The organism is Aliiroseovarius zhejiangensis, from assembly GCF_014656375.1.
Lineage (GTDB): Bacteria > Pseudomonadota > Alphaproteobacteria > Rhodobacterales > Rhodobacteraceae > Aliiroseovarius > Aliiroseovarius zhejiangensis.
On sequence record NZ_BNCH01000002.1, the window covers coordinates 227,395 to 339,497 of the forward strand.

Annotated in this window: 112 protein-coding genes and 1 tRNA gene (2 of these 113 only partly in view); 79 read left to right on the top strand and 34 right to left on the bottom strand. The window is 61.7% G+C overall.

Annotated features, from left to right (window positions below):
- The 5 genes from IE188_RS05810 to topA form a co-directional block, all read right to left on the bottom strand.
- Positions 1 to 515 carry the 5' portion of a lysylphosphatidylglycerol synthase transmembrane domain-containing protein gene (locus tag IE188_RS05810; protein WP_229836542.1) on the bottom strand. It extends 511 nt beyond the left edge of the window, so only the first 515 of its 1,026 coding nucleotides appear in the window; the start codon lies at positions 513 to 515; its stop codon lies beyond the left edge, outside the window.
- Between the two features lie 144 nt (positions 516 to 659).
- The gene (locus IE188_RS05815) at positions 660 to 1,289 is read right to left on the bottom strand and encodes a 3-oxoacid CoA-transferase subunit B (protein WP_191285530.1); all 630 of its coding nucleotides are present in this window, start codon (positions 1,287 to 1,289) and stop codon (positions 660 to 662) included.
- A 3-nt stretch (positions 1,290 to 1,292) separates the two neighbouring features.
- Positions 1,293 to 1,988, bottom strand: a complete 696-nt coding sequence (locus IE188_RS05820) for a CoA transferase subunit A (RefSeq protein ID WP_191285531.1) — start codon at positions 1,986 to 1,988, stop codon at positions 1,293 to 1,295.
- Positions 1,989 to 2,136: 148 nt separating this feature from the next.
- Positions 2,137 to 2,694 carry a L,D-transpeptidase gene (locus tag IE188_RS05825; protein ID WP_191285532.1) on the bottom strand — a complete coding sequence of 186 codons (558 nt, stop codon included), beginning with the start codon at positions 2,692 to 2,694 and terminating at the stop codon, positions 2,137 to 2,139.
- 156 nt (positions 2,695 to 2,850) lie between these two features.
- Positions 2,851 to 5,412, bottom strand: coding sequence for a type I DNA topoisomerase (topA, locus tag IE188_RS05830; protein ID WP_191285533.1), 2,562 nt, complete (start codon positions 5,410 to 5,412; stop codon positions 2,851 to 2,853).
- A 233-nt stretch (positions 5,413 to 5,645) separates the two neighbouring features.
- Here topA and IE188_RS05835 point away from each other — a divergent pair, with 233 nt between their 5' ends.
- Positions 5,646 to 8,015 carry an ATP-dependent helicase gene (locus tag IE188_RS05835; RefSeq protein ID WP_191285534.1) on the top strand — a complete coding sequence of 790 codons (2,370 nt, stop codon included), beginning with the start codon at positions 5,646 to 5,648 and terminating at the stop codon, positions 8,013 to 8,015.
- A 10-nt stretch (positions 8,016 to 8,025) separates the two neighbouring features.
- Here IE188_RS05835 and IE188_RS05840 read toward each other — a convergent pair whose 3' ends face one another.
- Together IE188_RS05840 and IE188_RS05845 are read right to left on the bottom strand one after the other, a co-directional pair.
- Positions 8,026 to 9,291 carry a SulP family inorganic anion transporter gene (locus IE188_RS05840; protein WP_191285535.1) on the bottom strand — a complete coding sequence of 422 codons (1,266 nt, stop codon included), beginning with the start codon at positions 9,289 to 9,291 and terminating at the stop codon, positions 8,026 to 8,028.
- Between the two features lie 554 nt (positions 9,292 to 9,845).
- Positions 9,846 to 10,061, bottom strand: coding sequence for a DUF1127 domain-containing protein (locus IE188_RS05845; RefSeq protein ID WP_191285536.1), 216 nt, complete (start codon positions 10,059 to 10,061; stop codon positions 9,846 to 9,848).
- Between the two features lie 477 nt (positions 10,062 to 10,538).
- On the opposite strand from IE188_RS05845, the gene IE188_RS05850 reads away from it, so the two are divergent.
- The 10 genes from IE188_RS05850 (at position 10,539) to IE188_RS05895 (ending at position 22,918) form a co-directional block, all read left to right on the top strand.
- Positions 10,539 to 11,615: an Mrp/NBP35 family ATP-binding protein gene (locus tag IE188_RS05850; RefSeq protein WP_191285537.1), complete on the top strand. Its 1,077-nt coding sequence runs from the start codon at positions 10,539 to 10,541 to the stop codon at positions 11,613 to 11,615.
- Positions 11,616 to 12,280: 665 nt separating this feature from the next.
- Positions 12,281 to 12,796: a division/cell wall cluster transcriptional repressor MraZ gene (gene mraZ / locus IE188_RS05855; RefSeq protein ID WP_191285538.1), complete on the top strand. Its 516-nt coding sequence runs from the start codon at positions 12,281 to 12,283 to the stop codon at positions 12,794 to 12,796.
- Between the two features lies 1 nt (position 12,797).
- A complete protein-coding gene (gene rsmH / locus IE188_RS05860) occupies positions 12,798 to 13,796 on the top strand; it encodes a 16S rRNA (cytosine(1402)-N(4))-methyltransferase RsmH (RefSeq protein ID WP_191285539.1) in 999 nt (332 codons plus the stop codon).
- On the top strand, positions 13,796 to 14,137 hold the full coding sequence (gene ftsL, locus IE188_RS05865) for a cell division protein FtsL (protein ID WP_191285540.1): 342 nt from the start codon (positions 13,796 to 13,798) through the stop codon (positions 14,135 to 14,137). Before rsmH ends, ftsL begins: the two co-directional genes overlap by 1 nt.
- The gene (locus IE188_RS05870) at positions 14,134 to 15,930 is read left to right on the top strand and encodes a peptidoglycan D,D-transpeptidase FtsI family protein (RefSeq protein WP_191285541.1); all 1,797 of its coding nucleotides are present in this window, start codon (positions 14,134 to 14,136) and stop codon (positions 15,928 to 15,930) included. The genes ftsL and IE188_RS05870 overlap by 4 nt, the downstream gene beginning before the upstream one ends.
- Positions 15,931 to 15,948: 18 nt before the next feature.
- On the top strand, positions 15,949 to 17,439 hold the full coding sequence (locus IE188_RS05875) for a UDP-N-acetylmuramoyl-L-alanyl-D-glutamate--2,6-diaminopimelate ligase (protein ID WP_191285542.1): 1,491 nt from the start codon (positions 15,949 to 15,951) through the stop codon (positions 17,437 to 17,439).
- Positions 17,436 to 18,851, top strand: coding sequence for a UDP-N-acetylmuramoyl-tripeptide--D-alanyl-D-alanine ligase (locus IE188_RS05880; RefSeq protein WP_191285543.1), 1,416 nt, complete (start codon positions 17,436 to 17,438; stop codon positions 18,849 to 18,851). Before IE188_RS05875 ends, IE188_RS05880 begins: the two co-directional genes overlap by 4 nt.
- Before the next feature lie 21 nt (positions 18,852 to 18,872).
- Complete coding sequence (gene mraY / locus IE188_RS05885) at positions 18,873 to 19,955, top strand: phospho-N-acetylmuramoyl-pentapeptide-transferase (protein WP_191285544.1); 1,083 nt, start codon at positions 18,873 to 18,875, stop codon at positions 19,953 to 19,955.
- Positions 19,956 to 20,114: 159 nt separating this feature from the next.
- On the top strand, positions 20,115 to 21,524 hold the full coding sequence (murD, locus tag IE188_RS05890; RefSeq protein ID WP_191285545.1) for a UDP-N-acetylmuramoyl-L-alanine--D-glutamate ligase: 1,410 nt from the start codon (positions 20,115 to 20,117) through the stop codon (positions 21,522 to 21,524).
- A 107-nt stretch (positions 21,525 to 21,631) separates the two neighbouring features.
- Positions 21,632 to 22,918 (top strand): DUF3422 family protein, encoded by a 1,287-nt coding sequence (locus tag IE188_RS05895; protein WP_191285546.1) that lies wholly within the window; start codon positions 21,632 to 21,634, stop codon positions 22,916 to 22,918.
- Here the strand turns inward: IE188_RS05895 and IE188_RS05900 are convergent.
- From IE188_RS05900 to IE188_RS05915, 4 genes are all read right to left on the bottom strand, one after another.
- On the bottom strand, positions 22,851 to 23,915 hold the full coding sequence (locus IE188_RS05900; RefSeq protein ID WP_191285547.1) for a YeeE/YedE family protein: 1,065 nt from the start codon (positions 23,913 to 23,915) through the stop codon (positions 22,851 to 22,853). The two genes, IE188_RS05895 and IE188_RS05900, sit on opposite strands and share 68 nt — an antisense overlap.
- Positions 23,916 to 24,115: 200 nt before the next feature.
- A complete protein-coding gene (locus tag IE188_RS05905) occupies positions 24,116 to 25,027 on the bottom strand; it encodes an ABC transporter permease (RefSeq protein WP_191285548.1) in 912 nt (303 codons plus the stop codon).
- The gene (locus IE188_RS05910) at positions 25,020 to 26,021 is read right to left on the bottom strand and encodes an ABC transporter permease (protein WP_191285549.1); all 1,002 of its coding nucleotides are present in this window, start codon (positions 26,019 to 26,021) and stop codon (positions 25,020 to 25,022) included. The genes IE188_RS05905 and IE188_RS05910 overlap by 8 nt, the downstream gene beginning before the upstream one ends.
- Positions 26,022 to 26,086: 65 nt before the next feature.
- Positions 26,087 to 27,802: a peptide ABC transporter substrate-binding protein gene (locus IE188_RS05915; RefSeq protein ID WP_191285550.1), complete on the bottom strand. Its 1,716-nt coding sequence runs from the start codon at positions 27,800 to 27,802 to the stop codon at positions 26,087 to 26,089.
- 202 nt (positions 27,803 to 28,004) lie between these two features.
- On the opposite strand from IE188_RS05915, the gene IE188_RS05920 reads away from it, so the two are divergent.
- Positions 28,005 to 29,168, top strand: coding sequence for a M20 aminoacylase family protein (locus IE188_RS05920; protein WP_191285919.1), 1,164 nt, complete (start codon positions 28,005 to 28,007; stop codon positions 29,166 to 29,168).
- A gap of 12 nt (positions 29,169 to 29,180) precedes the next feature.
- Here the strand turns inward: IE188_RS05920 and moaA are convergent, their stop codons facing one another.
- Complete coding sequence (gene moaA, locus IE188_RS05925) at positions 29,181 to 30,188, bottom strand: GTP 3',8-cyclase MoaA (RefSeq protein WP_191285551.1); 1,008 nt, start codon at positions 30,186 to 30,188, stop codon at positions 29,181 to 29,183.
- A 94-nt stretch (positions 30,189 to 30,282) separates the two neighbouring features.
- Here moaA and IE188_RS05930 point away from each other — a divergent pair, with 94 nt between their 5' ends.
- The 4 genes from IE188_RS05930 to IE188_RS05945 all read left to right on the top strand — a co-directional run bounded on the left by IE188_RS05930 (position 30,283) and on the right by IE188_RS05945 (position 33,790).
- Positions 30,283 to 30,750: a D-galactarate dehydratase gene (locus IE188_RS05930; protein WP_191285552.1), complete on the top strand. Its 468-nt coding sequence runs from the start codon at positions 30,283 to 30,285 to the stop codon at positions 30,748 to 30,750.
- A gap of 83 nt (positions 30,751 to 30,833) precedes the next feature.
- Positions 30,834 to 32,402 carry an AMP-binding protein gene (locus IE188_RS05935; RefSeq protein WP_191285920.1) on the top strand — a complete coding sequence of 523 codons (1,569 nt, stop codon included), beginning with the start codon at positions 30,834 to 30,836 and terminating at the stop codon, positions 32,400 to 32,402.
- A 91-nt stretch (positions 32,403 to 32,493) separates the two neighbouring features.
- A complete protein-coding gene (locus IE188_RS05940; RefSeq protein WP_191285553.1) occupies positions 32,494 to 33,504 on the top strand; it encodes a hypothetical protein in 1,011 nt (336 codons plus the stop codon).
- A gap of 85 nt (positions 33,505 to 33,589) precedes the next feature.
- Complete coding sequence (locus IE188_RS05945) at positions 33,590 to 33,790, top strand: DUF3955 domain-containing protein (protein ID WP_191285554.1); 201 nt, start codon at positions 33,590 to 33,592, stop codon at positions 33,788 to 33,790.
- Here the strand turns inward: IE188_RS05945 and IE188_RS05950 are convergent.
- From IE188_RS05950 to glmU, 3 genes are read right to left on the bottom strand one after another with little or no spacing between them, the layout of a single operon-like run.
- The gene (locus IE188_RS05950) at positions 33,787 to 34,464 is read right to left on the bottom strand and encodes a DNA alkylation repair protein (RefSeq protein WP_191285555.1); all 678 of its coding nucleotides are present in this window, start codon (positions 34,462 to 34,464) and stop codon (positions 33,787 to 33,789) included. The genes IE188_RS05945 and IE188_RS05950 overlap by 4 nt on opposite strands.
- Positions 34,461 to 36,281: a glutamine--fructose-6-phosphate transaminase (isomerizing) gene (gene glmS, locus IE188_RS05955; protein WP_191285556.1), complete on the bottom strand. Its 1,821-nt coding sequence runs from the start codon at positions 36,279 to 36,281 to the stop codon at positions 34,461 to 34,463. Before glmS ends, IE188_RS05950 begins: the two co-directional genes overlap by 4 nt.
- A gap of 2 nt (positions 36,282 to 36,283) precedes the next feature.
- Positions 36,284 to 37,639 carry a bifunctional UDP-N-acetylglucosamine diphosphorylase/glucosamine-1-phosphate N-acetyltransferase GlmU gene (gene glmU, locus IE188_RS05960; RefSeq protein WP_191285557.1) on the bottom strand — a complete coding sequence of 452 codons (1,356 nt, stop codon included), beginning with the start codon at positions 37,637 to 37,639 and terminating at the stop codon, positions 36,284 to 36,286.
- Between the two features lie 130 nt (positions 37,640 to 37,769).
- Here glmU and IE188_RS05965 point away from each other — a divergent pair, with 130 nt between their 5' ends.
- From IE188_RS05965 to IE188_RS06120, 33 genes are all read left to right on the top strand, one after another.
- Entirely contained in the window at positions 37,770 to 38,462 is a 693-nt protein-coding gene (locus IE188_RS05965; protein WP_191285558.1) for an HAD-IA family hydrolase, read from the top strand.
- 39 nt (positions 38,463 to 38,501) lie between these two features.
- The gene (locus IE188_RS05970; RefSeq protein WP_191285559.1) at positions 38,502 to 39,707 is read left to right on the top strand and encodes a DegT/DnrJ/EryC1/StrS family aminotransferase; all 1,206 of its coding nucleotides are present in this window, start codon (positions 38,502 to 38,504) and stop codon (positions 39,705 to 39,707) included.
- 186 nt (positions 39,708 to 39,893) lie between these two features.
- On the top strand, positions 39,894 to 41,054 hold the full coding sequence (locus IE188_RS05975; RefSeq protein ID WP_191285560.1) for an isovaleryl-CoA dehydrogenase: 1,161 nt from the start codon (positions 39,894 to 39,896) through the stop codon (positions 41,052 to 41,054).
- Positions 41,054 to 41,590 (top strand): lysozyme inhibitor LprI family protein, encoded by a 537-nt coding sequence (locus IE188_RS05980; RefSeq protein WP_191285561.1) that lies wholly within the window; start codon positions 41,054 to 41,056, stop codon positions 41,588 to 41,590. The genes IE188_RS05975 and IE188_RS05980 overlap by 1 nt, the downstream gene beginning before the upstream one ends.
- Before the next feature lies 1 nt (position 41,591).
- The gene (locus IE188_RS05985; RefSeq protein WP_191285562.1) at positions 41,592 to 43,196 is read left to right on the top strand and encodes a carboxyl transferase domain-containing protein; all 1,605 of its coding nucleotides are present in this window, start codon (positions 41,592 to 41,594) and stop codon (positions 43,194 to 43,196) included.
- A 127-nt stretch (positions 43,197 to 43,323) separates the two neighbouring features.
- Positions 43,324 to 45,261, top strand: a complete 1,938-nt coding sequence (locus IE188_RS05990; RefSeq protein ID WP_191285563.1) for an acetyl/propionyl/methylcrotonyl-CoA carboxylase subunit alpha — start codon at positions 43,324 to 43,326, stop codon at positions 45,259 to 45,261.
- Positions 45,261 to 45,938 (top strand): glutathione S-transferase family protein, encoded by a 678-nt coding sequence (locus tag IE188_RS05995; protein ID WP_191285564.1) that lies wholly within the window; start codon positions 45,261 to 45,263, stop codon positions 45,936 to 45,938. The genes IE188_RS05990 and IE188_RS05995 overlap by 1 nt, the downstream gene beginning before the upstream one ends.
- 5 nt (positions 45,939 to 45,943) lie before the next feature.
- Entirely contained in the window at positions 45,944 to 46,798 is an 855-nt protein-coding gene (locus IE188_RS06000) for a hydroxymethylglutaryl-CoA lyase (RefSeq protein WP_191285565.1), read from the top strand.
- Positions 46,799 to 46,801: 3 nt separating this feature from the next.
- Positions 46,802 to 47,584 (top strand): crotonase/enoyl-CoA hydratase family protein, encoded by a 783-nt coding sequence (locus IE188_RS06005; protein WP_191285566.1) that lies wholly within the window; start codon positions 46,802 to 46,804, stop codon positions 47,582 to 47,584.
- Positions 47,585 to 47,600: 16 nt separating this feature from the next.
- Entirely contained in the window at positions 47,601 to 47,966 is a 366-nt protein-coding gene (locus IE188_RS06010) for a hypothetical protein (protein ID WP_191285567.1), read from the top strand.
- Between the two features lie 300 nt (positions 47,967 to 48,266).
- Positions 48,267 to 48,632 (top strand): NADH-quinone oxidoreductase subunit A, encoded by a 366-nt coding sequence (locus tag IE188_RS06015; RefSeq protein WP_091429417.1) that lies wholly within the window; start codon positions 48,267 to 48,269, stop codon positions 48,630 to 48,632.
- Positions 48,632 to 49,156: a NuoB/complex I 20 kDa subunit family protein gene (locus IE188_RS06020; protein ID WP_191285921.1), complete on the top strand. Its 525-nt coding sequence runs from the start codon at positions 48,632 to 48,634 to the stop codon at positions 49,154 to 49,156. The genes IE188_RS06015 and IE188_RS06020 overlap by 1 nt, the downstream gene beginning before the upstream one ends.
- A 3-nt stretch (positions 49,157 to 49,159) precedes the next feature.
- Positions 49,160 to 49,771 carry an NADH-quinone oxidoreductase subunit C gene (locus IE188_RS06025; protein ID WP_191285568.1) on the top strand — a complete coding sequence of 204 codons (612 nt, stop codon included), beginning with the start codon at positions 49,160 to 49,162 and terminating at the stop codon, positions 49,769 to 49,771.
- A 5-nt stretch (positions 49,772 to 49,776) separates the two neighbouring features.
- On the top strand, positions 49,777 to 50,616 hold the full coding sequence (locus tag IE188_RS06030) for a sulfotransferase (protein ID WP_191285569.1): 840 nt from the start codon (positions 49,777 to 49,779) through the stop codon (positions 50,614 to 50,616).
- Positions 50,616 to 51,836 (top strand): NADH-quinone oxidoreductase subunit D, encoded by a 1,221-nt coding sequence (locus tag IE188_RS06035; protein ID WP_191285922.1) that lies wholly within the window; start codon positions 50,616 to 50,618, stop codon positions 51,834 to 51,836. The genes IE188_RS06030 and IE188_RS06035 overlap by 1 nt, the downstream gene beginning before the upstream one ends.
- The gene (locus IE188_RS06040; RefSeq protein ID WP_191285570.1) at positions 51,836 to 52,981 is read left to right on the top strand and encodes an NADH-quinone oxidoreductase subunit E; all 1,146 of its coding nucleotides are present in this window, start codon (positions 51,836 to 51,838) and stop codon (positions 52,979 to 52,981) included. The genes IE188_RS06035 and IE188_RS06040 overlap by 1 nt, the downstream gene beginning before the upstream one ends.
- Positions 52,982 to 53,099: 118 nt before the next feature.
- Positions 53,100 to 53,858, top strand: coding sequence for a hypothetical protein (locus IE188_RS16755; RefSeq protein ID WP_229836546.1), 759 nt, complete (start codon positions 53,100 to 53,102; stop codon positions 53,856 to 53,858).
- Between the two features lie 3 nt (positions 53,859 to 53,861).
- On the top strand, positions 53,862 to 54,098 hold the full coding sequence (locus tag IE188_RS06050; RefSeq protein WP_229836547.1) for a DUF5337 domain-containing protein: 237 nt from the start codon (positions 53,862 to 53,864) through the stop codon (positions 54,096 to 54,098).
- 6 nt (positions 54,099 to 54,104) lie between these two features.
- A complete protein-coding gene (gene nuoF / locus IE188_RS06055; RefSeq protein WP_191285571.1) occupies positions 54,105 to 55,400 on the top strand; it encodes an NADH-quinone oxidoreductase subunit NuoF in 1,296 nt (431 codons plus the stop codon).
- Between the two features lie 147 nt (positions 55,401 to 55,547).
- Positions 55,548 to 55,967 (top strand): DUF5333 domain-containing protein, encoded by a 420-nt coding sequence (locus tag IE188_RS06060; RefSeq protein ID WP_191285572.1) that lies wholly within the window; start codon positions 55,548 to 55,550, stop codon positions 55,965 to 55,967.
- Between the two features lie 58 nt (positions 55,968 to 56,025).
- On the top strand, positions 56,026 to 58,047 hold the full coding sequence (gene nuoG, locus IE188_RS06065) for an NADH-quinone oxidoreductase subunit NuoG (protein WP_191285573.1): 2,022 nt from the start codon (positions 56,026 to 56,028) through the stop codon (positions 58,045 to 58,047).
- Between the two features lie 21 nt (positions 58,048 to 58,068).
- A complete protein-coding gene (locus IE188_RS16830; protein ID WP_268246016.1) occupies positions 58,069 to 58,203 on the top strand; it encodes a hypothetical protein in 135 nt (44 codons plus the stop codon).
- Positions 58,196 to 59,233, top strand: a complete 1,038-nt coding sequence (nuoH, locus tag IE188_RS06070) for an NADH-quinone oxidoreductase subunit NuoH (protein WP_191285574.1) — start codon at positions 58,196 to 58,198, stop codon at positions 59,231 to 59,233. The genes IE188_RS16830 and nuoH overlap by 8 nt, the downstream gene beginning before the upstream one ends.
- 3 nt (positions 59,234 to 59,236) lie before the next feature.
- Complete coding sequence (gene nuoI, locus IE188_RS06075; RefSeq protein ID WP_191285575.1) at positions 59,237 to 59,728, top strand: NADH-quinone oxidoreductase subunit NuoI; 492 nt, start codon at positions 59,237 to 59,239, stop codon at positions 59,726 to 59,728.
- Positions 59,729 to 59,748: 20 nt separating this feature from the next.
- The gene (locus IE188_RS06080) at positions 59,749 to 60,156 is read left to right on the top strand and encodes a carboxymuconolactone decarboxylase family protein (protein ID WP_191285576.1); all 408 of its coding nucleotides are present in this window, start codon (positions 59,749 to 59,751) and stop codon (positions 60,154 to 60,156) included.
- Positions 60,153 to 60,767 carry an NADH-quinone oxidoreductase subunit J gene (locus IE188_RS06085; RefSeq protein ID WP_191285577.1) on the top strand — a complete coding sequence of 205 codons (615 nt, stop codon included), beginning with the start codon at positions 60,153 to 60,155 and terminating at the stop codon, positions 60,765 to 60,767. The genes IE188_RS06080 and IE188_RS06085 overlap by 4 nt, the downstream gene beginning before the upstream one ends.
- A 93-nt stretch (positions 60,768 to 60,860) precedes the next feature.
- Positions 60,861 to 61,166 carry an NADH-quinone oxidoreductase subunit NuoK gene (gene nuoK, locus IE188_RS06090; RefSeq protein WP_191285578.1) on the top strand — a complete coding sequence of 102 codons (306 nt, stop codon included), beginning with the start codon at positions 60,861 to 60,863 and terminating at the stop codon, positions 61,164 to 61,166.
- Positions 61,167 to 61,172: 6 nt separating this feature from the next.
- Positions 61,173 to 63,338 carry an NADH-quinone oxidoreductase subunit L gene (gene nuoL, locus IE188_RS06095; protein ID WP_191285579.1) on the top strand — a complete coding sequence of 722 codons (2,166 nt, stop codon included), beginning with the start codon at positions 61,173 to 61,175 and terminating at the stop codon, positions 63,336 to 63,338.
- Positions 63,338 to 64,882, top strand: a complete 1,545-nt coding sequence (locus IE188_RS06100) for an NADH-quinone oxidoreductase subunit M (RefSeq protein ID WP_191285580.1) — start codon at positions 63,338 to 63,340, stop codon at positions 64,880 to 64,882. The genes nuoL and IE188_RS06100 overlap by 1 nt, the downstream gene beginning before the upstream one ends.
- Before the next feature lie 12 nt (positions 64,883 to 64,894).
- Entirely contained in the window at positions 64,895 to 66,331 is a 1,437-nt protein-coding gene (gene nuoN / locus IE188_RS06105) for an NADH-quinone oxidoreductase subunit NuoN (RefSeq protein WP_191285581.1), read from the top strand.
- Positions 66,321 to 67,085, top strand: coding sequence for a biotin--[acetyl-CoA-carboxylase] ligase (locus IE188_RS06110; RefSeq protein WP_191285582.1), 765 nt, complete (start codon positions 66,321 to 66,323; stop codon positions 67,083 to 67,085). Before nuoN ends, IE188_RS06110 begins: the two co-directional genes overlap by 11 nt.
- A gap of 11 nt (positions 67,086 to 67,096) precedes the next feature.
- Entirely contained in the window at positions 67,097 to 67,876 is a 780-nt protein-coding gene (locus IE188_RS06115) for a type III pantothenate kinase (protein WP_191285583.1), read from the top strand.
- Positions 67,873 to 69,534, top strand: a complete 1,662-nt coding sequence (locus tag IE188_RS06120) for a ribonuclease J (protein ID WP_191285584.1) — start codon at positions 67,873 to 67,875, stop codon at positions 69,532 to 69,534. Before IE188_RS06115 ends, IE188_RS06120 begins: the two co-directional genes overlap by 4 nt.
- Before the next feature lie 84 nt (positions 69,535 to 69,618).
- Here IE188_RS06120 and IE188_RS06125 read toward each other — a convergent pair whose 3' ends face one another.
- From IE188_RS06125 to IE188_RS06145, 5 genes are all read right to left on the bottom strand, one after another.
- A complete protein-coding gene (locus IE188_RS06125; RefSeq protein WP_191285585.1) occupies positions 69,619 to 70,284 on the bottom strand; it encodes a class I SAM-dependent methyltransferase in 666 nt (221 codons plus the stop codon).
- A 1-nt stretch (position 70,285) separates the two neighbouring features.
- Entirely contained in the window at positions 70,286 to 71,707 is a 1,422-nt protein-coding gene (locus tag IE188_RS06130) for a DEAD/DEAH box helicase (RefSeq protein ID WP_191285586.1), read from the bottom strand.
- A 155-nt stretch (positions 71,708 to 71,862) separates the two neighbouring features.
- A complete protein-coding gene (locus IE188_RS06135) occupies positions 71,863 to 72,504 on the bottom strand; it encodes a hypothetical protein (RefSeq protein ID WP_229836550.1) in 642 nt (213 codons plus the stop codon).
- 8 nt (positions 72,505 to 72,512) lie between these two features.
- On the bottom strand, positions 72,513 to 72,965 hold the full coding sequence (locus IE188_RS06140; RefSeq protein ID WP_191285587.1) for a hypothetical protein: 453 nt from the start codon (positions 72,963 to 72,965) through the stop codon (positions 72,513 to 72,515).
- 106 nt (positions 72,966 to 73,071) lie between these two features.
- Positions 73,072 to 74,679, bottom strand: coding sequence for a peptide chain release factor 3 (locus IE188_RS06145; protein ID WP_191285588.1), 1,608 nt, complete (start codon positions 74,677 to 74,679; stop codon positions 73,072 to 73,074).
- Between the two features lie 102 nt (positions 74,680 to 74,781).
- Here IE188_RS06145 and IE188_RS06150 point away from each other — a divergent pair, with 102 nt between their 5' ends.
- The 4 genes from IE188_RS06150 to IE188_RS06165 all read left to right on the top strand — a co-directional run bounded on the left by IE188_RS06150 (position 74,782) and on the right by IE188_RS06165 (position 78,193).
- Complete coding sequence (locus IE188_RS06150) at positions 74,782 to 75,561, top strand: SDR family oxidoreductase (protein ID WP_191285589.1); 780 nt, start codon at positions 74,782 to 74,784, stop codon at positions 75,559 to 75,561.
- 77 nt (positions 75,562 to 75,638) lie between these two features.
- On the top strand, positions 75,639 to 76,682 hold the full coding sequence (locus tag IE188_RS06155; RefSeq protein WP_191285590.1) for an aldo/keto reductase: 1,044 nt from the start codon (positions 75,639 to 75,641) through the stop codon (positions 76,680 to 76,682).
- A gap of 42 nt (positions 76,683 to 76,724) precedes the next feature.
- On the top strand, positions 76,725 to 77,246 hold the full coding sequence (locus IE188_RS06160) for a lipocalin family protein (protein ID WP_191285591.1): 522 nt from the start codon (positions 76,725 to 76,727) through the stop codon (positions 77,244 to 77,246).
- Positions 77,247 to 77,287: 41 nt separating this feature from the next.
- Positions 77,288 to 78,193, top strand: a complete 906-nt coding sequence (locus IE188_RS06165; protein WP_191285592.1) for an EamA/RhaT family transporter — start codon at positions 77,288 to 77,290, stop codon at positions 78,191 to 78,193.
- A gap of 3 nt (positions 78,194 to 78,196) precedes the next feature.
- Here IE188_RS06165 and IE188_RS06170 read toward each other — a convergent pair whose 3' ends face one another.
- Both IE188_RS06170 and IE188_RS06175 read right to left on the bottom strand, forming a co-directional pair.
- Positions 78,197 to 78,937 carry an NUDIX hydrolase gene (locus IE188_RS06170; protein ID WP_229836553.1) on the bottom strand — a complete coding sequence of 247 codons (741 nt, stop codon included), beginning with the start codon at positions 78,935 to 78,937 and terminating at the stop codon, positions 78,197 to 78,199.
- 3 nt (positions 78,938 to 78,940) lie between these two features.
- Positions 78,941 to 79,369, bottom strand: coding sequence for a DUF983 domain-containing protein (locus tag IE188_RS06175; RefSeq protein WP_191285593.1), 429 nt, complete (start codon positions 79,367 to 79,369; stop codon positions 78,941 to 78,943).
- 199 nt (positions 79,370 to 79,568) lie between these two features.
- Between IE188_RS06175 and IE188_RS06180 the strand changes: the two genes are divergently transcribed.
- From IE188_RS06180 to IE188_RS06195, 4 genes are all read left to right on the top strand, one after another.
- Positions 79,569 to 80,180, top strand: coding sequence for an EF-hand domain-containing protein (locus tag IE188_RS06180; RefSeq protein ID WP_191285594.1), 612 nt, complete (start codon positions 79,569 to 79,571; stop codon positions 80,178 to 80,180).
- Between the two features lie 77 nt (positions 80,181 to 80,257).
- Positions 80,258 to 80,845 carry an RNA polymerase sigma factor gene (locus IE188_RS06185; RefSeq protein ID WP_191285595.1) on the top strand — a complete coding sequence of 196 codons (588 nt, stop codon included), beginning with the start codon at positions 80,258 to 80,260 and terminating at the stop codon, positions 80,843 to 80,845.
- Positions 80,832 to 81,302, top strand: a complete 471-nt coding sequence (locus IE188_RS06190) for a hypothetical protein (protein ID WP_191285596.1) — start codon at positions 80,832 to 80,834, stop codon at positions 81,300 to 81,302. The genes IE188_RS06185 and IE188_RS06190 overlap by 14 nt, the downstream gene beginning before the upstream one ends.
- On the top strand, positions 81,299 to 81,814 hold the full coding sequence (locus IE188_RS06195; protein WP_191285597.1) for a periplasmic heavy metal sensor: 516 nt from the start codon (positions 81,299 to 81,301) through the stop codon (positions 81,812 to 81,814). Before IE188_RS06190 ends, IE188_RS06195 begins: the two co-directional genes overlap by 4 nt.
- 45 nt (positions 81,815 to 81,859) lie before the next feature.
- Here the strand turns inward: IE188_RS06195 and IE188_RS06200 are convergent, their stop codons facing one another.
- Positions 81,860 to 83,245 (bottom strand): diguanylate cyclase domain-containing protein, encoded by a 1,386-nt coding sequence (locus IE188_RS06200; RefSeq protein WP_191285598.1) that lies wholly within the window; start codon positions 83,243 to 83,245, stop codon positions 81,860 to 81,862.
- 100 nt (positions 83,246 to 83,345) lie between these two features.
- Between IE188_RS06200 and IE188_RS06205 the strand changes: the two genes are divergently transcribed.
- From IE188_RS06205 to IE188_RS06220, 4 genes are all read left to right on the top strand, one after another.
- Positions 83,346 to 83,624, top strand: coding sequence for a DUF3572 domain-containing protein (locus tag IE188_RS06205; RefSeq protein WP_191285599.1), 279 nt, complete (start codon positions 83,346 to 83,348; stop codon positions 83,622 to 83,624).
- 52 nt (positions 83,625 to 83,676) lie between these two features.
- A complete protein-coding gene (locus IE188_RS06210; RefSeq protein WP_191285600.1) occupies positions 83,677 to 84,372 on the top strand; it encodes an HAD family hydrolase in 696 nt (231 codons plus the stop codon).
- An 82-nt stretch (positions 84,373 to 84,454) separates the two neighbouring features.
- Positions 84,455 to 85,051 carry a heme NO-binding domain-containing protein gene (locus tag IE188_RS06215; protein WP_191285601.1) on the top strand — a complete coding sequence of 199 codons (597 nt, stop codon included), beginning with the start codon at positions 84,455 to 84,457 and terminating at the stop codon, positions 85,049 to 85,051.
- A complete protein-coding gene (locus IE188_RS06220; protein WP_229836556.1) occupies positions 85,048 to 86,064 on the top strand; it encodes a diguanylate cyclase domain-containing protein in 1,017 nt (338 codons plus the stop codon). Before IE188_RS06215 ends, IE188_RS06220 begins: the two co-directional genes overlap by 4 nt.
- Before the next feature lie 104 nt (positions 86,065 to 86,168).
- On the opposite strand, the gene IE188_RS06225 is transcribed toward IE188_RS06220, so the two are convergent.
- The 6 genes from IE188_RS06225 to IE188_RS06250 form a co-directional block, all read right to left on the bottom strand.
- Positions 86,169 to 86,243: transfer RNA gene (locus IE188_RS06225), tRNA-Glu, on the bottom strand.
- Between the two features lie 91 nt (positions 86,244 to 86,334).
- Positions 86,335 to 88,083 carry a single-stranded-DNA-specific exonuclease RecJ gene (gene recJ, locus IE188_RS06230; RefSeq protein ID WP_191285602.1) on the bottom strand — a complete coding sequence of 583 codons (1,749 nt, stop codon included), beginning with the start codon at positions 88,081 to 88,083 and terminating at the stop codon, positions 86,335 to 86,337.
- Positions 88,084 to 88,136: 53 nt separating this feature from the next.
- Positions 88,137 to 89,108, bottom strand: a complete 972-nt coding sequence (gene glpX, locus IE188_RS06235) for a class II fructose-bisphosphatase (protein ID WP_191285603.1) — start codon at positions 89,106 to 89,108, stop codon at positions 88,137 to 88,139.
- An 85-nt stretch (positions 89,109 to 89,193) separates the two neighbouring features.
- The gene (locus IE188_RS06240; protein ID WP_191285604.1) at positions 89,194 to 89,907 is read right to left on the bottom strand and encodes a ceramidase domain-containing protein; all 714 of its coding nucleotides are present in this window, start codon (positions 89,905 to 89,907) and stop codon (positions 89,194 to 89,196) included.
- Between the two features lie 7 nt (positions 89,908 to 89,914).
- Positions 89,915 to 91,207 carry a homoserine dehydrogenase gene (locus IE188_RS06245; protein WP_191285605.1) on the bottom strand — a complete coding sequence of 431 codons (1,293 nt, stop codon included), beginning with the start codon at positions 91,205 to 91,207 and terminating at the stop codon, positions 89,915 to 89,917.
- 110 nt (positions 91,208 to 91,317) lie between these two features.
- Entirely contained in the window at positions 91,318 to 91,605 is a 288-nt protein-coding gene (locus IE188_RS06250) for a hypothetical protein (protein WP_191285606.1), read from the bottom strand.
- A 121-nt stretch (positions 91,606 to 91,726) separates the two neighbouring features.
- Between IE188_RS06250 and IE188_RS06255 the strand changes: the two genes are divergently transcribed.
- From IE188_RS06255 to IE188_RS06285, 7 genes are all read left to right on the top strand, one after another.
- Positions 91,727 to 92,314, top strand: coding sequence for a TetR/AcrR family transcriptional regulator (locus IE188_RS06255; RefSeq protein WP_191285607.1), 588 nt, complete (start codon positions 91,727 to 91,729; stop codon positions 92,312 to 92,314).
- Positions 92,315 to 92,363: 49 nt separating this feature from the next.
- Positions 92,364 to 94,346, top strand: a complete 1,983-nt coding sequence (gene dnaG / locus IE188_RS06260; protein WP_191285608.1) for a DNA primase — start codon at positions 92,364 to 92,366, stop codon at positions 94,344 to 94,346.
- Positions 94,347 to 94,527: 181 nt separating this feature from the next.
- Complete coding sequence (rpoD, locus tag IE188_RS06265; RefSeq protein ID WP_191285609.1) at positions 94,528 to 96,531, top strand: RNA polymerase sigma factor RpoD; 2,004 nt, start codon at positions 94,528 to 94,530, stop codon at positions 96,529 to 96,531.
- Between the two features lie 65 nt (positions 96,532 to 96,596).
- Complete coding sequence (locus tag IE188_RS06270) at positions 96,597 to 96,890, top strand: HlyU family transcriptional regulator (RefSeq protein WP_191285610.1); 294 nt, start codon at positions 96,597 to 96,599, stop codon at positions 96,888 to 96,890.
- 256 nt (positions 96,891 to 97,146) lie between these two features.
- Positions 97,147 to 97,338, top strand: coding sequence for a hypothetical protein (locus IE188_RS06275; RefSeq protein WP_191285611.1), 192 nt, complete (start codon positions 97,147 to 97,149; stop codon positions 97,336 to 97,338).
- Positions 97,339 to 97,498: 160 nt separating this feature from the next.
- A complete protein-coding gene (locus tag IE188_RS06280) occupies positions 97,499 to 97,921 on the top strand; it encodes a secondary thiamine-phosphate synthase enzyme YjbQ (RefSeq protein ID WP_191285612.1) in 423 nt (140 codons plus the stop codon).
- Between the two features lie 127 nt (positions 97,922 to 98,048).
- Complete coding sequence (locus tag IE188_RS06285) at positions 98,049 to 98,477, top strand: c-type cytochrome (protein ID WP_191285613.1); 429 nt, start codon at positions 98,049 to 98,051, stop codon at positions 98,475 to 98,477.
- A 77-nt stretch (positions 98,478 to 98,554) separates the two neighbouring features.
- Here the strand turns inward: IE188_RS06285 and IE188_RS06290 are convergent, their stop codons facing one another.
- Positions 98,555 to 98,758 carry a dodecin family protein gene (locus tag IE188_RS06290; protein WP_191285614.1) on the bottom strand — a complete coding sequence of 68 codons (204 nt, stop codon included), beginning with the start codon at positions 98,756 to 98,758 and terminating at the stop codon, positions 98,555 to 98,557.
- A 219-nt stretch (positions 98,759 to 98,977) separates the two neighbouring features.
- On the opposite strand from IE188_RS06290, the gene nrdR reads away from it, so the two are divergent.
- A complete protein-coding gene (gene nrdR / locus IE188_RS06295; RefSeq protein ID WP_091429505.1) occupies positions 98,978 to 99,448 on the top strand; it encodes a transcriptional regulator NrdR in 471 nt (156 codons plus the stop codon).
- Entirely contained in the window at positions 99,445 to 100,545 is a 1,101-nt protein-coding gene (gene ribD, locus IE188_RS06300; protein ID WP_229836559.1) for a bifunctional diaminohydroxyphosphoribosylaminopyrimidine deaminase/5-amino-6-(5-phosphoribosylamino)uracil reductase RibD, read from the top strand. Before nrdR ends, ribD begins: the two co-directional genes overlap by 4 nt.
- Here ribD and IE188_RS06305 read toward each other — a convergent pair.
- From IE188_RS06305 to IE188_RS06315, 3 genes are all read right to left on the bottom strand, one after another.
- Positions 100,530 to 102,590, bottom strand: coding sequence for a capsular polysaccharide biosynthesis protein (locus IE188_RS06305; protein WP_191285615.1), 2,061 nt, complete (start codon positions 102,588 to 102,590; stop codon positions 100,530 to 100,532). The two genes, ribD and IE188_RS06305, sit on opposite strands and share 16 nt — an antisense overlap.
- 13 nt (positions 102,591 to 102,603) lie before the next feature.
- Entirely contained in the window at positions 102,604 to 103,746 is a 1,143-nt protein-coding gene (locus IE188_RS06310) for a polysaccharide biosynthesis/export family protein (protein ID WP_191285616.1), read from the bottom strand.
- A gap of 92 nt (positions 103,747 to 103,838) precedes the next feature.
- On the bottom strand, positions 103,839 to 105,122 hold the full coding sequence (locus tag IE188_RS06315; protein WP_229836561.1) for a capsule biosynthesis protein: 1,284 nt from the start codon (positions 105,120 to 105,122) through the stop codon (positions 103,839 to 103,841).
- A gap of 238 nt (positions 105,123 to 105,360) precedes the next feature.
- Here IE188_RS06315 and IE188_RS06320 point away from each other — a divergent pair, with 238 nt between their 5' ends.
- The 8 genes from IE188_RS06320 (at position 105,361) to IE188_RS06355 (ending at position 111,256) form a co-directional block, all read left to right on the top strand.
- Positions 105,361 to 105,948, top strand: a complete 588-nt coding sequence (locus tag IE188_RS06320) for a riboflavin synthase (RefSeq protein ID WP_191285618.1) — start codon at positions 105,361 to 105,363, stop codon at positions 105,946 to 105,948.
- An 80-nt stretch (positions 105,949 to 106,028) separates the two neighbouring features.
- The gene (locus IE188_RS06325) at positions 106,029 to 106,994 is read left to right on the top strand and encodes an MBL fold metallo-hydrolase (RefSeq protein WP_191285619.1); all 966 of its coding nucleotides are present in this window, start codon (positions 106,029 to 106,031) and stop codon (positions 106,992 to 106,994) included.
- Positions 106,995 to 107,058: 64 nt separating this feature from the next.
- Positions 107,059 to 107,697: an NYN domain-containing protein gene (locus IE188_RS06330; RefSeq protein WP_191285620.1), complete on the top strand. Its 639-nt coding sequence runs from the start codon at positions 107,059 to 107,061 to the stop codon at positions 107,695 to 107,697.
- Between the two features lie 80 nt (positions 107,698 to 107,777).
- A complete protein-coding gene (ribB, locus tag IE188_RS06335; RefSeq protein ID WP_191285621.1) occupies positions 107,778 to 108,911 on the top strand; it encodes a 3,4-dihydroxy-2-butanone-4-phosphate synthase in 1,134 nt (377 codons plus the stop codon).
- 3 nt (positions 108,912 to 108,914) lie between these two features.
- Entirely contained in the window at positions 108,915 to 109,466 is a 552-nt protein-coding gene (locus IE188_RS06340; protein WP_191285622.1) for a 6,7-dimethyl-8-ribityllumazine synthase, read from the top strand.
- The gene (gene nusB, locus IE188_RS06345) at positions 109,463 to 109,930 is read left to right on the top strand and encodes a transcription antitermination factor NusB (RefSeq protein ID WP_191285623.1); all 468 of its coding nucleotides are present in this window, start codon (positions 109,463 to 109,465) and stop codon (positions 109,928 to 109,930) included. The genes IE188_RS06340 and nusB overlap by 4 nt, the downstream gene beginning before the upstream one ends.
- 146 nt (positions 109,931 to 110,076) lie before the next feature.
- A complete protein-coding gene (locus IE188_RS06350) occupies positions 110,077 to 110,379 on the top strand; it encodes a hypothetical protein (protein WP_191285624.1) in 303 nt (100 codons plus the stop codon).
- Between the two features lie 79 nt (positions 110,380 to 110,458).
- A complete protein-coding gene (locus tag IE188_RS06355) occupies positions 110,459 to 111,256 on the top strand; it encodes a DUF6782 family putative metallopeptidase (protein WP_191285625.1) in 798 nt (265 codons plus the stop codon).
- Between the two features lie 46 nt (positions 111,257 to 111,302).
- Here the strand turns inward: IE188_RS06355 and IE188_RS06360 are convergent, their stop codons facing one another.
- Positions 111,303 to 111,740: a c-type cytochrome gene (locus tag IE188_RS06360; protein ID WP_229836563.1), complete on the bottom strand. Its 438-nt coding sequence runs from the start codon at positions 111,738 to 111,740 to the stop codon at positions 111,303 to 111,305.
- Between the two features lie 237 nt (positions 111,741 to 111,977).
- Between IE188_RS06360 and IE188_RS06365 the strand changes: the two genes are divergently transcribed.
- On the top strand, positions 111,978 to 112,103 hold the 5' portion of the coding sequence (locus IE188_RS06365) for a hypothetical protein (protein ID WP_191285626.1). Its footprint extends 345 nt past the window's final position; only the first 126 of its 471 coding nucleotides appear in the window; it begins with the start codon at positions 111,978 to 111,980; its stop codon lies beyond the right edge, outside the window.

Consider the following 112,103-nt stretch of genomic DNA (forward strand, 5'->3'; position numbering starts at 1 on the left):
ACAGGCAGGCCGCCCGCGATGCCGGTGGCTGAGAAGGCCAGCGCAAGCCCGAGGATCAGCGCCATGGCCGACAGGTCCGAGGCCCGATCCACCAGCACAAGCGGCGCGGTGCGCTCAAACGCCCAGCCGGTTTCGCGTTTCAGCCAGCGCATCCGCACAAGCTCTCCGACCCGGCCCGGCGTGACCGACATGGCAAACCCGCCCAGAAAATGGCGCAGGTCTTGCACCAGCCCTGTGGGCAAGCCCAGCTTGCGGGCGAAGATGTGCCAGCGCAGCCCACGAAAGACATAGTTTACAAGGCTGAGCGCCAAGAGAGCGGCAAACTGCCCGACCGACAGCCGCGCCAGTTGTGCGCGGGTCTCTTCCCACCCCGTTGCGGCGGCCAGTCCGATCAGCCCAACCAGCACCAGCAAGAACAGTCCCAGCAACACAAGCGTGTCTCGCAGCCGCCGGGGCGCGGGTGTGCTTGCCGACTGTTTCCCAGCGGTGGACGGTATTGGGTTGGTGCTGCTCATTGTCATTTCCCGGCTTATGGCGGGGGATTACGGCGAGAATATGAAAGCAGCCAAGCAAAAGCGAGGGGGAATAAGGCGCAAACGATCCCGCCACGAAAAAGGGCCCCCACGCGGGAGCCCTTCATGCCATACTCTGGCGCGCGTTCAGTTGACGATCGTCGCCTCGGTCGCGGCGCGCAGTTCGTCTTCGGTGACGCCATCGGCGGTCTCGACGATTTTCAGACCGCCCTCGACCACGTCCATGACACCCAGGTTTGTGATGATGCGATCCACGACACCTTTGCCGGTCAGCGGCAGGGTGCATTCCTTCAGCACCTTCGAGTCGCCGTGCTTGTTGGTGTGATCCATCACGACCACAACACGGCCCACTCCGGCCACAAGATCCATCGCGCCGCCCATGCCCTTGACCAGCTTGCCCGGGATCATCCAGTTGGCAAGGTCGCCGTTTTCAGCCACCTCCATCGCGCCCAGGATCGCCATTGCGATCTTGCCGCCCCGGATCATGCCGAAGCTCATCGAGCTGTCGAAATAGGCGGTCTGCGGCAGTTCGGTGATGGTCTGCTTGCCCGCGTTGATCAGGTCGGCGTCGATCTCGTCCTCGGTCGGGAAGGGGCCCATGCCAAGCATCCCGTTTTCCGATTGCAGCGTGACCTCGATTCCGTCAGGGATATAGTTCGACACAAGCGTTGGAATGCCGATGCCAAGGTTTACATACCAGCCGTCCTGCAGCTCTTGCGCAGCGCGGGCGGCCATTTGATTGCGGTTCCAAGCCATTGCTTATGCCTCCCGAATGGTGCGTTGTTCGATGCGCTTTTCGTGTTCGCCCTGAATGATGCGATGCACATAGATACCCGGCAGATGGATGGCGTCGGGGTCCAGCGACCCGGTCGGCACGATTTCCTCGACCTCGGCCACGCAGACCTTGCCGCACATGGCGGCGGGCGGGTTGAAGTTGCGGGCGGTCTTACGGAAGATCAGGTTGCCGGTTTCATCGGCTTTCCAGGCCTTGACGATGGACAGGTCGGCAAAAATGCCTTCCTCAAGAATGTATTCTTCGCCGTTGAAGACTTTCACATCCTTGCCCTCGGCAATCACAGTGCCGACGCCGGTCTTGGTGTAAAACCCGGGGATGCCGTGACCCGCGGCGCGCATCCGTTCGGCCAAGGTGCCTTGTGGGTTGAACTCCAGCTCCAGCTCGCCTGACAGGTATTGGCGCATGAACTCGGCGTTTTCGCCCACATAGGACGACATCATTTTCTTGATCTGCTTGGTGTCTAGCAATTTGCCCAGACCGAACCCGTCAACGCCGCAATTGTTCGACGCGACAGTGATGTCCTTGACGCCGCTTTCCACCAGCGCGTCGATCAGAAGCTCCGGAATACCGCACAGGCCAAACCCCCCGGCGGCAATCAGCATCCCGTCCGACAAAAGCCCGTCCAGGGCCTCGGCGGCGCTGCCATATACCTTTTTCATGAAAGTTACCTCTCGTCAGTTTTGCGACTGTTCTGGCGTGAGGAGGGGGCAAAGTCAACGAAACCCGAAGGCTGGGCGGGGCTTCAGGTATTTCTACCTAAGCCCCGATCCGTTGCGCGCGCAGGGGGGCGGAACCGGTGCAAACCGATCAGATGATCCGCACCTGGGCACCCACCGGCGTGATGGCGAACAGCTCGGCAATCGCGTTGTTGTAAAGACCGATGCAGCCGTCCGAGCTGCGGCGTCCGATCTTGCGCGTGTCATGGGTGCCGTGGATCAGATACGCGGGCCAGTCCAGATACATCGCATGGGTGCCCAGCGGGTTGTCCGGGCCAGGCGGGGTGTATTTCAGTTCCGGGTTGCGTTCCAGCATGCTGGGGGTGGGGGTCCAGTCCGGACCGACCTTCTTGCGCACGATCTTGGTGTAGCCGGTCTTGGTCAACTCGTCCGTCATCGGGACCGAGGTTGGATAGATGCGATAATCGCTGCCATCCGCGCTCCAGTAATGCAGGGCGCGGGATACCGTGTCGCAGACGATCGTCACCCGGTCCAGCGTGTCGAAATGGTCGCGCCAATCCTGGTTGGCGAAGCTGGACGCGTTGCGTTTGGCGGTTTCGATGACGGGGGTGGCAAGGCCGGTTTGCGGCAGGACGAAGGAAGCGGTTGCGCCCGCGATGACCGCGCGGCGCGAAAGAAGGCGTGACATGGTAAGGCTCACTGTTCGATTGCGTTTTGCCGCACTGAAACCCGCGCCGGGGCGAGGTTCAAATCACAAATTCGAGAGTTGGAATGTTACTGGCCAACCCGTCACATTAATGGCCCGGATAGGAGATATCCGGGCCAGGCACGGCAGCCCGTCCGCTCACGCTTTCTTGCTGGCTGTCTTCTTCTTCGCAGCGGGCTTCTTCTTGGCCGCTGCCTTCTTTTTCGCAGGCTTCTTCTTGGCGGCTTTCTCGGCGATCAGCGCCACCGCCATCTCCATCGTCACATCGGCGGCATCCACGTCCTTGGGCAAGGTCGCATTGACCTTTTCCCATTTCACATAAGGACCATAGCGCCCATCCATCACGTTCACCGGCCCGCCGTCTTCGGGGTGTTCCCCCAGCTCTTTCAATGGCTTGGCCGCCGCACGTCCCCGTCCGCCGGGATTGGCGCGTTTTTCGGCCAGCATCTCGACCGCGCGGTTCATGCCGATCTCGAACACGTCCGCCGGGTCTTTCAGGTTGACGTAAACCGGCTTCGCCTCGCCGTCTGCCTGATGCATGATATAGGGGCCAAAGCGTCCGAAATTAGATTTGATCTCACCGCCGTCGGGGTGTTCGCCCACAACGCGGGGCAGGGACAGAAGCACCAGCGCCTTTTCCAGCGTGATGTCGTCCTTGGACCAGCCCTTGGGCAGCGACGCACGAGGCGGCTTCTTGTTCTCGGGTGTCGGCTCACCGCGCTGCACGTAAGGCCCGAACCGACCGGATTTCAGCCAAATCTCGTCGCCATTGTCTTCGCCCAGCAGACGCTCATCCCCTTCGGCCCCTTCGCCCGCGATGGGCCGCGTATAGGTGCATTCGGGATAGTTGCCACAGCCCACAAACCCGCCGGTCCGCGAGGTTTTCAGGTGCAGTTTGCCGGTGCCGCATTTCGGGCAAATCCGCGGGTCCGACCCGTCTTCGCGCGGCGGATAAAGTTGGGGCGCAAGGGCGGCATCCAGCTTGTCCAGCACCTCCGATATCCGCAATTCGGATGTTTCGGCAATCGCCGCCGAGAAATCGCGCCAGAAGCGGGCAAGAACTTCTTTGTAATCCGCATCACCAGCCGAAATTTCGTCAAGTTCCTCTTCCAAATTCGCCGTGAATTCATAGCCCACGTACTTGCGGAAGAAATTCATCAGGAAGATGGTCACGATCCGGCCCTTGTCCTCGGGGAACAGGCGGTTCTTGTCCTTGCGCACATACTCGCGATCCTGAATCGTGGTGATCACCGACGCATAGGTCGACGGGCGCCCGATGCCCAGTTCTTCCATCCGTTTCACCAGCGTCGCCTCGGTGTAACGCGGCGGGGGCTGGGTGAAGTGCTGCTCTGGCGTGATGGATTTCTTGTCGGCTTTCTCGCCTTCCATGATCTGCGGCAGGCGCTTGTCGTCGTCATCGACCACCTGATCGTCGCGCCCTTCTTCATAGACCTTCAGGAAGCCTTCGAAAACGACAACCTGCCCGGTCGCGCGCAGCACCACCTGCCCGTCGCTGGACCCGACATCGACGGTGGTGCGTTCGAACTTGGCGCTTTCCATCTGGCTGGCCAGCGTGCGTTTCCAGATCAGGTCGTAAAGCTTGCGCTGATCGGGTTCCAGCTTGGCCAACTGGCCCGCATCCACGGTCATATCCGTCGGGCGGATACATTCGTGGGCTTCCTGCGCGTTCTTGGCCTTGTTCTTGTAGATGCGCGGGCTTTGCGGGACGAAATCCTTGCCATAGCGGTCGGCAATGGCGTCGCGGGCGGCCGACACGGCCTCGGGCGCCATGTCGATCCCGTCGGTTCGCATATAGGTGATGTAACCGGCTTCATAGAGACGCTGGGCGGTCGACATGGTCTGGCGCGCGCCAAAGCCGAACTTGCGACTGGCTTCCTGTTGTAGGGTCGAGGTCATGAAGGGCGGCGAGGGGTTGCGGGTGGCGGGCTTGGCTTCCACCGACTGCACGGTCAAATCCCGCGAGGTGATGGCCTGCACCGCCATTTCCGCGGCGGTTTCGTTTTCAAGGTCATAGCGGTCCAGCTTCTGACCGCCCAAGACCGTCAAACGCGCCTCATACTCCTGCCCGCGCGGGGTGGTCAGCAGCGCCTTCACCGACCAGTATTCACGCGCCTTGAACGCCTCGATCTCTTCCTCGCGCTCGACGATCAGGCGCAGGCAGACCGATTGCACACGCCCCGCCGACCGCGCGCCCGGCAGCTTGCGCCACAGGACGGGGGACAGGTTGAAGCCCACCAGATAATCCAGCGCCCGGCGGGCCAGATACGCTTCGACCAGATCAGTGTCGACATCGCGGGGCTGTTCCATCGCTTCGGTGACGGCGGATTTCGTGATCGCGTTGAACACCACGCGGCTGACCGGTGTGTCCTTCTTGATTGCCCGCCGCTTGCGCAGGGCTTCCTCAAGATGCCAGGAAATCGCCTCGCCCTCGCGATCGGGGTCGGTGGCGAGGATCAGGTTGTTGTCGTCTTTCAACGCCTCGGCAATGGCGCGCACATGCTTGGCGCTGTCACGGCCGACCTCCCATTTCATGGCAAATTCGTTGTCGGTGTCGACCGATCCATCCTTGGGCGGCAGGTCGCGCACGTGGCCGTAAGAGGCAAGAACCGTGTAATCCGACCCAAGATACTTGTTGATGGTCTTGGCTTTGGCCGGGCTTTCAACGACGACAACGGGCATGAACTTCCTCTCGACTCAGGCGACCATTATTGAATGGCGGTCTTACTGGAGGCGTTAGATGTGTTGCGAAGGGGCAGCTTGTCAATGGGCAGGCTTTATATATAGGCGGGCCTTTCGCCGCGCCCCCTTTAGGGGGCGGGAAATTTCGGGGTTTCGCTGACAATCGGTTTGCGCGGGCAGAACATTCATGGAACACTCTTCCCACCCCGCCTTCCCGTTGATAAAGAGCGCATATGAGTGATTTCGACGAAAACGACGCGTTCGAGGCCGCCGCCCGCCCCCGCCTGTCCGAGCAGGCGATGGCCGCGCGCCCGATGCCCTATCTGGATGGGTTGAACCCGGCGCAGCGCGAAGCGGTCGAGGCATTGGACGGCCCTGTGTTGATGCTGGCCGGCGCCGGCACCGGCAAGACAAAGGCGCTGACCACGCGGATTGCGCATCTGCTGAACACCGGACAGGCGCGCACGAACGAGATTTTGGCCGTGACCTTCACCAACAAGGCTGCGCGCGAGATGAAGGAGCGTGTCGCGGGACTGCTGGGCCAGACGGTCGAGGGGATGCCGTGGATGGGCACGTTTCATTCGATCTGCGTGAAACTGCTCAGGCGTCATGCCGAGCTTGTGGGGCTGAAAACGAATTTCACGATTCTGGATACGGACGATCAGATCCGGCTGCTGAAACAGTTGATTGCAGCGGCAAATATTGACGAGAAACGCTGGCCTGCGCGGCTGCTTTCTGGCGTGATCGACAATTGGAAAAACCGGGCCTGGACGCCGGAAACCTTGCCGTCATCCGAAGCCAACGCCTTCAACGGGCGCGGACCAGAATTATATGCCCAGTATCAGGAGCGGTTGAAAACGCTGAACGCCTGCGATTTCGGCGACCTGCTGCTGCATATGGTCACGATTTTCCAGAAACACGACGACATTCTGACGAAATACCAGACTTGGTTCAAATACATCCTCGTCGACGAGTATCAGGACACCAACGTCGCCCAATATCTGTGGCTGCGCCTGCTGGCAGCGGGTCACAGGAATATCTGCTGCGTCGGTGATGACGACCAGTCGATCTATGGCTGGCGCGGGGCCGAGGTGGGCAATATCTTGCGGTTTGAAAAGGATTTTCCCGGCGCCAAGGTCGTGCGGCTGGAGCAGAACTACCGCTCGACCGCGCATATCCTTGCCGCGGCCTCCGGCGTTATTGCGGGCAATGAGGGGCGTTTGGGCAAGGAATTGTGGACCGAGGCCGACGGCGGCGAAAAGGTGCGTCTGATCGGCCATTGGGACGGCGACGAAGAAGCCCGCTGGGTCGGGGAAGAGATCGAAGCGATGCAATCGGGCACACGGGGGCGGGCGGGGATGTCGCTGGATGACATGGCCATCCTCGTCCGCGCCTCACACCAGATGCGCGCGTTTGAAGATCGCTTCCTGACCATCGGTCTGCCCTATCGCGTCATCGGCGGCCCGCGCTTCTATGAACGGATGGAGATCCGCGACGCCATGGCTTATTTCCGGCTGACCGTGTCGCAGAACGACGATCTGGCCTTTGAACGGATCGTCAACACGCCCCGGCGCGGGTTGGGCGACAAGGCGGTGCAGACCATACAGACGCTCGCACGGCAAAACGGCGTGTCGCTGGTGGAAGGTGCGCGCATCGCGGTGGAAAGCGGCGCGATCAAGGGCAAGGGCGGCAAGGGGCTGGCAGAGTTGGTCGCGGGGCTAGATCGCTGGTTCACCCAACTGCGCGCCGAGGACGACACCCATGTCGAAATGGCCGAGGTGATCCTGGAAGAATCCGGTTATACCGAGATGTGGCTGAACGACAAAACGCCCGAAGCCCCGGGGCGGCTGGAAAACCTGAAGGAACTGGTCAAGGCGTTGGAAAGTTTCGAAAACCTGCAAGGGTTTTTGGAACATGTCAGCCTGATCATGGACAATGACACGGACGACGCCGAGGAAAAAGTCACCATCATGACCCTGCACGCGGCAAAGGGGCTGGAATACCCCGCCGTGTTCCTGCCGGGGTGGGAGGATGGCCTGTTCCCCTCGCAACGGTCGATGGATGAAAGCGGGCTGAAGGGCCTCGAAGAAGAGCGGCGGCTGGCCTATGTCGGCATCACCCGCGCCGAGGAGATTTGCACGATATCCTTTGCCGCCAACCGTCGGGTCTATGGTCAGTGGCAATCGCAACTGCCGTCCCGTTTCGTTGATGAATTGCCCGCGGACCATGTCGAGGTGCTGACCGCGCCCGGCCTTTACGGTGGTGGCTATGGCGGCACCGCGGGCGATTTCGGCGCGTCACCGCTTGAGGATAAAGCCAGCCGGGCGGATGCCTATAACTCGCCGGGATGGAAGCGGATGCAGGCGCAGGGGAACCTGCGCGCCAAGCCCAGCCCGAACGAGGCGCGCGGATTGGTTATCGACGCGACCGCCGTGTCGTCCTTTACCCAAGGCGACCGCGTGTTTCACACCAAGTTTGGCTATGGCACCGTGATGGGCATCGAAGGCGACAAGCTGGATATCGAGTTTGACAAGGCGGGCGCCAAGAAAGTCGTGTCGAAATTCATCGTGCCCGCCGCGCAGGCGGGTGACGTGCCGTTCTGACTGGGCGGCGTTACCGGTCTGGCGGGGTCCAGTCTTTTTCGGGCACAGCATCGCTGCGGCGCAGGCGCAGGGCCAACCCGACCGAAACACCGACGCCAATGGCGATCGTCAGGTCCGCAAACACCGTCAGCACCAGCGTTAGCAACAACAGCACGCGGTCCGACACGCGCCCCTGCATATAGCCGCGCCAGTTCTGCGGCTCGCTCATGTTCCAGGCGGTCAGCATCAGCAGCCCGGCCAGCGCGGGCATCGCAAGGTAACCTGCCAGCGGCGCGGCCAGCAGCATGACCAAGAGGATGGTCAGCGCATGGACGATGCCCGCAACCGGCGTCTTGCCACCAGCCCGCACGTTGGTGGCGGTGCGCGCGATTGCTCCGGTCGCAGGCAGACCTGCAAACAGCGCCGAGCCGATATTGGCAAAGCCCTGTGCCAGAACCTCGGCATTCGGGCGGTGTTTGCCGCCAATCATCCGGTCGGCGACCATCGCAGACAGAAGTGATTCGATGCTGGCCAGAAAGGCGATGACAAATGCGGATGGTAAAAGCTCGGTGATCCGCGCGATGCTGATCTCGGGCAGGGCGGGGGCGGGCAGGGTGCTGGGCAGCGCACCGAAGCGCGAGAAGATTGTGTCAACCGGCAAGGCCGCCAGCGCGACCAGGGCCGAGGTCAAACCCACGGCAACGATCAGCCCCGGAAATTTCGGCGCAAGCCGCCGCAGCCCGGCGATCAGAATCATTGTGGCCAGACCAATCGCCAAGGCCGCACCGCTGACAGTGTCGCGCGCGGCCCAAAGGGCACCCATCTTCGCGATGAACTCGGCGGGCACGTCTGCGATGGACAGGCCGAACAGGTCCTTGATCTGACTGGTGGCGATGATGATGCCAATGCCGATGGTGAAGCCATTGATGACCGGTTCAGGCACATAGGCGACCAGATTGCCCGCGCGCAGATACCCCGCGACCAACATGATGACCCCGGCCATCAGCGTTGCCAGCACCAGCCCGTCATAGCCGTGATCGGAAATCACGCCATAAACGACAACGATGAACGCGCCGGTCGGCCCGCCGATCTGCAACCGGCTGCCACCAAGTAATGAAATCAGAAACCCGGCCACAATGGCCGTTACCAGGCCCTTTTCCGGCCCCGCGCCGGAGGCGATGGCAATGGCGAGGCTCAGCGGCAGGGCGACCATGGCCACCGTCACACCCGCGATCAGATCGCTGGTGAACTGGCCGCGATCATAGTCGCGCAGCGTGGTCAGGATTTTGGGTTGCATGGGATGAGCTAAAGCGTTTCGAGTTAAACTTGAGGCACGAGCTTAACTCGAAACGCGTGCCACGTTCATACGTCGTGGGCGTTTCGACAAAAGCTGATATCTCGGGTTTTTGTCGAAACGCTTTAGGCTGCGCGGCGGCCGAAAATCAACCGATAAATCTGCAATCCCGGTATGTCCGGGGCCGGGCATCACGGCCGCTGCCGACTGCCCCCAAAAAGAAACGGCGACGCCCGGGAGGAGGTGAGCGCCGCCGTTCTATTGTGATGCGGGGCTCCGGGAGGAGGTAGAGACCCGACGTCATGTGGTTCGGGGTCTGGGAGGAGGTAGACCCGTCACCGTATCGGTTCCGCCTCGGGAGGAGGTGAGGAAGAACCGGATCTTTGGGGGGGCGGCGACACCTGGGAGGAGGTAGGCGCCGCCGCGACCCGCGAACCTTCCGGGAGGAGGAGGAAGGCCCGAAACTTTCAGATTGTGCGGCGGAACCGGGGAGGAGGTCGGTCCCGCCGCCAATCAAAGCCACCACCCGGGAGGAGGGTAGGTGGTGGCCCGGAAACTCAGTTGCCGTAGACGGCCATGCGGGCGACCGTGCGGATCGACGCGCGGCCAAGGCCCAGGTCGTTCAGTTCGCGGTCGCTCAACGCGCTCAGCTCGCGAACGGTTTCACGATATTGGGCGCGCTGCGCCATTTTATCTTTCCAGTCTGCGAACCGGAGTGCCAGACGATCGGCAATGCCGACGGGGGCAGAAAGGATTTCAGTTGCATATGTCATCTTCGTACTCTCTTGCGTCGTTTCCGCGGGCCCTTGCGGGGCGCGGGGCAGCCGGACCGTGTTGGGCCGCCAAATGTTCTGTTGGCGCTCACATCGTCGCCGTGACCCCAAGATGGGCATAATGCTGCAATTGCACAATACCCCGCTTCCGCAAAGCCGGTATGCGGCGAATGCATACTTAAAAACTCCATGTTTTTAAGTGTTTGGTGGAGTTTTGCGCGGTGACGCAAGGTAAATTGCTGCGGCGCAGAAGTTGGAATGTTGGCGTTAACTTTGGGTCAACTTGCAGGGCGGCGACGGGACTCGTCCTGCGCCCGAAACCGTGTCGCGATCTGACGGGGTGTCGGGTGTGAAAGCCGGGATATACGCCGTGATCCTCTTGCCCCGCGACCGCGTGACCGACCGTCTTTGCCGCGTATGCCCCTTGCACCTGTCGGCAAAGCTGCCAAGTAATGGTCGAAATCGAAGGAGGCACGAATGTCGGAAATGCGCGAAAAGATCATGGGCACCTTGTCCACAATTGCCCTGCCGGACGGGGGGGATCTGGCCTCGCGCGATATGGTGCGTGCGCTCAGTGTTGATGGCGGCGCTGTCAGTTTCGTGATCGAGGCCCCGACACCGGAACAGGCGGCTGGCATGGAAACGCAGCGCCGCGCGGCAGAGGCCGCTGTGGCCGCCCTTGACGGGGTTGAGCGCGTTTCGGTCATCCTGACCGCACACGGGCCTGCCAAGCCCGCGCCACAGGCCCCGAACCTCAAGATCGGGGGGCATCCCAAACCGCAGGCCGGGCCGTTGCCGGTGCCGGGCGTGGCGAGTGTGATCGCCATTGCCTCGGGCAAGGGCGGGGTGGGGAAATCCACGCTCAGCTCGAACCTGGCCGTGGCGTTGGCGCGACAGGGGCGCAAGGTGGGCCTGCTGGACGCCGACATTCTGGGCCCAAGCCAGCCGCGGATGATGGGAACCAGCCAGCGCCCGTCCTCGCCCGATGGTGAACAACTGGTTCCGGTCGAAGCGCATGGCGTCAAGATGATGTCCATTGGCTTGATGCTGAAATCCGATCGTGAAGCCGTGGTCTGGCGCGGCCCGATGCTGATGGGGGCGCTTCAGCAAATGATGTTTCAGGTCGACTGGGCCCCGCTGGACGTGCTGATCATCGACCTGCCGCCGGGCACAGGCGACGTGCAACTCACCCTGGCGCAGAAATCGCAGATCACCGGCGCAATCATCGTGTCGACCCCGCAGGATGTGGCGCTTCTGGATGCGCGCAAGGCGATTGACATGTTCGACAAGGTGAAGGTGCCGATCCTTGGCCTGGTCGAAAACATGTCGACCTATGTCTGCCCCAACTGCGGGCACGAGGCGCATTTGTTCGGTCACGGCGGTGTCCGCGATGAAGCTGCCGAACTGGGCGCGCCCTTCCTTGGTGAAATTCCCCTGTCGCTGGAGGTGCGTCTGGCGGGTGACAGCGGATCGCCTGCCGCCCTGGGGGACGGGCCGGTGGCCGACGCTTATGCCGCGCTGGCCCGAGATCTGGTGGCGCGCGGCATCGCCTGAAGGTGCTTGTCAAACCGAGTTGAACGGCCCGTGGGAAATCATGGGCCGTTTTGATTCACCTTTTGAATCACCGGATGGGAAATCATGGGGATCGGGTCGCGAACCCGTGGAATCTCTCTAAAACCAGCCATCAATTTCGGATTCTCTGTGCTGGTTCGTCCCTATTTTGCGGCATATCCGTCCCTGATTTCAAAAAAATATGGGAAATCGAGGGATTTTTTTGTGCTGCGCTTGCAGCACTATATTTGGTGTCTGATCTGGTCAGCTTCCGCTAAGTTTCGTTCCGATGGGGGCGAAATCCCTACAATATCTTGTTTTTCATACCCCTGCAGAACAAGATATGCCCAGTTTGTCCCGTAAAAAACTATTGCGTCCCATAAATTCCCAAGCTATCCCTAAATACAAGATGAGGACGGGACATAAGAGGCAACAAGACCTCATGACACTCCCAAGTCAGGTTTCATACAGGCACCCGCTTCATCGCAACGAAAGAGATCCGGCGCGAACGCGAGCAGACATCCCCCCAGGTGGCGCGCGCAGCTGGACACCCGGAAACGGGACAGGCGGCGGATTGGGCAGTGGCAGCAGCTCAATCCGCCGTTTCTATTCCAGCCCCCCGAATCTGGGGCAGGGCAGTGAAGTGGGACAGTGAAGGAGCCGCGCAAGTGGCACGCAGGTTCAGAGGTGAAAGCCACCACAAGGTGGATGCAAAGGGCAGGGTCTCGATCCCGGCCCTGTTTCGCCGTGTGCTTGAGGCGGGCGACCCCGACTGGACCGAAGGCCTGAACCCCAATCTCGTCATTGTCTATGGCGACAAGCGCCGCAACTTCCTTGAATGTTACACGATCGAAGCGATTGACGAGGTCGATCAGCAGATCGCCGATTTGCCGCGCGGTTCGGTCGAACGTCGCGCGTTGGAGCGTATGTTCAACGGTCAATCGCTGCCGACAACGGTAGATGAAACCGGTCGACTGGTTCTGCCTGCCAAGCTGCGCCAGAAAATCGGGCTTGAGAACGAGGCGTTCTTCATCGCAACCGGCGACACGTTTCAGATCTGGAAGCCCGAGACCTACGAAAACGTCGAAATGGCCAAGGCCGAGGCATGGCTGGACAGCCTGCCTGAAGATTTCGACCCGCTCACGCTTTTGGGCGGCGCGTCGAAATCCGGAGGGGATGGATGACATGACCGACCCGGCTGCCACCGAAAAACGTCCTCATATCCCAGTTTTGCTACGGCCGCTTTTACAAGCGGTCGCGCCTGTTTCTGGCGACTGGGCCGATGGCACGTTCGGGGCGGGGGGCTATACCCGTGGATTGCTGGAGGCCGGGGCAGGCTGGGTCTGCGGGATCGACCGTGATCCGATGGTGTTCGACATGGCCGCCGAATGGGCGGCGGATTACGGCGAACGGCTGACCTTGTGCGAGGGCACGTTTTCCAAGCTGGACACGCTTGCGGGGCGACCGCTGGACGGCGTCGTGCTGGACCTTGGTGTCAGTTCGATGCAGTTGGACCTGGCGGATCGCGGTTTTTCTTTCATGCGCGACGGACCGCTGGACATGCGGATGAGCCAATCCGGCCCCACGGCGGCTGACATCGTCAATCAGGCGGATGAGGAAACGCTGGCCGACATCCTCTATCATTATGGCGAAGAACGCGCATCGCGCCGGATTGCGCGTGCCATTGTGAAAGCACGGGCGGAGGCGCCGTTTGAAACCACTCTGCAACTGGCATCAGTGGTGGAAAAATGCCTGCCGCGGTCGAAACCCGGTCAAAGTCATCCGGCCACACGGTCATTTCAGGCCATCCGCATCGCAGTGAATGACGAGTTCGGGCAACTGATCGACGGGCTTGAGGCCGCAGAGCGCGCGCTGAAACCCGGCGGAAAGCTGGCGGTCGTCACCTTTCATTCGATGGAAGACCGCGTGGTGAAACGTTTCCTGCAAGCGCGCGCATCGGAAGGCGGAGGCGGGTCGCGTTATGCCCCGCAAGAGGCCGCGGAAACGCCGCGTTTCAAGTTAACACCGCGCAAAGCCATTGCGCCCGACGCCGACGAACTTGCCGAAAACCCCCGCGCCCGGTCGTCGCGCCTGCGTGTCGCCACCCGCACCGATGCCCCTGCCGGCCCGTCAGACCGGCGCAAACTTGGTCTTCCTCCCCTTGTTTTCAAGGATAAATCATAATGCGTAGCTTGCTTTACATCACTTCCGCCCTGGTCGTCATGGCGCTGGCCTATTGGGCTTACTCGGAGAACTACAAGACGCAGGCGTCGTTGGATCGGGTCGAGGCGTTGCAACGCGAAATCGGGCAGATGCAGGAGCAACTTGCCGTGCTGCGCGCCGAATGGGCCTATTTGAACCGCCCGGACCGGCTGCGCGATCTGGCCGAGTTGAATTATGATCGTCTGGGTCTTCTGCCGCTGGCGCCCGAGCAGTTCGGCCGGGTGGAGCAGGTGGTCTTTCCAGACGAAGATTTGCCGGAGATCACCGAAACCTTTGATGTTTTTGGGGAGATTGACCAATGACCCGCGTCCCCCTGCGCCCGCTGGCCCGTATTCTGGATGCTCGTGCCAAGGGCGAAAACCCCGATGCGATCGAACGCGAGAACCTGCGCCACCGGCATGAAGAAATCCGTGATCGGTCGCGCTTGCGCTCGGAAGGGCGGCTGTTGGTGATGGCGGGGCTGTTTCTGTGTGCCTTTCTGGTGGTGGGCGGGCGGATGGCAATGCTGTCCTCGACCGAACCGCAGGAGCCGCGCGCGCAAGCGCCAGGATCGGCGATTGCCACCGCACGGGCCGATATCGTTGACCGGCAGGGGCGTATCCTGGCCACAAATCTTGTGACCCACGCGCTGTACGCCCAGCCGCCCCTGATGGTGGATCCGCTGCGCGCGGCGGACGAGTTGGTGAAAATCTTTCCCGATCTTAAGCGCGAGCGGTTGATCAAGGATTTCACCGGCACGCGCAAGTTCCTGTGGATCAAGAAAAAACTCAGCCCAGAGCAAAAGCAGGCCGTGTTCGACATTGGCGAGCCGGGCCTGTTGTTCGGCCCGCGCGAGATGCGGCTTTACCCCAATGGCAAGCTGGCGGCGCATGTGTTGGGCGGGGCCAGTTTCGGGCGCGAGGGTGTCAGCGCCGCCGAAGTGATCGGCGTGGCGGGCGTTGAAAAGCAGTTCGACGACTATCTGCGTGACCCGGCCAATGGCGACAAACCGCTGGCGCTTTCGATTGACCTGACCATCCAAAGCGCCGTGGAACGTGTGCTTTACGGCGGCATGAAACTGATGAACGCCAAGGGTGCCGCCGCGATCCTGATGGATGTACATACCGGCGAGGTGGTGTCGGTCGTGTCCTTGCCCGATTTCGACCCTAACAAGCGCCCACGCGTTCTGACCAAGGGCGATCAGTCCGACAGCCCGTTGTTCAACCGCGCGGTGCAGGGGGTTTACGAGCTTGGGTCGACCTTCAAGATTTTCACAGCAATTCAGGCGATGGATCTTGGCTTGGTGAACGCCAACACGATCATCGACACCGGCATCCCGATGAAGATCGCGGGCTACCGGATCGGCGAGTTCAAGAACAAGAACTATGGCAAGCTGAGCGTGTCGGACATCATCGTCAAATCCTCGAACCGGGGCACCGGGCGGATGGCGCTTGAGATCGGACCGGAACGTCAGCAGACCTTCCTGCGCGCGCTTGGCATGTTTGATCGCACCCCGTTCGAGATTGTCGAGGCGCGCGGCTCGCAACCGCTTCTGCCGAAGAACTGGGGCAAGCTCAGCTCGGTCACGATTTCCTATGGGCATGGCTTGTCTTCGACGCCGATGCACCTGGCAGCGGGTTATGCCGCGATTGCCAATGGCGGGTTCGCGGTGAAGCCGACCGTGCTGAAACAGGACCGCATCGCACGCGGTCCGCGGATCATGTCGGCGGCGTCTGCCGCGGCGGCGCGCGATATGCTGCGCAAGGTCGTGACCGAAGGCACCGCCTCGTTCGGCGAGGTGAAAGGTTACAAAGTGGCGGGCAAGACCGGCACCGCCGACAAGCCGCGCCCGCAGGGCGGCTATTACGACGACAAGGTGATCAACACGTTTGCCAGCCTGTTTCCGGCGGACAAGCCGAAATATGTTCTGGTGGTCACGCTGGACGAACCGGTCGAAACATCCGGCCCGAAGCCGCGACGCACCGCTGGCTGGACCGCCGTTCCCGTGGCGTCCGAGATCGTGCGCCGGGTCGCGCCCCTTCTGGGAATGAAGCCGGAACCGGAACCCATCGTTGAATCTCTTGCGGCAACTGGGGTAACACTCGCTTCGAACTGATCTGGATGGGTTGCATGTATGGGCGCTGAGACGAACACCAAATCCCTGGCGGAACTGGGGCTGAGCGCCCGAGGTGGCAAAGAGGCGCGCATTACCGGCCTGTCGGTGGACAGCCGCAATGTGAAGCCGGGACATCTGTTCGCCGCTTTGCCGGGAACGAAGGTCCATGGCGGCGAGTTCATTCAATACGCGCTGCGCATGAAGGCGGGGGCGATCCTGACCGACCCGGAGGGGGCGAGGATCGCGAAGGCGGAATTGGACGCTTCGGATGCTGCGCTTGTCGTCACCGAAGACCCGCGCATGGCGCTGGCCTATGCTGCGGCCCTTTGGTTTGGCGCGCAGCCCGAACACATGGTTGCCGCAACCGGCACCAACGGCAAGACCTCGGTCGCCAACTTCACCCGGCAAATCTGGACGCTTCTGGGGATCGAGGCCGCCAATCTGGGCACCACCGGGGTCGAAGGCGCATTCTCCGCCCCGTTGGCCCACACCACGCCCGAACCGATTACCCTGCACAAATTGCTGGCCGAGATGGCGGGCGCCGGTGTCACCCACGCGGCGATGGAAGCGTCCAGCCACGGGCTTGCCCAACGCCGTCTGGACGGCGTGCGTCTGTCGGCGGCCGCGTTCACCAATTTCACCCAGGACCATCTGGATTACCACGCGAGTTTTGACGAATACTTCGCCGCCAAGGCCGGGCTGTTTGCCCGTGTGCTGCCTGAAGGGGGCACCGCCGTGGTCAACATGGACGATCCCAAAGGGGCCCAGATCGCCACCATCGCCGAGGCGCGCGGTCAGACGCTGATCCGTGTGGGGCAGGGCGACGAGAACGAGCTGCGCATCAAGGCCCGCCGTTTTGACGCCACCGGGCAAGAGTTGATGTTCACCTGGAACGGCGCGGCGCACACCGCGCGCCTGAACCTGATTGGCGGGTTCCAGGCGGAAAACGTGCTGGTTGCCGCAGGGCTGGCCATCGGCTGCGGGGCAGAGCCTCAGCACGTGTTTGACACGTTCAGAGATCTGGAAACCGTGCGCGGGCGGATGCAACTGGCCGCCACCCGTGACAATGGAGCGGCGGTGTTCGTTGATTATGCCCATACGCCCGATGCCTTGAAAACTGCGCTGCGTGCCATGCGCCCGCACGTGTTGGGGCGCCTTGTCCTTGTATTCGGCGCGGGCGGTGATCGCGATACCTCCAAACGTGCGTTAATGGGGCAGGCGGCGGCGGAAAACGCCGATGTCGTCTTTGTCACCGATGACAACCCACGCTCCGAAGACCCCGCCGCGATCCGTGCCATGGTGATGGCGGGTTGCCCTGAGGCAGTGAATGTCGGTGACCGGGCCGAGGCGATCCTGCGGGGCGTCGATGCGCTTGGCCCCGGCGATGCCCTTCTGATCGCGGGCAAGGGGCACGAAGCAGGCCAGACCGTTGGCGATCAGGTGTTGCCGTTTGATGATGCCGAACAGGCCTCGATCGCGGTCGCCGCGCTGGATGGACGCCTCGCATGAGCTTGTGGACGGCCGACGACGCCGCGAAGGCTACGGGTGGCAAGGCGCAGGGCGACTGGTCGGTCGATGGCGTGTCGATTGATACGCGCACCATCCAGCCGGGCGATCTGTTTGTTGCCCTGAAAGACGTGCGCGATGGGCATGACTTCGTCGCGCAGGCTTTGGAAAAATGCGCGGGCGCAGCGATGGTCAGCCACATTCCCGATGGCGTCACCGCCGACACACCGCTTCTGGTCGTCGATGATGTCCTGACCGCGCTCGCGGCGCTGGGCCGTGCTGGTCGCGCCCGTACGGATGCGCGCGTGGTGGCCGTGACGGGATCAGTCGGCAAGACCTCGACCAAGGAGATGCTGCGCGCGGTCTTGTCCGCTCAGGGCCGCACCCATGCCGCCGAGGCCAGTTACAACAACCATTGGGGCGTGCCGCTGACTCTGGCGCGGATGCCCAAAGACACAGAATTTGCCGTGATCGAAATCGGCATGAACCATCCCGGCGAAATCGGCCCGCTGGCCCGCTTGGCGCGGCCCCATGTGGCAATGGTCACAACCGTCGCCGCCGCGCATCTGGAAGCCTTCGAGGATCTTGCCGGAATCGCGCGTGAAAAAGGCGCGATTTTCGAAGGGCTGGAAGAGGGGGGCGTCGCCCTCATCAATGGCGACCTTGAGACCACGCCGGTTCTGACCCGCGCCGCCGACGGCCATCATGTCGAGAGCTTCGGCGAAGGCGATGGCAACGATCACCGGCTGACCCATGTTTCGCTGACGCCGGATGCCACGATCTGCAAGGCTACGGTCGCGGGGGTGGAGCAGATGTTCAAAATCGCCTCGCCCGGGCGCCATTTCGCGATGAATGCGCTGGCGGCTCTGGTCGCGGCACACGCGCTGGGCGCAGACGTGACGCTTGCCGCCCGCGCGATGAACACTTGGCAGCCCCCCACCGGACGCGGCACGCGTGAAAGCGTCACACTGGATGCCCCCGAGGGCCTGACCATGACCCTGATCGACGACGCCTTCAACGCCAACCCGACCTCGATGGCGGCGGCGCTGGAGGTGCTGGGCGCGATGCAGCCCACGGACGGGGTGGGCCGCATCCAGAAAGGCCGCCGCATTGCGATCCTGGGCGACATGCTGGAACTTGGCCCGGACGAGGTCGCCCTGCACGCCGCGCTGGCCGATCTGCCGTTCTTGCGTGCCATCGACCAGGTGCATTGTGTCGGACCGCGAATGCAGGCGCTCTGGTCGCGGCTGGATGGCGATCAGCAGGGGCTTTGGGTCGCGACCGCCGCCGAGATGTCAGCGCAGGTGCACCGGCTGATCGACGCAGGCGATGTGGTGCTTGTGAAAGGGTCGAAAGGCTCGTTGGTGTCTCAGACTGTTGACGCGATCCGCAAAATGGGTCAATCGCTTCGTTAATTCCAAAAAAGGGCCCGCTTTATGTTGTATTGGTTGACCGAGTTTTCGGACGGTGGCGATGTTTTCAACCTGTTTCGCTATATCACCTTCCGGTCGGGCGGCGCCTTCTTCACCGCGCTTCTCTTCGGCTTTATGTTCGGTCAGCCGCTGATCAACATCCTGCGGCGAAAACAGGGCAAGGGTCAGCCGATCCGCGATGACGGCCCCGAAAGCCACAAGGAAAAACAGGGCACACCGACGATGGGCGGGCTGTTGATCCTGTCGGCACTTCTGGTGTCCACGCTGCTTTGGGCGCGGCTCGACAATCCCTATATCTGGATCACGCTGTTCGTCACCTACGGCTTCGGGCTGATCGGCTTTGCCGACGACTATGCCAAGGTGTCCAAAGCCACGACCGCCGGAGTGTCTGGCAAGCTGCGCATGGCGCTGGGCCTTCTGATCGCTGCCATCGCGGGCTATCTCGCGTCGGTCTGCCACCCCGAAGGGTTGCAATTCAAACTGGCGCTGCCCTTCTTCAAGGACACGCTTCTGAACATGGGCCTGTTCTTCATCCCCTTCGTGATGATCGTGATCGTGGGCGCGGCCAATGCGGTGAACCTGACGGACGGTTTGGACGGGCTGGCCATCATGCCGGTGATGATCGCCGCCGGCACGCTGGGCGTCATCGCCTACGCGGTGGGCCGTGTCGACTTCACCGAATACCTCGATGTCCATTACGTCCCCGGCACGGGCGAGCTGTTCATCTTCACCTCGGCCCTGATCGGTGGAGGCTTGGGCTTTCTGTGGTACAACGCCCCACCCGCTGCCGTGTTCATGGGCGATACCGGGTCACTGGCGCTGGGCGGCGCACTGGGTGCCATCGCGGTTGCCACCAAGCACGAGATCGTGCTCGCCATCGTCGGAGGGTTGTTCGTGGTCGAGGCGCTGTCGGTCATCATTCAGGTGCTTTACTACAAACGCACCGGACGCCGCGTGTTCCTGATGGCGCCGATCCACCACCATTTCGAACACAAGGGCTGGCAGGAGCCGCAGATCGTCATTCGCTTCTGGATCATCTCGCTGATCCTCGCCCTGATCGGATTGGCAACGCTGAAAGTCCGCTGATCCAACTGTTTCTTCTGGCCAAAAATATCCCGGGGTAGAGTGAAACCAACGGTTTCACTCGAAGGGGCAGCGCCCCTTTCCTGCCTCGCAACATCAGGCAGGGGCTTTCGTTTCCACGCGCCGTGGTCTAGCCATAATGAAACGAAACAGGAGGCGTGGATGATCCCTGTCAAAGGCTATGAAGGTCAGAAGGTTGCGGTTTTGGGACTGGGACGGTCCGGCCTTGCCACGGCCCATGCTCTGGAAGAGGGCGGGGCCGAGGCGCTTTGCTGGGACGACAGCCGTGAGGCCCGCGAGCGCGCCGAAGGGCAGGCTTTGATCCTGCACGACCTAACCCGCGCGGACGCGTGGCAGGACGTCGCCGCCCTGATCGTCAGCCCCGGTATCCCGCATCTTTACCCCGAACCGAACAGGATCGTCGCCGCCGCGATGGAGGCGGGCGTGCCCGTCGACAACGACATCGGCCTGTTTTTCCGCAGCTTTGCCGACGGGGACTGGGACAGCTTCGACATCATGCCCAAGGTGGTCGCGGTCACCGGGTCGAACGGCAAGTCCACCACCTCGGCCCTGATCCATCATGCGCTGGAACATGCCGGGCGTCCTGCGCAACTGGCGGGCAATATCGGGCGTGGGGTGCTGGACATCGACCCTGCCCATGACGGCGAGGTCGTGGTGCTGGAACTGTCCAGCTATCAGACCGAGCTTGCCCGCGCGCTGACGCCGGATGTGGCGGTGTTCACCAACCTGTCGCCCGATCACCTGGATCGGCATGGCGGCATAGGGGGCTATTTCGCGGCGAAACGGCGCCTCTTTGCTGAGGGCGGTCCGGACCGCGCGGTGATCGGTGTGGACGAAGCCGAAGGCGTCTATCTGGCGGGACAGATGGCAGAAGGGCCGGCGGATGATCGGGTGATCCGCATCTCGGTCGACCGCAAGCTGACCGGGCCGGGCTGGCAGGTCTATGCCCGTAAGGGGTTCTTGTCGGAATACCGCAAGGGGCGGCAGGTGGGGTCGATCGACCTGCGCCGGATCAAGGGCTTGCCCGGCACACATAATCACCAGAATGCCTGCGCGGCCTATGCGGCCTGCCGCACCTTGGGTCTTGCCCCCAAGCAAATCGAGGCTGCGTTTCATGCCTTCAAAGGCCTGCCACACCGTTCGCAGTTGGTGGGCGAACAGGACGGGGTGGCCTTTGTCAATGACAGCAAGGCCACCAATGTGGACAGCGCCCGCGCCGCCCTGTCTGCGTTCCGCCACATCCGCTGGATCGCGGGTGGTTTGGGGAAAGAGGGGGGCATCGAAAGCCTGTCGGCCAAGGATCTCTCTGGTGTCACAAAGGCTTATCTGATCGGCCATTCAGCGCGGGAGTTCGCGCTTCAACTGGGCGATGTGCCGTATGAGATATGCGAAACCATGGCGCAGGCCGTGGCGCGGGCAGCCGGAGAGGCCCAGCCCGGTGACACGGTTCTTCTGGCCCCGGCGGCGGCCAGTTTCGATCAGTATCCGGACTTCGAAAAGCGCGGTGAGGATTTCGCACGACAGGTCGCGTCGCTCATGTCCGGTCGTTAGGTTGCCAGTATTCCGCGGCATACGAAACATGATGAAAACCCCTTGTTATTAAGGGTTTGCAAGGGGTCTTGCCTCTGCTACCTGTGTCGCAGAAGGAGCAAACCCGCATGTTGTCACTGGAAGATTACCCGCAGCGCTATGAGTTGGCGAACGAATTGCACGCCCGACCTTCGCCTGCATTGTCGGCGCCTGTCACGGCCGTTTATCTTGCCGTCAAATGCCCCGACCATGCGGCCAGCCGGGACCGGGATCAGGACCGCGCGCATCTGATCGACCTTCTGGACCGGTTCGGCGCGCCCCATCCCAGCCCCGATGCAAACCACTATTTCGGCACGATCGGGCGCCATCACCTGAAATGGGAACAACATACCGAGTTCGTGACCTATACAGTCTTTGCCGACGGCGTCGCCTCGCGGGCCTTCGAGCCGGCAGCTTTCGACGTGTTTCCCGAAGACTGGCTGCAACAGGCACCGGGCAAGCGTGTGACATCGATCCATCTTCGGGTCGACCTCATGCCCGACACCGAAGCCGAGATGAACGATGTGCTCAGGAACTGGTTTGTGGCCGAAAGCGTGGCGGCGACGTGGGTGCTGGACCGGGCCGCGATGGTGGCCGGTGATTTCCGCATCGACACGGCCGGACATATCCGCTTTACCGCCTTTGTCGACAAGACCGCCGGGCCGCGCCGCATCGGCCGGATCGTGCAGCGCCTGTGCGAGATCGAAACCTACAAGTCCATGTCGATGCTGGGCCTGCCCCCCGCGCGCCACCTGCAAGCCAGGCTGGGCCATCTGGATGGTGAACTGACCAAGCTGGTGGGCGCCATGTCACGCGATGACGAAGCGCCCGAGGCGACATTGGACGAACTTCTGCAAATCTCGTCCGAGCTTGAGGATCTGACCGCCGCGACGTCGTTCCGGCTCAGCGCGACCAAAGCCTATGAGGCATTGGTGAATCAGCGCATTCAGGCGCTGCGCGAGGAACGGTTCATGGGGCGCCAGACGATGAGCGAGTTCATGATGCGTCGCTATGACCCCGCGATGCGCACGATCAAAAGCGCCGAACGGCTGTTGGGCAGTATGGCTCAACGGGCGATGCGGGCGGGCGATCTGCTCAGAACCCGCGTCGATGTGCAGCGGTCCGAACAGAACCAGGCGCTGCTGGAGGGGATGAACCGCCGCGCCGACATGCAACTGCGCTTGCAGGAAACCGTCGAAGGTCTGTCGGTCGTCGCGATCAGCTACTACGCGGTGTCACTGGCGGGCTATCTGGCCTATCCCCTGACCGAACTGCTGGGTATTTCGAAAGGGATGCTGACCGCCGCGCTTACGCTGCCTGTGGTTGCGCTTGTGTGGTGGGGCGTGCGGCGGATCCGTCATTCGATCGGGACGTAAAGCGCGCATCCACGCGCCCTGCCGCCCACGCGCCAGCCGAGATGGCGATCAATGCGAGCACCGCGGCCACCGATAGGGTCGCCACACCCGAGATGCCGGCACCAACGGTGCAGCCGCCAGCCAGAACCCCGCCGAAACCCATCAGCGCGCCGCCGGTCAGGTAACGGCCCATTTGGCCCGGACCGTCGAAACCCTGCCATTGGAACCGTCCCGCAATCAGCGCCGATGCCAGCGCACCCAATACCACGCCACCGATCAACCCGGTGCCGAAGTTGGCCCCGATGGCCGAAGATGCGCCGGTCCAGAACAGCGTGTCTGCCAGCGGTGCGGTGAAGGACAGGCTTTCAAAGGTGATCGGGTCGAACTCGTCTTGCAGCACCAGACCGGTGCCGACCCAGCCCAGCGGGATCAAAACGCCCAGAAGGGCCGCCAGGAGCAGCACACCGGCGCGTGGGCGCGCCTGACGGATCAGGAAGCCCGACAGCAGAACCGGCAGGATCGCGGTCCAGAGCGGCAGGGTCGGGGCAGGGATCGTCACCCCCTCAAGCGCGACGCGGACCGGGGCAAGCAGCCCCTTCAGCGTCGCCAATGCCGCAAGGGCGGCCACGAACAGCACCACCAGTGCGCGCAGGTTGCCCGAGGCTCCAAGCACCGCCAAACGTGACAGACAGCCCCGGGTCAGGACCATGCCGATGCCAAACAACAGCCCGCCGATAACGATCGACAGATAGGGCAGGTCCGCGGCGAGGAACCGATGGGCCGAGAACTCGATCCATCCCGCCTGTACGACGCCCTGGGTGCCCAGAACGGCCACAGCCAGGGCCGTCACCCAGATCGCAAGCGCGGACCGGTTGTCCTGTCCGCCACCGATCAGGCCACGCCGCAGACAGAAACGCGTGATTTCCGCCAGCCCGCCGAAGGCCACGCCCAGCCCCAATCCGAACAGGATCGAGGCGGTGCGCGGGGTCAGGGTCTCGAAGCCAAGGGTCTCAAACATCTTCATGTCTCCGCATTTGGGAATGTGTTCCATCTGGCAAGTGATTTCGGCTCTGGCAAGGGGCGTGTCTGGGTGTTTGGTGTATATTCCAAGGAAATTTTCCTGCCTTTGGCGGGGCGCAGCGAACGATATGCGGCGATGTGACGGGGCAGTCAAACGGGCGTTGCTTCACAGGTGAACGAACCGTATCGGCGTTCTTTTTAACGCCTGACAGGACGGATCCAACGCGGATCAAGCGCGTCGCGCAGACCATCGCCCAGATAATTTACGCCAAGCACGGTCAGGGTGATCGCCAGTCCGGGCCAGATGGCCCGTGTAGGTGTCACGGTCATGTAATTGGTTCCGTCATACAGCATCCGTCCCCAGCTTGGCACATCGGACGGAAGGCCCAGCCCCAGAAAGCTCAGCGCGCTTTCGGTCAGGATGGCATGGCCCACGCCCAATGTGGCCGAGACAAGGATCGGGCCAAGAATGTTGGGCAGGACATGGCGGCGGATCATCGCAAACGGGCGCGTGCCAAGGGCGGTGGCGGCAAGGATAAACTCGCGCTCGCGCAGGGTCAGAACCTCGGCGCGGACGATCCGGGCGGTCTGCATCCAACTGGTCAGCCCGATCGCGCCCACGATCAACAGGAAAATGCCGATCTCCGGACCCAGTAGCGCCCGAAGGCTGTCGCGCCACAGCATGATGGCGGCCAGTAGCAGGGGCAGAAGCGGCAGGGACAGGAACAGGTCGGTCAGACGCATCAGCGGCGCATCCCAGCGGCGCAGAACGCCCGCCAGCACCCCGACCAGCGTGCCAAGCCCGACCGCCAGCCCCATGGCGACCAGCCCGACCAGCAGCGACACCCGCCCCCCGGCCATCAGCCCCGCCAGCAGGTCGCGCCCCAGCTGGTCGGTTCCAAGCGGATGGGCCAGGCTGGGAGGTTGTGAGCGCGCCGCAATGTCGATCTGTGCCGGGTCCAGTGGCCACAGCCACGGCCCGATCAGCACCCCGCCGACAATGGCAGATAGCAGAACCAGTCCCGCCACCGCACCACGATGGGCGACGAAGCGCCGCCAGAACCGCGACCGGCGCGCTTTGGCAGGAAGGGGGGCGGCGACCCTAGTCATAGCGGAGCCGGGGATCCAGCAGCCCATGCGCGATGTCGGCCAACAGGTTGAACGCAACGATCAGCACGGCAAACAGGAAGGTCAGCGTCTGCACCAGTGGCAGGTCGCCGCCATGGATGGCCGAAATCAGAAGCTGCCCCAATCCGTTCACGCGAAACACCTGCTCGGTCACGATCGCGCCGGCAAAGACCTGCGGAATGGTCAGCGCCAGCACGGTGATGACCGGCCCCATCGCGTGGCGCAGCGCATGACCCAGCAGCACCCGCGGCTCGCTCATCCCCTTGGCGCGTGCGGTGCGGATGAAATCGCGATGCAATGTGTCCAGCATCGACGCGCGCAGATAGCGGCTGAACTGGGCGGCGTTGAACAGGGCCAGCACGGTGACAGGCATGACCATCTGGCGCAGTTGGAGTGTGAAGCTGTGCCAGTCCGCAACCCGAAGCGTGGTGTCATAAATCGACGGAAGCCACCCAAGATGCACGGAAAAAAGCAGGATCAGCAGCACGCCCAGAAAGAAGCTGGGCACCGAAAAGCCGACCATCGCCGCGAAAGTGCCCAGTTGATCCACCCAGCCATAGGGCCTGCGGGCCGACAAGATGCCCACCGGCAGCGCGATCAACAGACCGATCACCAGCGACAACCCGACCACCCAAAGGGTCTGGGGCAGGCGCTGGGCGATCAGGTCCGCCACCGGGGCATGGGTCGACCAGCTCAAAAGTCGCATCCTGTCGCTGTCCCGCCCGATCAGGCCATCCAGAAGGTTCAGGGGTTCGTTCACAAAAAACTGTTTGCACCACAGAAGATAGCGCACATGGGTCGGCGCATCCAGGCCAAGCCCGGTGCGGATCTGGTCACGAACCTCGTCCGGGATGGTCAGGGGCAGGCTGGCGGTGGGATCGTTGGGGGCCAGGTCGATCAGCAGGAAAATCACAAGGCTGATCGCGATCAGCAGCGGAACGGAAAAGGCAAGTCGTCGCAGCGTATAGGTAAACATGGCACGACCTGCGCTCTTTTGATGTCTGCGTCCATGGGACGGGTGTCGCGTTCAGTCTAGCGGTCTTATCTGGCGCGGGTCCAGTCCGCGATGTTCCAAAGCTCGCTGTCCCAGGAGTTCATTTTCACCCCCAGAAGCGTGTTCGAGATTGCCGAGACATCGCCGCGATGCACCAGCGGGATCAGCGCTCCGGCTTGCATCAGCATATCGTTCATTTGCCGCGCGATCGCCGCCCGGTCTTCCAGGGCCGAGGTTTTCGCCAACTCCGCCGCCAGCGCGTCATAGGTTGGGTTGCAATACCGCGGGATGTTGAACCCCAGCCATGAATTGGCGGGTTCGGGGATACCCTTGCAGGTCCAGTTGTTCAGATACGCCTCGGGGTCGGTGCCGGGGAAGAAATTGGTGAACATCTGGATGTCGGCATAGAATTTCTGGAACGTATCCGGGCTGGCCGGGTCGCCGCCAAAAAACACCGACGGGTCGATCTGGCGCAACTCGGTCTCGATGCCGATATCGGCCCACCACGATTTCAACAGCGCCTGCGTGTCCTGCCGCACCGGGTTGATCGAGGTCTGGAACAGCACTGACAGGCGGATGCCGTTCTTCTCGCGCACGCCATCGCCATCGGCGTCGACCCAACCGGCGTTTTCCAGAATCTGGCGCGCCTGTTCAAGGTCTTGCGTCAGGCAGTCGTCATTGGCGCTTGAGGCATAGATCGCAGGCGCGGGCAGAATATCGCACGTCGGCTTGCCCGCCGCGCCATAGCCCAACGCGGCAACCGCCGCGCGGTCGATGGCAAGCGACATGGCCTTCAGAACGGCAGGGTCGGTCAGAAACGGGTGCGCTCCGCCTTCGCGGGTCGAGCGCCGCGCGCCAAGCGTGGGCGACGGATCGGTGCGGTTGATCATCAGCCGCTCCACCGGCGTGCCAAAGGACCGGATGATCTGACCCATGCCACCATCTGCCATGGCGTCAAGAACAGAGGGGTCCACCTGAAGGTTCCAGGCATAATCTGCCTCGCCTGTCTCCAGCACGGCCCGCGCCGCGCTGATCGCGTCGCCGCCGCCCTTGATCGTGACAGTTGCAAAGCCCGGTTTGTCAGGGTCGCGATAATGAGGGTTGGCGGCAAAGGCGACGACATCGCCGGCCCGAAATTCCGTGACCCGATAGGGTCCGGTGCCGATGGGCGCGGTATTCTGGGTGGTGCAGCTTTGCGCGGCGCCCCCCAGACAGGGCAGGAATTGCGCCTTTTGCAGGATCGGTGTTTCAACCCCGACCAGCGGGCCATAGGGAAAGGGTTTCGGTGCGGCGAAGGTCAGGCGCACGGTCAGGGCGTCCAGTGCCTCGACCGCGGTCACGTCGGAAAACTTGCCCGCCTGTTGGCAGCCACCTTCCTGTGTCATGCAGTATTTTGCCGTGAAAACAACATCATCTGCGGTGACCTTTGTGCCATCTGACCAGTATAGGTCAGGGCGCAGCGTCCAGGTGATCGTCGTCAGATCCTCGGAAATGCCGCCATTGGCGCGGGTCGGCATCTCTGCGGCCAGCCAGGGCACCATGGCACCTGTTTCATCGTAACGCGCCAACGGTTCCAAGACCAGCGAGGCGGGTTCGATGTCTTTCGGGCCACTGGACAGATACGGGTTCAGGATGGTTGGCGCTTGCCAATACAGGATGTCCAGATGACCCGAGGCCCCGCGTTCGGCGCTGGCGGCGACCGGCAACAGTGTCATGACGAACGCCGCCGCCCATCCCCGGGAAAACCCTTTGTTGTTGGTCATCTCTGTCACCCCCTTGGCGAAAACCCATACCGCCGCCGCATAGTAAAGTCACGTCATCGCGCACGGATATGCCCGAAATATCCCGTCCGAATGGGCTGGACAGTTGAACCGGATCGGGAACCCTCGCATTGTCAGACAGGCGGCAGGGATTCGAATGCCTTCAGCCAAACCCGAATGTTACGATCAGCAGAAAGGGCGCGTCGTGCCGATCAGGAACCGATTTCACGAGTTGAAAGATGACATCACCGCCTGGCGGCGCGATTTTCACGCCCACCCGGAACTGATTTTCGACACGCACCGCACCGCCGGGATCGTGGCTGATAAGTTGCGCGCCTTCGGCTGTGACGAGGTGGTGGAAGGCATCGGGCGCACGGGTGTGGTCGGCGTCATCAAGGGGCGCAGTGACAGCGCGGGGCGGGTGGTCGGCTTGCGCGCTGATATGGACGCTCTGCCGATCGACGAGGCGACGGGGCTGGACTATGCTTCGACCACTCCCGGCAAGATGCATGCCTGCGGCCATGACGGGCATACCGCGATGTTGCTGGGGGCGGCGCAATACCTGGCCGAGACGCGCAATTTCGATGGCACCTGCATCGTGATCTTCCAACCCGCCGAAGAAGGCGGTGGTGGCGGGCGTGTGATGTGCGAGGACGGGTTGATGGACCGGTTCGGCATTCAGGAAGTTTATGGCATGCACAATTGGCCGGGCCATGACGCAGGCACGTTTGCGATCCGTCCCGGCCCGTTTTTCGCGGCGACAGACCTGCTGGATATCCGATTCGAAGGGCGCGGGGGGCACGCCGCCAAGCCGCATGAAACGATTGACCCGGTGGTGATGGCGTCGCAGGCGGTGCAGGCCTTGCAGACCATCGCCTCGCGCAGTGCCGACCCCACCGATCAGGTGGTTGTCTCTGTCACATCGTTCCAGACAAGTTCGAATACATTCAATGTGATACCGCAAGAAGCTCATCTTCTCGGTACGGTGCGCACGCTGTCAAATGATGTTCGGGATCTGGCCGAAGACCGGGTTTATGCGATCTGCAACGGCATCGCGGCGGCGTTTGGTGGCACGGTCACAGTGCGATACGAACGAAACTATCCGGTGATGGTGAACCATGACCGGGAAACCGCGTTCGCCGCAGAGGCCGCTCGGGCAGTTGCGGGCAATTGCGAGGACGCGCCCCTGATCATGGGCGGCGAGGATTTCGCCTATATGCTGGAAGAACGACCCGGCGCCTATATCCTTGTCGGCAACGGCGACACGGCGATGGTTCACCACCCCGAATACAATTTCAACGACGAGATCATCCCGCAGGGCTGTTCGTGGTGGGTCGAGGTGGTCGAGCAGCGAATGCCCCTGACCTGACGCGCGTGGCGATCAGCCGCCCGTATGGTTCATGTGCCGGATCGTCTGCCCCTGCACCCCCTGCCGGGAATAATCGAAATCATGGCCCTTGGGCTTGCGTCCGATGGCGGCATGGATGGCGTCGATCAGCACCGCATCGCTTTCCGAGGCGCGTAGGGGCGCGCGCAGGTCTGACATGCCGTCATGGCCAAGGCAGGTGTAAAGCTGGCCGGTGCAGCTCATCCGCACACGGTTGCAGCTTTCGCAGAAATTATGGGTCAGCGGCGTGATCAGGCCGATTTTCTGTCCGGTTTCCTTGACCCGCAGGTAACGCGCTGGACCGCCCGTCGTCTCGTCCAGTTCGGTCAAGGTCAGACGTTCGGCCAGTTGTGCGCGCAGGTCGGACAGGGGCCAGTATTGATCCAGGCGGTCTTCCTCGCCCATATCGCCCATGGGCATGACCTCGATAAAGGTCAGATCCAGGCCTTTTTGCGCACACCAGTCGACAAGATCGAACAACTCGCTGTCATTGAAGCCTTTCAGCGCGACGGCGTTGATCTTGACCTTCAGACCCGCCGCCAAGGCCGCGTCAATGCCGCGCATGACCTGCGGCAGGCGACCCCACCGCGTGATGCGCGCAAACTTGTCTGCGTCCAGCGTATCGAGCGAGATGTTCACCCGCCGCACCCCTGCCGCGTAAAGGTCATCGGCAAAGCGATGCAGTTGCGACCCGTTGGTGGTCAAGGTCAACTCGTCCAGCGCGCCGCTGTCCAGATGGCGACCCATGCCTTCGAAAAAGCCCATGATTCCCTTGCGCACCAGTGGTTCGCCCCCGGTGATGCGCAGCTTGCGCACACCAAGGCCGATGAAGGCGGAACAGACGCGGTCCAGTTCCTCCAGGGTCAGCAGGTCTTTCTTCGGCAGGAAGGTCATGTTCTCGGACATGCAATAAGTGCAGCGGAAATCGCACCGGTCCGTAACGGACAAACGCAGATAGGTGACAGGCCGCTGGAACGGATCGACAAGACGAGAGGTGTTCATGGCCTGAACCTAAGCGCGGGCGAACCGGCGCGCAAGTCGCGGCAAGGTAAATTCTGCCGTTGAAACGGCGCAAGAATTGCGCCACGCTGCGGATATGAAACATGTCATTCTTGTGCCTGCGATTTGTCTGACCCTGGCCGGGTGTTCCGGTCTGGATATGAACAATATCATGCCCCGCCCACCGCATTTGCAGACCCAGCCCACCTTTCGTGACGACCTGCCGCCACCGCCGCCGGACGACGCGATCACGGTGGACGAGCTGGACACCGCCACGGACGAAGACCGGATGGCCGCCGCGACCACTGCGCCGAATGTGGCCGCTGGATCACTGGGGGTCACCGTGGCCAGTCTGGGCGACCCCACATCGCCGGGGTTTTGGGTTGAAACGCCCCTGGTCTCGTCTGAAATGCAGGGCCGCGTGCAGTCGAAAGCGACGGGCCGGACGGTGAAAGTCACCTTGCGGCCTGCCACGGGTGGCGGCAGCCGCGTATCGCTGTCGACGCTTCAGTTGCTGGACCTCGACATCTCGGGCCTGCATGAACTGGTTGTCTTTGGCTCGTGACCCTATCGCCCCCGTCTGATGCGGACTGGCTGGCCCACGGACGGGCCCGCAAGCTGATCGCGCATTGGGGCGACTGGCACGAGATGCGGGACAGGTTCGTCTGGGACATCCCCAAGGCGTTCAACATCGCCGAACGCTGCTGTGACAGTTGGGCGGCGCTGGATCCAACCCGCGTTGCCCTGACCCATGTGGCGCCTGACGGCACCGCGCATGACTGGAGCTTCGGTGCGTTGAAAGATGCCTCGGACCGACTGGCGACGGTGCTGCGTGCCCGTGGAGTGCAGAAAGGCGACCGGATTGCGGTGCTGCTGGGGCAGGGGCCAGAGGTTCTGATCTCTCATTTCGCGGCCTACAAGCTAGGCGCGGTGGTGCTGCCCTTGTTCACCCTGTTCGGCGCGGATGCGCTGGCCTATCGTCTGTCCGACAGTGGCGCGCGGATCGTGGTCACAGAGGCTGACAGCCTGCCGAAGCTGGACGAGATTCGAAACGACCTGCCGAACTTGGCCGACGTTTTCACCACGACCACGTCACCCGGTGCGCGTGATTTCTGGGCCGACATCGCGGCTGCCGACCCCTTGCCCACGCCCGTCAACACCCTGGCCGAGGATCCGGCGGTGATGATCTATACCTCGGGCACCACCGGGCCGCCCAAGGGGGTGCTGCATGCACATCGGTTCCTGTTGGGTCATCTGCCCTGTGTCGAGACCTATAACGAGGATTTCCCCCAGTCCGGCGACAAGGGGTGGACACCAGCGGACTGGGCTTGGATCGGCGGACTGATGGATCTGGCCCTGCCATTTCTGTATTTCGGCGTGCCCATCGTCAGCCACCGGATGCGCAAGTTTGACGCCGCTGCCGCCTATGCGCTGATAGCAGACCAGAAGATCCGTAACCTGTTCCTGCCGCCCACCGCGCTAAAACTCATGCGCCAGTCAGATGCGCCCCCGGCGGGTATTGATATTCGATCAATCGGGTCCGGCGGCGAAAGCCTTGGGGCCGGGCTTCTGGACTGGTCGCGTGATGTGCTGGGTGCCCCTGTGAACGAATTTTACGGCCAGACCGAATGCAATTTGGTACTGTCCTCGGTGGCGGGTGCGATGGCGGTCAAACCGGGCAGCATGGGCCAGCCGGTTCCCGGTCATGAGGTGGCCGTGATCGACGCGGATGGCACACCGTGCCCCCCCGGCAGGATGGGCGAAATTGCCGTGCGCGCGGGCGATCCAGTGATGTTCCTGCGCTACTGGAACCTGCCTGACAAGACCGCGGCAAAATTCGATGGCGACTGGATGCGTACCGGTGATCTGGGGGTATGTGACGCAGATGGCTATTTCACCTTTGCCAGCCGGGACGACGACGTGATCACCTCGGCCGGCTATCGTATCGGGCCAAGCGAGGTCGAAAACTGCCTGCAAACCCATCCCGATGTGGCCATGGCGGCGGTCATCGGCGTGCCCGACCCGGTGCGCACCGAAGCGGTGAAAGCCGTCGTCGTGCTGCGTGACGGGGCGAAACAGGCGGGCTTGGCCGACGCGCTGATCCAACTGGTGCGCGACCGGATCAGCCCTCACGTCGCCCCTCGCTATGTAGAGTTCGTCGCCGAACTGCCCATGACGGCGACCGGCAAGATCATGCGAAGGACGTTGCGTGAATGAACGACCTTGGACCCAAGAATGATCAGCCACCACATTTGAGTCGGCAAAGGTGCAAGACAACCGAAAGCACGCCAGAAACGGTCTGGGTGATATGAAAAAGGTAATCTTTCACCTCGGAACTTACAAAACCGGAACGTCATCGATCCAGAATCACCTGTTTGACCATCGCTCACAACTGCTTGAGCGTGGTATCCTCTATCCGGCCTCCGTGACGAGCGCTCAACGAAAGACCGGTCATCGCCATTCCGAGATGTTCTTGAATTTCCGATCTTTGAAAGACGACGCCACACCGCAGCGACTGATTGATGAGATCGAAGCCTTAGACGCCGATATCTTGATCCTGTCATCCGAAGTCTGGAGCTCACCTTTTTCGCTTCGACATTTGATGCGCGTGGTGAATGACCTCAAGGCAATGGGCTATGGTGACGCGCTTGGTGTCCTGTATCTGCGCAACATCGCTGATTATCGCGTCAGTTTCTATCGCGAGATGACGTGCAACCAGCGAAACAAACTTTCTTACAACACGTATATATCCGGGCGGCTCGGTCTTTTTGACTATCAGTTTCTCGTCCGATTCTACCGCGCGCTGTTTGGTGTCAAGTTGCAGGTGTTGGCGCATGAAGAAACGGACAGCGTCCGCGCGTTCAGAGACATTGTTGGTGCGAGTTTGTTTGACGGCATTGCTTTGCCGGACAAACGCTTCAACACGAAATCCGTGGATGCCGTGGACGTCGAGATCTTTCGACTTCTGAACGCGGCCGGTATGAGTCACGATCTGGCACAAAAGGTCCGCGACAGCCTGGCGCCCGCGCTTCAGACCACCGATGATTGGACAGAGCGGCAGGCAGGTGACCACGAAATGATGCCCAGTGGTTACGCCACGGACCTTGCCGCGTTGATTGGGTGGCCCCTGCACAAGACCGAGCTGCTGTTACAGGACGCGCCCATACGTGGCATGCATGTTTCACATCTGAGCGATGCCATTCGCACGTCAATCAAAGAGTTAAAGGCTGAAATGAGGGGCGCGAAGGCAGATGAAGAACCGAAAGCGCCAAAGCGCGACCGACCATCAAAGCTGACGAGATGGTTCAAATGGACATGAGCGACAGGTCCTCTGAGGAAGACCATCGGACCGAGCAATCTGCCGCTCGAATGCCTGTGCCAGCCACTTCGGAAAGGGAAGAAGGATGAAAAAACTCTTGCGCACAGTCGGTCTGGTGGCCCTGGTTTTTGCGGTCGCCTCAGGGTTGGCCGAGCGGACGTTTTACGGCGACCTGGATGACAGTGGCGTGCTTCAGGAAAGCTTCTTTCTGCCCTTGTCGGTGCTCCTGGGCATTGTCGGGTTGATCTGCCTTGTCCTGTCTTTCGTGCTGCGGGCGACCCGTTAGGCTAGGTATTTCCCCGCTTCTTTCCGGGCAAAGGCTTTCATCTTCTCGCCATGTGCCTCAAGGAAAGCGCGGGTGCGGTCGGGGTCGTGTTTGGACAGATCGCGCAGCCACCAGGCGATGGCTTTCTGGATGAACCACTCGGGATCCTCGACGTAACCCGCCGCCCAGCCAAGGACGCGATCGCGCACGGCAAGTTCGTCGGGCTTCGGGTTGTTCTGTTTGGTCCAGGGCAGGGTGATGACCAGTGCGGCGCGGCGGGTCCACATATGGTCGGATCGGGTCCAGGCCTCGACCGTGTCGATGCGGGTCGGGTCGGCGAGCAGCCGCTTCTGCCCGGCCATGCAGGCATGATCGGCAATCGCCCAACTGTCGAAATCGGGCACCCAGCTTTGAATCAGTGTCCAGGTGGTGTCATCCGGGCGCAGGCGGGCTTGGGTCAGAAGTTTGGCGGCGGCGATGCGGGCTTCAAAAATGTCGGTCTGCCAGAGTTGATCGGCCAGCGCCACGCGCTCCACGACCGACAGGCTTTGTCGCCAGCTTCTGGTCAGATCATTCAGCGCCGGGTTCGGGATGCCCAGCACCTCGCGTGTTTGTTTGTGATAGGCGGTCATGCCCTCGGCGCGGCCGTCTTCGGTGCAACCGCGTAGGGCAGAGAGCGCCTCGTCCAACGTCATTCGACCGTGACCGACTTGGCCAGATTGCGCGGCTGGTCCACATCGGTGCCTTTGGCAATCGCGGTATGATAGGCCAACAGTTGCGCGGGGATGGCATAGAGGATCGGTTGCACAAGCTCGGGTGCTTCGGGCAGGGCCAGTGTCTGCCAGACGCCGTCGCCGGCCTCTTTCGCTGCGCGTGCGTCCGATACCAGCACAACGCGCCCGCCGCGGGCCATGACCTCTTGCATGTTTGACACGGTCTTGTCGAACAGCCCGTCATGCGGGGCCATCACCACGGTTGGCGTGGCCTTGTCGACCAACGCGATGGGGCCGTGCTTCAATTCACCTGACGCATAACCTTCGGCATGTATGTAGCTAATTTCTTTCAATTTTAATGCACCTTCCAGTGCCAGCGGGAACATCTGCCCACGGCCCAGAAACAGCACGTCGCGTGCCTCAGCCAGCTTGGAGGCAATCTCTTTCGTGGCGGTGTCGATGGTCAGCGCGTGGCTCATCAAGCCCGGCAACTGGCGCAGGTCGGCCAAATGCGCGGCAAGTGCGTCGTCGTCCAGATGCCCACGGTCATGGGCCGCTTTCAGTGCCATGATGGCAAAGCAGGTCAACTGGCAGGTGAACGCTTTGGTCGAGGCGACCGACACTTCCGGCCCGGCATGAATTTCCACCGCCACATCGCTTTCGCGCGCGATCGAGCTTTCGGGGACGTTGATCAGGCTGACGATCTTGTCGACCTTGCCCGCCGAGTAGCGCAGGGCTGCCAGCGTGTCGGCGGTTTCGCCCGACTGGCTGACAAAGACGCCCAAGGTTTTGGGCGCGAAGGGCGCTTCGCGATAGCGAAATTCCGACGCCACGTCGATGTCGACGGGCAGCCGGGCATAGCGTTCGAACCAGTATTTTGCGACCAGCCCGGCGTAATAGGCGGTGCCGCAGGCGACGATGGACAGGCGATCCACACCGGTAAAGTCGATGCCGCCCAGGTCCATGGCGATCTGATCGCCTTTGACATAGGCGTTCAGCACCTCGCCCACCACGGTGGGTTGCTGGGCGATTTCCTTCGCCATGTAATGCTTGTATCCGCCTTTCTCGATCCGCGCTGCGTCCAGCTGCACGCGCTTCATCGGTCGGTTGGCACGACGACCTTCGGCGTCGTAAATCTCGGCCCCCGCGCGGGTGATCACGGCCCAGTCGCCTTCTTCAAGATAGGTGATCTTGTCGGTCATCGGGGCCAGGGCGATGGCGTCGGAGCCGACGAACATCTCGCCATCCCCGTGACCGATGGCAAGCGGGCTACCTTTGCGGGCCGCGATCATCAGGTCGTCGTCCCCATGAAACAGGAAACACAGCGCAAAGGCGCCGTCCAGTTCGGCCAGCGTGGCGGCGACGGCCTCTTGTGGGGATTTGCCGCGTGCAACATGGCTTTGGGCCAGCAAGGCCACCGTTTCGGTGTCGGTTTCGGTCGAGAATTCAATACCTTCTTCGGCGAGCTTCGTGCGCAAATCGCGGAAATTCTCGATAATTCCGTTATGCACCACCGCGACCGGCCCCGCCTGATGCGGATGGGCGTTTTCCGTCGTGGGTGCGCCATGAGTGGCCCAGCGGGTGTGGCCGATGCCGGATTTGCCCGCCAGCGGGTTGTGGACCAGCAGATCAGACAGGTTCACCAGTTTGCCGACCGCGCGGCGGCGGTCCAATTGGCCCGCATCGTTGATCGTTGCAATCCCTGCGCTGTCATATCCGCGATATTCCAGCCGCTTCAGCGCCTCGACCAGAATGGGCGCGGCTTCGTGATTGCCCAGAACGCCTACGATACCACACATGATCAGGATCCTTCCTGGCGCTTGGCCTTGGCAGCCTTGAGTTTTGAAAACAGTTTGACGGCAAGGCCGGGTTTGACCTCCATCTTGGCGCGGCCCACGGCCATGGCACCTGCCGGCACATCTTTGGTGACCACGGTGCCGGTCGCGGTCATGGCCTCGTCCCCGACGGAAACAGGCGCGACCAGGCAAGTGTTCGAACCGATGAAGCTGCGCGCGCCGATGTCCGTATGGTGCTTGGATACCCCGTCATAATTGCAGGTGATGGTGCCCGCGCCGATATTGGCATGTTCGCCCACGCGCGCGTCGCCCACATAAGACAGGTGGTTGACTTTCGCGCCATCTTCGATCTGGGCATTCTTGATTTCCACGAAGTTCCCGACCCGTGCGTCATTGGCCAGTTCGGCACCGGGACGCAGGCGGGCATAGGGGCCGACGATACAGCCGCGTGACACGTGACAGCCTTCCAGATGCGAAAACGCCCGGATGCGCGCCCCGCTTTCGACCGTCACGCCCGGGCCAAACACCACGTTGGGTTCAATCACCGTGTCGCGCCCGATCACCGTGTCATGAGCGAAATAGACCGTGTCGCGGGCAATCAGCGTGACGCCATCTTCCAGAGCAGCGTCGCGGGCGCGGGTCTGAAACACCTGCTCGGCTGCGGCCAGTTCCGCACGCGAGTTGATGCCAAGGGTTTCGGCCTCGTCGCAGGTGACGACGGTCGCACTCAGGCCTCGGGCGCGGGCGACTTCCACGATGTCAGGCAGATAGTATTCGCCCGCCGCATTGTCATTGCCAACCGCGTCCAGCAGGTCGAACAAGAGCGTGGCGTCTGCCGCGATAACGCCGCTGTTGCAAAGGGTTATGGCGCGTTCTTCATCCGATGCGTCCTTGTATTCCACGATCCGGTCCAGCGCATCCCCCTTGACCACCAGCCGACCATAGCGGCCAGGGTCTGCGGCCTCGAACCCCAGCACGACCACATCGGCGCCTTGCACCCGTGCAGCGGCCATCGCGTCCAAAGTCTCGGGTCGAATGAAGGGCGTGTCACCGTAAAGCACAATGGCGTCACCCGTGAACCCGTCTAATGCGGCGCGCGCCTGTTGCACGGCGTGGCCGGTGCCCAGTTGCTCTTCCTGCACGGCGACGGCGATGTCGGGGTCGAGGTCCTGCGCGGCGGCTTCGACCATCTCGCCCCCGTGGCCCACGACCAGCACCGTGCGTTCGGGCGACAAGGCCGCGCCCGAGGCCAGCGCATGGGCAAACAGCGGTGCGCCCGCAATCTCGTGCATCACTTTCGGCAGGTCTGAATTCATCCGTGTTCCCTTGCCAGCGGCAAGGACAATCAGGGCGGTCGCCATGTCTATCTGCTCTTTCAATTTCTTTTCGCCCGTTTTACCCCTTGGGGCGCGGCTCGCAAGCGAAAGCTGTTCAATTAACCTTACGCGAGGTTACAGGCTTTGCGTGGGAAATCCAAAGGCAGAAAACGACATGGCACAGAACGCAGCGCCGGGGCGGCGCACGGTGATTTTCGATCTGGACGGCACCTTGGCGGATACGTCGGGCGACTTGATCGCGGCGGCGAACGCCTGTTTCACCGCGTTGGGACATGGCGAGGTGCTGGATGCGGGCGCTGACCAACTGACCGCCTTTCACGGTGGCCGCGCGATGCTGCGCCTGGGGTTTTCGCGGGTCAATGGCGGAACGGTCAACGAGGCGGACGTGGAGCGCGAATTTCCCAACCTGCTGATCGCCTACGAGGATGATATCGACCGGCACACCCGCTTGTATCCGGGCGCGTTGGAGGCGGTGGCCCGGCTGCATACGGCGGGATACGCGGTGGGCATCTGCACCAACAAGCCCGAGGGGCTGGCGCGGCTCTTGCTGACGCGATTGGGCATTCTGGACCGGTTCACGTCGATCATCGGAGCCGATACCCTGCCGACCCGCAAGCCGGACCCCGCGCCCTTTATGGCAGCCGCGCGGGAGGCGGGCGGTGATCCGGCCCGCGCGCTGCTGGTGGGCGACACCGAAACCGACAGGCTGACGGCGCGGGCGGCGGGCGTGCCGTGCATCCTTGTGGGATTTGGGCCGGAAGGCCCGGGGGTGGCGCGGTTGGTCCCCGAAGCGATGCTGGATCATTTCGACGATCTGGATCAAGTTGTTGCTGACCTGATCGGGTGATACGTTGACGCCGCGCCCAAGCCAGCGCAGGCTCGGACCATGACCGAGCGATTCACCGGCAATTTCACGCAGCAGGAACCCATCCCGGACGAGGGGATTAAGGCCGCGCTGGACGTGCTACGCCACGGGCGTTTGCATCGCTATAACGTGGCCGAGGGCGAGGTGTCAAAAACCGCGCTGCTGGAGCAGGAATTCGCCGCGCTGATGGGGGCGAAATACGCGCTGGCGGTGGCGTCGGGCGGCTATGCGATAGCCACTGCACTTCGCGCGGTGGGGGTCGGGCCGGGGGATCGGGTGTTGACCAACGCCTTCACCCTGGCTCCTGTGCCGGGCGCAATTGCGTCGGTGGGGGCCGTGCCGGTGTTCGTTGGCGTAACCGAGGCGCTGACCATTGATCTTGCGGATCTGGAACAGAAGCTCGCCGCGCCGGATGCGCCCAAAGTGCTACTGCTCAGCCATATGCGGGGGCATATCTGCGACATGGACCGGCTGATGGCGATCACGGATGCGGCCGGTGTCACGGTGATCGAGGATTGCGCGCATACGATGGGCGCGCGCTGGAATGGCACCCTGTCAGGACGGCACGGCGCGATGGCGGCCTATTCAACCCAGACTTACAAGCACGCAAATTCCGGCGAGGGGGGGCTTCTGATCTCGGACGATCCCGACCTGATGGCGCGGGCGATTGTGTTGTCGGGCAGCTATATGCTCTATGACCGGCATCTGGCAGGACCGCCGCCCGAGGCGTTTGAACGGGTGAAGTTCGTCACCCCCAACATCTCGGGCCGGATGGACAATCTGCGTGCCGCGATCCTGCGGCCGCAACTGGCGAACCTGTTCGAGAACTGTGCTGCGTGGAACGCGCGTTATCGCGTGGTTGAAGACGGTTTGCGCGAGACGCCCGGTTTAACGATTATCGAACGCCCCGCAAAGGAAGAGTATGTCATGTCATCCTTCCAGTTTCTGCTTCTGGATTGGGCCGAGGAGGATGTGCTGAACGTGGTGCGCCGCTGTGCGGATCGGGGAGTGGAGTTGAAGTGGTTTGGTGGCGCGGAACCTCAGGGTTTCACCAGCCGCTATGACAGTTGGCGCTATGTCGATGCACCTGCAATGCCCGCGACGGATCGCGTGTTGTGCGGGATCCTTGACCTGCGCCTGCCGCTGACCTTCAGCCTGGACGATTGTGCCCTGATCGCCCGGATCATTCGGGATGTCGTATTGAAGCTGTATCAACGGGTGGAGTAGGGGCCTTGCCCCTCTGCGCGGACGCGCATTCACCCCAGGATATTTTGGGCCAGAAGAAGCCGGGCGTATAACATCGTGACGCTGCGTGAGTTTGGGTGCGTATTGACCCGAATCGGAGCATTTGCGATTAACTGAACAAGCGTTCAATAACGGCGGCGGCCGGGCCGGCCAAATGGAGGATTTCGGATGTTCAACCACAGCATGAATTTTGATCTTGGCGAGGACGTCAACGCGCTGCGCGAGATGGTACATCGGTTCGCGCAGGACCGCATCAAGCCCATCGCGGCCGAGGTGGATCAGAAGAACGAATTTCCCAACGAGCTGTGGCGCGAGTTTGGCGAACTTGGACTGCTGGGCGTAACCACCCCCGAAGAATATGGCGGGGCGGGCATGTCGTATCTGGCGCATGTGGTGATCGTTGAGGAAATCGCGCGGGCGTCGGCCTCGGTCTCGCTGTCATACGGCGCGCATTCGAACCTGTGTGTGAACCAGATCCGCCGCAACGCCACGGAAGAGCAGAAGCAGAAATATCTGCCCAAGCTGATTTCGGGCGAACATATCGGTGCTTTGGCCATGTCCGAGGCAGGCGCGGGGTCGGACGTGGTTTCGATGAAGCTGCGGGCCGAGAAGCGCAACGGCTACTACGTGTTGAACGGCACCAAGTTCTGGATCACCAACGGCCCGGATGCGGATACGCTGGTCGTTTATGCCAAGACCGACCCCGAGGCAGGCCCCAAGGGAATTACCACCTTCATCATCGAGAAAGACATGAAGGGGTTCTCGACTTCGCCCCATTTCGACAAGCTGGGGATGCGTGGGTCGAACACCGCCGAGTTGATCTTTGAAGACGTCGAAGTGCCGTTCGAAAACGTGTTGGGCCAAGAAGGCAAGGGCGTCGCCGTTTTGATGTCGGGTCTGGATTACGAGCGCGTCGTGCTGTCTGGTATCGGCACCGGCATCATGGCCGCCTGCATGGACGAGATCATGCCGTATATGAAAGAGCGCAAACAGTTTGGCCGCCCCATCGGCGATTTCCAACTGATGCAGGCGAAGATCGCGGATATGTATACCGCAATGAACTCGGCCCGCGCTTATGTGTACGAGGTCGCCAAGGCCTGTGACCGGGGCGAGGTAACCCGTCAGGACGCCGCCGCCTGCGTGCTTTATGCGTCTGAGGAAGCGATGAAACAGGCCCATCAGGCGGTGCAGGCGATGGGCGGATCGGGTTACATGAATGAAACGCCCGTCAGCCGCATCTTCCGCGACGCCAAGCTGATGGAGATCGGCGCGGGCACGTCGGAAATCCGCCGGATGCTGATCGGGCGTGAGTTGATGGGGGCGCAGTGATGAGCTTCCGGGGCGCACTCTTCGCTGTGTTGGTGGTTTTGGCACCTCCGGCCACGGCGCAGGACATGACCTACAGCTTCCACCCCACCACCGATTGTCTGTCTGCGATGGGGGAAGATGGCGACCCGATGCGCTGCGTTGGATCGGCGGCAAATTATTGCATGGAGGCGACCGAGGGCGGGTCAAGTACCGCCGGCATGGCGTCTTGCCTTGGGTTGGAATACGAAGACTGGGATCGCCGCATGAACCGCGCCTATGGTCTGTTGATGACCCGGTTGAAGGCCGAGGATGAAGAACTGGCGACGCTGGGCTCTGCAGCGCCCAGGCAGGCACCAGCGCTTCTGGACATGCAGCGCGCGTGGATCACGTTCCGTGACGCGTCTTGCGACTATGAACGTACGAAATGGGGCGGGGGTACGGGCGGTGGCCCTGCGTCCATCGCCTGCATGCTGCACCTGACCGCCCGCCAGTCCCTTGTGCTGGAGGCCGACCTGAACCGGTATGGCGACACGATCTGCAACCACGAAGGATGCTGAGATGAAATTGAATTCCCAAGCCACGCCTGGTTCCGAGGCGTATAAAGCCAACCGTGAGGGCCATCTTGAGGCGTTGAAAATCGTGCAGGAGGCTGCCGAAGCCGCGATGATGGGCGGCGGGCAGAAATCGCGCGAACGTCACCTGTCGCGCGGCAAGATGCTGCCGCGCGACCGGGTGTCGAACTTGCTGGACCCCGGCTCGCCTTTCCTGGAAATCGGCGCAACAGCGGCGCATGGCATGTATGATGGTGCGGCCCCGGCGGCGGGCGTGATTGCCGGTATCGGTCAGGTGCACGGGCAAGAGGTGATGGTTGTGTGTAATGACGCCACCGTCAAAGGCGGCACCTATTACCCGATGACCGTCAAGAAGCACCTGCGCGCGCAGGAGATTGCGGAAGAATGCAATCTGCCCTGCATCTATCTGGTGGACAGCGGCGGCGCGAACCTGCCCAATCAGGACGAGGTGTTCCCGGATCGTGACCACTTTGGCCGCATCTTCTACAATCAGGCGCGGATGAGCGCCAAGGGCATCCCGCAGATCGCGGTCGTGATGGGATCCTGCACAGCAGGCGGCGCCTACGTGCCCGCCATGTCGGACGTGACCATCATCGTGAAAGAACAAGGCACCATCTTCCTTGCCGGTCCCCCCTTGGTGAAGGCCGCAACCGGCGAAGTTGTATCAGCCGAAGACCTTGGCGGCGGGGACGTGCACACGCGTCTGTCCGGTGTGGCCGATTACCTGGCCGAGGATGACGCCCACGCACTGGCGCTGGCCCGTCGCGCGGTGGAAAGCCTGAACCGTAAGAAACCAATGACAGTGAAGTGGCAGGAACCGGAAGACCCCGCCTATGACCCTGAAGAATTGCTGAGTGTGGTGCCTGCCGACCTGAAAACGCCTTATGACATCCGCGAAGTGATCATGCGCATCGTGGACGGCTCGCGCTTTGATGAGTTCAAGCCCCGCTTTGGCGAAACGCTGGTCACGGGTTTTGCGCATCTGAAAGGTTGCCCCATCGGGATCATCGCCAACAACGGCGTGATTTTCTCGGAAGCCGCCCAGAAAGGCGCGCATTTCGTCGAACTGTGCAGCCAGCGCAACATCCCCTTGGTGTTCCTGCAAAACATCACCGGCTTCATGGTGGGCCGGAAGTACGAGAACGAAGGCATCGCCCGTCATGGTGCCAAGATGGTGACGGCTGTGGCCACCACCAACGTGCCGAAGGTGACGATGGTTGTTGGTGGCTCTTACGGCGCCGGGAACTACGGCATGGCCGGGCGCGCCTATCAACCGCGCTTCATGTGGTCCTGGCCCAATTCGCGGATCTCCGTGATGGGTGGCGAACAGGCCGCCGGTGTGCTGGCGACCGTGAAACGTGACGCCATCGAACGGCAAGGTGGGGAATGGTCAGCCGAGGAGGAAGCCGCTTTCAAGCAACCCACCATTGATATGTTTGAGGAACAGAGCCACCCGCTCTACGCCTCGGCGCGTTTGTGGGATGATGGCGTGATCGACCCGCGCAAATCGCGCGAGGTGCTCTATCTATCGCTGCTGGCTGCCCTGAACGCCCCGATCGAGCCGACGAAGTTCGGCGTGTTCCGGATGTAGCCCACCCGTTGCTTCTTCTGGCTCGAAATATCCTCGGGGGTCGCCATTGTGGCGCCATTGGTCCGAGAAACAATGGCGACGGGGCGGATAGCCCCCGGTTCCGCCGCCCGACAAAAGGAACAGACCTATGTTCACGAAAATCCTGATTGCCAACCGCGGCGAAATTGCCTGCCGCGTGATCGACACAGCCCGCAATCTGGGCGTGGCGACCGTTGCGGTCTATTCCGACGCCGACGCCGCCGCGCGGCATGTGAAAATGGCCGATGAAGCCGTGCATATCGGCCCGCCGCAGCCCGCACAGTCCTATCTGAAGGGCGACGTGATCATCCAGGCGGCGCAGGACACCGGCGCACAGGCGATCCATCCGGGCTATGGGTTCCTGTCGGAAAACCCGGATTTCGTAGAGGCTGTGGAAAAGGCCGGGCTGACCTTCATCGGCCCCTCGGCCGAAGCGATCCGCGCCATGGGTCTGAAAGACGCCGCCAAGAAGCTGATGGAGGAGGCCGGCGTGCCGGTCGTCCCTGGCTATCACGGGGACAATCAGGACGCCGCATTTCTGGCTGAACAGGCTGAACAGATCGGCTATCCCGTTCTGATCAAGGCCGTCGCGGGCGGTGGTGGCAAGGGGATGCGCCGCGTTGATAACCCCAAGGATTTCGCCGATGCTCTGGCCAGCGCGCAGGGCGAGGCGCAGACGGCCTTCGGCAACCCCGATGTACTGATCGAGAAATACGTCCTCAGCCCCCGCCATATCGAAGTACAGGTGTTTGGCGACGGCTCGAAAGCGGTCCATCTCTTTGAACGCGACTGTTCGTTGCAACGGCGGCACCAGAAGGTTATCGAGGAAGCCCCGGCCCCCGGCATGACAGCCGAGGTGCGCGAAGCGATGGGGCAGGCGGGCGTGCGCGCGGCCGAAGCCATCGGCTACAAGGGCGCCGGCACGGTGGAGTTCATCGTGGACGGCTCGGACGGGCTACGCACCGACGGGTTCTGGTTCATGGAAATGAACACACGCCTGCAGGTGGAACATCCCGTCACCGAAGCCATCACGGGCGTCGATCTGGTCGAATGGCAGTTGCGCGTCGCCAGCGGAGAAGGGCTGCCCAAGCAACAGGACGAGTTGACCATCAACGGACATTCGTTTGAGGCACGACTTTATGCGGAAGACGTGCCCAAGGGCTTCTTGCCCGCCACCGGCACGCTGACCCACCTGAAATTCCCCGACGGCGCGCGGGCCGATACCGGCGTGCGGGCGGGTGACACGATCAGCCCGTTCTATGACCCGATGATCGCGAAGATCACCGTCCATGCGGGATCGCGGGCCGCCGCCTTGCGTCAGTTGTCCTCGGCGCTGACCCATACCGAGGTTGCGGGGTCCGTGACCAACCTTGCTTTCCTTGGCGCGCTGACGCGGCACGACGGGTTTGCCGCCGGTGATGTGGACACCGGGTTGATAGAACGCGATCTTGCGGCGCTGACCGCCGACCCCGGCCCAACGATGGCCGATGTGGGGGCGGCGGCGCTGTGTGCACTGGGGCTTTTGAAACGCGAAGGCTCGGGCTTTACGCTTTGGGGCGGGCTGAACCACTTTGTCACGCTCACGCATGGCGAGGACACTTACGAGGTCGTCGTGACCTCTTACGGCGCGGATCGGCACGTGATCACCATTGGCGAGGACAGCATCGAAGCCACCTGCATTCACGGCCAGTGGAAAATGGGCGGCGACCGTGGCCCGCGCGTGACCAAGGCGGGCAATGTGGTGACCGTCTTTGCCCAATCGGGGCTGGAGTTCCACGTCGCCGACCCCTTGGATCAGGATGCGGGCGCAGGCGCAGGGGCGGGCGTGGTCGAGGCGCCGATGCCGGGTCTGGTCAAGGCCGTCTTTGCCAAGTCCGGGCAAGAGGTCAAGCAGGGCGACCGGCTTGCCGTATTGGAAGCCATGAAAATGGAACACAGCCTGACCGCCGCGCGGGACGGCGTCGTGGCCGAAGTGCTCTGCGCTGAGGGCGATCAGGTGGAAGCGGGCGCGCCCCTCGTGCAGCTTGAGGAAGAAGAGGAAAGCTGATGACCTTCCGGCTTCACCACGTTCAATACGCCCGGTCCATCCGGGTGCTCTGGCTGATCGAGGAAATCGGGCTGGAGGACAAGCTGGGCCGCACGCTTGAGGTTGTGGAATACCAGATCGGCTCGAAACAGATGTACGAGGGTGATTTGCCTGAAGTGTCCCCCGCATCGCGGGTGCCTGCCTTGGAAATCGGTTCCAAACGGATCAGCGAAAGCGGCGCCATCGTGCAATTTCTGATCGAGGAGTTTGCCCCCGAACTGGGTGTGAACCCCGGTGAAGCCGAACGGACCGATTACCTGCAATGGATTCACTACTCGGAAACCATGGCCAGCCTGATTGAGCAATTGAACCTGCAAATGGTCTTTCTGCGCCCGCCCGCCAAACCCAGCCCCATCGTGATCAAGCTGAACGTGGCGCGGCTGCGCCATACGCTTCTGGGGCTCGAGGCGCGGCTTGAGGGGCGCGACTGGCTGCTGGCTCGCGGGTTTTCCGGTGCCGATATCATGCTGGGCTTCAACCTGTTTGCCGCGCCTTACTATGTGAAACTGGACGAGTTTCCCAATATTCTGGCCTACAAGGCACGGATCGAGGCAATGCCGTCTTACCAGCGTGTGATAGACCGCGAGGGCGAACAACGCTTCTATGACCGTGCGTTCTATCCCGTTCCACAGGAGTAACCCCGATGGATTACGTCGAGATTTTCGAGGTCGGCCCACGCGACGGGCTGCAAAACGAAAAGCGCCAGATCCCGACCGAGGACAAGATCGCGCTGGTCGATCTTCTGTCCGGTGCAGGGTTCAAACGCATCGAGGTCGCCAGCTTCGTCAGCCCGAAATGGGTGCCGCAAATGGCGGATTCAGCCGAGGTGCTGGCAGGCATCACGCGCGCCAAGGACGTGTCCTATGCCGCCCTGACCCCGAACCTGCGGGGTTTTGAAGGCGCGATGGCGGCCAAGGCGGACGAGATCGCGATATTCGGCTCGGCATCTGAAGGGTTTTCCAAGGGCAATATCAATTGCACCATCGCCGAAAGCCTGGAACGGTTCCAGCCCGTGGCGGATGCGGCAAACGAGGCCGGGATCATGATGCGCGGCTATATCTCCTGCGTGACGGATTGCCCGTTCGACGGGCCGACGCCTCCCGACAAGGTGGCGTGGGTGGCCGAGCAACTGATCGCGATGGGCTGCTATGAAATCTCGCTGGGCGACACGATCGGGCAGGCAACCCCTGACACGATCGACGCGATGCTGGATGCAGTGCTGGGTGTGGCGGGGCCGGATATGTTCGCGGGCCATTACCACGACACGGCGGGCCGCGCGTGTGACAACATCGAAGCGTCGTTGAAGAAAGGGCTGCGTGTGTTTGACGCCGCTGTGGGCGGACTGGGCGGTTGCCCCTATGCGCCCGGCGCGCAGGGCAACGTGGCGACCGAGGCGGTGCATGACCGCGTGACGGCGCTGGGCTATGCGACCGGGCTGGATCGCGACATTCTGGAAAAGGCCGCCGATATGGCGCGGCAGATGCGGGCAGGGGAGTGAGCCATGACCTATGAGACCATCTCGATTTCGACGGACGAACGCGGCGTGGCCACCCTGCTTCTGAACCGTGCCGAGAAGCACAATGCCATGTCTGCCAAGATGATCGAGGAACTGACCCACGCGGCCCACGCGCTGGGAGGCGATGACGGTGTTCGCGTCGTGATCCTGACCGGCGCGGGCAAAAGTTTCTGCGCTGGCGGTGATCTGCGTTGGATGCAGGATCAGATGGCGGCGGACCCCGTGACGCGCGGTGTCGAGGCCAAGAAACTGGCGATGATGCTGAATGCATTGAATGAAATGCCGAAACCTCTGATTGCCCGTGTGCAGGGTCAAGCCTTTGGCGGGGGTGTCGGGATGGCGTCCGTTTCGGATGTCTCCATCGGTGTGACGGGGGCAAAATTCGGCCTGACCGAAACCCGCTTGGGTCTGATCCCGGCCACTATCGGCCCCTATGTGCTTGCCCGTCTGGGCGAAGCCATGGCGCGCCGCGTGTTCATGTCGGCGCGCATCTTTGACGCGGACGAAGCAGTGACGCTGGGCCTTCTGGCCAAAGCCGTTGCGCCCAAGGATCTGGACGCCGCCGTGGAAGCCGAGGTGAAACCCTACCTTTCCGTGGCCCCCGGCGCGGTGGCCGAGGCCAAGGCACTGGCACGCAGACTTGGCCCACCCATCACCGAAGACATCATCGACGAGACCATTGCCGGTCTGGTCGCCCGCTGGGAAAGCGCCGAGGCGCAGGAGGGCATCGCAGCCTTCTTCGACAAGCGCAAACCAAGCTGGGCGTAACGCGAGGCGGTTCGTCGTGGTCGTGGCCGGATATATCTATGTCGCGCTGATTGTCGTGCTCATGCTGTTTCAGGCCTGCATGGCGGCTGGCGCGCCGTGGGGGCATCTGGCAAATGGTGGCAAGTGGCCCGGTCGGCTGCCGGTCTACATGCGGTTTGCGGCCGTGGGGCAGGGGGCGATCCTGGGTCTGATGGGGTGGGCGATGGCCGCGCGGGCCGGTCTGGTCACCGCGCTGCCCGTCTGGACCTTCTGGGCGGCCTTCGCGGTGACGGTGCTGACCTGTGTGGCAAACCTTGCCACCCCGTCGCGGCCCGAGCGGATGCTCTGGGGCCCGGTGACGGTTGTGCTGACCTTGTGCGCACTGCGACTTGCCTGGGGTTAGCTCAACAGATTTTCAAGCTGGTGAGTCTCTTTTCCCAACCCGGTTCAGCCCGCCATTTGCTGCGCGACGGCGAAACTTGCTGGAATTTTGGTTAACAGGTGACGAATTTCTGCACGCGCAAAATGCTTAACCTGTGCCCGAACCCCTTGCAAACAACGGTATACTGAAAGGCCAGCCCTGGGTTTTGCGCTCGCATTCATAAACTCGAATGCGATATGCACTCGGTTGACCCTGCCCCCCCCTGACGGTAAACCGCAATGAGCTAGCGACAGGCGGGTAAACCGTTCAAAGGAGCCACACGTGGAAGACCTTCTCAGAGAATATCTCCCCATCATCATTTTCCTCGGATTAGCGATTGTTATCGGTCTTGTTCTGATCCTTGCCGCCGTTGTGTTGGCGGTCCGCAATCCCGATCCCGAAAAACTCAGCGCCTATGAATGTGGCTTCAACGCCTTTGACGATGCGCGGATGAAGTTCGACGTCCGGTTCTATCTGGTGTCGATCCTGTTCATCATTTTCGACCTCGAAATCGCCTTCCTGTTCCCGTGGGCCGTGGCCTTCAAGGATGTGGGCATGGTCGGGTTCTGGTCGATGATGGTGTTCCTGGCCGTCCTGACGATCGGCTTTGCCTATGAGTGGAAGAAAGGGGCGCTGGAATGGGAGTGATGACCGGACCAAACACCGCCGAAGGCGATCGCGAACACGCCACGCGGCTTCTGAACGATCAGCTGGCCGACAAGGGTTTTCTGCTGACTACCACCGATGACATCATCAACTGGGCGCGCACCGGCAGCTTGCACTGGATGACCTTCGGTTTGGCCTGCTGCGCGGTCGAGATGATGCACGCATCCATGCCGCGTTATGACCTTGAACGCTATGGCGTTGCGCCGCGCGCCTCTCCGCGTCAGTCGGATGTGATGATCGTGGCGGGCACGCTGACCAACAAGATGGCACCGGCCCTGCGCAAGGTTTACGACCAGATGCCCGATCCGCGCTATGTGATCTCGATGGGGTCGTGTGCCAATGGCGGCGGCTATTACCACTATTCCTATTCCGTGGTGCGCGGCTGTGACCGGATCGTGCCCGTGGACATTTACGTGCCCGGCTGCCCCCCGACCGCCGAGGCGCTGGTCTATGGCATCCTGCAACTGCAACGCAAAATCCGCCGCACCGGCACGATTGTGAGGTAAGCGATGAGTGACGCCCTGAACGAACTTGGCGCCCTGCTGGAAGCCAAACGCCCCGATTGCGTGCTGGGCTGGGACATTGCCTTTGGCGAGTTGACCGTCACCGTGCCGCTGTCGGCCATTCCGTCTTTCATCGAGTTTCTGAAGACCGACACCGCCTGCAAATTCTCGACGCTGGTGGACATCACCGCTGTGGATTACCCGTCGCGCGAAGATCGCTTCGACGTGGTTTATCACTTCCTGTCGATGTACACGAACCTGCGCATCCGTGTGAAAGTCGCGATCCGCGAAGACGACATGGTGCCGTCGATCACCGAGGTTCACCCCTCGGCTGGTTGGTTCGAACGCGAAGTGTTCGATATGTTCGGCATCCTGTTTTCGGGTCACCCGGATCTGCGCCGGATCCTGACCGACTACGGTTTCCGCGGTCATCCGCTGCGCAAGGATTTCCCGACCACGGGTTATACCGAAGTGCGCTATGACGAGGTCGAGAAACGCGTGGTCTATGAGCCCGTATCGCTGACCCAGGAATATCGCCAGTTCGACTTCATGTCGCCGTGGGAAGGGGCCAACTATATCCTGCCCGGTGATGAAAAATCTGACGAGGCCAAGGGCTGAACCAGATGAGCGGGCAAACCTTCATATTCTGCCTTGGGGCAACGAAAGCTGGCACTAGCTGGCTGTTCGATTACCTGTCTGGCCACCGGGAGTGTCATCTTCCGGCGATGAAGGAATTGCATTACTTCGACGCGTTGGAGCATGGCACGGGCGATTTCTATCGCAAGCAGGCGCAAGCGCGGCTTGAGGCCGCCCGAAAAGACAAGCCGACCGCATGGCAGAAACGGCTGATTTCTGATCTGGAACGCTGGCTGGCGGTGTTTGACGGGAAGACGCGCAATGACGCGGCCTATCTGCGCTATGTGCAGGATGGCGGTGCCAAGGCGCGTGTAGTTGGTGACTTCACCCCTGCATATGGCTTGCTGAAAGAAAAAACGCTGAAAACCATGGCGGCGCTGACCGACAAGGTGCGGTTTGTCTATCTGATGCGCGATCCGGTGGATCGGATCTGGTCAAACATCCGCATGATGGCGGGCGGTGACGGGGCGACGCTGGATGCGAAGGTGGATGGCGTGCTGAACGGCACGGCAGAGAATATCCTTGATCGGTCGAACTATCGTCGCACGCTGAACCGGTTGACCCGCGCGATCCCGCGCGAGGCTCTGCATATCGAATTTTACGAACGGCTGTTCACGCCCGCCGCCATCGAACGTCTGTGCGCGTTTCTGGGGATCGCCCCCCAGCCCGCATCGTTCGACCGTGTGGTGCATGAAAGCGTGAAAGCCGACCTGCCCATGGGCCAACGCGCCCAACTTCAGGCAGCCCTTAAACCGCAATACAATTTCGTCGAGAAGTTCATGGGTGAGCTTCCGCCGGAATGGACCCAGAAGATGGTGAGCGCATGATGGACGGATCCAAGGATTTCAACGACGCCCTGACCGGCGAACAGAAGATCCGCAACTTCAACATCAACTTCGGCCCGCAACACCCGGCCGCCCACGGCGTGCTGCGCATGGTGCTGGAGCTGGACGGCGAGATTGTCGAACGGGCCGACCCGCATATCGGCCTGTTGCACCGTGGCACCGAAAAGCTGATGGAAAGCCGCACCTATCTGCAAAACCTGCCGTATTTTGACCGGTTGGATTATGTGGCCCCGATGAACCAGGAACATGCCTGGTGTCTGGCGATTGAAAAGCTGTGTGGCGTCGAGGTTCCGCGTCGCGGTTCGCTGATCCGCGTGCTGTTTTCGGAAATCGGCCGCATTCTGAACCACCTTCTGAACATCACCACGCAGGCGATGGATGTGGGCGCGCTGACGCCGCCGCTCTGGGGCTTCGAAGAGCGTGAGAAGCTGATGATCTTCTATGAACGCGCTTGCGGCGCGCGCCTGCACGCCAACTATTTCCGCCCCGGCGGTGTCCATCAGGACCTGCCGCCCGAACTGATCGACGATATCGAGACATGGGCCAACGAGTTTCCCGCCAAGATCGACGATATTGACGGGCTGTTGACCGAAAACCGCATCTTCAAACAACGCAACGCCGATATCGGCATCGTGACTGAAGAAGACATCCTGAACTGGGGCTTTTCGGGCGTGATGGTGCGTGGGTCGGGCTTGGCCTGGGACCTGCGCCGCGCGCAGCCCTATGAATGCTATGACGAGTTCGAGTTCCAGATCCCTGTCGGCAAGAACGGTGATTGCTATGACCGCTATCTTGTCCGCATGGAAGAGATGCGCCAGTCGCTGAAGATCATGCACCAGGCGATCGCGAAACTGCGCGCGCCGGACGGGCAGGGCGACGTGATGGCACGTGGCAAGCTGTCGCCGCCGCCACGGGGCGAGATGAAACGCTCGATGGAAGCGTTGATCCACCACTTCAAGCTGTACACCGAAGGCTTCAAGGTGCCTGCAGGCGAAGTGTATGCCGCCGTGGAAGCGCCCAAGGGCGAGTTCGGCGTCTATCTGGTGGCTGACGGGACCAACCGCCCCTACCGCGCCAAGATCCGCGCGCCGGGATACCTGCACCTGCAAGCTATGGACCATGTGGCCGGTGGCCACCAACTGGCCGACGTCGCCGCCATCATCGGCACCATGGACGTCGTGTTTGGGGAGATCGACCGCTAATGCTTCGCCGTTTGCATCATGAACAACCCGAAAGTTTTGCCTTCACCCCGGCCAACCAGGCCTGGGCCGAAGCGCAGATCACGAAATATCCCGAAGGGCGTCAGGCCTCGGCTGTGATCCCGCTGTTGTGGCGGGCGCAGGAACAGGAAGGCTGGCTGACCAAGCCCGCGATCGAGCATGTGGCGGATATGTTGGGCATGGCCGATATTCGCGTGCTGGAAGTCGCCTCGTTTTACTTCATGTTCCAGCTGCAACCTGTTGGGTCTGTTGCGCATATCCAGATTTGTGGCACCACGTCCTGCATGATTTGCGGCGCGGAGGACCTGATCGCAGTCTGTCGCGAAAAGATCGCCGACAAGCCGCATGTCGTGTCGACCGATGGCAAGTTCAGCTGGGAAGAGGTTGAATGCCTGGGCGCCTGCACCAACGCGCCCATGGCCCAGATTGGCAAGGACTATTACGAAGACCTGACCGCAGAAAGCCTTGGCAAGCTGCTGGATGACCTGGCTGCAGGCAAGGTGCCTGTGCCGGGCCCGCAAAACGGGCGCTATGCATCCGAGCCGCTGGGCGGGCTGACCTCGCTGACCGAATATGAAAGCGGCAAGACGCAGTATAACGCAAGCGTCCAACTGGCGACCGATCTTGGTGACACGATCAAGCGGATTGACGGCACCGAAGTGCCCCTGCTGACGCCGTGGCTTGGCAAGAACGCCACCAGCGGCAAGGCGCAACCGCCAAAACCCGCCGTGGACCCCAAGCCTGCCAACAAGCAAAAGCCTGTGCGCAAGGTGCCCGAGGATGACAGCAAGAAAATTGCCAAGCCCCCGGTCAAACCGGCAGCCGAACCGGTTGCCCCTGAGAACACCAAGAAACCCCGCACGATGAAAGCCCCCCGCAAGTCAGGCGCGGACGACCTGAAACTGCTGAAGGGCGTTGGCCCCAAGCTGGAAGGTGTCCTGAACGGGCTTGGCTTCTGGCATTTCGACCAGATCGCCAAATGGAATGCGGAAGAGATTGCCTGGGTTGACGATCAACTGTCCTTCAAGGGCCGGATTGAACGCGACGGCTGGGTCGAGCAAGCCAAAATCCTTGCAGAAGGCGGTGACACCGCGTTTTCGCGCAAGAACAAGAAGGGCGAGGTCTGACTGGAACCAGGTATGTTGACGGGTCGAATGGAACATAAGCGTCTGACAAGGCAGAAAAATGCCAACGCATCCGTGCGACCTGTTTTTGTGTCCACCATCAACAACAGGGATAGGGACAATGACTAAAGATACCGGGTTTTTCACCTGCAAGAATATCTGCTGGATCATCGGCGCGCTGCTTGGTTTTGCGCTGTTTCTGATGATCTCGGGCATCATCGGCCTGATCATCGGGATCGCCGTGGCCATTGGCTTGGCGATTTTCTTGCAGAAGGTCTTTTGCAGCGATGTGACCAGCACTGCGGTCGGAGAGATCGCACAGGCAGGCGATGACGTCGCGCCGGATGAGCGTGGGTCGGACGAGGTTGCGGCCTCGGCGGCCAGCATTCCGGCTGCGGCGATGGATGGGGCACCCGTCCCGGTCGAGGCCGCGACCGCCCCTCAGGCCCCCGCCGAGAAGACGGACGCCAAGCCTGCTGTGAAAAAGCCTGCTGCGAAAAAGACAGTCTCGGATACACCAGTGGCCAAGAAAGCCACGCCGAAAGGCTCTGCCGCCAAAGCAGCCAAACCGGCCGCAGCCGCACCGACCGGCCAGCCCAACAAGCCACACACCATGGATGCACCGCGCGCCTCGGGCGCCGATGATCTAAAGCAACTCAAAGGCGTCGGGCCGAAACTGGAGCAGACGTTGAACGCGCTTGGCTTCTGGCATTTCGACCAGATCGCCCAATGGGGCCCGGACGAGATCGCCTGGGTTGACGACAACCTGAGCTTCAAAGGTCGGATCGAACGGGACGGTTGGGTGGAACAAGCCAAGACCCTGGCCGAAGGCGGGGAAACCGCGTTCTCGAAGAAGGTCAAAAAGGGCGATGTTTATTAAAGGATGACACAGATCATGCACACCGATCCGAAAAACAGCTTACAGCGGGAAGGGCGCCTGGCGGGTCTTGTCATCGCCTTCACCGGTGCGCTGTGGGTCGGTGGCACCTGGGCGGGAAACCACTTTGGTTGGTCTCAATCAATCAGAGGTTTGTTGGACTTGTGCGCTTTGGCCGGGTTCGTGTTTGGCCTGGTGGTAACGTATCGGATCTGGCGCAAGCGCCGGGCGGATGAAGGATAAGAACGAATGCTGCAGGATAAAGACCGGATCTTTACCAACCTTTATGGCATGCACGACCGCACCCTTGCGGGCGCCAAACAGCGTGGCCATTGGGATGGCACCGCCGGGATCATCAAGAATGGGCGCGAGTGGATCATCGAGCAGATGAAAGCCTCGGGCCTGCGGGGTCGTGGTGGTGCGGGCTTCCCGACCGGTCTGAAATGGTCCTTCATGCCCAAGGAAAGCGACGGCCGTCCGGCCTATCTGGTGATCAACGCGGACGAATCCGAACCCGGCACCTGTAAAGACCGTGAGATCATGCGCCACGATCCGCACACGCTGATCGAGGGCGCGCTGATCGCGTCTTTCGCGATGAATGCGAACACCTGCTATATCTATCTGCGCGGCGAATATATCCGCGAGCGCGAGGCGCTTCAGGCGGCGATTGACGAATGCTATGATGCGGGGCTGCTGGGCAAGAACGCCGCGAAATCCGGCTGGGATTTCGACCTGTTCCTGCATCACGGGGCAGGCGCATATATCTGTGGCGAGGAAACCGCGCTTCTGGAGAGCCTTGAGGGCAAGAAAGGCATGCCACGCATGAAGCCGCCCTTCCCGGCGGGGGCGGGTCTGTATGGCTGCCCGACCACCGTGAACAACGTGGAAAGCATCGCCGTCGTGCCGACCATTCTGCGCCGCGGGCCGGAATGGTTTGCAGGCTTTGGCCGCCCCAACAACTCCGGCACCAAGCTGTTTGGCATCTCGGGCCATGTGAACAACCCCTGCGTTGTCGAAGAGGCAATGTCGATTTCCTTTGAGGAACTGATCGACAAGCATTGCGGCGGCATTCGCGGTGGCTGGGACAACCTGAAAGCCGTGATCCCCGGCGGCTCGTCGGTGCCGTGCGTGCGCGGTGAAAACATGCGCGACGCGATCATGGATTTCGACTATCTGCGCGGCGAGCTTGGCTCGGGTCTTGGCACCGCGGCGGTGATCGTGATGGACAAGCAGACCGACATCATCAAGGCGATCTGGCGTCTGGCGAAATTCTATAAGCACGAAAGCTGTGGTCAGTGCACGCCGTGCCGGGAAGGCACCGGCTGGATGATGCGCGTGATGGATCGCCTGATGCGCGGCGAAGCCGAGGTCGAGGAAATCGACATGCTGTGGGACGTGACCAAACAGGTCGAAGGTCACACGATCTGCGCCCTTGGCGACGCGGCCGCCTGGCCGATCCAGGGTCTGATCCGCAACTTCCGCGACGAAATCGAGGATCGCATCCGTGTGAACAAACAGGGTAAGGCCAGCATCGCGGCAGAATGATGCCGACCCGTGGCGAGCAAAGGAAATGATGATGAACATGCAGATCAACATACTGAAAACAGGCGGTTTTCCGTCCGTTTTCGCGCGTTGTTATTGCATGACAACACCCGCGCTCCCCATCTCCTTTTCAAGAAAAGGAGATATGGAATGATGAAACTTCGCCCCTTTGTGCTTGCCTCGGTCCTTGCCGCAACTGCGACGGCCGGATCAGCTTCGGCCACCGATTACTCGGTGTTACGCAAAGACGACCGGATGCACGCCGAATTGTTGAGTGCGTCGATCGCCTATCTGATCGACGAGAACTGTCCGACCCTGCGGTTGCGCAAGTTGCGCCTGCTGAACAAGGCGTTTTCGCTGCGCAAACACGCTGTGTCACTGGGATTCACGACGAAAGAAGTCATGGCCTATGTGGACAGCAAGGCTGAACAGGACCGCTTTCGCGCCATCGCCGAGCCCATGCTGGCCAAGCGTGGCGCAACGGCAGGCGACGAAGAAAGCTATTGCGCCATCGGGCGCGAAGAAATGGAAAAAGGCACCTTCGCAGGGTCATTGCTGACCAAACGCTAGGGGCTGACAGGTGCGGAGACGGGGAAAACCCCGCTTCGCGAATTGAAAAGGGACCGTGATGAGCGACTTGAAAAAGATCGTCATTGACGACATGGAAGTTGAAGTTGATGGCGCGATGACGCTGATTCAGGCCTGTGAAGTGGCCGGGATCGAGGTGCCGCGTTTCTGCTATCACGAACGCCTGTCGATTGCCGGCAACTGCCGCATGTGTCTGGTCGAGGTCGTTGGCGGCCCGCCCAAGCCCGCGGCGTCCTGTGCGATGCAGGTGCGTGACCTGCGCCCCGGTCCCGAAGGGGAACCGCCGGTCGTGAAAACCAACTCGCCGATGGTCAAGAAGGCCCGCGAAGGCGTGATGGAGTTCATGCTGATCAACCACCCGCTGGATTGCCCGATTTGCGATCAGGGCGGCGAGTGTGACTTGCAGGATCAGGCAATGGCCTATGGCATGTCCGGGTCGCGGTTCAGGGAACAGAAACGCGCGGTGGATGATCTGGATCTGGGGCCGCTTGTGGGCACCGCGATGACGCGCTGCATCAGCTGCACCCGTTGCGTGCGCTTCACCACCGAGATCGCCGGGATCACCCAGATGGGCCAGACCGGTCGCGGTGAGGATGCCGAGATCACCAGCTATCTGAACCAGACGCTGGATTCGAACCTTCAGGGCAACATCATTGACCTCTGCCCGGTCGGCGCGCTGACCTCGAAACCCTATGCGTTCACCGCCCGCCCGTGGGAGCTGACCAAGACCGAAACCATCGACGTGATGGACGCGCTTGGGTCGAACATCCGCGTGGACACCAAGGGTCGCGAAGTGATGCGCATCCTGCCGCGCAACCATGATGGCGTGAACGAGGAATGGATTTCCGACAAGACGCGCTTCATCTGGGATGGTCTGCGCCGCCAGCGGCTGGACGTGCCTTATGTGCGTGAGGGCGGCAAGCTGCGCAAAGCCACGTGGGGCGAGGCGCTGGCCAAGGCTGCCGAGGCCATGAAGGGTGCCAAGAAGGTTGCCGGTCTGGTCGGCGATCTGGCCTCGACCGAAGCCGCGTTCAGCCTGAAAATGCTGATCGAAGGGCTGGGTGGCAATGTTGAATGCCGCACGGACAATGCGCGCCTGCCAATCGGCAACCGCTCGGGCTATGTCGGCACGGCGCGGGTCGAGGACATCGACAACGCCAAGTTCATCCAATTGATCGGCACCAACCCGCGCGTTGAAGCGCCGGTTCTGAATGCCCGCATCCGCAAGGCGTGGCTGAAGGGGGCGCAGGTCGGTCTGGTCGGCGAACCGGTCGATCTGACCTATGACTACGCGCATGTCGGCAATGACCGTGCGGCGCTGGAAAGCATCGTAGGCAAGGAATACAGCGCGGTGAAGGATGCGCCGTCGGTCGTGATCGTCGGCATGGGCGCTTTGCGTGAAGCCGATGGTCTGGCGGTTCTGTCCAACGCGATGAAGCTGGCCGAGGATACCGGCTCCAAGCTGATGATCCTGCACACGGCTGCTGGCCGCGTGGGTGCGATGGACGTGGGTGCTGTGACCGAAGGTGGCATGGAGGCCGCGACGACGGGCGCCGATGTGATCTTCAACATGGGTGCGGACGAGATCGACATAGATGCCGGTCCCTTCGTGATCTATCAGGGCAGCCATGGCGACCGGGGCGCAATGCGCGCCGACGTGATCCTGCCGGGCGCGGCCTATACCGAAGAGGGCGGGCTGTTCGTCAACACCGAAGGGCGCCCGCAACTGGCGCTGCGTGCGAACTTCGCACCGGGTGAGGCCAAGGAAAACTGGGCGATCCTGCGGGCATTGTCGGCGGAACTGGGCGCGACGCTGCCATGGGACAGCCAGGCGGGCCTCCGCCGCGCCATGGTCGAGGCCGTACCGGTTCTGGCCGGGGTCGATCAGGTGGCTGAGAATGAATGGCAACCGCTGCCGGTCGAGAAAATGGGAGCGGCCAGCTTCCGTTACGTGATTGGCGATTTCTATCTGACCAACCCGATTGCACGGGCGTCGGAAGTGATGGCAGAGCTGTCCGCTCAGGCGCGCGCACGCGCGTCGTCGAAGCTGGCGGCGGAATAGGAACAAGGGCAGGACCGGGACGTGTTTGATCAGGAAAACGGCAACAAACCGGGGGTGGCGCTCTGTGCGGGCGGTGTCTGCGGTTTTGCCCATCCCATTGGTTCTGCAACAGAAAATGAATACCGACGGTCCGAGGGCATGACGCGACATGGTTGAATTCTTCACGACAACAAATCTGGGCATCGCCCTTCTGATCATCGGACAATGTCTGTTGATCGTGGTTCCGCTTTTGGTGGCGCTGGCGTTCCTTTTGTATTTCGACCGCAAGGTCTGGGCGGCGGTGCAGATGCGCAAGGGCCCCAACGTTGTGGGCGCGTTTGGCGTGCTGCAGAGCTTTGCCGACTTCATCAAATACGTGTTGAAGGAAATCGTGGTGCCCGCGGGCGCGGATCGGTTCGTCTTCTTCCTGGCCCCAATGATGAGCTTTGTGCTGGCCATGGTCGCCTGGTCGGTGATCCCGTTCAACGATGGCTGGGTTCTGGCCGATGTGAACGTGGCGATCCTGTTTGTCTTCGCGGTCTCCTCGCTTGAGGTTTACGGCGTGATCATGGGCGGCTGGGCCTCGAACTCGAAATACCCATTCCTAGGCTCGCTGCGGTCTGCCGCACAGATGATTTCCTATGAGGTGTCGATCGGTCTGATCATCATCGGCGTGATCCTGTCCACCGGGTCGATGAACTTTGGCGACATCGTGAACGCGCAGGACGGCAAAGGGCTGCTGAGCTGGTATTGGTTGCCGCATTTCCCGATGGTCTTCCTGTTCCTGATCTCGGCGCTGGCCGAAACCAACCGCCCGCCGTTTGACCTGCCCGAGGCTGAATCGGAACTGGTGGCGGGGTATCAGGTGGAATACTCCTCGACGCCCTTCCTTCTGTTCATGATCGGTGAATATGTGGCCATCGTTCTGATGTGCACGCTGATTTCGATCCTGTTCTTCGGTGGCTGGCTGTCGCCGGTCGAGGCGCTGCCGGATGGTATCCTGTGGCTGTTTGCGAAGATCTTCTTCTTCTTCTTCGTCTTCTCGATGATCAAGGCGATCACGCCGCGTTATCGCTATGACCAGTTGATGCGCATTGGTTGGAAAGTCTTCCTGCCCTTGTCGCTGGCATGGGTTGTTCTGGTCGCATTCTTCGCCCAATACGGGGCATTCTGGGGCACCTACGCCCGCTGGACAGTGGGGGGCTGATCAATGGCATTCGATTACGCACGCGCAACAAAATACTTCCTGCTGAGCGACTTCATCAAAGGGTTCGGGCTGGGGCTGAAATACTTCTTCTCGCCCAAGGCGACGCTGAACTATCCGCATGAAAAGGGGCCGCTGTCGCCCCGCTTCCGGGGTGAGCACGCGCTGCGCCGCTATCCCAACGGGGAAGAGCGGTGCATCGCCTGTAAACTCTGCGAGGCGATCTGCCCCGCGCAGGCCATCACCATCGACGCGGAACCGCGCGAGGACGGCTCGCGCCGCACCACGCGCTATGACATTGACATGACCAAATGCATCTATTGCGGCTTCTGTCAGGAAGCCTGCCCGGTGGATGCGATTGTCGAAGGCCCGAACTTCGAGTTTGCGACCGAAACCCGCGAAGAGTTGTTTTACGACAAGGCCAAACTGCTTGAGAACGGCGAACGCTGGGAAGCCGAGATTGCCCGCAACATCGAACTTGATGCGCCGTATCGCTAAGTGATCGCTAAGGAAAACCGATGAACGATTTCTCCAAACTATACGCTCAGATGATGGAGCAGGGGCAGGAAATGCTCCGCAACTTCAATCCTGCCCTGGAGACGTTCAAGCCCCAGGGGTTTGACAAGCTGTTGCCCACCATGCCGAAGGACATGATGGACATGATGTTTGGCAACGCCTTCAACAAGGATGGTCTGGATGCCAAGACGCGAATGTTGATCACGCTGGCCGGGCTGACCGTCTTGGGCGCGCAGGCTGATACGCAGATCAAGCTGACCGTGCGCCATGCTTTGGAAGCGGGCGCGACCGAGAAAGAGATCGCCGAGGTGATCTATCAAATGTCGATGCTGGGCGGCCTGCCGGCCATGACCCGTGCATTGGAACTGGCGCAAGCCGTGTTTGACGACAACGAGGAGGGGGACGCATGAGCGTTGCCGATTTCGCATTTTACCTCTTTGCCCTGACCACCGTGGTGGGCGGGTTCTTTACCGTTATGGCAAGAAACCCCGTGCATTCGGTCCTGTGGCTGATCACCGCTTTCGTCGGCGCCACCGGGCTGTTTGTCCTGCTGGGGGCCGAGTTCGTGGCGATGCTTCTGATGATCGTCTATGTGGGCGCGGTTGCGGTTCTGTTCCTGTTTGTCGTGATGATGCTGGACGTGGACTTTGCCGAGCTGAAGGCCGAGATGGCAAAATCGCTGCCACTGGCGCTTCTGATCGGTGTGATCCTGTTGATGGAACTGGCGACCATCTTCGGCACTTGGCAGTTTGCCGATGGCGCGGACGCCGCGCGGGCGGCTGTTGCGCCCGCTCTGGACGTGGCCCACAACACCCAGGCGTTGGGGCAGATCCTCTATACCGACTACATTCTGCTGTTCCAGTTGGCGGGTCTGATCCTGCTGGTGGCCATGATCGGTGCGATCGTGCTGACGCTGCGCCACCGCACGAATGTGAAACGTCAGAACGTGATTTCCCAGATGCACCGTGACCCCGCGAAGGCGATGGAAGTGATCGACGTGAAACCGGGGCAGGGGCTTTGATCGGGTCAGAAAGCAGAACTGTGATGAATACGCATAACAAGACTTGGGCGCGCTGCACCGGCAGCCAAGCCCGGAACGAAGGGACGCACGCACATGGTAGGACTTGAACATTATCTCGCGGTCGGGGCGGCCCTGTTCGTCATCGGCATTTTCGGGCTGTTCCTGAACCGCAAGAACGTCATCATTTTGCTGATGTCGATCGAATTGATGCTGCTGGCGGTGAATATCAACCTTGTCGCCTTCTCGTCCTATCTGGGTGATCTGGCTGGGCAGGTGTTCACCCTGTTCGTCCTGACCGTGGCCGCCGCCGAGGCCGCCATCGGCCTTGCGATCCTGGTCAGCTTCTTCCGCAACCGTGGCACGATTGATGTCGAAGACGTCAACGTGATGAAAGGCTAACGGCAAATGGTACAGATCATCCTTTTTGCCCCGCTCATCGGTGCGCTGATTGCGGGCTTCGGCCATCGGATCATTGGCGATAAGGGCGCACAGGTGTTGACCACTGCGCTGTTGTTCCTGTCCGCGCTTCTGTCCTGGGTCGTGTTCCTGGGCCTGGGCACCGAGACACAGCATATCCACCTGATGGACTGGGTTCAGTCGGGCACATTGTCGGTTGACTGGTCGATCCGTCTGGATCGTCTGACCGCGATCATGCTGATCGTCGTCACCACGGTGTCGTCGCTCGTGCACCTGTATTCCATGGGCTATATGGCCCATGACCCGCAGTTCGAAGGCGAAAGCTATCGCCCCCGTTTCTTCGCCTATCTCAGCTTCTTTACCTTCACGATGCTGATGCTGGTGACGGCGGATAACCTGCTGCAAATGTTCTTCGGCTGGGAAGGCGTGGGCGTGGCGTCCTATCTGCTGATCGGGTTTTACTACAAGAAACCGTCCGCAAACGCCGCCGCGATCAAGGCCTTCGTGGTAAACCGGGTCGGTGACTTTGGTTTTATCTTGGGCATCTTCGGGCTGTTCTACCTGACCGACAGCATCCGTCTGGACGACGTGTTCGCCGCAGCCCCCGCGCTGGCGGAAACGCAGTTGCACTTCCTCTGGACCGAGTGGAACGCGGCCAATCTTCTGGCCTTCCTATTGTTTGTCGGCGCAATGGGTAAATCGGCGCAGCTGTTCCTGCACACCTGGTTGCCGGATGCGATGGAAGGCCCGACCCCGGTATCGGCCCTGATCCACGCCGCGACCATGGTGACGGCGGGTGTTTTCCTGGTCTGCCGGATGTCTCCGCTGATGGAATACGCGCCCGAGGCCACCAATTTCATTGTGTTCCTGGGTGCCACCACCGCGTTTTTCGCGGCCACGGTGGGTCTGGTGCAAAACGACATCAAACGCGTGATCGCCTATTCGACCTGTTCGCAGCTGGGCTATATGTTCGTGGCCGCAGGCGTCGGCGTCTATTCGGTCGCGATGTTCCACCTGCTGACACACGCTTTCTTCAAGGCGATGCTGTTCCTTGGCGCAGGTTCCGTGATCCACGGCATGCACCACGAGCAGGACATGCGGAACTATGGCGATCTGCGCAAGAAACTGCCCGTGACCTTCTGGGCAATGATGATCGGCACGCTGGCGATCACCGGGGTCGGCATTCCGCTGACCACGATCGGCTTTGCAGGCTTCCTGTCAAAAGACGCGATCATCGAAAGCGCCTATGCCGGCACAAACGGGGGCTATGCGTTCTGGATGCTGGTCATCGCGGCGCTGTTCACCAGTTTTTACAGCTGGCGCCTGATGTTCATGACCTTCTATGGCAAGGCGCGCGGCGACAAGCACACGCATGAGCACGCGCATGAAAGCCCGATGGTCATGCTGGTGCCGCTGGGCGTTCTGGCGCTGGGGTCGATCTTTGCCGGGATGATCTGGTATGGCTCGTTCTTCGGCGATCACCACAAGGTAAACCACTTCTTCGGGATCGAGGCTCATGCCGAAGCCGGGGAACATGCCGAGGCGGCTGACGATCACGGCGACAGCACCGAAGTTGCCGCTGAGACTCACACCGAAGCCGCACCTGCAGATGCAGACCACGCCACGGACGAGGATCACGCCGAAACCATGGCTGATCCGGACCACGCCCCGGTGGCCGCCGCCCATCACGGCGAGGCCCCGAAAGGCGCGATCTTCATGGCCCCGGACAACCACGTGATTGACGACGCGCACCATGCGCCCGCATGGGTCAAGGTGTCGCCCTTCATCGCGATGCTGATCGGCTTTGTCGTGGCCTTCTGGTTCTACATCGTGAACACGAGCCTGCCGAAACGGTTGGCCGAGACGTTCCCGCATGTCTATCAGTTCCTTCTGAACAAATGGTACTTCGACGAGATCTATGACGTGATCTTCGTGAAGCCCGCCTTTGCGATCGGTCGGTTCCTGTGGAAACGCGGCGACGGCAATGTCATTGACGGCTTCCTGAACGGGGTCGCAATGGGCGTCGTGCCGTGGTTCACCAAACAGGCTGGCCGGGCACAGTCCGGTTACGTCTTCACATATGCCTTCGCGATGGTCCTTGGCATCGTCGCGCTGGTGACAATCATGATCCTCTTCAGCGGTGGAGCGCACTAATGAACAACCTGCTTTCCATCATCACCTTCCTGCCGCTGGTCGCAGCCGTCATTCTTGCGCTGTTTCTGCGCGGCGATGACGAAGCGGCTGCGCGCAATGCCAAGTGGCTTGCGCTTGCGGCAACCGTGGCGACCTTCCTGTTCTCGCTTCTGCTGCTGACCGGGTTCGACCCTGCCGACACGGGCTTTCAGTTCGTGGAAGAGGGCAGCTGGATCATGGGCCTGAAATACAAGATGGGTGTCGACGGGATCTCGGTCCTGTTCGTCTTGCTCACCACCTTCATGATGCCCCTGACGATTTATGCCAGTTGGGGTGTCACGTCGCGCGTTAAGGAATACATGATCGCCTTCCTGCTTTTGGAAACGCTCATGCTGGGCGTGTTCATGGCGCTGGATCTGGTGCTGTTCTATCTGTTCTTCGAGGCAGGCCTGATCCCGATGTTCCTGATCATCGGCATCTGGGGCGGCAAGGAACGCATCTATGCCGCGTTCAAATTCTTCCTCTATACCTTCCTTGGGTCGGTTCTGATGCTGGTCGCGATGGTCTATATGTATGTGGACGCAGGTACGACCGACATTCCGACACTGATGAGCCACAAGTTCGGGTCGGATACGTTCAGCCTGTTGGGCATTCAGATCGTGGGCGGCGCGCAGACCCTGCTGTTCTTGGCCTTCTTCGCCAGCTTCGCGGTGAAAATGCCGATGTGGCCGGTGCACACCTGGTTGCCCGACGCCCACGTTCAAGCCCCCACGGCGGGGTCTGTCGTGCTGGCTGCGATCCTTCTGAAAATGGGGGGCTATGGCTTCCTGCGGTTCAGCCTGCCGATGTTCCCCATCGGCGCGGATGTGATGGCAACTTTTGTGCTGTGGCTGTCGGTGATCGCGATTGTCTATACCTCGCTGGTGGCGCTGGTGCAGGAGGACATGAAAAAGCTGATCGCTTATTCCTCGGTCGCGCATATGGGCTATGTGACCGCCGGTATCTTTTCGCTCAACCAACAAGGCGTCGACGGCGCGATCTTCCAGATGCTGAGCCACGGCTTCATCTCGGGCGCGCTCTTCCTTTGTGTTGGCGTCATCTATGACCGGATGCACACGCGCGAGATCGACGCTTATGGTGGCCTTGTGAACCGGATGCCGGCCTATGCGTTGATCTTCATGTTCTTCACCATGGCCAATGTTGGCCTTCCGGGAACTTCGGGCTTTGTCGGTGAATTCCTGACGCTGGTCGGCATGTTCCAGGCCAACACCTGGGTCGCACTGATTGCTGCGTCAGGCGTGATCTTCTCGGCGGCCTATGCGCTGTATCTCTATCGCCGCGTCGTCTTTGGCGATCTGATCAAGGAAAGCCTGAAGTCGATCACCGACATGGACCGTCGCGAGAAGATGATCTTCGCACCGCTCGTGTTCATGACCTTGCTTCTGGGCGTCTATCCCAGCCTTGTGACCGACCTGATCGGCCCCTCGGTCGAGGCGCTTCTGACCAACTTCCACGCTGCCATCCCTGCCGAAGTCGCAGAGATGGCGCAGACCGCATCGCATTAAGGAGAGCGAGATATGAGCTCTGTTGATATTCAAACGGTTCTGCCCGAGCTGATCCTGTCGGTCTATGCGATGATCGCCCTGTTGGCGGCGGTCTATACCAGCAAGGATGGGCTGGCCAAACCGCTGACCTGGCTGACCGGGGCCGTGATGGTCGTGGTCGCGCTGCTGGTCGCCGGGGGCGACGGGGCACGGGCTGCTTTTGGCGGCATGTTCCTGGACGATGCCTATGCCCGCTTTGCCAAGGTCGCCATTTTGCTTGCCGCCGCCGCCGTTCTGGTGATGGGCGAGGCGACGATGTCGCGCCGTGGCCTTTTGCGGTTCGAATACCCCATCCTCGTGACACTGGGCACGGTCGGCATGATGATGATGGTGTCGGCGGGCGACCTGATGGCGCTTTACATGGGGTTGGAGCTTCAATCCCTGTCGCTTTATGTGGTGGCGTCGTTGAACCGCGACAGCGTGAAATCGACCGAAGCCGGTCTGAAGTACTTTGTGCTGGGCGCCTTGTCATCCGGTCTGCTTCTTTACGGTGCCTCGCTGACCTATGGCTATGCCGGGACGACGCTGTTCTCGGGCATCATCCAGGCCGCCAGCGACGGTCACGTCGGGCTTGGCCTGCTGATCGGTCTGGTCTTCGTGACGGCTGGTATGGCCTTCAAGGTCTCGGCCGTGCCGTTCCACATGTGGACGCCGGATGTGTACGAAGGCGCGCCGACCCCGGTCACCGCCTTCTTTGCCACCGCGCCGAAGCTGGCCGCAATGGGCCTGTTTGCGCGCGTGTTGTTTGATGCATTCGGTCAAGCCGTGGGCGACTGGCAACAGATCATCGCGCTGCTGGCAGTGTTGTCGATGTTCCTTGGTGCGATTGCCGCCATCGGACAGACCAACATCAAGCGCCTGATGGCCTATTCGTCGATCGCGCATATGGGATTTGCGTTGCTGGGCCTGGCGGCGGGCAGCGCCTATGGCGTGCAGGCGATGCTGCTGTATATGGCGGTTTACCTGACGATGAACATCGGCACCTTTGCCTTCATCATGTCGATGGAGCGTGACGGGCGTCCGATTGCCGACATCTCGGCCCTGAACCAGTTTGCGGTGAAGGACAAGCTCAGGGGGCTGGCAATGCTGATCCTCTTGTTCTCGCTGGCCGGTGTGCCGCCAATGCTGGGCTTCTTTGCCAAATACGGCGTGCTGATCGCCGCGGTGCAGGCGGGGCTGACCTGGCTGGCCGTGGCCGGTGTGGTCGCTTCGGTCATCGGGGCGTTCTATTATCTGCGCATCGTCTATTACATGTATTTCGGCGAAGAAGGCGAAGGGCTGGAACTGAAGATGTCGCCTGCGGCCTGGGTGGCGCTGGTCGGGTCGGCTGCGATCGTCGTTCTGGGCGTCGTGAACTTCTTTGGCATCGAAACCGCCGCTGCGGCTGCGGCCGAAGCCCTTGTCAACTAAGGCGGGCACGGCCTGGCCCGAAGGCGTTGGAAAACGTGTTCTGGATCAGGTCGACAGCACCAATGAAGAGGCCCGGCGCATCGCGCCGGGTCTTTTGGGTCCGACATGGATCCTGGCCCATCGGCAAACCGCAGGCCGCGGGCGCAGGGGCAGGGCATGGGCCGACCCCAAAGGGCATTTTTCCGCCACGCTTGTCATGCGCCCGTCCGAGCCGCCTGCCAAAGTCGCGCTCAGAAGTTTCGTGGCGTCGCTGGCGCTTTACGACGCGTTCGTCATGGCCACGGGGCGGACCGATGCGTTTTCGCTGAAATGGCCCAATGACGTGCTTCTGAACGGTGGCAAGGTGGCGGGGATCCTGCTGGAAAGTGCCGGATTGGGAGCGCAGGTCGGGCATTTTGCCATCGGCATCGGCGTAAACCTGATCGACGTGCCGGAAGGGGCTGCCATCGAGGGGCGGGCTGTCGCGCCGGTCAGTCTGGCGGGGGAAACCGGCGTGCACCTGACGCCGGAGGCATTTCTGGACCTTCTGGCCCCGGCCTATGCCCGGCACGAGGCGACCTTCACCACCTATGGCTTTGCTCCGATCCGCGAAGCCTGGCTGGCGCGCGCGGCCCGTCTGGGCGAGGTGATCACCGCCCGCACCACGCGGACCGAACATGCGGGTCGGTTTGACACGGTGGACGCCGACGGCAACCTTGTCTTATCAACAGCCACATCCCGCGTGGTGATCCCCGCGGCCGAGATTTTTTTCTAAGGGGGGCACATATGCTTCTGGCCATCGACTGCGGCAACACGAACACGGTCTTTTCGATCTGGGATGGCGACAAGTTCTTGTGCACGATGCGCACCTCGACCCATCATTCGCGCACGGCGGATGCCTATTTCACCTGGTTTTCGACCTTGTTGAACCATTACCGGATCAAACCCGACATCACCGGGGTTGTGGTCAGTTCAACGGTGCCGCGCGTCGTGTGGAACCTGCGCGTCTTTGCCGACCGCTTCTTTGGCTGCCGCCCGCTGGTGGTCGGCAAGCCGGATTGCCTTCTGCCGGTGGCGCCGCGCGTCGATCAGGGCGCTAACCCCGGCCCGGACCGCTTGGCCAATGCGGTTGCCGCATTTGAAAGCTATGGCGGCGACTGCATGGTGGTTGATTTCGGCACCGCCACCAATATCGATGTGGTGGCGCATGATGGGGCCTATATCGGAGGCGTGATCGCGCCGGGGGTGAACCTGTCGCTTGAGGCCCTGCACCAAGGAGCTGCCGCGCTGCCGCATGTGGATGTGACCCAGCCCGACAAGGTGATCGGCACCAACACGGTCGAATGTATTCAGTCCGGTATTTTCTGGGGTTATGTCGGCCTTGTTCAAGGGCTGGTGCAGAAGGTGAAAGACGAATACGGTCTGCCGATGAAAGTGATTGGCACCGGCGGGCTGGCTCCGCTGTTCGAGCAGGGCGCCCATCTGTATGACGAGATCGACCACGACCTGACCCTTCACGGGTTGGTTCGTATTTACAATTATAACGAGGAACAGGGCAATTTATGACCGCTGACCGTCTGATTTACCTCCCGCTGGGGGGCGCCGGCGAGATCGGCATGAACGCCTATGTCTATGGCTATGGCAAACCGGGCAAGGAACGTCTGATCCTTGTCGATCTGGGTGTGACCTTTCCCGATATGGACACCACGCCGGGTGTGAACCTGATCATGCCTGACGTCAGTTGGCTGGCCGAAAATGCCGACCGGCTTGAGGCGATCTTCATCACCCACGCGCACGAGGATCACGTGGGCGCCGTGGGGCGGCTCTATTCGCGTCTGAAAGCACCGATCCACGCGCGCCCCTTTACCCGCTATCACGCGCAACGCAAGATGGAGGAAGCGGGGCAGGTGCCCGAAGTCGTGATCGCGGCAGACAGCTATCCGCAAGTGATCGAGGCAGGGCCGTTCAAGGTCAGCTTCCTGCCGCTCAGCCACTCGATCCCGGAAAGCGCGGGTCTGGTGATTGATACGCCCGCAGGCCGGATCGTGCATACGGGCGACTTCAAACTGGATGAAACCCCGGTGCTGGGCGATCCGTTTGACGAGGCGCTGTGGCGCGAGATTGCGAAGCCGGGCGTCAAGGTGCTGGTCTGCGATTCCACGAACGTGTTTTCGACCCATCCCGGCCGGTCCGAGGCCGAGGTCGGCCCCGAACTGGTCAAGCTGATCAGCGAGGCGCCGCATATGGTGGTGGCGACCACTTTTGCCTCGAACGTGGCGCGGGTGAAACAACTGGCCGAGGCTGGTAAGGCGGCGGGCCGCTCGGTCTGTTTGTTGGGTCGTGCGATGCGGCGCATGATTCAGGCGGGTGTGGAAACCGGCGTGCTGGGCGACTTTCCCGCGACGATCACGGTCGAAGATGCACGTGACGTGCCGCGCGAAAACCTGATGCTGATCGTTACCGGAAGTCAGGGCGAACGGCGCGCGGCGTCGGCGCAACTGGCGCGCGGCAAATACATGGGCCTGTCGATGGCGGAAGGGGACATGTTCCTGTTCTCATCCAAGACCATTCCCGGCAATGAGCGCGGCGTGATCCGCATCATGAATGCGTTCTCGGAAATGGGTGTCGACCTGGTGGCGGAAAGCGACCGTTACCACGTCTCGGGCCATGCCAATCGCCCTGACCTGCAACGGGTGCACGACATTCTGGATCCACAGATGGTGATCCCGATGCATGGCGAACACCGGCATCTGCGTGAACATGCCAAACTGGCGGCAGAGGGCGGGCGCGAGGCGTTGGTCGTGGTGAACGGCGCGGTGTGTGATCTGACCGGCGATGCGCCGCATGTGGTCGAGCATGTGGATACGGACCGGATCTATCTGGATGGCGACATCCTGATCGGGTCGCTGGACGGCGTGGTGCGCGATCGCATCCGGCTGGCGCTGAACGGTCATGTCATCGTGAATGTGATCGTGGAAGGGGATGAGCCACTTGGCGATCCCTGGGTCGAGATCATGGGCCTGCCCGAGATCGGATCATCCAAAGCGCCTCTGGTCGATGTGCTGGAGGAAGATCTGGGTCAGTTCCTGATGCGCGCCGGACGCAAGACTTTGCGGGATGACGACAAGCTGGGGGAAGAGCTGAAGCGCCTGGCCCGCAAGACCGCCAGTGACGAGATCGGGCGCAAGCCCGAGGTGACCGTGGTGGTCAGTCGCCTGGAATAGGATCGGGTGCCGCGCGGTGCGCGGCGGCCTCCGGCGGGGATATTTTGAGCCAGAAGAAGGCGGGGGTCGTCATGGATGAGCGGGTCAGCCGCGTCTGGCCTTGCGTTTGATCATCCATTGCCCTGCCGGTCCGCAGGTGACGATCTGCCAGTTTGTTTCAGCCACGAACTTCTGGACGGCCCGGAACACACCGTGCTGGTGACTGGTTGGGTCTGGGCGCCAGTCGTCGCCCAGGATGGCGCCATCGCGTTTGACCAGTCGGGCCAGGGCGCGCAATTCGGCAAGGGTTTCCTGAAAGCCGTGGCTGGCATCGAGATAGGCCCAGTCCAGTTTGTGGTCGATCAGGGGCGCGCAATCCGGGAAGAAGCCTTCAATCACGGTGGTTTGGGTGCCGGGGTGATTTGCGGCCCTGAGGCAGGCTTCGTCCTTGGCCATTCGGGTGGTCAGGGCGCCGTTGCTGACATATTTGCCATTGCCCCAACCAAACCAGTCGCCCAGCAAGGTCCACGGATCGATCATATAGAAATGCGACGGTTTGACCGTGTCCAGGATCACGTCGGCGAAATGGCCGCGAAACACACCGATTTCGGCGCCAACGGATCCTTTTGCCAGCGTTTCAAGGATGTAGCGGCGTTTGTCCAGCCGCCAGAGTTCCGTCTGGGGGAAGGGCGCGGCAGCCCCAGATACCTTGAGCGTCGCCTTGCGCGCGTCCACGGATAAGTCGTTGGGAACGGCGATGCGGCGGGCCATGTCACCCGGTGCGGCGTTCGTCGAAGCTCTTGGCGATGAAATCCGGCAGGTGGTCGCCCATGCCAACGGATTTGCTGTCGTTTTTCGCGGCGCGACGATCGCCGCGGGCGCGGGGCTGCTTCTTGTCTTTCGCAGGTTGCGGCGCGGCATCATTGGGGGAGGTGTCTTTTGCCTTGGCATCGCCCTTGGCGTCGCCCTTGTCACGGCGCGCGCGTTTTGGCGGGGCGCTGTCCTTCGCCTTTTCGTCTTGTTCACGGCGCGGCGCGGGTTTTTCGCCCAGGGGGTTGTCGACGCGGGGGATCTTGGTTTCGATCAGCCGTTCGACCGCATCGAGATTTTTTTCATCGCGCGGTTCGCAGATCATGATGGCCTTGCCGTCGCGCCCGGCGCGCCCCGTGCGTCCGATCCGGTGCACATAGTCTTCGGCATGGCCGGGAACGTCATAGTTGAACACGTGGCTGACATTCGGGATGTCCAGCCCACGCGCCGCCACGTCCGAGGCGCACAGGAATTTGAGCGTGCCAGAGCGGAAACCGTCCAGCACCTCCATCCGTTTGGACTGCTCCAGATCGCCATGAATGGGCGCCGCATCATAGCCGTATTTCTTCAGGCTCTTGGCGGTGATGTCCACATCGGTCTTGCGGTTGCAGAAGATGATGGCGTTGGTGCAGGCGTCCCCTTCGCGGTCGATCAGCGCGCGCAGGAGTTTGCGTTTTTCGCTGGCGGCACGGTCGCGGCGCGAGGCTTTGAACATGCACAGTTCCTGTGTGATGGTCTCGGATGCGGTCGCTTGGCGAGCGACCTCGATCCGGGCAGGGTTGGACAGGAAAGTATTGGTGATCCGCTCAATCTCGGGCGCCATGGTGGCCGAGAAGAACAGGGTCTGGCGGGTGAATGGGGTCAACGAGAAGATTTTCTCGATATCCGGGATGAAGCCCATGTCGAGCATCCGGTCGGCTTCGTCCACCACCATGATCTGCACGCCAGTCAAGAGCAGTTTGCCGCGTTCGAAATGGTCAAGCAGACGGCCCGGCGTGGCAATCAGCACATCGACGCCACGGTCGATGGCCTGATCCTGTTCCTTGAAGCTGACGCCGCCGATCAGAAGCGCCTTGGTCAGTTTCACGTGTTTGGCATAGGTGTCGAAGTTTTCCGCCACCTGCGCGGCCAGTTCGCGTGTGGGGCACAAGACCAATGAGCGCGGCATGCGCGCGCGCGCCCGGCCACGAGCCAGGGCGGTGATCATCGGCAAGGTAAAGCTGGCGGTCTTGCCGGTGCCGGTCTGGGCTATGCCCAGCACATCACGGCCTTCCAGCGCGTGCGGGATGGCGCCTTCCTGAATGGGGGTCGGGGTCTCGTAACCCGCTTCGTCGATTGCTTTCAGCACTTTAGGGCTGAGTTTCAAGTCAGAAAATTTGGTCATGTATGTCCTGTTTCACGGACATCACTGGCCCGTGCGGATGAGAAGGAAAGGCCCGGATGGCCGGTGCGCTGAACAGCGCCCCTTCGATATGCCATCTGGGTAAAGAAAAACCGGGGCGTGGTCAATCACATGGGTGGGAATGTGGACAATCAGTGTCAGGCGTTGCGATTGTTGCCACATTTTTCAGCGGTCGTATGCAGAACGGGCGTGTACCCAGCATGCAGCACGTCGATGATGGGGGCCGGGGTCAAGACGGTCTGCGGCCCGGTTGGCCTGCGGAGTTTTAGGCCATATCCGTCTTTCAAAAAGGGAAGAATGTGGCTCTCCAAGACCAGATGCGGGGTGCCATTGTACAAGATAAAGCTGCCATCTGGTAATGACGCGCCGTTAGCGGTGTAGCGGATTTGCGCCCGGGTGCGATCGACCCGACTTTGGTGCAGCGCGCGATCAATCTCGTTATGGTAATCTGTGCTGTGCCGGGCTTCGTTCCAAGCCGATTTAAATGCGCGATAGGCGTCTGGGCGACAATAGGCGCAAGGGCGATGCCCTGCGGCCAGACCGACGGCTTCGTCCAGAAAAAACAGGGGTGTCCATGCGCGTGCTGGCATGGGGCCGTGATACCGGCCCTTGGGATGTGTCAGGTCACAGATGATCCAGTGGTGATGTTTCCATCGCGAGGTGCCAAGACGACCGTCTTTGAAGGGCAGGTTTCCCCGGTTCCCTGTAAACATCCCCCGCGCGGGATCGGCAACGATTTCGCCCGTGGGCAGAACTCGATTTTGAAGCGGGCGCTGCACGGCCGCCGTCAGTTCCGCACCACCTTTGCACCGGTCATGCGCGCGGCCTGCCAGGTTTCGGTGTCGGTGACGCGCGCCAAGGTGCCTTGCACCGAAATGCGGCTGCCTTCTTCGAACCCTGTCAGGGGCTCATCCAGGGTGACCTGCAGCGTTGCCCCGTGATCTGGCGACCCGCACAAGGGGCAGAATCCGGTGTCCGAGGACAGCAACAGTTCCCGAACCTCGTCACCCGGATAGAGCGGAACGGCAAATCCCGTGATCTCGACCATTCTGGGGGTCGCGGGAATGCCATCCGGCCAGGACTTGTCGACGCGATAGGTGTCGCCCGAGATGACTTCCTGCACCTCGATCTGGGACAGCAGCTGCCATACATCTTCCTGTTGGGCGTTGCTGGTCGTCGCAAATGCGGGTGCGATCTGGGTGCCGAGCACGGCAGCGAAGGCAAGGGAACTTGTTTTCATATCAGTGCTCATAGTTGTGTTGAGGCATAGTGACGTTGTTTGTGGTTCAATGAAAGCCAAGGTTGTCACATCGGCGAAAAGCCACCAATGTGCCGAAGAGAGCCACCTATACCATCATTTCCTTCGTCGCCGACAGTTTCAAGGCGGGATAGTCACGTTCAACACGGTCGATATCCCATTGAAGACGCGTCAGAAACACCGGGTCTCCGTCGTTGTCATAGGCGATGTGCTGTTTGTTGGCTTCGACCAGTTTTTCGACCTCGTCTTTGTCGCCCAGAACCCAGCGGGCCGAGGTGAACTGCGAGGCTTCAAAGCGCACGGGCAACCCGTATTCCTGTTCAATCCGACTGGCGAGCACTTCAAACTGAAGTGCGCCGACGACGCCGACGATGAAGCCTGACCCGATATTGGGTTTGAACACCTTGGCCGCGCCTTCTTCGGCAAACTGCATCAGCGCCTTTTCAAGGTGCTTGGCCTTCATCGGGTCGCCCGCGCGCACGCCTTGCAAAAGCTCGGGCGCGAAGGAGGGGATACCGGTGGCGCGGATCATCTCGCCCTCGGTCAGCGTGTCACCGATGCGCAACTGCCCGTGGTTCGGGATGCCGATGATGTCGCCCGCCCAGGCTTCTTCCGCCAGTTCACGGTCAGAGGCCAGGAACAGAACCGGGTTTGACACGGCCATCGGCTTTTTCGTGCGCACATGGGTCAGTTTCATGCCGCGTTTGAAGTGGCCCGAGGCCAGCCGCATGAACGCCACGCGGTCGCGGTGTTTTGGGTCCATATTGGCCTGCACCTTGAACACGAAGCCCGCGACCTTGGTTTCTTCGGGCGCGATGGCGCGGGGGCTGGCCTGTTGAGGCTGTGGCTCAGGCCCATAGGTGGCGATGCCCTGCATCAGTTCCTGCACCCCGAACGAGTTGATCGCCGAGCCGAACCAAATCGGCGTCATGTGGCCTTCCAGCACCGATTTCGGGTCAAGTTTGGGCAGCAATTCGCGCGCTATTTCGACCTCTTCCAGGAAGGTGTCCAGCAAGAGGGCGGGGACGTGTTCGGCCAGTTTGGGGTCGTTCAGCCCGTTGATCTCGATGGTTTCGGCGACCACGTTCCGGTCGGCGCGGTCCATCAGCTCCAGCCGGTCGTTCAACAGGTCGTAACAGCCAAGAAAATCTCGCCCCATGCCGATCGGCCAGCTTGCAGGCGTCACGTCGATGGCAAGGTTTTCCTGTATTTCATCAATGATATCAAACGTATCCCGGCTTTCGCGGTCCATCTTGTTACAGAAGGTCAGGATCGGCAGATCGCGTAGGCGGCAGACTTCAAAGAGTTTCTGCGTCTGGCTTTCCACGCCTTTCGCCCCGTCGATCACCATCACGGCGGCGTCCACGGCCGTCAGCGTGCGATAGGTGTCTTCGGAAAAGTCCGAGTGGCCGGGCGTGTCCACCAGATTGAACCGGTACTTGCCGAAATCGAACGACATGGCCGAGGCCGAGACCGAGATGCCCCGGTCCTGCTCCATCTTCATGAAGTCCGAGCGTGTGCGCCGCGCTTCGCCCTTGGCGCGCACCTGTCCGGCCATCTGGATGGCACCACCATACAGAAGGAACTTTTCGGTCAGGGTCGTCTTGCCGGCGTCCGGGTGGCTGATGATCGCGAAGGTGCGACGGCGCGCAATTTCGGGCGGCAGTTCGGGGCGGTTTGATGCGGTGTCCAACATGGGGTGGCATATAGCGATGGGCGCGGGGCGGCGCAATATGGATGGTTCTTCCATCACAAAGGTGGGCCTGCTAGGTCTTGGGCTGGATGTAGGGAGGACAAGATGGATCTGGGAATTGCCGGTAAACGCGCTTTGGTCTGCGCATCGTCAAAGGGCTTGGGGCTGGGCTGTGCGCAGGCGCTGGCGCGCGAGGGTGTGGCGCTGGTGATGAACGCGCGCAGTGGCGGACCACTGGAAGACGCCGCCGAGGCCATACGCGCCGAAACCGGGGTCGAGGTCGTGACCGTCGCCGCCGATGTGACAACCGAGGAGGGGCGCGCGGCGTTGCTTGAGGTGGCAGGCGAAGTGGACATCCTTGTCACCAATGCCGGTGGACCACCGCCCGGCATGTGGCCGGACTGGGACCGTGATGATTTCATCGCGGCGTTTGATGCGAACCTGCTGGCCCCGATTGCGCTGATGCAGGCGCTGATCCCCGGCATGGCGGATCGCGGCTGGGGGCGGGTGGTGAACATCACCAGTTTTTCGGTGAAGGCCCCGATCCCGGTGCTGGGTCTGTCCAACACCGCGCGCACCGGGCTGACCGGGTTTGTCGCGGGCACCGCGCGGCAGGTGGCAGGGCAGGGTGTGATCATCAACAACCTGTTGCCTGGCATCCACGACACGGATCGGGCTACCGCGCTGGACAAGGGTGTGGTCGACGCACAAGGCGGCACGGTTGACGAAGCGCGCGCGGCGCGGCAGGCGACCATCCCGGCGGGGCGATATGGCACGATTGAAGAATTCGGCGCGACCTGCGCTTTCCTGTGTTCGCAACATGCGGGGTTCATGGTGGGGCAGAATGTGCTTCTGGATGGCGGTGCGGTGAACGCGACGTTCTAGGCGCGGCGTTTTGGGGTTGTTCTGCCGAATGCGATGCGCAACCCTGCCGCGCGAGCAGATGAAATAAGGATGAACCGATGCGGATGAACAAACTGGCAGGTGGCAAGATCGAGGTCAGCGCGCTGTGCCTTGGCTCGATGCTCTGGGGGTCAACAAACACCGAGACCGAGGGGCACGCCCAGATCGACATGTCACTGGATCACGGGATCAACTTCATTGACACCGCCGAGATGTATCCGGTCAATCCGATCAAGGCGGAACGCTGTGGCCGATCCGAAGAAGTGATCGGAAGCTGGATTGCCAAAAGCGGGCGGCGGAATGACGTGGTGATTGCCACCAAAGTCTCTGGCGACAACCCGGGCTGGAAGCGCGGTGGCAAGGGCTATGACGGCGCGATCATCCGCGAGGCGGTGGACGAAAGCCTTGTGAAGCTGAACACCGACTATATCGACATCTACCAAACCCACTGGCCCATTCGCGGCAGCTATGCGTTTCGGCAGAACTGGACGTTTGACCCCTCTGGCCAGAACAAGGACGAGGTCGAGGCGCATATGCGCGATGTCTTGCAGGCGATGGCCGAGGTCGTGGCGGCGGGCAAGGTGCGCCATTTCGGCCTGTCCAATGAAAGCGCATGGGGCACGGCCCAGTGGTTGGGCATCGCGCGTGAAATGGGCGCGCCGGAAGTCATCTCGATCCAGAATGAATACAGCCTGATGCACCGCTTGGCCGATACAGATTTGGCCGAGCTTTGCATGAACGAAGGCGTGCGGGTGCTGGCCTATTCGCCGCTGGCCACCGGGCTTCTGACCGGCAAATACCAGAAAGGCGCGGTGCCCAAGGGATCGCGGCTGGACCTGTCGCCGGGTCTGGGCGGGCGGGCCACGCCACGGGCCTTCGAAGCCGTGGACGCCTATCTTGCGGTGGCCAAGAAACACGGGTTGGACCCGGTGCATATGGCGCTGGCGTTTTCGGTGTCGCGTCCCTTCATGGGGTCGACCATTTTTGGCGCGTCGTCGATGGAACAGCTTGGCCGCATTCTGGACGGCAAGGATCTGGTCCTGTCAGATGACGTGATGAAAGACATCGACCAGACCCATCGCGCCCATCCAATGCCATTTTGAAGAGGGATGGGTGTCGACCACCAGGACAAAGGGGATAAGGCCATGAGGCGACGTCAGATACTGACCATGGCAGGGGCGGCTGCCCTTACGGCGAGCCTGACCGCCTGCGTGGGCGGCGGCGCGGGTGTCGAGTTTCATCGCGGCAAGTCCCGGCCGCTCAGCTCGACCACACGGTTCGATGCGTCGCGCTTTGCCGGACGTTGGGAAATTCGCGGGGAGTTCGTCTATCCCGGTGAAAAGCCGTCATACGGGGCGGTGAACCTGACCCACAGCAATGGAAAGATTACAGCGATGGACGTTTATGGCCCATCGGGGTTGCTTGAACGGTATCCAACCAAGCAGCCCGCGCCCGGGCGGATCACCGTCGGCACGCCGCCCTTTGACACGCAATACTGGGTGCTGTGGGTGGACGCCGATTATCGCACCGCGGCCATCGGCACCCCATCGGGCAGTTTCGGCTGGATCATCGACCGGTCCCGTTCGGGCGGCGAGGATCGGATCAAGGCAGCACGTGATGTGCTGGGCTTCAACGGCTATAACCTGTCGCGGCTGCAAATACGCTAGGGCCGCTGGCGTTTTCGCCATGGCCGTGCCAAAGGGACATCATGCAAGCCTGGATCCCCATCACCATCGCCGCGGCGTTTTCGCAAAACCTGCGGTTCATGCTGCAAAAACGGCTGAAGGATACGCGGCTGTCCGCGACCGGGGCCACGCTGGCACGGTTCGTTTATTCCGCGCCGCTGGTGGCGCTGATCCTTGTGATCTATCTGTCCGCGACCGATCAGGCGGCACCGGTGCCCGGAGGACGGTTCTTTCTGTTTGCCCTGACCGGCGGTGTCGCCCAGATCCTCGCCACGGTCTGCGTGGTCGCTCTGTTTGCCGAACGCAATTTCGCCGTCGGCATCACCTTCAAGAAAACCGAGGTCGTGCTGACCGCGCTTGTAGGCCTGGTTGTTCTGGGCGAAGGGGTGGGGCTGGCTGGCGCGTTGGCGATTGGTGTGGGCTTCCTGGGCCTGATCCTGCTGTCCGACCCGCCCGAGGGCGGCAAGTCCGGATGGAGGCGCTTTTTCAACCGGGCTGCCGCCCTGGGGCTGGGGGCGGGCCTGTTGTTCTCGGTCTCGGCCATTGGCTATCGCGGCGCGGCCTTGTCGTTGCCCGCACAGGATGTGATCGCGCGGGCGGGCTTCACGCTTGCGGTGGTCACGGCCTTCCAGTCCGGGATCATGATCGTCTGGATGTCCCTGCGGGAAAAAGGTGAAATCACGCGCGTCTTTGCGGCGTGGCGGGTCGGCGCCCTCGTGGGGCTGAGTTCGATGATCGGCAGTTTCTGCTGGTTCACTGCCTTTGCCTTGCAAAACGCGGCGCTGGTCAAGGCGCTGGGGCAGGTGGAGCTTCTGTTCTCTTACGCCGCCACGCTGTTTGTGTTTCGTGAAAAGGTCACAGGGCGCGAATATGCCGGGACTGCGCTGATCCTGATTTCGGTGCTGGTGCTGGTTCTGTTCCTGAACTAGCGTTCAGCCCATCGCGCTCAGTGGTCCGACACCGCCCAGCCGTTCAAACAGGCTTTCCTCGTCCGAGTTGTTGAAAAACGGCACCTGTGCCGGCGCGCCCAGATCCGGCAGGTTGCCGACAATCTCGGCCAGCACCACCTCGGTGATGAAGGGCAGGTCGAAGCGGCGCACATCGTCCAGCGCGATCCATTGCAGGTGGCTGAGTTCATCCGAAGCGCGCGAGAAATCGTCGATATCGGTGCGCAGCTCGTCCGCATCCACGGCAAAGAACCGGGCGTCGAACCGGCGCGTGCGCCCCTTGGGCGTGATCGCGCGAAAGACAAAGGCCATGCCGCGCGCTGACGGGATCAGGCCTTCAGTCGCAAAGGCTTCCCACCCCTTGGGAACGGGTCCGTCCCAATCCCCGGGGGCCGCCAGCATCTGTCCGGTTTCTTCCCAAAGCTCACGAATGGCCGCCACCAACAGCGCCGAGGACAGCGCCGGATCAGCCTGTTCGCCCAGTCGCGTCAGGCACGGTTCCGCCCCCCCTTCCGCCAGCGGGACGAGCCCGTCACTGGGGTCGACCGCCCCACCGGGAAAGACGAACTTGTTGGGCATGAAGGCTGCCTTGGCCCCGCGTTGCCCCATCAGAACCTGCGGCCGTGTGGTCTTGTCACGGATCAGGATGACGGTTGCCGCATCCCGGACGACCTTCGACTTGTCCACTGCACCGCCGTTCGCCGCCTTGTCCATGGGTTTGTCCATTTCTTATCCCTCGGTTCTGTTCTTCACCGCGAAACCGTGCATGCGCTTGGCCCACTGAAAGCCGACCATGAACCCCTTGAATCGCGGCAGCAGATAGAGCGAGGCCGCCACAGTTCCAACCGTGAAGATCGAGGCCAGCACCATCGGTTCCTGCACGAAGTTCACATAGGTGATGTGCAAAAGCGGTGCCATCAGGTGCCCGACCACCAGAATGGTCAGATAGGCCGGACCATCATCGGCGCGGTGGTGATACAGTTCTTCCCCGCACACCGTGCAGCTGTCATGGACCTTCAGATAGCCCTGAAACATCTTGCCTGTGCCGCAGCTTGGGCAGCGTTTGCTCCAGCCTTTCCGGATCGCGGGCTTCAACTCGCGTTCCTGCCCGTCATCTAGGGTGGTCAGGTCTGGTGTCATGGATATCGTGTCGGTCATTCAAAATTCCTCTGTCGCGCATCCACATATACTAGGTGATGGCCTGCGGAAAATCATGCCACGATTTCAGACTTGCGGCGGGATGTCGCGATTTATTTCGCCGGAGCGCGACGGAAACGCAACCCTGTCGCGTTCAAGGACTATGACGCCGGACAGAAACCCGCCCGGCGCGTACAGGCAAAAGATGAAGGAACACGACATGAGAATGACGAAAAAACACGCTGCAACAGCCATCGCATTGACCCTTGGGGCGGCGCTGACACTGGGGGCGACCTCCGCCGTGGCCTTTGGTGGCAAGGACGGCCGGGCAATGGGTGGCCCGCGGGGCGGTTTCATGCAGATGGAATTTGCCGATCTGGACCTTGATGCAAATGGACAGATCACCGTTGAAGACCTGCAGGCCAGCGCACAGGCGCGGTTTTCGGCTGCGGATGCGGACGGGAACGGAGAATTGACGGTGGACGAGGCGCAAGCCCATCGCGCCGCGAAGATGGCTGCGCGGCAATCCAATGCCGGTGAACAGGGGCAAAACGCGGGTCCGATGGCGGAAAAGCGGATGGGCTGGATGGTCGAGAAGATGATCGCCAAGCGTGACACCAATGGCAATGGCACGCTGAGCGTGGACGAAATGGCCCCTGACCAGGCCCGGCTGGAACGCATAATCGACCGGTTCGACACCGACGATGACAATGCCATTTCCCAGGCCGAGTTCGATACCGCACAGAAAGAAGCCTTCATGCGCGGGCAGGGCAAGCAGGGTCACGGTCATGGCCATGGTCATGGGGGCAAAGGCGCGCGCAACGGCGGATAAAAGACGGCACCGCCCCCGTGTTCTGCGGGGGCGGGCCAGCCGTTGCCACTTGTCGGCAGAGGGGCTAGGCAGGACGGATGAAGATGGCCTTGGATGCGTATTCAGACGCCTCGGATGACGCGCTGCTTGTTCTTTACGGCAACGGCGACCCGATGGCGGCCGAGTTGCTGACCCGCAGGCTCGCGCCCCGGGTGCTGGGGTTTGCCGCGCGCCTGCTGGGCGGTGATCGTGCTGAAGCCGAAGACGTCACGCAAGAGGCAATGCTGCGCCTGTGGAAGATTGCCCCGGATTGGCGCAGTGGCGAGGCCAAGGTGACCACCTGGCTGTTTCGGGTCGTGACCAATCTGTGCACCGACCGGCTGCGCAAGCGTCGGACGGTCGATATCGACCTGATCGACGACCCCGCCGATCAGGCGCCCGGGGCTGTCGAGACATTGATCCAGGCGGATCGCGCCGCGGCTTTGCAGGCCGCGCTGATGGGCTTGCCCGACCGGCAAAGGATCGCGGTCACGCTGCGCCATATCGAGGGGGAAACAAACCCCGACATCGCGCAGATCATGCAGATCAGCGTCGAGGCGGTGGAAAGTCTGACCGCAAGGGGCAAAAAGGCGCTGGCCGCAGCCCTGGCCGGGAAGCGAGAGGAGTTGGGATATGGCGAAGACTGACAGGAAGAAGACAGACGGGATCAAGCAAAACGACATGCTGGATGATCGCGCCTTGCAGGCGTTCTTTGACGCGGCCAGGGATGACACGATCACACCCTCGGACGCGCTGATGACAGCCATCCTGGACGATGCGGCGGCTGAGCAGCCGCAGCCCGCCATGTCGGCGGTGGCGCCTCCGCCGGATCTGGCCCTTGCCACCGCGCGTGACCTGCGCCGGGCGCGGGGGGTCTGGGCTGATCTGAAGGCGATGATTGGCGGCTGGCCCGCGCTGGCAGGCATGGCCACGGCGACCCTTGCCGGCGTCTGGATCGGGTTTTCCGCCCCGATCCAGCTTGAGCAATGGTCTGGCGGGCTGATCCTGAGCGGCGATTACACGACGACCGAAGCGACCTTTGCGCTGGAAGATATGGCCCCCAGCTATCTGGGCACAGGTCTTTTGATGGAGGACGAGGGATGAGCACAGCCCCGACCACCCCCCCGACAGATCAACCCGGTGCGCGGCGCCGGATGGGTTGGCGTATCCTTCTGGTCGTGTCACTGACCCTGAACCTTTTGGTTCTTGGGCTGGTGATCGGTGCCAAATGGGGCGGCCATCGTGATCACGGATTCGATGCGCACGGCCCCAACCGCGGTGCGATCCGTGATCTGGGGTTTGCCCCGATGGCCGGGGCGCTGGACCGCAAAGACAGGCGCGAGATCGGCAAGGCCCTGCGCGCGCAGAGCGGTTCGTTCGCCGAGAACCGGCGGGCGCTCGAGGCCGAGTTTCAGAGCATGTTGTCCGCCCTGCGGGCAGACCCCTTCGATGCGGGCGCGCTGCTGGCGGTCATGGACGGTCAGGCGGAACGGTTGCGTCAACGCGGTGATCTTGCCCGCACAGCCCTTGTGGACCGGATTGAAAGGATGAGCGCCGAGGAACGACGCGCCTTTGCGGATCGGGTGGAGAAATCCGTGCGCAAGCGTGCGCCATAGACCCGCCGGAACAGCCAAGGCAACCAGCCGTGGCGTCGAAAGGCGTCAGGCCGCGTCGGAAACGAACATCACCTGATTGCGACCGTCAGATTTCGCCCGGTACAGCGCCTGATCGGCGAATTGCAAAAGGTCATGGGCTGACCCGGCAGCCTGTGTCATGTCGCTGGACACCGCCACGCCGATTGACAGGGTGACCGCGATGCCACCCGCGACCTTGCCCGCAGCCACGGGTTGGTCGCTGACTGCCCGCCGCAGCCGTTCGGCCATGGCTTGTGCCTGAGTGTGCGTGACGCCGGGCAGGGCGATCAGAAACTCTTCGCCCCCATATCGCGCCAACAGGTCCATATCGCGCAGTTTGCCCTTCAACCGTTTCGCCACTTCGACAAGAACCTCGTCACCGACGGGATGGCCGTAGGTGTCATTGATGGATTTGAACCGGTCCAGATCCAGCACCATGATCGCATAGGGCTGACCTTTCGCGCCCGCTTCCCGTTCAAGCCGGTCCAAATAGCTTTGGGCGAACCGGCGGTTGTGCAAACCGGTCAGCGGGTCACGCAGTGCCAGCGCCAGGTTGGTGTCGAAGTTTTTACGCAGGTCGTCGCCTTCGAATTTCCGGGCCAGCAAGCGTGTCAGGCGCAACGCCAGTTCCCGCGCGTCGAAGCCGGGTCGCAACACGGCATTTGCCCCCAGATCCAATGCCATCGAACTGGGCGACGGCGTTTCTCCGCAATCCTGCACCACGATGACGGAATGGCGCGTGGTCTGGCGCGATCTCAACTCGCTGACCAGACGCAACCCGTCCGATGTGTCCTTGAGGGTCGAGGCAATCACGAAGGCATCCGGCACGGCCTTCATCGCGCCGACCTCCTCCAACGCCTGGGAATGCGTCATGATATCAATGCGGTGGCGGATCTCGGTCGCCAGATGCATCCGCCAATAGATCCCCGTCTCGGCGTCCGGGGCGATCAGCGCGATACGCGCGTGGCGGGCGAACAGGGCAGGGGCTTCGGCCAGTCCGAAATCACGCGACAGTTCGCGCCGCCTGAGCACCTCGTTCTCGGCCCCCCGCGCGCGGATCAGGTTGCGCACCATCGCCATCAGGGTGGCTTCGTTCAGCGGTTTGGAAAAGACGTCATCGGCACCTGCGGTGATTGCTTCCAGCCGGGCGCGCTGGTCGTCCTGATCCGACACGATGATGATCGGGATCATCCCCAGCACCGGATCCGCCTTGAGCGTCCGACAGGTGGCCAGGCTGCAATCCGACGCCCCACGCCCCAGTATGATCAGGTCCGGCTGGGTGTCGCGCGCCAGTTTGGGCACCTCGTCGCACCGATCGGTCTGAATGACCTCATAACAGGCGACGGTCAGCTTGACCTTCAACACGATGCGATTGGTCGCAAGGTCATCCGCGATCAGGATTCTCTCACTCATATCGTCAACTCGCCCTTGTCATTGTGCTCAGGTTTAAGGTCTGTTCATATTGCTGCCAGATTGGTTAAGAAAACCTTTCCAATCGTTAAGGAGATCAGGGATGACGCCGGAAAACGCCGAAACAACCGCGCTAAAGGCGCTGGCATGGTTGGTCGCGGATGACGAATTGTTGCCGGTGTTCATGGGGGCGACGGGCGTGGACCAGGATGCGCTGCGCGCCAGCGCGGGGGATCCGGGTTTTCTTGGTTCGGTGCTGGATTTCCTCTTGATGGATGATGCCTGGGTGATCCGTGCCAGTGATGCATTGAGCCTGCCTTATGACCAGTTGGCAATGGCTCGGCAGATGCTTCCCGGTGGGGCGCAGATACATTGGACCTGACTGAAAAAATGAATCATTACAGTATATTGTGATCTAACCGGAAAGGGCCGATATGAGCATCGACGCACTGCTTTTCGACAAGGATGGCACCTTGTTTCTGTTCGAGGCAACGTGGGAATCCTGGGCGCATGCGGTGCTGATGCGGCTGACCGATGATGATCCGGAGCGCGCCCGCGTGATCGGTGCGGATATCGGATTCGACATCGATTCCAGACAGTTCCACCCCGCCAGCGTGGTGATCGCCGGCACGCCGGGTGAGGTCGTGGCGCAGCTTCGGCGGCATGTCGCCTATACCGACGCGGCGCTGGAAACAATTCTTAACGAAGAAGCCGCCATCGCCCCGCAGGTCGAGGCCGTCGCCCTTGCGCCGTTTCTGACCGATCTGCGCCGGCGCGGGCTGAAGATCGGTGTGGCGACCAATGACGCTGAACGCCCGGCGCGGGCGCATCTGGATGCGGCAGGCGTGACGGGGCTGTTCGACTTCATTTCAGGCTATGACAGCGGGCATGGTGTGAAGCCCGCGCCGGGGCCGTGCCTGGCCTTTGCCGCTGCGACAGGTCTTGCCCCAGAGCGCGTGGCGATGGTGGGCGACAGCCTGCACGACCTGCGCGCCGGACGTGCCGCGGGCATGCGGACCATCGCGGTTCTGACCGGGATCGCAGGCGCCGACGAGCTTGCCCCGTTTGCCGACATCGTACTGGATGATATCAGCCATATCCCGGACTGGCTGGACAATGGGCAGACCTGAACACTGCGGCGTCCCGACCTGATCGGCTGTTTCCGATTTGTTTACACTCGGCTGCTAGGCTCAGGCCGGAAACGAGTGTGATATGACGATTCATGGATTGATATTCTGGTGCTTCGAAGGGTTCCTGATCTTCACCTATGGGATCGGCCGCTGGCGTTCGATCATGGGTGAACTGGAATTGGGGTATGACAGTTTCGAACCCCTGTTTCGATATGACGTGGATCTGGCGAACCGTCTGGTCACCGAAGCCGCGCGCCAACTGGACAAGCCGTCGGATATGCTGCTGGAAGATTTCGGCACCTTTCTGGTGACGGATGAACGGGTCGAGCGGGTGCGCCGTCTGTTGCGCTTCGGCGGTGTGGATTACACGGATTTCCTGCATTCTCTCGAAGATCTGCGCGGCCGGGCACAACTCGCCGTGCCAGAGCTGGACCTGCCGGTGATCCAGCTTGACGCGGTGTCGGCCGACGAGTTTCAGATCACATGCTGCAGCGTGGCGCCGGGGGTCGGCTTCATCCTGTTGGGGGTGTTGCGGGCGTTGGCAGATGATTACGGCGCACTTGCGTTTCTGGAACATCTGGGGCGCGACGGACAGGATGAAAGCATTTCCGTTCGTCTGCTGGAAATGCGCCATGGCACCGGCCGGGCGTTTCACCTTGCAGCGGGAGGGGCATCTTGACCATCCCACGCACCATCCCGATCGCCTTGCACACGCTGGACCAGATGATGCCGATGCATCTGGTTCTGGACGGTGCTGCCCGGATCAGCCATGCAGGCCCGACCATCGAAAAGGTGTTTGGCGGGCCGCTGGTCGGGCGCAGCGCGTTTTCTCTGTTCGAATTGCGGCGCCCCCGCGTGGTGCGGTCGATGGATGACGTGCGCGCGATGGGGGATGCAAAGGTCTATTTGCGTCTGAAGGACGGGTCGGGGACCACGATGGTGGGGGCGGTTTCGGTTCTGTCGGGGGGCAATCAGGTCTTGATGAACCTGTCCTTCGGCTATTCCGTGGTGGATGCCGTCGCACGCTACAAACTGGCCGGGTCCGACTTCGCGCCCACCGACCTGACGGTCGAGATGCTGTATCTGATGGAGGCCAAGACCGCCGCGATGGAGGCGACCACACAGCTTGCCCATCGTCTGCATGACGAAAAGGCCGAAGCACAGGTCGAAGCGATGACAGACGGGTTGACCGGGCTGCACAATCGACGCGCCTTCGACATCCAGCTCGATCGTCAGATTGCCCGGGGCGGTATGTTTTCACTGATGCATATCGATCTGGATTTCTTCAAGGCGGTCAATGACACGCAAGGTCATGCGGCGGGTGACGCGGTGCTGCGTGAGGTGGCACGGGTGTTGCAGGAGGAAACGCGCGATACCGATATGGTCGCGCGGGTCGGCGGGGATGAATTTGTCATCATGTTCAACAGGTTGTCCGATGCAGATATGCTGAACAGCATTGCAACGCGCATCATCGCGCAGCTTGAACGGCCGATCCCGTTTGACGGAAAGGCCTGCCGCATCTCGGCCAGTATCGGGATTGCCAGAAGCGTGGATTACGACACGGTCTCGGCCGCACAGATGACCGCGGATGCTGATGAAGCATTGTACATGTCGAAGAACAAGGGCCGGGCATGTGCGACTTTGTTTCAAGCGCCTCCCCAACCGTCCACAGCATTGGGCCGAGGGGACTGATGGTGGCGCGGTGAGCAGCCTTCCGGCAACAGGAAACGAATGGGTTACACGCGTCACGGAAACGCCTGGGCCAAGGCGGCGATTACAATCATCGCAGGAAGAAGTGGCAGCCCGTAGGGGAATCGAACCCCTCTTTCCAGGTTGAAAACCTGGCGTCCTAACCGATAGACGAACGGGCCACTCTGTCGGTGAGGGGGTTCTAAGAGAAAGGTCGGGGCCGTGCAAGAGGGTTTTTCAGCTTTTTTGAAAAAACTGGAAGGCCCATGAAAATCAGGCTTTTGCGGCGTCTTCCAGGCGCAATTGGGGGCTGGTTCGGCCCTGCCATTGGTTAAGTTCGAGTCGCCCTGCCAGATGGAACCGCTGGCCGCCATGTTGTTCCAGAAGCGGGCCAAGTGGGCCGTCGAATGCGCCGAAGGCGATGGCATCAAGACGGGTGCCCAGCCCGTCGCCGAAGCTGATCTTCAGGTGCGACTGCCCGACCCGTTTGGCAAACAGGATGCTCACGTCCGGGAAGGCAAAGCGCGGGGCGGGGGCCGAGGCGCCAAAGGGACCCGCCTTTTCCAGCAGTTCGATCATGTCGACCGTTGCGCCCGAAGGCATCAGCACCCCGTCGATCTTCAGATCGGCCGCGCCAAGATCGCTTGCCCCCTGTTTGGCAAGCAGGGCTGACAGGCGCTCCATCGCCGGGTGCAACTGATCGCGCGTCAGGCTAAGTCCGGCGGCCATCTTATGCCCTCCACCTTTGGCGATGAACCCATCGGCTGCCAGCCGTTGGATGGCGGCGCCCAGGTCGATGCCCGCAACCGAGCGGCCAGATCCCTTACCCTCGTCCCCGTCAAACCCGATCACGATGGCGGGGCGGTTGGTGGCCTCTTTCAGGCGGCTGGCGACGATGCCCACGACCCCCGGGTGCCAACCCTCGGCCGCGGCCCAGACCAGCGGGGCGTCCAGCCCACGTTCTTCCGCCTGCACCATCGCCGCATCCTGAACCCGCGCTTCAATCTCGCGGCGTTCAGCGTTGAGATCATTCAGTTTATCTGCAATTGCGCGGGCTTCGTTCATGTCCGTGGTGGACAGAAGTCGCGCCCCAAGATCCGCCTTGCCGATCCGTCCGCCCGCATTCACCCGCGGCCCCATCAGATAGCCCAGATGATAGGCGCGCGGAGCCTCGTTCAGCCCCGCCACATCCGCCAGCGCCACCATGCCGGGCCGCGCACGGCGGGCCATGATCTTCAATCCTTGCCGCACAAAGGCCCTATTCGCATCGGTCAGCGGTGCCACATCCGCCACCGTTCCCAGCGCCACAAGATCCAGCATCGAAATCAGGTCGGGTCCGGGGCGACCGGCGTCGCGCAGACGGCGCCCCAACTCGACCAGCAGCAGGAACACTACACCCGCGGCGCACAGATATCCGGGTGCGTCGGCTTCGTCTTGCCGGTTGGGGTTCACGACGGCATTGGCATCGGGCAGGGGCTCTGCGCCCAAATGGTGGTCCAGCACGAGCACATCCGCGCCAGCAGCGCGGGCGGCGGCGATCGGTTCGTAGCTCAGCGTGCCGCAATCGACGCAGATGATCAGGCTGTGATCCTTCGCCAAACCTTCCATCGCGGGCACGTTCGGGCCATAACCCTCGTCGATCCGGTCGGGGATATAAAGCGTGACTTCCCGCCCGAAGAACCGAAACCAGTCGATCAGCAATGTGGCCGAGGTCGCCCCGTCGACGTCGTAATCGGCAAAGATCGCAACCCGCTCGTTTTGATCCAGCGCCTGCAGCACGCGGTCGGCAGCGGCGTCCATATCCTTCAGCTTGCGCGGGTCCGGCAGCAGGTCTCGCAGGGTCGGGTCCAGAAATCCGGCGGCATCAGCGGGTGCGACGCCGCGTCGGGCCAGAACGGTGCAGAGCGGGGCGGGCAGGTCGGATTGCTGTTGCAGTGCTTCCGCCTGGCGGCCGATATCGGGCGAAGGGCCGATCCATCGGCGACCTGTAATCGACTTGTCCACCCCCAGAAAACTGCTCATATGCGCCCCTGACGCTGCACCTCGTTTGATGCGGAAACCCGCGCCAACCCGCGTTACTTCGCGGCGACCGGGTTGCGATAGATCATCCGGCGCACCGATCCGGTTTTCGACCGCATCAGGATGGTTTCAGTGGTCAGGAACCCCGGCTCACGCTTGATGCCGGACACGACCGACCCGTCGGTGACGCCTGTCGCGGCAAAGATTACGTCTGCTGTGACCATCTCGTCGCGGTTGTAGACGCGGTCCAGATCGGTGATGCCCGCCTTGGCGGCGCGGCCACGTTCGTCGTCATTGCGGAAAGTCAGCTGCCCCCACATCTGCCCGCCCATGCATTTCAGGGCCGAGGCCGCCAGCACGCCTTCGGGGGCGCCGCCGCTGCCCATATACATGTCGATGCCGGTGATGTCGGCTTCGGCACAGTGAATCACACCGGCCACGTCACCATCGGTGATCAGGCGGATCGCGGCGCCGGTCGACCGGATGCCCTCGATCATGTCTTCGTGACGGGGACGTTCCAGTACGCAGACGGTGATGTCCGACATGGCGCAGCCGCGTGCCTTGGCCAGTGCCTTGACGCGTTCTGCGGGGCTCATGTCAAGGCTGACCACGTCTTTTGGATAGCCCGGCCCGATGGCCAGTTTGTCCATGTAAACGTCCGGGGCGTGCAACAGGGTGCCGCGGGGGGCCATGGCGATCACGGTCAGGGCGTTGGGCATGTCCTTGGCGGTCAGCGTTGTGCCTTCCAGCGGGTCCAGCGCGATGTCGACGGCGGGGCCGTCGCCGGTGCCGACCTCTTCCCCGATATAGAGCATGGGCGCTTCATCCCGTTCCCCTTCGCCAATCACCACGGTGCCCTGGATGTCCAGCAGGTTCAGCTGGTCGCGCATCGCGTTCACGGCGGCCTGGTCGGCGGCTTTTTCATCGCCGCGCCCGACAAGATTGGCGCTGGCCATGGCGGCGGCTTCGGAGACACGGGCCAGACCGAGCGAGAGCATGCGGTCCAGAAAAACGACTTTATCGGCCATGGGGGCAATCCTTGTTTTCAATCTTCGATGTCGGGTTTAGTGCCCGCACGGGGCAGGGGCAAGAGACTGCTTGTCGTTTTGTCTTTCATGCCGGCTTTGCAACGGGGCTGCGAACAAGACCCTGGAACAGAAGCGCGATCATCACCCCGTTCAGGATGTGCCAGATGAAATGTGTGCCAAGCGGCCAGATTTCGCACAGGTGCATGTCCAGCGTGCGCAAGGTTAGGGACAGCATGAAGATGGCGATGGCGGCGGCGATCCACGGGGCAATCGCGTGGCCTTTGCGGCGGCTGAGCGCGGCAAAGGCCATAAGCGCCAGCACGGCAGGCAGGTATTGCTCGGACCCGTTCAGAAGCGTGTTCGTCCGGGTGTGATCATGCGCGGCAGGTGTGGCACTGGTCTGGCTGCCGCTGCCATCGCCGCCGAACGCGAACAGGATGGCGACAAGGCCCGTCGCAACGGCAAGACCGACCGCGATGCGACCGGGGCGGACGCCGCCGATCCGGTGCAGGGCGACCAGCGCGAACAGGGCGACGAAGGTCCAGATGGGGATCACATCGGCCAGTCCGGACCACGCATTGGCGAAGGTGTGAAACAGGAAACTACCCAACCCGATCAGGGCAGCAAGCACGATCAGGATCACCGTCATGGGGTCGGTGCGGCCACGCTTTCGCGCCTCGGCCCAGCCCCAGAGGGCGGCGAGGATGAAGGACAGGTTCGACAGGGCGTTCAGCGGCTCGGACCAGAAGTCCGGCCCGGTGCGTTCGCAATAGATGTCGACGGCGGCGAACCAGTCCACGGCGCGGCTAGACGTTTTCGATGCGAATGGCGACCGGGTCGCCTTCGACCACCTTGGTCTTGGTCAGCCCGGTCAACGCCGTGTCCAGCGCGTCGCGGGTGCATTTGTGGGTGACGATCAGCACCGGGGCGAGCTTCTGGTCATGGCTGACCTGGCGCATCCGGTCGATCGAGATACCTGCATCCCCCAGCACCGCCGCGACCTTGGCCAGCGCGCCGGGCTTGTCCAAAAGCACCATGCGCAGATAGAAGGGCGCAGGCTTCATCGCTTTCACCCCCGTCACCGGGCGCAGCGTGGTTGCCGGTTGCCCGAAGGTCGGAATGCGCAGGCCGCGCGCAATGTCCATCACGTCGCCCATTACGGCGCTGGCGGTCGGGCCTTCGCCCGCGCCGGGGCCGCGCAGGACAACCTGTTCAATGGCGTCACCTTCGACCACGACCATATTGGTGCCACCTTCCAACTGCCCCAGGGGCGAGCCATCGGGCACAAGGCAGGGCGTCATGCGTTGTTCCAGCCCGCGCCCCGTCATCTGCGCCACGCCCAGAAGCTTGATGCGATAGCCCATCTCGGCGGCGTGTTCGATATCTTCCAACTGGATGCGCTGGATGCCTTCAAGCTCGACCGCGTCGAAATTGACCTGCGTGCCGAAAGCGATTGACGACAGGATCGCCAGCTTGTGGCCCGCGTCGATGCCGCCCACGTCAAGGTTGGGATCGGCCTCAAGATAGCCAAGGTCGGCGCATTCCTCGAACAGGGCGTTATAGCCGCGCCCGGTGGCCTGCATCTGGGTCAGGATGTAGTTGCAGGTGCCGTTCATCACGCCCATGACGCGGGTGATTTCGTTGCCTGCCAGACCTTCGGTCAGGGCCTTGATGATCGGGATGCCACCTGCCACGGCGGCTTCGTACCGCAAGCGCACGCCCGCGTCTTCGGCGGCCAGCGCCAATGCCTGCCCGTGATGAGCCAGCAGCGCCTTGTTGGCGGTGACGATGTCCTTGCCGGCGGCAATCGCGGCTTCGCAGGCGTCCTTGGCGGGGCCGTCATGACCACCCATCAACTCGACAAACACGTCGATGTCATCCCGCTGTGCCAGCGCGACCGGGTCGTCTTCCCATGCGTAATCCGACAGATCAACGCCGCGATCCTTGTCGCGCGAGCGGGCGGATACGGCGGTGATCGTGACCGGGCGTCCGGCGCGGTCTTGCAGCAGAGTGGCCTGACGGCGAATGATTTTGATCACGCCGATGCCGACGGTGCCAAGACCTGCAATCCCAAGGCGCAGGGGGGGGATGTCGGTCATGTCGCTCTCCGTCGGCTGTCATTTGGTTCAGCGACGTGTAGCCAATGGCCGCGAAGGGTGCAATCCGCAGGGTGTGGGAACGGGGAAATTTCTGAAAGGGGTGTGTCGGTTCAGGACGAGGACAGCGCATCCTGCATCTGTTCTTCGGTCGCCTCGTCAACCACCGTGGTGCCGCGCAGCGCGTCAGCCCGCGCGCGCAGGTCGGCGGCGCGTGCAGCCAATTCGGCAATGCCTTCGTCCCCGGGTGGCACGACGACCTGTGCCTGTATCTCGCTGATCGGCACGATCTTGGGGAAAGGCGCGTTGGCCGCGTCGCCCGCAGGAAAATCCGGCGCACTGGCACAGGCGGCGACGGTGCCGGGCAAAAATGCCGCAAGGATGAAGGTGCGCGGGGTCATCTGCGTCTCCTGTAAGGTGCCGCACGGGCTGGCGTGACCTTATCTGCGTGGCTCGGGTGTCGCAAGATCGCTGAGGCGCGAATAGGTTTGATTTGAACAAGCGTTCAGTTATCAAGGGGCCATGGCACGAAAAACCGGATCACACAGCGACATCACCGGCCCCAAGGTGCGCGAAGCGGCGCTGGCCTTGTTTGCACAGCATGGGTTTGCGGCCGTTTCCATGCGCCAGATCGCGGCCGAGGTCGGTGTGCAGGCGGGCGCGCTTTATCTTTACACAAAGGACAAGCAAAGCCTGCTCTATGATCTGATGCAGGCGCATATGGATGACCTGCTGGCGGCGTGGGAAGTGGAGCCGAAAGGGGACGGCGCGTTGGCCCATCTGGAAGCCTTCGCGCGGTTTCACATTCGCTTCCACCTGGAACGCCCCGACGCCGTGTTCATCGCCTACATGGAGCTGCGCAACCTGTCGGACGAAAACTTCGCGGCCATCGAAGCCCTGCGCCGCCGTTATGAAGGCGAGCTTGAGGCGATCCTGCGCGCCGGTCAGGCCGAGGGCGTGATCACCGCCCCCGATATCCGCCTGACTACGATGGCCCTGATCGCCATGCTGACCGGCGTGAACACCTGGTATCGCGAAGGCGGGCGGCTGTCGCGCGATGCGGTGGCGGATATCTATTGGGACATGGTGCGCGGCGCGGTTGGGGCGTAAGGCATGAACGCTACTGGACTCTGACGTCCGTCGCGCCAATATATAACCCATGTCCCTGCCACCCGGTTTCCTTGATGAATTGCGCAACCGTCTGAGCCTGTCACAGGTCGTCGGGCGCAAGGTGATGTGGGACCAGCGCAAATCCAATCAGGCCAAGGGCGACATGTGGGCGCCATGCCCGTTCCATCAGGAAAAAACCGCGTCTTTTCATGTGGATGACCGCAAGGGTTATTATTATTGCTTCGGGTGCCACCAGAAAGGCGACGCGATTTCCTTTGTGCGCGAGACCGAGAATGTCGGCTTTATGGAAGCGGTCGAGATCCTGGCGGGCGAGGCCGGGATGCAAATGCCCGCGCGCGACCCCAAGGCGCAGGAAAAAGCCGATCACCGCACGCAACTGGTCGAGGTGATGGAGATGGCGGTCAGCCATTTTCGCCTGATGTTGAAGACCGGCGCGGGCAGCGCGGCGCGTGAGTATCTGGCCCGTCGTGGACTGAATGAAGCGGCTTTGGAGCGTTGGGAAGTTGGTTTCGCACAGGATGCGTGGCAGGGGTTGTGGGATCATCTGAAGGGCAAGGGGGTCGAGGATGACCTGATCCTTGGCGCGGGGCTGGCCAAGCCCAGCACGAAGGGTGGCAAGCCCTATGATACATTCCGAAATCGCATCCTGTTCCCCATTCGCGACGCGCGTGGGCGGGCGATTGCCTTTGGCGGTCGCGCGATGGACCCCGAGGAAAGCGCGAAATACCTGAACTCGCCAGAAACCGCGCTGTTCGACAAGGGGCGCAGCCTCTACAACCACGGCCCCGCGCGGGAAGCAGCGGGCAAAGGGCAACCGCTGATCGTGGCCGAAGGCTATATGGATGTGATCGCGCTGTCCGAAGCGGGGTTCGGCGCGACCGTCGCCCCCCTTGGCACGGCGATCACCGAAGATCAGTTGCGCCTTCTGTGGCGCATCGCGCCCGAGCCAATCATCGCGCTGGATGGTGACAGTGCCGGGCTGAAGGCCGCGATGCGGGTGATCGACACGGCGCTGCCCTTGCTTGAGGCGGGTCAGAGCCTGCGCTTTGCCCTGATGCCCGAAGGGAAGGACCCTGACGATCTGTTGAAGGAAAGCGGGGCCGAGGCCATGCAGGCGCTGATCGACGCGGCGATCCCGATGGTCGACCTGCTGTGGCGGCGTGAAACCGAGGGCAAGGTCTTTGACAGCCCCGAACGCAAAGCCGCGCTGGACAAGGATCTGCGCGCGGTCATTGCGCGTATCAAGGATCCTTCGATCCGGTCGCATTACGGGCAGGCCATCAAGGACAAGCGGTGGGAACTGTTCCGGTCGCGGCCCAAAGCGCAGGGAACTGGGCGCGCATCGTGGAGCCCCGGCCCGTGGAAAAAGGGGCAGGGGCGCGGTTGGGCGCCAACGCCACCGGTGCTGCAATCGACCAAGACATCGCTTCTGGCGACCGCCGACGATCAGGCGCAAGAGGTGCTGCGCGAGGCGGTGATCCTGGCCATCCTGATCCGTCGGCCCGACATGCTGGAACAGGTCGAAAGCCGGATGGAGCGTCTGGATATGATCGGCCCGGATCACGGCGCGCTTCAACGTGTGCTGTTGCGCCACGCCCATGAAGGCGCCGAGGTGTTGGAACGCACCATTGTCGAACGAATTGGGGCGACGGCCCTTGAAAAGCTCTATGCGCTGAACCATGTGCGAATCACGCCCGCCCTGCGACACCCCGATGATGACGAGATCGTGCAGGCCAGCCTGAACGAAGAGCTCATGAAACTCGAAGCGGCGCGCGGGCTGAGACGCGAGATTGCAGATGCCGCACAGGACATGGACACGCTGCCGGACGAGGGCGTGACATGGCGCTTGGGGCAGGCGGCGGAAGCGCGCAACAAGGCGCTTCGCAGCCAGACCGAGGACAAAGCCACCTATGACGTTGCCGATAACGGGACGCTTCTGAACCGCGATGAACGCGATGCGCTGGACAAGCTGTTGGCGCAGATCGACCCCATCAAGACCAAGGGGAAATAGCAACAGTGCCGTGATCTCTGGTCTTTTCCGGATGATCACGCAAAGAATACGCGATAGACGGGTTGGCGAATCACTGATTCGAGGTGATGATTCGGCCAACGCGAATCACCTATGAGGTGGGGCATCACACCGGCAGACGCCCGATGCCCCATATCCGCCAAGCCAAGTGCAAGGAGGGCCCATGGCCGCCAAGGACACCGCCAACGACCGCAAGGATGACGACCAGGACGACGAAGCGATGGGCGACGTCAGCCAAAAAGCGATCAAGAAGATGATCGCCGAGGCGCGGGAGAAGGGCTATATCACCTATGATCAGCTGAACCAGGTTCTGCCCCCCGATCAGGTAAGTTCGGAACAGATCGAAGACGTGATGTCGCTGCTCTCGGAAATGGGCATCAACATCATCGAGGATGAAGAGGCGGAAGAGGAAGAGAAGGGCTCGACCGAACTGGTGACGCAGGCCGGCGCCCGCGAAGTCACCGTCGCCACCGCCGAGACCGAGAAGCTGGATCGCACCGATGACCCCGTGCGCATGTATCTGCGCGAAATGGGGTCGGTCGAACTGTTGAGCCGCGAAGGCGAGATTGCGATCGCCAAGCGGATCGAGGCCGGGCGCAACACGATGATTGCGGGTCTTTGCGAAAGCCCGCTGACCTTTCAGGCGATCACCATCTGGCGCGACGAACTTCTGAGCGAGGACATCCTTCTGCGGGATGTCATCGACCTGGACGCCACCTTCGGCAACGCGATGGAGGACGACGACGAAAGCGAAAGCGTCGCCAGCGCCCCCGGTGTCGACGGCGTTGCCGCTTCCGGTGAGAAAGAGAAAAAGGACACCGGCCCCGAACTGGACGCAGACGGCAATCCGATCGCGTCCGACGATGACGATGACGACGACGAGGATGAAGCCGCCAACATGTCGCTTGCGGCAATGGAGGCTGCGCTGAAACCCCGCGTTCTGGAAACGCTGGAACTGATTGCGCGCGACTACAACAAGCTGTCCGAGATGCAGGACCTGCGAATGTCCGCGACCCTGAACGAGGATGACAGTTTCTCGAAGAAGGCCGAGGTTGAATATCAGAAGCTGCGCTCGGAAATCGTGCTTTTGGTGAACGAGCTTCACCTGCACAACAACCGGATCGAGGCGCTGGTCGATCAGCTTTACGGCATCAACCGCCGCATCATGTCAATCGACTCGGCGATGGTGAAACTGGCCGATCAGGCCCGGATCAACCGTCGCGAGTTCATCGACGCCTATCGGGGGCGCGAACTGGACCCCACCTGGCTTGAGGATATGGCGAACCAGTCGGGCCGTGCCTGGCAGGGATTCATCGAACGGTCTTCGGACAAGGTCGAACAGTTGCGCGGTGACATGGCGCAGGTCGGTCAGTATGTCGGCGTCGACATTCCCGAGTTCCGCCGCATCGTGCAGCAGGTGCAGAAAGGCGAGAAGGAAGCGCGTCAGGCCAAGAAGGAAATGGTCGAGGCGAACCTGCGTCTGGTGATCTCGATCGCCAAGAAATACACCAACCGCGGGTTGCAATTCCTTGATCTTATTCAAGAAGGCAATATCGGTCTGATGAAGGCCGTGGACAAGTTCGAATACCGCCGCGGCTACAAATTCTCGACCTATGCGACGTGGTGGATCCGGCAGGCGATCACGCGTTCGATCGCCGACCAAGCCCGCACAATCCGTATTCCGGTGCACATGATCGAAACGATCAACAAGCTGGTGCGGACGGGTCGCCAGATGCTGCACGAAATCGGCCGCGAACCGACGCCCGAAGAGCTGGCCGAAAAGCTGCAAATGCCGCTTGAGAAGGTGCGCAAGGTGATGAAAATCGCCAAAGAGCCGATCAGCCTTGAAACACCCATCGGCGACGAAGAAGACAGCCAGTTGGGTGATTTCATCGAGGACAAGAATGCCGTGCTGCCTTTGGACAGCGCCATTCAGGAAAACCTTAAGGAAACAACGACCCGCGTGCTGGCGTCCCTTACCCCGCGTGAGGAACGCGTGCTGCGCATGCGTTTTGGTATCGGCATGAACACTGACCACACGCTGGAAGAGGTGGGTCAACAGTTCAGCGTGACCCGCGAACGGATCCGCCAGATCGAAGCCAAGGCGCTGAGGAAGCTGAAGCATCCCAGCCGGTCACGCAAGCTGCGGTCGTTCCTGGATCAATAACTGTAAGCGCCCCCGGAAGGGGGCGTTTTTCGTCGCTCACACGCCCCCGGCAGAAAGGATCACTCATGTCCCTTCTTTCAAAACTTTTCGGCGTTGGATCCGCATCGGCACAGGCCGGGTCGGCGACGGCTCGACCCGATCCGGTCATGCATGACGGTTTTGCCATCTATCCCGAACCGGCCAAGGATACGGGCGGCTATCGCATCGGGGCACGGATCGAGAAACAGATCGACGGGGAACTGAAATCGCACATGATGATCCGGGCGGATGTGTTGGGGTCGCAAGAGGCGGCGTCATCTGAAAGCCTGCGCAAGGCGCGGATCTATATTGACCAGATGGGCGAGCGGATTTTCGACTGACCCACGGGTAAACGAATCTCGGTCAGTTACACCGGCCCGTTATGATGATAAGGTGGGTGGGCGTCTATTTATTCACGAATTTCCTGAACTGGGTTCTCTCCGAGCCTGAATTCCGACCTGGAAACAGTTTGTTTTTTCATGTTTTCAAGGGCGATGAATCTGTTTTCTTTGAATTAGGGCGGAAATGTGGCGATAATGTGAACACATTGGACGATCGCTTTGTTTGACACGATACTTTTTGAGACTGGGGATTATGATGCGTAAGACGGTGGGCGCGCAGACATACGCAACCGGCCTGAAGGGGCCAATCACGAACTTGCAGGAAGAACTGGCACAGCACGACGGGCGACCGGATGTCAGGTCCGGGCGGCTGAGAGCGCTTATGAAACTGGAAACCCGGCGGCAGGATGGGCATGTCTCACGACGCCCCGCCCTGGTCCCGCTCTAGGGTTTCCGCTGTGTTTTCCGGCACATCAAGGCAAGCCACTCACGCGACCAAAGGCAGAAAGGGTGCCGGCCCTGCTGACCTGACTTCAATTGCCTTGACGTGCCGGAAAAACGAACGACGGGCCTTGCGCAGATCGGTCGGGTGACATTGTATCACCGCCATGAGACATGGCTTCACGATCCGAACGCAAGGCCCCGGCCTTTATGACTTCACCGCCGATGTGGCCGGGTGGCTGTCCGATCAGGGGGCGGGTCACGGGTTGCTGACGCTGTTTGTGCGCCACACCTCCTGTTCGCTGCTGATCCAGGAAAACGCGGATCCCGAAGTCCGGACCGACCTGCAAAACTTCCTGCATCGGTTGGTCCCGCCCACATCTGATCCGTCCATGTCCTATCTGACCCATACCTATGAAGGCCCCGATGACATGCCCGCTCATATCAAGGCGGCCCTTCTGCCGGTCAGCCTGTCCATCCCGGTGCAGAGCGGGCGGATGGTGCTGGGCACATGGCAGGGGATATACCTGTTTGAACACCGGAACGCGCCGCACACCCGGCACGTGGCGGTGCATCTTCTAGGCGATTGATCCAGCGCAATCGGCCAGCGTAAGAGTGTTCTATCTTCGAATTAGCCACTCAGGGATGAGTTGTCCGGGGGGCGAGTGGCCTCCAAAGCAATTGCCCCCTGACAGAAACTTGTTGGGAGGATTTAACATGACGAAAAGCATTCAAACACTGATGTGCAGCGTGGCGTTCCTTACGGCCAATTTGGCCGGAGGAGGTGTGGCGCTTGCTCAGGATGCCGATTTTGGAAAGACGGTATTCATGACGAGCTGCGCTGTTTGTCACGGAGAAATGGGTGGCGGGGGCGGACCTGTCGGCGAATTGTTCGCCAAGCGACCGCGCAATCTGACGACGCTCGCCAAGGACAACGATGGAGTATTTCCATTAGAGCGTGTCTATGACTCGATCAGCGGCAAGCGGGAAATTCAGGGCCATGGCGACAGCAATATGCCGATCTGGGGCCCGATCTTCACGGCAGAAGCCATGCCGCGGGCCATCCACCCCGGCCTCAGCCCCGAAGAGATCGCGCATGGCCGCATCCTGAGCTTGGTTTATTACTTGCAAACCATCCAGGAATAGCCTGCCGTTGCACAAACCAGTTTCAGCGCCCCGTGTTTTGCCGCGGGGCGCTGCGACCGTTGAATGTCATTTGACGCTTAGTCGTCCAGGACGAATGTCACCATCAGGTTGACCTGATAATGGGCAACCTTCCCATTTTCGACCTTCACGGACTGTTCCTTGACCCAGGCGCTGACGACGTTGCGCAGGGTGTCTGCGGCGCGTTTCACCCCTTGTTCCACGGCGTCGTCAAAGCTTTTCGGCGAGGTGGCGGAAATTTCTGTCACGCGTGCGATGGTCATGTTGTGTCTCCCTTTTGGATGAATGGTGGGCAGAGTGGTCAAGTCTACGCCCATCGTGCAGGGGAAGGGAAAGCAATCTTTCCCCGTGACAGTGGGGTATCGCGCATCTTGGGGCGTCTATTTCCCACTACACAAGACCTAGAGGCTGCCCTATAGTGCCTGTGGATAACTGGGCGAAAGACCCAAATAACCGAGGTGATTGAGAGAAGAGGAAGGCCGATGCGCTGCCCGTTTTGCGGAAATATTGATACTCAGGTAAAAGACAGCCGCCCGGCCGAAGACCACGTTGCCATTCGCAGGCGTCGGTTTTGCCCGGCCTGTGGGGGGCGGTTCACCACCTATGAACGGGTGCAGTTGCGCGATCTTGTCGTGGTGAAATCCAATGGGCGGCGCGAGGATTTCGACCGCGAGAAGCTGGAACGTTCAATCCGCATTTCGATGCAGAAGCGCCCGGTGGAGCCCGAACGCATCGACCAGATGATCTCGGGCATCGTGCGGCGGTTGGAGAGCATGGGCGAGACGGATATTCCATCCAAGACGATCGGCGAGATCGTGATGGAAAGCCTGGCCCGGATCGACACCGTGGCTTATGTGCGTTTTGCCAGTGTTTACAAGAACTTCCAGGCGGCGGATGATTTCGACAAATTCGTCAGCGAGCTGCGTCCGGACGTGGCACCAGAGGACGAGTGACCCAATCTGATACACGCTTCATGCGTCTGGCCCTGTCGCTTGGGCGGCGGGGGCTGGGGCGATGTGCGCCGAACCCAGCGGTGGGCTGCGTGATCGTGCGGGATGGTCGGATTGTTGGGCGGGGCTGGACCCAGCCGGGCGGACGCCCTCATGCGGAAACCGTGGCGCTGGCGCAGGCCGGCGCGGCATCGCGCGGCGCGACCGCTTACGTCACGTTGGAGCCTTGCGCCCATCACGGACATACGCCCCCCTGTGCCGCCGCGTTGATTAATGCGGGCATCGCAAGGGTGGTGATCGCCCTTGGTGACCCGGACCCGCGCGTGGATGGCGGCGGCATTGCCATGCTGCACGCTGCCGGGATTGTTGTTGACACCGGCCTGTGCGCCGACGAGGCGCGCGCCGATCTGGCGGGCTTTCTGTCGCGGGTCACGCGCGGCCGGCCGATGGTCACGCTGAAGCTGGCCAGTTCGTTTGACGGGCGGATCGCCACGGCCTCGGGCGACAGCCAGTGGATCACCGGGGCCGAGGCGCGCCGTCATGTTCACGCAATGCGCGCCACCCATGATGCGGTGATGATCGGGGCGGGCACCGCGCGGGCCGATGACCCGTCGCTGACCGTGCGCGGGCTGGGCGTCGAACACCAACCGATCCGCGTGATCCTGTCGCGCCATCTGGACCTGCCGCTAGACAGTCAATTGGCCCGCACCGCGCGCGATATCCCGGTCTGGATTTGTCACGGCCACCGTGCCGCGCCTGAACTCGTGTCAGCCTGGGCAGGCGTCGGGGCCGAGATGATTGCGGTGGATGACATGCAAGGCGCGCTGGACCCGGCGGCGGTGTTGCACGCCTTGGGCGACCGTGGCCTGACCCGCGTCTATTGCGAAGGGGGTGGCGGCCTTGCGGCCTCGCTTCTGGTGGCGGGGCTGGTGGACGAGCTTGTGGGCTATACCGCCGGGGTTGCTCTTGGGGCCGAGGGGCGACCGTCCCTCGCCGCCATGGGACTGGGACGGTTGGCCGAGGCGCCGCGTTTCGATCTGGTCGAGGCGCGGGTGATTGGCGGCGATATCCTGCATCGTTGGCGTCAACGCCAAAGATAGGCGTAGCTGGCAAACAGCCCCTGCAATTTCGACAGGATGCGCGTGCCGGGTGCCATCTTCGGCGCGACACCGTTGGCAAGACGCTCCACCACAACCTCGACCGGGCAGGCGGTGCCGGTCACGGGGTCGTGGTAGCGCGGGTAGTCTATCAACACAGCATGGGTCAGGGCAATCAGGTCGGGTCGCGCGGTGCGGCGGTCGGGGATGTCTCCCAGGTCGCGGGTCAGCCCCCAACCGGCATAGAAGGGCGCGCCAAGGCAGGTGACGCAGCGACCGCGGATAAGCGCCTCGAACCCTAATGTCGAGGTCATGGTCCACACCTCGTCCACCGCGTTGATCAGGCCGATAGGGTCGGCGTTGTCAGCTACCAGATTGGCAAGGGCGCGGGTCTGGTCGGGCGGAACAGCACCTGCACGCAGCCCGGCTTCCACATCCGGGTGGGGCTTATAGATGATAACGGCATCGGGATTCTCCGCGCGGGTCCGTTCCAGCAGCGCCAGATTGGTGGCGACGGCATCCGTGCCCAACCGGATCGAGGCGTCATCTTCAACCTGACCCGGCACCAGAATGCGCCGCCCATCCGGCAGGTCTGCAAGCCCATCGGGCAGGGGGCGGTCGAGGTTGTATTTGCCAAGCCCGGTTGCCGTCAGCCGCGCGATCAGCCGTTCGGCCCGGTCACGGGCGTGGTCGGGCAGGGTGGGTGAGGCGGCGATCAGGTGTTCCAAACGACTTTCCCGGGTGGGGTCGTAGTAGATGCCCAGATCATCGCGCACCAGTGACATCGGTGGCACGAGGTCCGCGCCCAGCCCGCGCGAGCGCAGAAACCCGTCCTCGATCCGCAGAAGGGGGGCGTGGGTTTGGTGTTCCGGCTGTTCCTTCCCGGCCCAGACCATCAACGGACGGTCCACATCGTCTGCACCCTTGGCTGCGCGGGCGGGATTGTCATCGAAAATCATTGCCGGGCCACTGGCGAAGAACCGCGTCAGTGGGCGGCGTTTCCACAGGCGCATGCCACTGGCGACATAGCCGTTGTGATCCTCGCGCCAGGCGCGGGCGCGGGCTTCCAGCGTGTCCAGCACGGTTTCGATCTCGCACAGCTCATCGCGATAGGGGTCATACCAGGTGGGGTAGAGGATCATCGCCCCCATGAAAAGCTGTGTGCGTGTCAGGGTGCGCGTGCGCCGATCCACCGGGCGGTCGTCGAAGGTCAGCCCCCAGCCGGCATAGAAAGGCTGGCCGAACACATGCGGCTTGTGGCCTGCCACGATCGCCTCGAACCCCATGCCGGAGCTGACGGTATAGACCGCCTGCGCCCCTTCCAGCAGTGCCCAGGGGCTGACCGGGGCAGTGATCAGGCGGACCTGATCGTTTTCATCCTCGGGGCCGTAGTGGCCGGGACGATGGCCCAGCGAGGTTTCTGGATGGGTTTTGACAAAGATTCGCGCGTCGGGGTGGTTCAGCCGGGCGGCAACCAACATGTCGCGAAACGTGTTTTCAGACGCGCCCGCATGGGTAATCGAGGCATCGCCGCGCGTCTGGTCGATCACCAGCACATAGGGCGCGTCCGGCACGGGAAGGGCGGGATCGAAGGCGTTGTACTTCGACAGATGCGCTTGCCGCATCCGGTCCATCGCGTCGCGCGCCCGGCGCAGGGTGTCGCTGTGATCCAGCGGGTCCGAGGCCAGGATATGTTCCAGCCGCGAGGGCTGCGCGCTGTCGAAATGCACGCCCATATCGTCGATCAGAAGACCCAATGGCGCCTCGCCCGACCGCCCCGTCAGGACCGAACGCAGAAACGCATCCTCGACCCGGATCAGCGGGGTGTCCCGGCGCGCGGCCACCGCTTCGCCGCGCGGTGCGGTGGGGCTTTTGCCCCAGATGCCGATACAGTCGCCATCGCCCGGCAGACCCAGCCGCACCTCCCACCCTGCCAGCGCCAGAATGCGACGGATGCGCGGTTGGGTCAGGAAGCCGCCATTATAAACATAAAGCCGCCGGGAAGGATGATCCCCGGCGGCTTTTTGGTGGTCTGATGATCGGGCCATCATGCCCTCTGGTTCAACTGTCGGACAGCGATTGGTTCAGCGACGAAATCGACCCGGCCGTGGCCAGCGACCCGGTCAGAGCGGACAAAAGCTTGGTCCACTGGACATAAGGCGCTTCGGTCACGTAGATTGTGTCGCCATCGCGGATCACGAAATCACGCGCCTTGAACATGCCATTGGGCTCGGTCAGGTTCAGCACATAGACCATGCGCTGCGATCCGCGTATGTCGGACCGGCCAAGCACCTTGTTGGCAATTTCGGCGGTTTCATCGCGCAGGATGAAGATCCCCTTGGGGTCGGCGGACGACCCCGACAGGCCACCAACCTGCGCCAGAGCTTCCATCGCCGACAGGTTTTGCGTCTCGAACCGGACACGGCTTTGGCCGCCGGTGGCGCCGATGGCGGTGTAGGACCTTGTGTCCTCTTCGACCAGAATGCGGTCGCCGCCGCGCAGGGCGATGTTGGTTTCGGGATGTTCAAAAAGATCCTGGAACCAGACTTCGCCGGTCTGGTTGCCACGGTTGACCCGGATCTTGGCAATCTCGGGCGAAATGGCGATGCCACCGGCGCGCGCCAGCATGGCGTTCAGCGTCCGCGTGGGCCGCTCGATGGGATAGACGCCCTGACCGCCGACCGCGCCCGTGATCGTGACGGTGGACCCGTCACCGGCCAGACGCCGCACCAGCACCTGCGGGTCCGGGGTCTGTTCGGCCAGTTTGCGGGTGATGATTCGGCGGATCGCCTCGGGCGAGTTGCCTGCGGCCTTGATACGGCCTGCATAGGGAATGAAGATGAAGCCCGACCCATCCACTTGCACTTCCTCCAGAGAAGCGGGGGCGCCAGCGGTGGTCAGGATGCCGGTGTCGACATTTTCCCAGATTGAGATGCCCAGCGTGTCACCTGGCTGAATGGTGTCTGACCCGACAAGCGGGGCATTGGCAAAGGCCTTGCTGAACCCCAGCGGCGGCGTGACGGCGGTGGCCCGGTTCACGTGATCGTTGACCAGAACGACAATGGAGTCATTCAACGGCTGGTCAGTCTTGGCAAGCAGTTCGGATTTGTTCGGGCCGCTGCGCGGCAATCCACAGGCGCCAACGGACAGAACCAATGCACAAAGGGCCGCGGCGCGGACCCATTTCTTTCCGGTGACTGACACTCTGCGTGCTCCTTCTGGGCGTTGGCCGATAGGGATTTGGCGCGACCCTAGTCGGGCGCGCGTGTTTTATCCAGCGTTTCGCCCGTGTCGCGCTATTTTACAACCCGCAACTGTTGCCTTGGTGCCGCTGTCCCACGCTCCAGCGCCTGATAGGGGTCATCGGCGGCCAGCATCATGTCCACCACTTGCCGCAAAAGCTGCCGTCGCCCCCGTGCTGCGTAGAAGCTGCCGGTGACCTGGCTTGTTTCCAGCAGATAGTGGCGATAGTCGCGATAGGCACGGCTGTCGGGGCGGGTTGGCAGGGCAAAAAACTCTTCGACCGACTGGGTCGAGGTAAATTCGGGTTTGTCAAAAACTGCCGTGCCGAACACCCTTAGCGGCAATCCGCGCCACAAGACCTGCTGGGCAGCGGTGGAGTTTACGGTCATCGCGGATCGGGCGTGGTCCAGAAGCCGGGCCAGCTTGCCACCGCGCACATAATGCACCCGGTCGGCGACGCCATGGATTTGCGCCAGCCGCCGGATTTCGCGGCGCTGCGGCACACGCCCGTCCTCCAGCGGGTGGGCTTTGAAAACAAGATGGTGATGGCGCGGCGCACCGGTGGCGAACCCTTTGATCACCACCTCAAGAAACTCAGTCATCGTATTGAAAGGGCTGTGATTTTGGAAGCTCGAGTCATGCTCAAGCTGAAGCAGCGCCAGATGATAGGGGAAGCCGCCATACTTGATCCGCAGGGTCGCGGCAATGCGATCAGCGGCGAGAAACGGCATCAGCAGAAGCCGCTTCAGATAGAGGTTCAACTCGTGCCCCACACTCACCGCCCGATGCGGCCGGAAGTGGGGATAACGGCGGTTGGTGAACATCACGAACCAATGATACAGGGCACCATAGAATACATGGTGACGCATATCGCCCCAATGGGCGGGTGCTTCGGGGATATCAAGCTCGGCATGGGCAAGGGTATCGCGCATCTGTGCGACGCTGGTTTGCATCAGACGTGAGTTACCATTCGAGCCGTCCCGTTCATACGTCACCCAATAGGGGCGCAGATAGCCTTCTTCAAACACGTGGATGCACAACCCGCGCGCTTTGGCGATCCTGACCGCGTTGGCATGGATCGACCGGGTGTCGCCATAGAGCACAATATCGGTGATGGCGTGGTCGTCCAGCAGGCGGGTGAACCGGTCGGGCCATGCTTCGTGCGGTTCAGTGAAAGGGATGAAGCTCGCGGGATCGCGCCAGAACACCTGGTCGCCCATGTTGAACCCAACGCGCCAGACCTTCACACCGGCCGCCCGCAGCATCCGGCCCAACTGCCAGAAGAACGGGCCATGCGGTCCTTGTAGAAACAGAAAATGTCGGTCCTGGCCGGTCATCATGAACTGCCTGTCTATCTTTTTCCGTCGCTGCGTAGCGGGTGAAGCGAGGTTCAATCCCTTTTGCCCCGGTCCGTTTAATATGGGAAGGGGAACCTTTCCATTCTGTTACCCTCGCCTTTGGGCAAAAGTGTGGCCTGAAGCTGTACCGGATTGGGCAGTCAGGCGTCGTCACATCTTGGCAATACCTTTGTCGCACGCTAGGGCTGAGGCACCACATGAGCGGGAGGAAACCAGCATGTTCACCGGGATCATCACAGATATCGGCCGGATTGAGGCGCTGAGCCAGTCGGGCGACATGCACGCGCGGATCAAGACGGGCTATGACACGGGCAGCATCGACATCGGCGCCTCGATCGCGTCCGATGGCGTGTGCCTGACCGTGGTGGCGTTGGGTGATGATTGGTATGATGTTGATATCTCGGCGGAAACCGTATCGAAAACCAATCTTAGCGCTTGGACGGTCGGTCACACGGTCAACCTTGAGCGGGCGTTGAAGGTCGGCGACGAGCTGGGCGGACATATCGTGTCGGGTCATGTGGATGGTGTGGCCGAGATCATCGCGATGACGGAGGAGGGCGACAGCACGCGCGTGCGGTTCCGCGCGCCCGCTGATCTGGCGCGGTTCATCGCGCCCAAGGGGTCCGTTGCGCTGAACGGCACATCCCTGACCGTGAACGAGGTGGAGGGCGACGTGTTCGGCGTCAACCTGATCTCGCACACGAAAGAGGTGACGAACTGGGGGCACGCGAAAGTGGGCGACCGCGTCAATCTGGAAATTGACACGCTGGCACGCTATGTGGCGCGGCTGGCGGAATACGGGTGAGCATCCCGGCGGGTTCCCTTTGACATATTCGGATGCGGGCATATGATCGTCTGAACGCCTGACCCAAGACGGAGCAACCAATGACCCTGATCCGCCCGACCCGCCGTGACCTTCTGCGTCTGGCCGCCATCGCACCGGCCTTCGCCATGCCCGCCACCGCGCGCGCCATGCTGGGGGCGCCGACGGCTGGCAACCCGGCGCATTTCAGCTTCACGCTGGGCGACGCGCGCCTGACCGTGGTGTCGGACGGCTATTTCTCGCTGCCCGGCAGCGGGCTCGCGGTGAACGCGCCCGAGGACGAGAAGATCGCCTTTCTGAAAGATCACTTCCTTGATCCCGAGCGCGGCTATTCCCACACCAACCACCTTTATATCGAGATCGGAGAGGCACGGGTTCTGATCGACGTGGGGTCGGGGACACGTTGGCTGGACACGACCGGGCGTCTGATGGGCAATCTTGAGGCCGCCGGCATCGACCCGATGGGCATCACCCATGTGGTCATCACCCACGCGCACCCGGATCATATCTGGGGCATCCGCGACGACTTTGACGAACCGCTCATCCCGGATGCGGAATACATCATGGGCGAGGCCGAACAGGCTTATTGGTTGCAAGACGGGCTGGTGGATCAGGTGACACCGGAACGTCAGCAATTCGTCGTGGGGGCCGTGAATGCGATCAACGCCGATGGGCTGGACTGGACGCTGGTGGGTGGCGGGGCCGAGGTCGTGCCGGGTGTGACCCTGCTTGACAGTCCCGGCCACACGCCGGGTCATTTGTCGGTTATGATCGACAGCGGCGGGCAGCAGCTGATCGCCACGGGTGACGCGCTGACCCATGCCTATACCAACTTTGCCCATCCCGACTGGTTCAACGATACCGACACCGACGGCGAGATGACAGTTGCCAGCCGCCGCAAGCTACTGGACATGGCGGCATCCGACCGGATCGCGATGCTGGGCTATCACTTTCCCTTCCCCGGCGTGGGCCATGTGCGCCGCATGGGCGAGGCGTTCGAGTTCGTGCCTGCGTTGTGGCAATTCTAACACCCGAGGTTGATCGGTGGACAGCAATGCTTAGCTTCAATGATGAAGCAAAGAGGGATTGCGTATGTACAATAACGGTTTAGGGTCGCCTGCCGATGACGACAGGGTCGCACTGCTGATTGATGGCGAAAACATCTCCAGCGCGCTGGCGGGTAAGATCATTGTCGAGGCGGGCAAGTTTGGCGAATTGCTGGTCAAGCGTGTCTATGGCAACGCGGCCCGCATCCGTGGTTGGGACGAGGCCCCGGGCATCAAGCTGGTGCACACCGGGCTGGGCAAGAACGCCGCCGACATCGCGCTGGCGCTGGATGCTGCCGAGTTGAGCTTTGAGGCAAAGGTGCGCACCATTGTTCTGGTCAGCTCGGATGGTGATTTCTCACACCTTGCAACCTTTCTGCGCGAACGCGGTCATGTGGTCGCCGGGATGGGCGAAGGGAAGGCGCCGGTGAATTATCGCAAATCGTGCTCCAGTTGGCTGACACTCGACTCTAACCCGAAAGATATGGATCAGAAAATCCTGGCCGAAATGCGCAAGCAGAAAGACGGGCTTCTGATTGGCCGCGTCAGCCCCACCTTGCGTGCAGCTTTGGGTGTCACCCTGTCCGATCTGGAAGAAAAGACCTGGCGCAAGTATTTCGAAAAACGTCCCGACACGTTCAAGATCACCGGCGAGGCGCAGCAGACCCGGATTACGGCGCGTTAGCACCGTCCGGCGCCGCCTTTGCACTGGCAAACGCATCCCGCCTGCGCTAGTCACGGGCGCGAACCTGAGGGGAATGCGCCATGCCTGATCGCAGCACATATGAAACGCCCGGCCCGGTCGAGGCCAGCCTGTCCGATGCCATCGCCTCGGCCGAGGAGATCATCGAAGAAGCCCGCGCGGGGCGGATGTATATCCTCGTCGATCACGAAGATCGCGAGAACGAGGGCGATTTCGTCATTCCCGCCGATGCCTGTACCGCCGAGGCGATTAACTTCATGGCCACCCACGGACGCGGCCTGATCTGCCTGCCGATGGAGGCTGCGCGGATCGAGGCGCTGGGCCTGCCGATGATGTCGATGCACAACTCGTCGCGCCATGAAACCGCGTTCACCACCTCGATCGAGGCACGCGAAGGCGTCAGCACAGGGATTTCCGCCGCGGATCGCGCCCTGACCGTGGCGGTTGCGATCGACCCAGAGAACGGCCCCGCGGACATCGCCACCCCCGGCCACGTCTTCCCCCTGCGCGCCCGCAATGGCGGCGTGTTGGTGCGGGCGGGGCATACAGAGGCTGCGGTCGATATCTCGCGCCTTGCGGGACGTACACCTGCGGGTGTGATCTGCGAGATCATGAACGAAGACGGCACCATGGCGCGGCTGCCGGAACTGGTCGAGATCGCCAGGAAACACAACATCAAAATCGGGACCATTTCCGATCTGATCGCCTATCGTCGCCGCCACGACAATCTTGTGCGTGAAACCTCGCGCGAGCGTGTCACCTCGCAATATGGCGGCGATTGGGAGATGCGGATTTTCACCGACCTGACCCACGAAATCGAACATGTCGTCCTGATCAAGGGCGATATCACCACGCCCGACCCGGTTTTGGTGCGCACCCATGCGCTGCAAGAAGCGCAGGACGTGCTGGGTCTTGGCCCACGCCCGGCCGACGAGTTGCCCCGCGCCATGCAGATCATCGCCGATGAAGGCCGGGGCGTCGTCTGCCTGTTCCGTGAGCCGCGCAAGACGCTGCACGCCAACGACGATGACGATGGCCCGCGTACCGTGCGCCAGATCGGGCTGGGCTCGCAGATCCTGTCCGCGCTTGGCTTGCACGATATGGTGCTTTTGACCGACAGCCCCGACACCCGCTATGTGGGTCTGGACGCCTATGGGCTGTCCATCACCGGCACACGCCCCATTCAGAAGGATTGAACCATGGCCAAAGCCGAACAGCACTACGTGCTCGACCGCCCGAATTTTGATAAACCGGTGAAGCTGTTGATCGTGGTCGCGCCGTACTACAAGGACATCGCCGACGAACTGGTCGCCGGGGCCAAGGCCGAGATCGAGGCGGCTGGCGGCACCTGGGATCTGGTCGAGGTGCCCGGCGCGCTGGAAGTGCCCACGGCAATTGCCATGGCCGACCGGCTGTCGAATTTCGACGGCTATGTGGCGCTGGGCTGCGTGATCCGGGGCGAGACGACGCATTATGAAACTGTCTGCAACGACAGCTCGCGCGCGATCCAGATGATGGGGCTGCAGGGGTTGTGCATCGGCAACGGCATCCTGACCGTCGAAAACCGCAAGCAGGCCGAGGTGCGCGCAGACACGAAAGATCAAAATAAAGGCGGTGGGGCGGCGGCTGCGGCCTTGCATCTGGTCGCACTTTCGCGCAAATGGGCCGGCGCAAGCAAAGGTGTCGGGTTCAAGTCGATCTCGGATTCCATAAAACTTGCGGGCAAGACGAAGGATACCCCGACAGCATGACGCTTTCCGGCAACCAGCAACGAAAGATGAAATCCGCCGCCCGGCTGTTCGCCGTGCAGGCTTTGTTTCAGATGGAAGCCGCGGGGCAGACGGCGGACCGCGTGATGGTCGAGTTCGAGGACCACCGCTTTGGCGAGGTGTTCGATGCCTATACCATGGCGGAAGGTGACAGCCGCCTGTTTCGCAAGCTGGTCGAGGACGCGGTGAACCATCAGGCCAGGATCGACCAGATGACCGACCGGGCGCTGGTCGCCAAATGGCCCCTGGGGCGCATCGACCCGACCCTGCGCGCCCTGTTTCGCGCAGCAGGGGCCGAGCTGACCCAGGGTGACACGCCGCCCAAGGTGGTGATCACCGAATTTGTCGACATCACCAAGGCCTTCTTCCCTGAAAGCGACGAAGGCAAGTTCGCCAACGCGGTTCTGGATCACATGGCCCGCGAGGCGAAGCCCGAAGCGTTTTGACGCTGCTGAGGATGGTTCTGTGCTCCATCGCCCCGAGGCAGCGCCTTGCCAGACCTGCGCACGCCAACCCGTGACCTGCGACTGTCTGCCCCTTTAAATTCCGTCCGATTGCGCTAGATTGAAAGGGCAGCAGGAAAGGAAACGCCATGCCAAGACTCGTCCGCCTTTACATCAAGCAAGTGCTGATCGGATTTGGCTTGTCCGCAACCTTCGTCGCCCTGCTTCTTTACACCAATGTCGGGAACCTGTGGCACCTCGTGTCGACCTCGGATATCGGCTGGATCGCGGTCCTGATGCTGTTCATGTTCAACGGCATCGTGTTCGCCGGCGTCCAGTTCGCCATCGTCATCATGCGCATAGGGCAGGACGACACACCGAAAGGCGGCAAGCGCGAGCCGATCGCCACCACCATTCCGGTGCCGGTGGAAGCGACGTCGCGGAACAGCTGACCATATTCCGGCGCGCAATCACGCTGGTCCAATCCGGTCGATCCTGCTTGAATGGCCGGAGGAAGGATGGACGGGCTTCGTGACGGGACTCCGGATATTTCTGGCCGCCATGTTGGTGGTCGTACCCACCTTGGGCCATGCCCAAGGCATTCAACCCGCTCGCTCTTGCTTTGCACCGACCCAGATGCAGGCGGAAACCAAGGATCAGATGGTAATCGCGGGCATGATCTCGCAACTTGAGCCGGTGATCGAGCTTGTGTTCACACAATGGACATCACAACCACAGCTAAGACCCAGCCTGTGTCTGGTCGACCATTCCAGTGCCGCGATCGGTGAATATCTCAGCGCGCCGAACACGATATATTTGCGCCGTGACATGCCCGCGCCGCTGATGCAGGGTATCATGTTGCACGAACTGCGCCACGCGGACCAATATCTGCGGGGCTTTTGCCCATCGAATGATGTTTCTATGCAGGAAAACGCGCGCGCCGTTGCCGCGATCGAAGCTGATGCCAGTGCGATCAGCCTATTGGCGGCGTGGCGGTTGTCCAAGTTGGGACGACCTGACACTTGGGCGGCTCTTGCGGCCTGGCCGATGCAGCGTGACATCGCCACGATCTTCGAGCAGCGCTTGTCTGCGACCCTGGATCCCGTCGATGCCGTGTCCGCAGCCTTTGCCCAATGGTATCGCGCCGATGGTCGCTGGAACAGCTACTATGTCTCAAGTTGCAGCGATTATCTGGATCGCCAAGACGACGGACATCTTTTGCCCAGCTACGCCACGCTTCCAGACGATTTTCTGAAGAAGTTGTGCATCATGCCGGGGGGCGAGCGCTATCCTTGCAGCGATGCGAACTGGCACGACCGGTTTCGGTGATTGTGCCAGCTCGACTGTCATGCCCCTGCCTTGTGGGCAGGGTTGGCTACATCATCTGAATTGACTGGATGTAGAACACCAGCTCCAGCAGGCGCGCGCGAATGACCTGCTCAGCCCCGTATGGCCCATAGGTGTCGCCGATATCTTCTGAATAGCGCGATCCCCAGATCGGCATCGCATCTGTGCCATGACCGCGCACCTGCGTGCGGCCATCGACAATCTGGAACACCTCCAGCAATGGGAAAACCCCGTCATTGTTTTTGGCGATCACGGTCAGATCCGCTGGCTTCACCGTCAGGGTTTCGGCCATTGCGCCGTTGCCTGTCCCATCTTCGCCGTGACATACCATGCAGGAGTTTGTGTACTCTTTCAGCCCGATTGCAGTCTCTTCAGCCAAGGCCGCCGAAACGCTGGACGTGGCCAGCAGCCCACTCACAAATGCGAGCATTCTGAACGGTGTCTTGAAACACTTTTTTTCAAACATTGGATTACCTCCATCATAATCGACCTGCACCTGAACCCGGTAACAAGGCCTTGATTGGTCTGAAAGAACCGACCAGGAAGAAATCGTGTCACCCGGATCGATACGCTTTCAGGTGAACGAATTGATTGTGCAGCTCTCGCCGTGTTTTCACCATGATCTGGCTCATGGAAGAGAGGAGAGATCTGCCTTAGACTTAAAGCTGATAGGCAAAAAGTTACGTGAAACGGGCAACAGGTCATGAAATATTTGGTTCAACTGGTGGCGTTCATTCTTGCCTTTCCGGTTCTTGGCCAAACGGTTGGAGAGGCACAGGAGATCACCTGCAGGACAGAAACGGGTCAGGAACTGGTGATTCAATTATGG

What these genes read in the sequence shown, in the direction of transcription:
- IE188_RS05815 (WP_191285530.1), bottom strand. Translation starts at nt 1,289, where the DNA reads ATGGCTTGGAACCGCAATCAAATGGCCGCCCGCGCTGCGCAAGAGCTG.
- IE188_RS05820 (WP_191285531.1), bottom strand. Translation starts at nt 1,988, where the DNA reads ATGAAAAAGGTATATGGCAGCGCCGCCGAGGCCCTGGACGGGCTTTTG.
- IE188_RS05825 (WP_191285532.1), bottom strand. Translation starts at nt 2,694, where the DNA reads ATGTCACGCCTTCTTTCGCGCCGCGCGGTCATCGCGGGCGCAACCGCT.
- topA (WP_191285533.1), bottom strand. Translation starts at nt 5,412, where the DNA reads ATGCCCGTTGTCGTCGTTGAAAGCCCGGCCAAAGCCAAGACCATCAAC.
- IE188_RS05835 (WP_191285534.1), top strand. Translation starts at nt 5,646, where the DNA reads ATGAGTGATTTCGACGAAAACGACGCGTTCGAGGCCGCCGCCCGCCCC.
- IE188_RS05840 (WP_191285535.1), bottom strand. Translation starts at nt 9,291, where the DNA reads ATGCAACCCAAAATCCTGACCACGCTGCGCGACTATGATCGCGGCCAG.
- IE188_RS05845 (WP_191285536.1), bottom strand. Translation starts at nt 10,061, where the DNA reads ATGACATATGCAACTGAAATCCTTTCTGCCCCCGTCGGCATTGCCGAT.
- IE188_RS05850 (WP_191285537.1), top strand. Translation starts at nt 10,539, where the DNA reads ATGTCGGAAATGCGCGAAAAGATCATGGGCACCTTGTCCACAATTGCC.
- rsmH (WP_191285539.1), top strand. Translation starts at nt 12,798, where the DNA reads ATGACCGACCCGGCTGCCACCGAAAAACGTCCTCATATCCCAGTTTTG.
- ftsL (WP_191285540.1), top strand. Translation starts at nt 13,796, where the DNA reads ATGCGTAGCTTGCTTTACATCACTTCCGCCCTGGTCGTCATGGCGCTG.
- IE188_RS05870 (WP_191285541.1), top strand. Translation starts at nt 14,134, where the DNA reads ATGACCCGCGTCCCCCTGCGCCCGCTGGCCCGTATTCTGGATGCTCGT.
- IE188_RS05875 (WP_191285542.1), top strand. Translation starts at nt 15,949, where the DNA reads ATGGGCGCTGAGACGAACACCAAATCCCTGGCGGAACTGGGGCTGAGC.
- IE188_RS05880 (WP_191285543.1), top strand. Translation starts at nt 17,436, where the DNA reads ATGAGCTTGTGGACGGCCGACGACGCCGCGAAGGCTACGGGTGGCAAG.
- mraY (WP_191285544.1), top strand. Translation starts at nt 18,873, where the DNA reads ATGTTGTATTGGTTGACCGAGTTTTCGGACGGTGGCGATGTTTTCAAC.
- murD (WP_191285545.1), top strand. Translation starts at nt 20,115, where the DNA reads ATGATCCCTGTCAAAGGCTATGAAGGTCAGAAGGTTGCGGTTTTGGGA.
- IE188_RS05895 (WP_191285546.1), top strand. Translation starts at nt 21,632, where the DNA reads ATGTTGTCACTGGAAGATTACCCGCAGCGCTATGAGTTGGCGAACGAA.
- IE188_RS05900 (WP_191285547.1), bottom strand. Translation starts at nt 23,915, where the DNA reads ATGTTTGAGACCCTTGGCTTCGAGACCCTGACCCCGCGCACCGCCTCG.
- IE188_RS05905 (WP_191285548.1), bottom strand. Translation starts at nt 25,027, where the DNA reads ATGACTAGGGTCGCCGCCCCCCTTCCTGCCAAAGCGCGCCGGTCGCGG.
- IE188_RS05910 (WP_191285549.1), bottom strand. Translation starts at nt 26,021, where the DNA reads ATGTTTACCTATACGCTGCGACGACTTGCCTTTTCCGTTCCGCTGCTG.
- IE188_RS05915 (WP_191285550.1), bottom strand. Translation starts at nt 27,802, where the DNA reads ATGACCAACAACAAAGGGTTTTCCCGGGGATGGGCGGCGGCGTTCGTC.
- moaA (WP_191285551.1), bottom strand. Translation starts at nt 30,188, where the DNA reads ATGAACACCTCTCGTCTTGTCGATCCGTTCCAGCGGCCTGTCACCTAT.
- IE188_RS05930 (WP_191285552.1), top strand. Translation starts at nt 30,283, where the DNA reads ATGAAACATGTCATTCTTGTGCCTGCGATTTGTCTGACCCTGGCCGGG.
- IE188_RS05935 (WP_191285920.1), top strand. Translation starts at nt 30,834, where the DNA reads ATGCGGGACAGGTTCGTCTGGGACATCCCCAAGGCGTTCAACATCGCC.
- IE188_RS05940 (WP_191285553.1), top strand. Translation starts at nt 32,494, where the DNA reads ATGAAAAAGGTAATCTTTCACCTCGGAACTTACAAAACCGGAACGTCA.
- IE188_RS05945 (WP_191285554.1), top strand. Translation starts at nt 33,590, where the DNA reads ATGAAAAAACTCTTGCGCACAGTCGGTCTGGTGGCCCTGGTTTTTGCG.
- IE188_RS05950 (WP_191285555.1), bottom strand. Translation starts at nt 34,464, where the DNA reads ATGACGTTGGACGAGGCGCTCTCTGCCCTACGCGGTTGCACCGAAGAC.
- glmS (WP_191285556.1), bottom strand. Translation starts at nt 36,281, where the DNA reads ATGTGTGGTATCGTAGGCGTTCTGGGCAATCACGAAGCCGCGCCCATT.
- glmU (WP_191285557.1), bottom strand. Translation starts at nt 37,639, where the DNA reads ATGGCGACCGCCCTGATTGTCCTTGCCGCTGGCAAGGGAACACGGATG.
- IE188_RS05965 (WP_191285558.1), top strand. Translation starts at nt 37,770, where the DNA reads ATGGCACAGAACGCAGCGCCGGGGCGGCGCACGGTGATTTTCGATCTG.
- IE188_RS05970 (WP_191285559.1), top strand. Translation starts at nt 38,502, where the DNA reads ATGACCGAGCGATTCACCGGCAATTTCACGCAGCAGGAACCCATCCCG.
- IE188_RS05975 (WP_191285560.1), top strand. Translation starts at nt 39,894, where the DNA reads ATGTTCAACCACAGCATGAATTTTGATCTTGGCGAGGACGTCAACGCG.
- IE188_RS05980 (WP_191285561.1), top strand. Translation starts at nt 41,054, where the DNA reads ATGAGCTTCCGGGGCGCACTCTTCGCTGTGTTGGTGGTTTTGGCACCT.
- IE188_RS05985 (WP_191285562.1), top strand. Translation starts at nt 41,592, where the DNA reads ATGAAATTGAATTCCCAAGCCACGCCTGGTTCCGAGGCGTATAAAGCC.
- IE188_RS05990 (WP_191285563.1), top strand. Translation starts at nt 43,324, where the DNA reads ATGTTCACGAAAATCCTGATTGCCAACCGCGGCGAAATTGCCTGCCGC.
- IE188_RS05995 (WP_191285564.1), top strand. Translation starts at nt 45,261, where the DNA reads ATGACCTTCCGGCTTCACCACGTTCAATACGCCCGGTCCATCCGGGTG.
- IE188_RS06000 (WP_191285565.1), top strand. Translation starts at nt 45,944, where the DNA reads ATGGATTACGTCGAGATTTTCGAGGTCGGCCCACGCGACGGGCTGCAA.
- IE188_RS06005 (WP_191285566.1), top strand. Translation starts at nt 46,802, where the DNA reads ATGACCTATGAGACCATCTCGATTTCGACGGACGAACGCGGCGTGGCC.
- IE188_RS06020 (WP_191285921.1), top strand. Translation starts at nt 48,632, where the DNA reads ATGACCGGACCAAACACCGCCGAAGGCGATCGCGAACACGCCACGCGG.
- IE188_RS06025 (WP_191285568.1), top strand. Translation starts at nt 49,160, where the DNA reads ATGAGTGACGCCCTGAACGAACTTGGCGCCCTGCTGGAAGCCAAACGC.
- IE188_RS06030 (WP_191285569.1), top strand. Translation starts at nt 49,777, where the DNA reads ATGAGCGGGCAAACCTTCATATTCTGCCTTGGGGCAACGAAAGCTGGC.
- IE188_RS06035 (WP_191285922.1), top strand. Translation starts at nt 50,616, where the DNA reads ATGGACGGATCCAAGGATTTCAACGACGCCCTGACCGGCGAACAGAAG.
- IE188_RS06040 (WP_191285570.1), top strand. Translation starts at nt 51,836, where the DNA reads ATGCTTCGCCGTTTGCATCATGAACAACCCGAAAGTTTTGCCTTCACC.
- IE188_RS16755 (WP_229836546.1), top strand. Translation starts at nt 53,100, where the DNA reads ATGACTAAAGATACCGGGTTTTTCACCTGCAAGAATATCTGCTGGATC.
- IE188_RS06050 (WP_229836547.1), top strand. Translation starts at nt 53,862, where the DNA reads ATGACACAGATCATGCACACCGATCCGAAAAACAGCTTACAGCGGGAA.
- nuoF (WP_191285571.1), top strand. Translation starts at nt 54,105, where the DNA reads ATGCTGCAGGATAAAGACCGGATCTTTACCAACCTTTATGGCATGCAC.
- IE188_RS06060 (WP_191285572.1), top strand. Translation starts at nt 55,548, where the DNA reads ATGATGAAACTTCGCCCCTTTGTGCTTGCCTCGGTCCTTGCCGCAACT.
- nuoG (WP_191285573.1), top strand. Translation starts at nt 56,026, where the DNA reads ATGAGCGACTTGAAAAAGATCGTCATTGACGACATGGAAGTTGAAGTT.
- nuoH (WP_191285574.1), top strand. Translation starts at nt 58,196, where the DNA reads ATGGTTGAATTCTTCACGACAACAAATCTGGGCATCGCCCTTCTGATC.
- nuoI (WP_191285575.1), top strand. Translation starts at nt 59,237, where the DNA reads ATGGCATTCGATTACGCACGCGCAACAAAATACTTCCTGCTGAGCGAC.
- IE188_RS06080 (WP_191285576.1), top strand. Translation starts at nt 59,749, where the DNA reads ATGAACGATTTCTCCAAACTATACGCTCAGATGATGGAGCAGGGGCAG.
- IE188_RS06085 (WP_191285577.1), top strand. Translation starts at nt 60,153, where the DNA reads ATGAGCGTTGCCGATTTCGCATTTTACCTCTTTGCCCTGACCACCGTG.
- nuoK (WP_191285578.1), top strand. Translation starts at nt 60,861, where the DNA reads ATGGTAGGACTTGAACATTATCTCGCGGTCGGGGCGGCCCTGTTCGTC.
- nuoL (WP_191285579.1), top strand. Translation starts at nt 61,173, where the DNA reads ATGGTACAGATCATCCTTTTTGCCCCGCTCATCGGTGCGCTGATTGCG.
- IE188_RS06100 (WP_191285580.1), top strand. Translation starts at nt 63,338, where the DNA reads ATGAACAACCTGCTTTCCATCATCACCTTCCTGCCGCTGGTCGCAGCC.
- nuoN (WP_191285581.1), top strand. Translation starts at nt 64,895, where the DNA reads ATGAGCTCTGTTGATATTCAAACGGTTCTGCCCGAGCTGATCCTGTCG.
- IE188_RS06115 (WP_191285583.1), top strand. Translation starts at nt 67,097, where the DNA reads ATGCTTCTGGCCATCGACTGCGGCAACACGAACACGGTCTTTTCGATC.
- IE188_RS06120 (WP_191285584.1), top strand. Translation starts at nt 67,873, where the DNA reads ATGACCGCTGACCGTCTGATTTACCTCCCGCTGGGGGGCGCCGGCGAG.
- IE188_RS06125 (WP_191285585.1), bottom strand. Translation starts at nt 70,284, where the DNA reads ATGGCCCGCCGCATCGCCGTTCCCAACGACTTATCCGTGGACGCGCGC.
- IE188_RS06130 (WP_191285586.1), bottom strand. Translation starts at nt 71,707, where the DNA reads ATGACCAAATTTTCTGACTTGAAACTCAGCCCTAAAGTGCTGAAAGCA.
- IE188_RS06140 (WP_191285587.1), bottom strand. Translation starts at nt 72,965, where the DNA reads ATGAAAACAAGTTCCCTTGCCTTCGCTGCCGTGCTCGGCACCCAGATC.
- IE188_RS06145 (WP_191285588.1), bottom strand. Translation starts at nt 74,679, where the DNA reads ATGTTGGACACCGCATCAAACCGCCCCGAACTGCCGCCCGAAATTGCG.
- IE188_RS06150 (WP_191285589.1), top strand. Translation starts at nt 74,782, where the DNA reads ATGGATCTGGGAATTGCCGGTAAACGCGCTTTGGTCTGCGCATCGTCA.
- IE188_RS06155 (WP_191285590.1), top strand. Translation starts at nt 75,639, where the DNA reads ATGCGGATGAACAAACTGGCAGGTGGCAAGATCGAGGTCAGCGCGCTG.
- IE188_RS06160 (WP_191285591.1), top strand. Translation starts at nt 76,725, where the DNA reads ATGAGGCGACGTCAGATACTGACCATGGCAGGGGCGGCTGCCCTTACG.
- IE188_RS06165 (WP_191285592.1), top strand. Translation starts at nt 77,288, where the DNA reads ATGCAAGCCTGGATCCCCATCACCATCGCCGCGGCGTTTTCGCAAAAC.
- IE188_RS06170 (WP_229836553.1), bottom strand. Translation starts at nt 78,937, where the DNA reads ATGGACAAACCCATGGACAAGGCGGCGAACGGCGGTGCAGTGGACAAG.
- IE188_RS06175 (WP_191285593.1), bottom strand. Translation starts at nt 79,369, where the DNA reads ATGACCGACACGATATCCATGACACCAGACCTGACCACCCTAGATGAC.
- IE188_RS06180 (WP_191285594.1), top strand. Translation starts at nt 79,569, where the DNA reads ATGAGAATGACGAAAAAACACGCTGCAACAGCCATCGCATTGACCCTT.
- IE188_RS06185 (WP_191285595.1), top strand. Translation starts at nt 80,258, where the DNA reads ATGAAGATGGCCTTGGATGCGTATTCAGACGCCTCGGATGACGCGCTG.
- IE188_RS06190 (WP_191285596.1), top strand. Translation starts at nt 80,832, where the DNA reads ATGGCGAAGACTGACAGGAAGAAGACAGACGGGATCAAGCAAAACGAC.
- IE188_RS06195 (WP_191285597.1), top strand. Translation starts at nt 81,299, where the DNA reads ATGAGCACAGCCCCGACCACCCCCCCGACAGATCAACCCGGTGCGCGG.
- IE188_RS06200 (WP_191285598.1), bottom strand. Translation starts at nt 83,245, where the DNA reads ATGAGTGAGAGAATCCTGATCGCGGATGACCTTGCGACCAATCGCATC.
- IE188_RS06205 (WP_191285599.1), top strand. Translation starts at nt 83,346, where the DNA reads ATGACGCCGGAAAACGCCGAAACAACCGCGCTAAAGGCGCTGGCATGG.
- IE188_RS06210 (WP_191285600.1), top strand. Translation starts at nt 83,677, where the DNA reads ATGAGCATCGACGCACTGCTTTTCGACAAGGATGGCACCTTGTTTCTG.
- IE188_RS06215 (WP_191285601.1), top strand. Translation starts at nt 84,455, where the DNA reads ATGACGATTCATGGATTGATATTCTGGTGCTTCGAAGGGTTCCTGATC.
- recJ (WP_191285602.1), bottom strand. Translation starts at nt 88,083, where the DNA reads ATGAGCAGTTTTCTGGGGGTGGACAAGTCGATTACAGGTCGCCGATGG.
- glpX (WP_191285603.1), bottom strand. Translation starts at nt 89,108, where the DNA reads ATGGCCGATAAAGTCGTTTTTCTGGACCGCATGCTCTCGCTCGGTCTG.
- IE188_RS06245 (WP_191285605.1), bottom strand. Translation starts at nt 91,207, where the DNA reads ATGACCGACATCCCCCCCCTGCGCCTTGGGATTGCAGGTCTTGGCACC.
- IE188_RS06250 (WP_191285606.1), bottom strand. Translation starts at nt 91,605, where the DNA reads ATGACCCCGCGCACCTTCATCCTTGCGGCATTTTTGCCCGGCACCGTC.
- IE188_RS06255 (WP_191285607.1), top strand. Translation starts at nt 91,727, where the DNA reads ATGGCACGAAAAACCGGATCACACAGCGACATCACCGGCCCCAAGGTG.
- dnaG (WP_191285608.1), top strand. Translation starts at nt 92,364, where the DNA reads ATGTCCCTGCCACCCGGTTTCCTTGATGAATTGCGCAACCGTCTGAGC.
- rpoD (WP_191285609.1), top strand. Translation starts at nt 94,528, where the DNA reads ATGGCCGCCAAGGACACCGCCAACGACCGCAAGGATGACGACCAGGAC.
- IE188_RS06270 (WP_191285610.1), top strand. Translation starts at nt 96,597, where the DNA reads ATGTCCCTTCTTTCAAAACTTTTCGGCGTTGGATCCGCATCGGCACAG.
- IE188_RS06275 (WP_191285611.1), top strand. Translation starts at nt 97,147, where the DNA reads ATGCGTAAGACGGTGGGCGCGCAGACATACGCAACCGGCCTGAAGGGG.
- IE188_RS06280 (WP_191285612.1), top strand. Translation starts at nt 97,499, where the DNA reads ATGAGACATGGCTTCACGATCCGAACGCAAGGCCCCGGCCTTTATGAC.
- IE188_RS06285 (WP_191285613.1), top strand. Translation starts at nt 98,049, where the DNA reads ATGACGAAAAGCATTCAAACACTGATGTGCAGCGTGGCGTTCCTTACG.
- IE188_RS06290 (WP_191285614.1), bottom strand. Translation starts at nt 98,758, where the DNA reads ATGACCATCGCACGCGTGACAGAAATTTCCGCCACCTCGCCGAAAAGC.
- nrdR (WP_091429505.1), top strand. Translation starts at nt 98,978, where the DNA reads ATGCGCTGCCCGTTTTGCGGAAATATTGATACTCAGGTAAAAGACAGC.
- IE188_RS06305 (WP_191285615.1), bottom strand. Translation starts at nt 102,590, where the DNA reads ATGGCCCGATCATCAGACCACCAAAAAGCCGCCGGGGATCATCCTTCC.
- IE188_RS06315 (WP_229836561.1), bottom strand. Translation starts at nt 105,122, where the DNA reads ATGACCGGCCAGGACCGACATTTTCTGTTTCTACAAGGACCGCATGGC.
- IE188_RS06320 (WP_191285618.1), top strand. Translation starts at nt 105,361, where the DNA reads ATGTTCACCGGGATCATCACAGATATCGGCCGGATTGAGGCGCTGAGC.
- IE188_RS06325 (WP_191285619.1), top strand. Translation starts at nt 106,029, where the DNA reads ATGACCCTGATCCGCCCGACCCGCCGTGACCTTCTGCGTCTGGCCGCC.
- IE188_RS06330 (WP_191285620.1), top strand. Translation starts at nt 107,059, where the DNA reads ATGTACAATAACGGTTTAGGGTCGCCTGCCGATGACGACAGGGTCGCA.
- ribB (WP_191285621.1), top strand. Translation starts at nt 107,778, where the DNA reads ATGCCTGATCGCAGCACATATGAAACGCCCGGCCCGGTCGAGGCCAGC.
- IE188_RS06340 (WP_191285622.1), top strand. Translation starts at nt 108,915, where the DNA reads ATGGCCAAAGCCGAACAGCACTACGTGCTCGACCGCCCGAATTTTGAT.
- nusB (WP_191285623.1), top strand. Translation starts at nt 109,463, where the DNA reads ATGACGCTTTCCGGCAACCAGCAACGAAAGATGAAATCCGCCGCCCGG.
- IE188_RS06350 (WP_191285624.1), top strand. Translation starts at nt 110,077, where the DNA reads ATGCCAAGACTCGTCCGCCTTTACATCAAGCAAGTGCTGATCGGATTT.
- IE188_RS06360 (WP_229836563.1), bottom strand. Translation starts at nt 111,740, where the DNA reads ATGTTTGAAAAAAAGTGTTTCAAGACACCGTTCAGAATGCTCGCATTT.